We start from the raw sequence: 115343 nt of genomic DNA, 5'->3' as shown, positions 1-115343 counted from the left end.
TCTCCAGTGTGTAATCGCTGCTCGGTTTGACTTCGGCCACCAACTGGCTGGTGGCCGGGCTGCTCAGCCACCCCGTGCCGGCGACACCGTTGTCGTTGAAGCTCACGGCTCCGCCAGGATTCAAAGAACCGGCCGCCGAGCGAAGGGCATAGCTGGCCACTTCGAAGCCGGGACCAGCGGGATTTTGGATGCTTACTTCGCCGGTAAGGCGATCGACGGAAGCGACCAGCGTGGTGCCCACTTGCAGTTGGGCCGTATTGCCCGACACCACGGCCTGGTACTGAAGTCCCGGTCCCAGCGCCGGCGTGTTGGCCACGACCACTTCCTCGAACATGTTGTCGATGCCATCGGTGGCGGTGACCAGATCCCAAGTCATGCCCAACGTGGGCGTGATGCCCGACACGTCGACCAACAGGGTACCGCTCAAGTCAGCCGAGCCAGCGGTGGTGATGAGTCCATGCGAGTTGCCCGTAATATGGGCGCCAAGGGTTCCCCCGTTCATGAGTATCCCGGCGTCGGCGGACAGCGAGACATTTGGCCCGTACATGTGAAGTTGCCCCACGCTGGACAGTACGGTGCCGATAGTAAGGGCTGCATTGTCCCGCATTTCCAGCACGCTGTCGGCCCTGGCCAGAATAACCGCTCCGGACGAACCGGAACTGACAAAGGTCTCCAGCGACCCCGTCGAGTCGATCAACACCGTCGAGCTATCGACGTTCAACTGTCCCACTCTGGGGGCCGGACTGGAAATCTGAGCCGTGGCGTCGGTGCCGACGTAAGCGGTGTCGCCGGCGGCGATATCGGCGTCGGGAACAAACGCAAAGGTGTCGCCGCCCAGCCAATTCTCGTCGGTATTCCAGTCGGCGATGCCCGTCGTGGGTTGAAAGACGTATTCCGTCTGCGCGCAGGAACGGTTGGCAGATGCGATAAGAGCCACCAGTGTCGTGCACAAGCAGATGTTGCGATAAAACAGACTCATGATGATTTTCACCTGATGACGGATGTGGCTGAAGAGGTAGGAGGTCCGTTGGCTATACCTGGCAGGTCAACTGACACGCCTGGTCCGCGCGAAGGCCACCAAACCGGCGGCCAGCACAGCTAAGGTGACCGTGCCTGGCTCTGGAACCTGAATTGCCTCGATTGTGAATCCCGCGTTGAGGTAGATGTCACGAAATGCGTTGTAGTCCCGTAGGTCGACAATGCCGTTCTGATCCAAGTCGCCTTCCTGGTAGGAGGTGCCCACGAACAGACCATTCACCAAGGCGTCCAGATCGCCCGGATCGATGGCGTTGCTGCCGTTGAAGTCGCCCAGGATGAAGCCTGTGGCCGACGTTACATCGGCCCACGTGTCGCCGATGCGAATCTCGTCGTACTCGGCTCCCACGACGTTGCCGCCGGTGTGCATGCGAACCCCGTTATAGATGTGGTCCACGGCCTCGCTGAGCATCACGTCCCAGGTTTCGGGCTCTGTCGTGGGCACAGTGTCGCCAGGTCCAAACGCGCTGGCGAAGAACTGGTCGTCCCCTTCGGCCGAAGAAACCGCCTTGAACACGAAGAACTGGGTGTCGCCAATGTTCAGGGTCTCGCTGCCCGTTGTCGCCTGGGCTCCCGAATCAAAGAAGATCGTCTCCCCACTGCCAATTCCCATGCGAAGCGCTGCGGTGGTCGTCAGGTTGCTGATCAGGCGGAATTCGGGGGCGTCGCCCGAAGTACCTCCGTCGGCAGCTTTCCGCAACAGAAAGCTGCCAAAGAATTCGTTTCCATCCTGGGTGAAATCAAACGACGTGCCCAACAGACGATTGGCCTCGCCACCCCCCAGGGCGTTGATCCGGTCGCCAACGGGAGTAAACGGGAAGGCCGGGGAAGTAAGACTGATATCGTCGGCAGTCAGGGTGCCGTTAAAGTCCTGATCGTTGTCGGCCCAGCCACCGGCCCAGCCGGTGCCGCCGGCACGATTGTGCAGTAACGAGGATGTATTCGTGTAGTCGAAGCCCTCGTAGGCAACCAAAATCGCTTCGGCGTGGGGTACCGAAACGAAGGCATAGAGAAGCAAGACGCCTGCTAGCTTTGCGCGAATCATTGCATCATCTTTCATGTTGCTTCAAGATTGGCGAAGGATATTCGTGGACATGGTGAAGTACTCTGGAGCTGAAACAGCGATCGTTACAAGCCGGCTTGCTGTCGTCCTTTTCGGGCAACGACCAGTAGTCCTAAGGCAACTACGGTCATGAGCGCTGCTGTCGACGGCTCGGGCACCGAAACCAGCCCCAGGTCGCTCAGACTGCCGCCTTGTTCGAGGTAAATCCTGCGGAACATGGCGAAGTCGGTCAGGTCGACCTGGCCGCTGAAGTCGATGTCGCCCTGTTCGTAGGTGGTGCCGGTAAAGAGGTTGTCCGACAGAATTTGGTAGTCGGCCGGAGTGATTCCATCGATCATGTCGAAGTCGCCAATCAGAAAATTCGGATTGACCGACGTCACGTCCTCCCAGGTGGGGCCGAGCCGCACTTCGTCGAACATGCCGGACGCATTGCTGCCGATCCAGAAGCGAGCGCCATTGATGTTCGCACCGCTGTCAAACGAATACGTGGTGTCGAACACGCCAGGCTCGGACGCGGGGATCGATTCGCTGGAGTCGTACACGGTCAGGCTTGCCGTGTCGCTGCCATCGGCCAGTGCGTCCACTTTGAGGACCAGAAAATACGTGGCGTCGAACGTAATCGGCTCGATGGAGTTCGACGAGGTTCCCAGCCAGAACGAGTCGCCACTGGTACTTCCCATGCGGAGCACTTGGCTGCCCCCCGACATCAGATTGAACTCCTGATTGTCGGAGGAACTGCTATCGCTACCCGACTTCAGCATTAGAAAGCTAGCGTAGAACGTCTGGTCGACCGCCAGGTCGTATCCACCGGCCAGGGGACGGTTGATCGTGTTGTTATTGCCTCCGCTACCGGGTCCGGTGGCAATCAGACTATCCCCCGCAGGCTCAAATGGAAGGTTGGGAAGATCGAGACTCGTCTCGGACTGAGTCAGTGTGAAATCGTCGCCCGGGCCGTCGCCCGCCTCCGTCCAAGGCCCTGCCCAGCCATAACCGCCATCCTGCTCGTTGAGCGGCGAGCCATCGTTGGGGTAGATAAATCCGTCGTAGGCCGTTGGTAGACCATATACGTCACTCGAGAGAAGACTGATGCAAAGAGCGCCGATGAGAGGTACGACTCGATTCATGGTTTTAGCCACTCCTGCAGAAAATCATGTTGTCGTGAGAAGCCGCCTAGAGCAGCAATGCTGCTGACATCTAGTTAATCAGCTGGAAAAGCGTCGTCGAAATCCGTTCACGCGTCCAAAGCAGCATGGACTCAGAAACCGCTGGGATAAGTCAATCAAAGATACCGTCTGTAAGCCGGCTGCCAGCCACACCACAAGGCGTGGGCTTAACTGCCTCGCAGTACTAACGGGCAGACGAACGGAGAATTGATACTAAGAATCTCCAAAATGGCAAAAAAGAATTTGAAGCTCGCACGGCTTGCCGCAGCAAAGATGGCGAATGCGTGCTTTCTTGTCAGAATTTGGTATCAATATGCCAATCAGTTGTCCGTTCTTCTCGTGGAGAGTAGCTATCTAATCCTATTCGCAATAACCTCGGTGCAATACGAGGTATCTCTTCACGAGTGATTCGAGTCAAGAACGTGGATAGTCAACAGGCGCATGACACCAACAAATTGACGGAACAGTTTGTCTCGCTCTTCGCTGAGCATCGCGACGAACTGTTCCGCTTCATCCTTGCACTTCTGCCTAACCGAGCGGACGCAGAAGATGTATTTCAACGTACCAGCGTGGTACTTTGGAGAAAGTTCGGGGACTTTCAGGTGGGCACCAACTTCTACTATTGGGCCGCTCGGGTGGCCCAACTGGAAGTGCGCGACTACTGCAAGGTGCGCGGTCGCGAAAAACTGGTGTTCTGGACGCAGGAGTTGGTGGAACTGGTCGCAGACACGCGCCACGAGCAGCAGGATGTACTGGTCAGCCGGCGGGCACTGCTGAAAGACTGCCTGCAAAAACTGCGGCCCAAGGACCGAGAGCTGCTGGAGTTGCGATATTCGGGACAGACCACCAGCAAGGCACTGGCCGAGTCGCTGGGCAAACCTGCCGTCACGGTTTACAAGTCGCTCGCCCGCATTCGACGCATGCTGTTTGAGTGCGTGGAGCGCAAACTGGCGCCGGATCAAAGAGGTTAGTTCCATGACCATTAACCAGCAACGCAGACTGCTCGCCCAATTCTCCCGGCTGTGCGATAGCCGCTTGACCGAGGAGGAGGGACGCCAACTGGCAATCACCCTGCGAAACAGCGAGGAAGCGAGGATTGCTTATGTGCACTTCCTCGACCTGCACGCTAGTCTCGATCGGGATTCGGCCACCCAGATTACCTCTTTGGCCTCGCTGCCGGGTTTCGACGAGTTGGTGAGGGAAGGATGCCTGGATGGGGCAGTCGCCCTGCCCGAAACGGCCGAGGTTGGCGAAATGCAGTGCCAGTGTGGGCCCAGGTCAAAGTTATCGCTTGTGGGATATCGCCCCAAGCACCGGCGGCTGCAAGAGTTGCTGGCGGCGTCTGCCGTGGCATTGCTGCTGGGATTGGTGTTTTGGAAGCTTCTCGACCAGCCTGGCCCCAGCGCAACTCCGCCCGAATACGTCGCCAGCATTATTTCTGACGCCAACTGCACATGGGACGGCCTGCCAACCGAGTCGGACGAGCAGCCAAAGCTGCGGGCTGGTCAGCAGTTGGCCCTTCTGTCCGGCATCGCCAGGTTGCGATTCAACGACGACACGATCGTACTGATTGAAAGCCCCAGTCGCTTCGACCTGGTATCGCCTTCGTCCATGCGGTTGCACACTGGCACCGTGGCACTGCGAGCGGAGGGCGAGAAGAAAGACTTTACCGTGCTGGCGCCCAATGCATCCATCGTCGATCGGGGCACCAGTTTCGGCGTGCACTGCGGTCCCGACGGAGTGGATGTGGAAGTGTTCGAGGGCAAAGTGGAGGTCATGCCGTCGAATGATGCCAGACGCTCCCAGATGCTGGGACTCGGCGCGTCGGCCCGCATTCGCAGCGAGGATGGCCACGACGGCATCGATATGTTCGCCGCCGACGAAGGCCGGTTCACCGATCTGCTGCAGATGCTGTGGGAAGACATACACGATCGCCGGCCTTACGAGTCCGACGAGGCGGAGGAATCGGACGAATCGGACCCTCATCCGGTGTATCCCTATCAAGAGTTCGATCCTTCGAGGACGGCCCAGGGAATCGACAGTTTCCATGGCGCCAAGAGTGGGCACGGATGGATCACGCCGTGGGTGGCCGCGGGACACCCCATTGGAGAGACCGCGTTCACCGATGCCCTGGTAGGCGAAGGCAATCCCTACCTGCGGCTGCACTTCAACTACGCCCTGGATCGCACCATCGCCCGCGAGTACTGCGCCACCGCAACCTTCGATCCAAACTTGCCACATGTGATCTCCTGGCTCTGGCGTTTCGACGGTCAGGACGAAGACTTCGGCGACAGCTTCCACGACCGCGTCGCCTTCTACGCCAACGACTACTTCCGCTCCAACTCGGCCAGCGACATTTCCTGGTTCATTGGCTGGGCCGGCGACCACGAGAAGGTAGGAAAGCAGCGGAAGACCATTCCCAAACGATGGTTTGTGTTCGATGGCACCAACGGATCGGACTACGGCCCGGAAACCCTGGTGGATACAGGAATGGAGTTGAAGCCCGGCGTTGTCTATCGCATGGCCGTGGTGCTCTATCCCGAGACCAAGCAGTACGACGCTATCATCCAGGACGACAAGCAGACCTTCTACCACCCACGCCTTGGCTATCGAAATCCCTACGGACATTCGTCCCACGTGATCCATTTCAGCGTGGGGGACGATTCGCGAGACGGCGATGCATCGTTCTCGATCGACTCGATCCGGGTGGAACCGCTGCGCCGCGATCTGGTGCCGAAGGATTTGCGGTTCAACGTTCCCGTGGACCCTTCCACGGAAGGCTTCTCCACCTAAACGAGCCTCGGCAACCAATACAATGCTCGCGCCGGCGATGCGTGTTAGAATGTATCGGTAGCGGCAAGCTCCAGGCGGCCGCTGCCGTTTTGGCGGACCAATCCCTTTTCGTGTACTGAATCGCGAGGCCGTTTCGGCTCTTCGCCCTGGGGTCTTACTGATGAGGCAACATCGCTGGCTGGCTGGTGCTCGAATGCTGATGGCAGGCTGGCTGATCTCGGCTTGCTATCCGTGTGCACTGTCGCAGGAAGTGGATGGATTAAGTCGATCGAACATGTCCACGGTGCGATCGCTGACGCTGAACGAAAAGGCTGATGGGTATCGGGGCATCTGGTACAGCATCCGCCAGTCCTGGAAAGGTGCCACCTACAAGTACAGCGGTGGCCTGGGCACCTATCCGGCCAAGCACCAGGAGTTTGCCGTCTACAGCCCCGAAGCCAACAAGACGTTTTTCTGCTTTGGCGGGGCGGCCGAAGACAACGACATCCACCTGCTGCACATGGTGTCGTACTACGACCACGAAACCGGCGTGGTCCCGCGGCCGACCATCTTGCTCGACAAGCAAACCTCCGACGCGCACGACAGCCCCGTCATTTCCTTGGACCAACAGGGCTATATTTGGGTCTTCTCCCCATCGCATGGCCGCGTCAGGTCGAGCTACGTTCATCGCAGCGTCGAGCCCTGGAGTGTCGACAAATTCCAAAGCATTTACCCCTATTACGAGGACAACGGTCGGCGGCGGTTTGTCGACAACTTTTCTTACGTACAGGTGTTCAACACGCCCCAGGCGGGTTTCTCTTGCTTCTTTACCCGTTATGCCGATGAGAGCAACCGCACCAGCTTCTTCATGACCAGCAAGGATGGGGTCACCTGGAACCGCCGCCAACGCCTGGCGGCAATTCAGCAGGGTCACTACCAGGTGGCCGCCGCCACCGAGGGGAAGATCGGCACGATGATGAACTATCATCCCGATGGATCGGGTATCGATGGCAGGACCAACCTGTACTACTTCGAATCGACTGACGCCGGCCAGTCGTGGCATGCCGCTAGCGGTACGCCGGTGTCGCTGCCGCTGCGCGAGGTGCACAACGAAGCGCTGGTGCGCGACTACCAGAGCGAACAGCAGCTCGTGTATCTGAAAGACCTGGTGTTTGACGAGCAAGGCTCGCCAGTTCTGTTGTTCCTTACTAGCCAGCACCCGAGCCAGGGCCCCGACGGCGATCCGCGCACCTGGACCCTGGCCAAGTGGGTCGACAGCCAGTGGAAGTTCTCCGAGGTCACCACCAGCGATCACAACTACGATTGCGGTTCACTCGACATTCGCACCACGCCCTGGAAGTTGATTGCCCCGACCGACCCGGGGCCCTACCCCGGATTTGCTGGGGGCGACATGGTGCAATGGGAAAGCGACGATCGCGGCGACACCTGGCGGCGCGTCCAATCGCTCACCAACGGCTTCGGAGGCAATCACACCTACTGCCGACTGGCGGCCAACGCCCATCCCGATTTCCACGCCCTGTGGGCCGATGGCGACCCAACCAAGATTTCATCCAGCAACATCTACTTCTGCAACGCCGCGGGCGACGTATTCCGTCTGCCCAGCCACATGGACTCCGACTTCGTGAAGCCCGAGAAGATGGAACCAGTCGCTCCCTAGCACGCACTCTGCGGAACACCGGTGGCACGGCAATGTGTTCTGCGGGGCGTCGATCTCGTAGCTGCTAGCAACTTCTGCAGTTCTACCCACTTTCTGTTGCAACCCGCTGGACCTGTCGGTCGATACAGGAGAGGAGGGATTGTCTTTATCGCCCCAAGGGTGCTGGCAGTGGTGTTGCGCCTGGCACTCGAGCGACTGACGCCAAACCAAGGACCAACATGGGCATGGATGCCAAGCTTTTCTCTGTCAGCCGCCGTTGGATCGCAACGCTAGCAATTGCCTGCACCTTTCCTACGCTGGTGACTGCCAACGAAGTGAAGCCGACACCGGTCAAGGTGATCTCGTTCGGCGATCCCATGGCAGTCGACGCCAACCCGCAGCGACGCACAGCTGTGGTGACAGCCGTCGTGCTGTCGCCCGACGGGCAGCGACTGGCGGCCGCGGGCGATGATCACGTCGTGCGGCTGTTCGATGTTCCGACGGCCAAGTGCAGCCATCAACTGCGAGGACACGACGACTGGATTCGCGGTCTCAGCATCTCGTCCGATGGCAAGACCGTGGTTTCGGCGGCCGCCGACTGCTGCTGCACCTCGTGGGATTCGGAGACGGGCGAGAAGCTCTGCACCACGACACCCAGCGCCGGTCCCTTGCGCAGCGTGGTGTTCCATCCCAATGGACTGCAGTTTGCCGCGGCCGGCTATCAATGCTGTGCGCGTATCTTCAACCTCTCTGGCGGCCACCAGTCGATGCAGCTGCAGTCTCCCCGCAACGACTACACCTGCCTGGCGTTTTCGCCCGACGGTGCGACTCTGGCGGTGGGTAGCGCCGACGGAACCCTGCGGCTGTTCGACGCCACAACAGGCCAGTTGCATCACGAGATCCAAGTCGACACTCGGCGTCTTCGCGCGGTGGCCTTCTCCGGTGATGGGCAGAACATCGCCTGCGGCGGCGACGGTGCGACCGTCAAGATATTCAGCGCCACGGCGGGCACGTTGGTGGGGCAGCTGCCGACCCGTCCGGCCAAGGTTTTCTGCTTGAAGTACCTGAAGAACGAACAGCTGGCCGTAGGCGGAAGCGACAACCGCGTGCAAATCTGGCGTCCCGAGGCGCCCTCGCTGGTAAAGATCCTGGAAGGACACACTGGCACGATTACCTCGCTGGCCACCGATGCCACGGGCACGCTTTTGGCCAGCGGCAGCTATGACACCACCATCCGCATCTGGAACCTCAGCGAAACGGCCACGCCGAAGACGGCCGGCGCACCCGCCACGGCTACCAGATAGACGTAAACACTGCTGCACGAAACGCATCGATTCGACCAACGCACAACGCGTGTGGGCACCCCGCTCGCAAGGAGGCATACCGTGGGACTTCTAGACCGGCTGTTTGGCCCCAAAACAACGCCAACCATCGTCACCCCGCGTGAGCGGAACGCCCGCAGATCGGCGCCCATTCGTGGCCAGGTAGAACTGCTCGAACCCCGCCAACTGCTGGCCGCCGACGGACTGGCGCCCGAGGTGCTATTTGGCAGCGTGTACTTTGAGGAGGCCTCGGGCGACGACAGCCAGCCTGACGTGATCGAGGTAACCTTCGTCGGCGGTGCCGAGGGAACCACGCTGAACCGCCTGGTGATCAATGGCGACAAACGGCTCGACGGACTGAACGATGGCGACATCTTCTTCGACACCGAAGCTGGAGGCCTCGGGGCCTTCAAAGCGGTGGGACTTTCGGTGGTCGAGGCCGATGGATTCATTATCGACAGCGTGTCGGTGACCGATGGTGGCACGCAGATTGTATTCACGTTCAGCGGCTTCGATGCCGGCGAGTCGCTGAAGTTCTCGGTCGACGCCGACGAAATGCAGTTTGCCGATCCATCGGGCGACAGCGTGAACTCGCTGGTCGAAGGCGCCGAGTTCGAACGCAGCACCATGACCGGCGAGTTCTCGGCCGTGGGGTATGTCGACCTCACGCTCGAGGCAACCTACTGGGACGCGTTCGACGATCGCCGCGGCACGGCCCAGTCGCAAACGGGCCTCGAACTCGATCTGCCCGACGATGCTTACTCCACCACGCACGATTACACCGACCGCACCGCCGGCGCCGTGGTGCACGATGCGCAGATTCCGCTGGCCACGCTCAGCGGCTGGGTGTACCACGATCGATCGAACGATGGCATCTTCGATCCCGGCAGCGAAGAGGGCATCGGCGGCGTGACGCTCGAACTGCTGGATGCTGCCGGCAACCCGACTGGCATCACCACAGTCACTTCCAGCGAACCGGGCCAGGAGGGGTACTACGAGTTTCGCAATCTCGAAGCCGGCACCTATGGCGTGCGCGAAGTGCAACCGGTCGGTTGGCTCGACGGTATCGACACCCCCGGGTCCCATGGCGGCACCGCCGCGGACGAATCGTCCGGAAGGGTGGACCGTATCACGGGTGCGGTGCTGGCGTATGGCGACGATGGCGTGGAGTACAACTTTGGCGAACTGCTGGTCGGTTCGATCTCGGGCCGCGTCAGCGGTTCGCGGGACGCAGATTGTTACTTCGACGATCCGCAGATGTTGCTCAGCGGCGTGACCATCGACCTGCTGGATGCCGACGGCAATGTGCTCGCCACGACCGTGACAGACGAAAACGGTGAGTACCGCTTCGACGATCTTACCCCCGGCGAGTACCAGATCCGCGAACATCAGCCCGATGGCTACTACGATGGTGGCGAACGCGTTGGTTCGGCGGGGGGCGTCAAATCGGACATCGGCGACATTTACAGCCTGTTTTCCGAGATCCAACTCGGCTCGGGTGTCGACGCCACGGACTACTTTTTCTGCGAGCACATCGGTCCCTCGCTTTCGGGTTGGGTCTATCACGACCGCTCGAACGACGGCATCTTCGACACGGGCACCGAAGAGGGCATCGGCAACGTGCTGGTCGAACTGCTGGACGCCAACGGCCAGCCAACCGGCATCACGACGATCACCTCGACCGAGACCGGCAAAGTCGGCTACTACGAGTTCACCAACCTGGCGCCCGGCACTTACGGGGTGCGCGAGTACCAGCCAACAGGTTGGATCGACGGCATCGACACCGCCGGCACCCACAGCGGCGTTGCCGCCAGCGAACTCTCGGGCCCCGTCGATCGCATCACCGGCGCGGTCTTGGCCTTCGGCGACGTGGCGCAACAGTACAACTTCGGCGAGTTGCTGCCGGGCTCGATCGCTGGTCGCGTGACTGGTTCCACCGATGGCGAGTGCCACTTCGACGATCCCGAACTGCTGCTCGAAGGCGTGCAGATCGATCTGCTGGACGAGTACGGTCAGGTAGTTGCCACCACGTTTACCGATGTGAATGGCGAGTACCAGTTCACTGAGTTGCTGCCTGGCGTGTACGAGGTGTACGAGCATCAGCCCGAAGGATACCTGAACGGCGGTCGCCGGGTCGGTTCGCTGGGCGGGGAGAAGACCGGCACCGACAATCTGTCGCAGATCGTCGTTGGCTCCGACATGCATGGCGTGAACTACGATTTCTGTGAGCACACGCCCGGCTCGATCGCCGGTTTTGTGATGGCCTCCACCGGTCCGGATTGCGACTTCGACAATCCCGAGATCCTGCTCGAAGGCGTGCAGATCGACCTGTTCGACGCCGCCGGCACACTGCTTGCCACTACCTATACCGATGCCCAAGGTCGCTACCGCTTCGATGGGCTCGATGCCGGTGAGTACCTGGTTCGCGAGCACCAACCCGCGGGCTACTTCGATGGCGAGGAACGCGTCGGCACCGCGGGCGGCACCCGGGTTGCCCCCGACGACATTGCCAGCATTCAACTCGCTGCCAGTCAGGACGCGGTGAACTACGACTTCTGCGAACACGTGGGAGTGTCGCTCAGCGGCTGGGTGTACCACGATCGCTCGAACGATGGCATCTTCGACCGCGGCAGTGAAGTGGGTATCGGGCAAGTGACGCTCAAGCTGCTCGACGCCGATGGCAACGATACCGGACGCCGGGCCGTGACCAATGACCAGGGGTATTACGAATTCACCGACCTGGAATCCGGCACCTACAGCGTGATGGAGATTCATCCCACCGGTTGGCTCGACGGCATCGACACGCCGGGCAACCTGGGTGGTGTATCGCAGCCCTCGCCTCCGGGAGACATGATCAGCCAGATCACGATCGCCTTCGGCCAGTCGGGCTCGGAGTACAACTTTGGCGAACTGCTGCCCGGTAGCATTCGTGGCCAGGTGCACGTCGACACCGATGGCGACTGCATCGCCAAAGAAGGCGAGCCGGTCATTCCCGGTGTGCAGATCGACCTGCTGGACGAGCAGGGCAACGTGCTCGAAACCACCTACACCGACGAGAACGGCGAGTACGTTTTCGACAATCTGCGGCCGGGCCACTACACCGTCTACGAACACCAGCCCATCGAGTACTTCAACGGTGGCTATCACATTGGTTCGGGTGGCGGCTCGTATTTCGGCATCGACACCATGGGCGACATCCCACTCGGCTCCGACGAGCATTTGGTGGAATACGACTTCTGCGAGATTCCGCCCGCCAAGCTCTCGGGCTACGTGTTTATCGATGGCGAGCCCATCCTGGTGTCGGGCAGCCTGCCCGACGACCTGTGGGACTTTAAAGACGGGGTCCGCACCCCCGACGATCGCCCGCTTGCCGGGGTGGTGCTGGAACTTCGCAACGGGGCATCGGGCGATCCCATCTTCGGCGACGAGGCCCTGTCGGGATACTATGGCGACGGGCCGATTCGCACCGTGACCGACGCCAATGGCTACTACGAGTTTGCTGGCCTGCCCGCCGGCACATACGCCGTGGTGGAGGTGCACCCCGACGGGTTGATCGACAGCATCGACACCGAAGGGTCACTGGGTGGTCTGGTGGTGAACGCCGGCAACCCACTGCATGAGCAGCAAATTGAAAAGACCGTCGAGCAGCAGGCAGCCATCGAGCAGATGCGGGCTCGGTTTGGCAATGACATCATCTTCCGAGTGCCGCTCCAGCCGGGACAGCACTCGGTGGAGAACAACTTCAGCGAAGTCGAAACACGCACCTTCTGGCTGCCGCCAGAAACTCCGCCGCCGGAGAAGCCGCCCGTGTTCACGACGCCAACCATCCAGGTGACGACGCCGCTGTACCCGCTGATCGCTCCGGAAAAGCCAGACTTAGTGCACTATGGCGGCTCCAGTAATCTGCCGGGCTACACCTGGCACCTGAGCTTGGTTAATGCCGGCTTCCCACGATCCACGCCTGTGGAGGGACAAGCCCTGATGCACCTTACGGCCACTCAGATGAATGCCACCTGGCAGGAGACCGAGATGGACCAGGCCGTGTGGACGTTGGGCGAAGACGAAGTGGCTCTCGACGCCGATGGCACCAGCCAGCTCATCTTCGGTCATCCCCGCGGCATCCCCGTGGTGGGCGACTGGGATGGCGATGGTGTGGATGAAATCGGCGTGTTCATCGATGGCCACTGGTACCTCGACCTGAACGGCAACGGCCGCTGGGACGCAGGCGACATCATGGCCGAACTGGGCGACGCCAACGACCTGCCGGCAACCGGCGATTGGGACGGCGACGGCAAGACCGACATTGCCATCTTTGGTCCCGTGTGGATGGGCGATCCGCTGGCCATCGAGAACGAACCGGGCCTGCCCGATATCGCGAACAATCCCGGCCCACTGGCACCCAAGGCGAAGAACGTGCCGCCCGAAGTGGATGAAGCAACCACTGGCAGCCGCACCTTGCAGCGCACCCGACAGGGCAAACCTCGCAGGGATCTGATCGACCACGTGTTCCACTACGGAACGTCCGAAGACAAACCAGTAACCGGCGACTGGAATGGCGACGGCATTGCCACCATCGGCGTCTTCCGCGGCGGGGTGTGGACACTCGATGTGGACGGCGATGGCCATCTCACCGACAGCGACCTGACCGTCGAGTTCGGCGGCCCCGGCATTCCGGTGGTGGGCGACTGGGACGGCGACGGCATCGACGACCTGGCGGTGTTCGCCGACGGGCAGTGGACCATCGACTCCGACGGCAATCGCGAACTGGACGCCGTGGACCGCGTGTTCGAGATGGGCACCGCCGGCGACCGCCCCGTGGCCGGCGACTGGAATGGCGACGGAGTGGACGAGCCAGCCGTCTACACACCAAGTGCCGAAACGCCGCCCCCCCGCGAGGCTGCCTGATAACGCGCCGATGCGCTCCCGCTCGCGGGAGCGTCGGGCTGATTCATCTGAGTGTCAGCTGGCCGAAACTTGCAGGGAGGGATACGCCTCGACTGCCGGTGTGCGATGGTCAGCTGCGCCCCGATCTTCAACGCCTTGGCGTTTCCGCAACTGCGAGGGGTGTCGTTGCGTGGCAGCGACCACGGCAAGTTCTCATCGGATGCATCATCGAGCGGGTGTTACATCCTCGGCAAATGGACACACTGGCAAACCTGCAGCGCGGGTTGCGATGACGGCGCTGTTGGACGCCACCGCGTGAGACTTGGTTGGTGGGGCGAACACGATAACCGGATCAATCCTCGTTCCGTCCGCATGGTAAACAACTTTGGTGATCCAATCGGAATCATCAATAAACACTTGCTGCAACTTACCGCTGGCGATACTCCTGACATGTATCGACTCGCCTTGATTGGCTGGATCATTCTTGCGTAGCCAATCTGTGGTCGCTGCTACGGCGAAGACCACTCGGCCGCGTGTCTGAAAGTTCCATGCTCTCGTTGCGAGCAACAAAGACAATCCATGCCCTGAGGGCCATATACACGACAACGCCATTAAGCAGATGCCAAAGGAAGTGACTGCCAAAAGGCCATGGCACAATCCAGTCGACCGACCTGGCAATTATCGCAAGCGCGAATACACATGCCGCTCCCACTAGCAGATAGGGTTCACGGCTGCTCTTTCTGACCCACAAAACTCCCAGCGTCAACATCGCCAAAACCGAGGGAAAATAGAACAAGGAACCGTTAAGTGGTGCGTGTAGCGGTAAGAGAGCGAACGACGATCCAACTACACCGACAACGATAACCGTGGAGGAGACTCGGCTCAGGTCGAGCATCCTATTTGATACCAGCCAGAGAAAGAAGACCTGAAAAAGGGCGATGGGTACGATGTCGAGCCACATGGTGAAATGGTTAGGCACCGAGTGGAAGTAGAAACTCCCAGAACCGATCACGACGGCCAACGATACCAGCGCGAGGGTTGTGTGCGTGGTGGCACGCCGGCGGTCTGCAAAACGCCAGGCAAGGAGAGCCGCGATCAGGAATGAAGCATTCGTGATCGCATTCAAGGGCTCGGCCCAGAACGCCGGGCTACCCGAGCGCTCGCGATAGATCCAGAGTAGTACGGCGGAGACGTTGAAGAAGATTGACATCGTTTGACCTCTGCGCATTAGTCTCTACAAAATGAAAGAGTGGTTCTCGTCGACGATTCCAAACGCCAATCCAGGTGTCGCTTGCAACGTCCAAGCATCCAATCCCAAGCACTGTCACTTTCTGCCTGACAGGCCTGCGATAATCACATGTAACCACCGCTGTTATCGTTGTGGACTCTTCGCCACCGAGGGCCGTTACGCCTGCGGCCCTCGGTCAACAGCGCAGCGATGGAGTCGGAGAAGAACATACCGCGAGGCGACACGGTGTAAGCGTGTTGGCTATCGAGCAATAGCTTCTCTTCCACCAGAACGGATAACTCATCCTGGTATCTTTTCCACGCGGACGTACCAAAGTTTTCTGAGAAACGCCCTTTGTCAATTCGCAGCGAGGCCAGACGCCGAGTGAAATGGAGCAACTCCAGATCTTGTTGTTCATACTGGAAATATCGATTCCAGATCGTTCGCTCTGAATGAATGGCCTGTAGATACTCTGCTGAACTCTCCGGATTCATTGTTTTTAGCGCATACTGCGAGTCGGGCGCAGCTGAATAGGAAATCCCAGCGGGGCCGAAGCCGAGCACCTGGCAATGACCGGATTCATAACTGATCGGCTCGTAGCGGTAGCGTCGAGGATCGTCGGCAAGTTCACTGCGTTCGAAGTTGGTAAGCGACGTTTGCCGATAACCGTTGTCCAGCAAGATCTCTCGGAGTTCCAGCCAGTTGTCTGCAGCCTTTTCATTGCTGGGCAGCGATGACAGCAATGGCTCGTCACGAGACCAGATGGTGCCAAGCCCTCGAAACATGACCAAATGATAAAGACAGATCTGGTCTAAGCCGATGTCGACTGCCTGTCGAACATCATCGCACATCTCCACCTGTTGCTGCCCGGGGAGATTGAATAGTAGATCGCCACTAGCGGTCATGTTCCGCTGGTGCGCGGCCTCAACAACCGAGGCAAACACCGATGGACGGCCAAACGCCAATCGCCCCATCTGCTCCAGGCGGGGTTCGGAAAATGTCTGTATCCCCATGCTGATACGAAAGTGCCGCGATGGCAGTTCCTCCTGCATCACGTCGATAAGCAGTGGCCGCCCCCGCAGGAAATTGATCGGCACCCCCTCGAGCGATACTTCAGCGACCGTCAGGTCAAACGCACCGGCAAGCGTTTGAGCCAGCAGGCGAAACGGCTCTGGCGGCGTCAGGTTTGCAGTGCCACCACCAAGGTAGAGACCAGAAACTCGGGCGTTCTCCAGGTCAGGCTGAGTTGAGAGCCGTTGATGGACTTCTTTTACCACGGCTCTTGCTACAGCAGAGCTTTTGAGAGTACTGAATGTTTCATGAGGGAATGTGCAGAACCCGCAGCCACGGATTTTCGGGTTGCAGAATGGGTGGGGGAGCACACCAACAAGCAGTTCATTCCCTTCCTGTCGCGGCAACTCGAAGGCTGCATCGCCGTTAGCTGCGCGACTCCTTGTTTCCTGGTCGGCATAGGGCATGGCTGCAGCGAGTGGATACCCATGTAGCAAGCGGTGCCGCTGTGGCCGGGACATGAATTTGATCAGTCGAGCTCGGAGCTGCTGTTTTGCGGTTGTAGTGGCGATCGCCATGGAAAGGCTCCCCTCAAGTGAATGTGAGTTTGCCCATCGTAAAGCGATTGGCGTGCCAACCATGCTGCTCGTGCCGTAAGTTGTTTTCTGGAAATCAGTTACGCTGCTTCTCCCATTGAGTCGAACTTGCCTACAGACGGAGGCCGTAGTACATTGCGTGAACCCTATTGCTACATTCCCTGCACCACAGGAGTCTGAAGTGGCACTATTAGCTTCGAGCGACTGGCGGGTTGCTGTGGCGATCGCAGAGATCGGGTACGCGAATCCGTTCTTACCCGAGCGGATTGAGTTGGAGCAGGAAGCACTTGGTAAGTCGTTCACTCATTCGCAGCCGTTCCTGCAGTATCGCCCAGACTGCTCGGTGAGCGACATGTTTCCCAATGCACCTGCCCTGCGTCAACGCAGCGAGCAGCTTCTGGAAAAAATGCGCGGAAAGCTAATCGCACATGAACCAGCGACGGAACGTGAGCTGGAGGTCTATGAAAACCTCGCGATTTATCAGCTTTATGCTCGGTACATGAGTACCACTCTCGATCTACCCGCCGTTCGCTTCCGCAACCGGCCCGAAGATGACATCCTCAATTGCTACGATGCTTTTGCTGGGGACTACCATTGGTTTCTCGAACTACCAGAGAAGAGACTTCCTTCTAATTTGGATCGTGATGTGATCTTCGCAGGCCTGTTTCAAGTAGAGCGAGCCTTTTTCCACATCTTTCGACATATCGTTGGCGCTTCCATGCCTGCTGCTCGACTGCGAGCTGCAATTTGGCAGTCCATCTTTACCCATGACATGCGGCGCTACCTCAGTGCGCTACACCGATTCATGGGCGACATCCCCACACTGATCACTGGACCATCAGGCACCGGCAAGGAGCTAGTCGCCCAATCCATCGCCTATTCGCGTTTTTTTGAGTTTGACTCAAAGAACCGACGATTCGTAACTAACTATGCAGACTGCTTCGTGGGACTTAACTTGACGGCAATTTCGCCGACGTTGATTGAATCAGAGTTGTTCGGTCACGCCAAAGGAGCATTTACTGACGCAAAGACGGAGCGGCGAGGCTATCTGGATGAATCCGAGTGCCCACGGTGGGGGACGGTCTTTCTGGATGAGATTGGCGATCTCGACGCGCAGCTACAGGTCAAGCTTCTTCGAGTCTTGCAGAGTCGTGAGTTTCAACGTGTTGGCGACTCGACGCCACGTAAGTTTGTAGGCAAAATCATCGCGGCCACCAATCGAGACTTGGCGGCCGAAATGGAAGCCGGACGGTTCCGGGAAGACTTTTACTACCGCTTATGTGCGGATCGTATCGAGACGCCTTCACTCCGCGTACAACTCCAAGAGTCACCTGAGGACATCGCAAACTTCGTGCGATTCATTGCCACACGCCAGCTTCCCGAACTTCCGGAAGAAGCAAGCCGACTCACGGACGAGGTTGTCATCTGGGTTAGCAAGAACCTCGGCAAGGACTATGCCTGGCCTGGTAACATCCGAGAGTTGGAACAATGCGTAAGAAGCATCATGATCCGGGGGAACTACGTTCCATCGGGGCGAAAGACGCCAACCGAACAGGCACCTGTGGCAAGGTTCCTTAAGAGTGTCGAAGACGGCGATTTCAGTCGTGACGAATTACTCTCCGCTTACTTCTCACTCGTCTACTCTAGATCAGGAAGTTATCGCGCGGCCGGTAGAAGACTCGGGGTTGACTGGCGTACGGTCAAGGAAATAGTGGATTCCGACCTTGCTCGAGAATTTGCCGAGTGACGGCAGGAGCGTCGATGAATTTCTCGCTTTGGCGTCAGTACAGATAGCGGTGTGTAGCCACGTCCGTTAACTCGCGTCGGTCGCGACGACCTCTGCACGGATCATGTGCTCGGTCAGGGGCTCCTGGAGCCCGTTGAGAGTTTTCCCACCTGAGAACGGTGCAGTTCACTTCAGCAGGTTCGAGAAGACCGAAGTCTGCCGCAGCTTCATCGTCCTGGGCTGCGAACGTTTCGCATCTTTGCCGCCTGCGCGATTCTACTGGCGGCAAAAACACGAGGAGACTGCCGATTGCGTCGCGTGGCGCTGCTCAGCTCGCCTTGAGTTTTTCGATCTCTTCCTTGGCGGCCGCAATTTGCATCTCGTACTGCTTTACCTCGTCGGGGTCGTCCATCTGCTGCTTGGCGCCGGCGAGTTGCTGCTCCAGCGTCTTCAGCTTCTTCCGCAACACTTCGATTCGCTTCTTAGCTTTCTTGTCCATTTTCTCCGTCTACCTGTGGTTGCGCGGCGGGTACGTCTTCCATCGTTTTGGGCACCTTGGGGAACGACCTGAGGGTGGCGCCCAGTACAAAAACCAGCAGCGCCGCCGAGATCGCCAGCGTGAGCCACTTCTGAATGTTCGACTGCATCTTCACGGCCGCAGACGACTTGCCGGCCGTGCTGGCGGCCACGAAGAATACGAACAGCGCCAGCAGGAACTTGATACCGAACACCATATGATAGGCCATCGGCAACTTCTCGTACGCCGACATGATGTTGAACAGGTTGAAGAACCCGCTGAACACCAGCAGCGTGGTGGTGAGCATCACGAGCCCGGCCCAGGTGCCGCGTCGTCCTCGGTACAGTGCTTCGTTGGTATCGTCGGCCCCTTCGGCCAGCGGCGCTACGACCTTCTTCAGATAAACCAAGCCGCCCAATAGCACCGCGGCACTGGCCGTATGCACGACTCGGGTTGCCAACAGGATGAACCACGCCGTGTCGAAAGCGGGTGCGGGGGAATCAGCCACGATCAGTCCGTCGGTGAACAATGCAAATCTTCCCGTTTGGCGTACAAAACGTGTGGTGTGGAAGCGCCGCGGCGCAGCGGCCAACTCGTCCCCCTATTAGAGCAAGTCTGCCACGAATTTCTACGGCGCAGCCCACAGGCCCCGCGCGGCGTTACTTGGCCGATTTCTTCTTGGCCGTCGCCAGCCCCTTGGCCAGCGTGTCGGCCAGATCGGCGGCGTCCATTTTCGACAGCACCAGGAAGGCCTCGCTCAGCACCCGCTTGGTATCGGCCACGTTGATCTCCGTCTTGGCGGTATCGGTACGGCGGGAAACCTCGTTATAGAAGTCGGTGAGCTTCATGGGGATGGACTCCGTTGGACAAGAATGCGGAAAAGAAAAACCAGCGGGTGTAGGCCTATGCCCACGTTGCTGTGCCCCCTGTTATCGACGATGTCCCCTGCCCTGCCAACCGTGGTTCGCCGCGCGCGGCACTCAGCGGGCCAGCGCCAGCGCCTCGTCACGCGTGGCGATTTTGCCCTCGAGCTGCGCGTCGCGAATGCGCTCGAGCAATTCACCAAACTGCGGACCAGGTTGTAATCCTGCTGCAATCAGGTCGGCGCCAGTCACCAGCGGCGGTGGATTGAGCTCTGCGGCGGGCAGCGCCAGCTTTTCGCGGCACCGCACCACAGACTGCGAGTCGGCACCTTGCTGGGCGGCCACCAAGGCGACCAGTTCTGCAGCGCCTTCGTGAATCAGCACTCGCTGCAACTGCGGCCACGGCGTCGTGTCCGCGGCCAGGCCGATTGGCAAGTGGTTCAGCAGCCAATCGGTGCGATCGGCGTCGCGGTTGGCCAGCTTCCAGCGGTCGCTGATGCTCTCGGCCGCGCGGACGTCGCCAATCTCGGCCAGCATAACCGCCAACACCAAGGCGAACGAAGCCCCTTCTAACCGGCCAAGCCGTACCGAAAGCTGCTGCCATGGCTCGCCGGCGAGCGAGGTGGTTTCGGGCAGCACGTACGATTCGAGCCCCGTCGACCGCAACAGCGACAGCGCGGCCGCGCGGTTGGGATGCACCAGCATCGCCCGCATCTCGGCGCCGATGCGTTCACCGCTCACCTGCGTGATCTCACCGGCATGATGCTGCACGGCGTGGAGGGTCGCCTGGTCGATGGCAAAGTCGAACCGCGCCGCGAATCGAACCGCCCGCAGCATGCGGAGTTTGTCTTCGGCGATGCGAGCCTCGGGGGCGCCAATCGCCCGAACAATGCCCGCCAGCAGATCGGCCTCGCCGCCCACGTAGTCGTGCACCTCGTCGGCCTGCGGGTCGTAGAATAGACCGTTGATCGTGAAATCGCGCCGCTGCGCATCGTGCTCGGGCGTGGAGAATTGCACCTGGTCGGGGTGGCGCCCGTCGCTGTAGCCGCCATCGGTACGAAAGGTGGCCACCTCGATTTGCCCCGCCGCTTTCGGGCCCAGCACCGTCATCACGCCAAACGAGGCCCCCACCGGAATGGTCCGCCGCCGGCCAAACACCTCGCGAACCTGCTCGGGCGTGGCGCTAGTGGCCACGTCGTAGTCTTTGGGCGTCACCCCCAGCAGCTGATCCCGCACGCAGCCACCGGCCCACAACGCGGTATACCCCGCCTGGCGAAGCTGGGCGACGACGTCGCATGCAAATTGGCGTTGAGCGCTAGCCATTTAACAGGAGGATCGGTGAGGTAGTGGAATCGAAAGTGGATCTCTATCAGCGACAACACAACCGGGGCGAGTGTTCGCGGGCCGCTGATCAGACCACCGCCAGCAATTCTACACGACCACGCTCCCAGCAACAGAGCGAGCCTTTCCTCCCCGCGTAGTTGACGCCCGAGCGGCGCGGTCACAGAATCGAACGTACCGCGGCGAGGCACTTCAAGCGGATGAGCGTCGGACCTTTGGTCGGCGGCTCGTCACTCTGGGGTTACCCCAGGGGTGTTGGAAGGACTCGCATTTCGTCGCGCGAGCTGCGCTATGCTCCACATAGGGAGGCTCGCGCTCCACCAGACTTGTTGAAGTGCCTCGCTGCCGGTTTGTTATGGCTGTTCGGAAAATGATAGGTCGCTTTCGCCTGCCAAACCTCCAGGACGACTTCGACCTGGCCGACTGGTTTCGTCTGCCGCTCAGCCGCCTGGCATGGTATGCCGACTGCCGGAATGTCGAACGCACTACGCACAGCGAACAGCTGCGGCACTATCGCTATCGCTTGCTTGCCAAACGCTTTGGGCAAGTGCGACTGATCGAATCGCCCAAACCGCGACTCAAAACACTGCAGCGAGCCGCGCTCGAGGAGATAGTGGGCAAAGTTCCGCCCCATCGCGCGGCGCATGGTTTTCGCCGTGGGCATTCCATCAAGACCAACGCGCTGCTGCATGTGGGGCAGCGGGTGGTGATTCGCATGGACCTGGAAGACTTCTTCCCGTCGATAACCGTGGCGCGGGTGCGCGGCGTGTTCCGGGGCATGGGGTATCCGAGGGACGTGGCCACTTTGCTCGCCGGGCTTTGCACCAACGCGGCGCCCAGTTCCGTTTGGCTCGCTGCCACCACGGGCGACCGCCTGGCGTTTAACCAGGCCAGTCAATACTCTGCTCCGCACCTGCCCCAGGGAGCCCCCACCTCGCCGGCGCTCGCGAACCTGGTGGCCTATCGCCTCGACTGCCGACTGGCGGGACTCGCCGCAGCCCTTGATTGCAACTACACCCGCTACGCCGACGACCTGGTGTTCTCGGGCGACGACCACTTGGCCCGCCGGGCGAAGCGATTCTGCACGCACGTGGCCGCCACGGCCATGGACGAGGGCTTCCAGCTGAACTTTCGCAAGACGCGCATCATGCGCGCCAGCCAGCGACAACAGGTTGCCGGTGTGGTGGTGAATTCCCATCCCAATGTCTCCCGCAGCGAGTTCGACCGTTTGAAGGCCACGCTCACCAACTGCGCTCGTCACGGTCCGGCCAGCCAGAACCGCGACGGCCATCCTCACTGGCAACAGCACCTCGCCGGGCGGGTCGCCCACTTCGAGATGCTCAACCCTGCGCGGGGGGCGAAGCTGCGGGCGCTATTTGAGAGTATCTCTTGGTAGCCCCGTGTTCATCGATACAATGGCCATTCCTCAGCGACGCACGTCACCTCCGCATCCCCACCCAGGAACTCGCCCGAGATGCACTACGGTTTGGTCTCCCCGGCACTACACGGGCACTTGAACCCCATCACCACGTTGGGGGCGGAGCTCGCCCGGCGAGGCCACCGCGTTACGCTGCTGGGCGCGCAACGGGCCAAGCCATTTGCCGACCGCGCCGGCATCCACTGGGCGCCGCTGTGCGACCGGCCCGAGCTCGAACAGGGCTGGGACCGTTTGGGCGAGAAGTCGGGGCTGGCGGCCATGCGTTTTACCGGCCGGCTGTTGAAGCAGTCGATGGAGATTACCTACGCCGAGTTGGGGGACGTGATCCATCAGCAACAGATCGACGCGCTGGTGATCGATCAGATCGCTCCCTCGGCAACCGTGGTGGCCGAACAGCGAGGGGTGCCGTATGCCGTGGCCTGCAACGCGGTGGCCATTCACCTCAGCCCACTGGTGCCGCCGCCGCCACTCAACTGGAACTATCGCCCCGACATGTGGGGGCGACTGCGCAATCGTTTCGGCAACTGGCTGTGCCGTACGCTGTACGTTCGTGTCTGCGGTGTGTCGACCGCCACCGGCATCGATCCGACGATGCTCACCGATCCCCACAGCCACCATGGCGTGGCCGTGGTTTCACAGCAGCCGGCCTGTTTCGATTTTCCTGACCATCCGCGGCCCGAAAATTTTCACTACACCGCACCCTGGCACACCGCCGCGCGCGATCGCGACGTGCCCTTCCCTTGGGACAAGCTCGACGACACGCGGCCGCTCGTCTACGCTTCGCTCGGCACGCTGCAGAACAAGCTGAAAGAGGTGTACGCTGCGATTGCCGAGTCGGCCCGCGGCCTCGACGTGCAAATGGTGCTCTCGCTCGGCAGCCAGAAAGCGGCGTTGCAGGTCTCGCCGCCCGACAATGTGCTGGTGGTTCCCTACGCCCCGCAGTTGGAGCTGCTCGACCGCGCGTCGGCCGTCATCACGCACGCCGGGCTGAACACCACGCTCGAGGCCCTCTCGCGCGGACTGCCGCTGCTGTGCCTGCCCATCACCAACGATCAGCCCGGCGTCGCCAGCCGCGTGAGTTACCTGGGCGCCGGGCAGTTGGTCCCCATCTCGCGGGCCACTCCCGAACGTCTCCGCCGCGGGCTGGAGGAGTTGCTCGCCGACAACCGTTATCGCGAGGCTGCCCAGCGATTGCAGGGTGAGTTTGCCGGACTCAACGGTCCAGTCATGGCCGCCGACATCATCGAACGCGGCATGGCGGCCGCCGAACTGCGTGCGCCGCAATCGTATTGAGCTTAGATTGCTTCGAAGAAATGGAATTCGTCCCCAGTTGTCTTGCATGCCTTGAGGGATTGCATGACAACCAGTCGCCCCCGGGGGTATACTGTCGGACTCACTGTACCGCCAACTTCTTTGGAGACCATCATGAATCACAGGCGATTGCTTCTTGTTCTATTTGTCAGTGTGGCGTGTGCCGCGCGAGCCGACGAAGCCCCCAAGTCCGTCTCGCTGTTCAATGGCACCGACCTCGACGGCTGGCACATCGACGTGCCCGAGCACGACAAGAATCCCGACGCCCGCAATCCCTTCATTGTTCGCGAGGGCATGCTGGTGAGCCTCGGCACGCCTGGCGGGCATTTGATTACCGACAAGAAGTACGACAACTACCGGCTGGAAGTGGAGTATCGCTTCGCCAACAAGCCGGGCAATTGTGGCGTACTGGTGCACAGCTCGAAGCCGCGGCGGCTGTACGGCATGTTTCCGCAGTCGCTCGAAGTGCAGATGATGCACGAGAACGCTGGTGACTTCTGGTGCATCGGCGAAGACATCACCGTGGACAACATGGTCAAGCGGCGCGGCCCCAAAGAGGAGTGGGGCGTCGATGGAAACAAGCGACGGCGGATCCTCAACCTGACTGACGGTTCCGAAAAGCCGCTGGGCGAGTGGAACAAGATGGTCATCGAATGCGTGGGCGACAAAGTCAAAGTGTGGGTCAACGGCGACCTGGTCAATTACGGCTACGACTGCACCACCAAGCAGGGACAAATCGCCGTGCAAGCCGAGGGCTCCGAAGTCGAGTTCCGCAAGCTCGAACTGACGCCCATCAAAGAACTCAGCAAGTGAGAGACGCGGCCGATGACAGGGCGGAGTAAATCTGCCACGGATGAACACGGATCGACACGGATTTTGGAAGCGAAAGATCGAACAAGGGCAGCCCCGAAGGGGCGAAATAAGATAGCCCAGGGCAATCGCGGACGAGTTGCACGAGTCCAAGTGCCGCCCTGGGTAAATTGAACAACCCTCCGGCGTTCGAGGAAGAGAGTTTTCCACTAGCCGGAGCTGGCCCGAGACCGCAATGGGCCGCTGTCCCCCATCAAAGAACTAAGCAAGTGAGAGGCAACTCTATGAACGGCAGGAGCACATTAGTAGCTCTAGCACTTTTCGTGTCGATCGCCACGCAGGCCATGGGCGAACAGGCCACTGCACCGGCCATCGAGCCCGATGTGGTGTACGGCCACAAAGATGGCCTGGCGATGACCATGGACGTCTTCCGCCCCGAGGGCGAGTCGAACCAGGCGGCCATCTTGTTCATGGTCTCGGGCGGTTGGTACTCCCGCTGGGCGCCGCCCGAGCAGACGCGCAACTTCCTGGCCTTCTACCTCAAGGAAGGTTACACGGTGTTCGCCGTGCGGCATGGCAGCAGCCCGAAGTACACGATTCCCGAAGCGGTGTCGGACGTCCGCCGCGCGGTGCGGTTCGTGCGGCAGAATGCCGAGCGGTTCGACATCGACCCCAATCGCATCGGCGTCACCGGCATGAGCGCGGGCGGGCATCTGTCGTTGATGCTCGGCACCACCGGCGAAGACGGACAAGACGACGCGGCCGATCCGCTGCTGAAGACGTCGAGCCGCGTGCAGGCCGTGGTGGCCCTGGTTCCGCCCACGGATTTGCGGGTGATCGTGTGGGACTCGAGCGAAGGTCAATCCGAATACCATAGTTTCCCAGCGCTGAACCTGCCGATGGACAAGGCGGAAGAATTCTCGCCCCTGGTGCAAGTAACCCCCGACGACGCCCCGTCGCTAGTGATGATGGGCGGCGAAGACAAACTGGTACCCGCGGTGCACGGAACTTGGATCGACAAAGCCATGACCAAAGCCAAAGTGCCGCACCAATTGAAAATCGTGCCCGACGTGGGGCACAACCTGATCACCGCCACGAATGCGGCAGAAATGCAGCGGGCGATGCTCGACTGGTTCGACAAGTATTTACTGGAGGAGTCGGCGGAGGGGAAGTAGGTGAGCGATGGGAGTGCTGTGACTTGCGATCTGAGTGCTCGAAGGGGGTTTACACCGCGAGGAGTTTGGAGATTTCGAGAGGCTGCGCAGGACGATGTGGCCGAGGCAGATTAGCTCGCTGATGCAGTCTGCTTCGACGTTTCACGCTGACGCGTCGTGCTACAGAGAGACTGTTCGACACAAGGCCTGATGCCCTGCGAAGGCTTGGGGTTCATGTACCCGATCTTACCCGACCGCCAGACGCAATCGCGAGTACAAGGAAGCTAGCCATGAACAGTCCGCTTGGCGGCTCGGGAACTGCTACGACGAAAGCTACTGGCGAAGACAATGTTCGAAAGAAGGTCCCAAAGTAGAATTCATCATTGATGCGATCGATTGGGGGGACAAAGCTCACCCCGTTCTCCATTCGCATCGAGTTGCCCGCGCTCAATGTCACATCTATCAGGTCAAACTCCCCTGTGGGTTCTACTTCCACGTTCCAGGACGTCGGTGAAGTAGAAACTGTGTTAAAGGAGCGTACTCCTTGCAATAAGTCTGTGCGCCCTATAGTGGATAGCATCGGAATGGTGCCATCTTCGTATGCCCAAGTCACGGTGAACTCGAGAGGTACCGTAGCACCAGGGGTGGGAGACAGAATTGTCGGTACTTCAGAAAAGACTTCGACCAAATCGAAGGTATTCAGCGTGAATTCATAGTGTACCTGTTCTCCACCTACTAGCGTCTCGGCGACACTCCACTCACCAAAAAACCTTGTTTCTAGTTCGTCGAATGACTCTGCAGATACGGTAGAGTAAGACCGGCCCCGCTCGACTTGCCAACCCACAAGTGTACCGTCCGGAGCCGTTAGTGCGACTGATTCAACGGGCACAACGTAGCGCGAAGGCCCACCGATACGAATCTCGTAGTCCAATTCACCTTCGCCGTCGGCCAGTTGAGAGATGATAATGCTGGTTTCGTGTCGTAGCGCTTCACTGGTATCTGCAGAACTATGGCTTTGCCCGCAAAGCAGCATTACGCACACAATCGGCAGTGTGAATCGTCGAGTGCTCATGAGGTCAGCAACAAGCCCGATGAAGCTGCCAGCTCCTGGTGAGATGACAATTTGTTCTAGTGTATCCGTTTCTATCGGTTGCAGATACTGCGCGCCCAAGCTTCCCTCGGCTTCATCTCCGACGCATTCTAGAAGACGCCCGTAAGTGCAAAGGAGTGACCCTCCCTGGTGCAAGTTCGATTATAGACCAATCTGACGGCGGCGTACATCACCTCAGCAATTTAGGCCGGGCAACTCAATTGCTTTCGGCGTGACACGCCGAAGCACTCTTAGATCGATGCCCCTGTGCAGCTCGTTTCCAGCCATCTCGCAGCGCAGATGATTCTGCCGGGGTGGGGTGTCATCAGAACGTCTTCGTTCTCTTCGTTGCCTTCTGTTGTATTTGTCGTCCTCTGTCCTATCTGTTCTCTTCTGTTTTTCTCGCTACTGGGCGCTCGTGGAGCAGGTAGGGTGGGTGGTTCTGCCGGGGCAGCGATTAGCCAGTTTACACGAGTATCCACCGGCTCACTTCACCCACCGATTGTGCGTGTAGTCCATGCCATGGTGGGTGAACCCATCGGCGGGTAGAAGTTCTCGCCACGACAAGTTGTCACCGCCGACGGAACCACCCACCCTACGACTGAGTGCTCGAATGGGCATTTACACCGCGGGGAGTTTGGAGATTTCGAGAAGCTGCGCCGGACGATGTGTCCGGTATAACCTGGCGAGGTCCTAACTCCAGGCTGGACGCTGACGTCCATGATACTTTGACAAGCGGTTGAACTCTAATCGATCTTCTTGTCTGTCGTCCCTTGGGTCTTCTCTCGAAACTCTTCAATGAACTTTTTCATATCATCTCGCTCCTTCTTATTTAGGTCTTCGTTGACCTTTATCACGTCCAGATCATACTTCCTTAATTCTTCGATGAGCTGCGTTAATCTTCTCACGTCGTCACGCGTCCCTCCAAGCTCAATAATATCGAGGCTCTCGACATACTGAACAGTTACAGGACCGGGCAGTTTGTCATTCCTTTGGCTGTACCACCCATGCGAAGCCCATCCTGCCCCATAGACTGCCACTACCAGCATCAGTGCTAGTGCTGCCCTTAAGCTGATATGGAAATGACGCTTGTAACTTCGTTCGGCACTACGTTCGTCATTCATTTGATTTTCGCGAACTAGCTATTGGAAGTTTACGGGAGCTGTGCCCCTCTGTCGGTCACAGCTTGGGCAGTATTGTACCAGATTGGACGATTAGAAAGTGCGTCAGCGTGAAACTCCGAAGCACTCTCGGATCGATGCCCCTGTGCAGCTCGTTTCCAGCCATCTCGCAGCGCAGATGATTCTGCCGGGGTGGGGTGGCATCAGAACGTCTTCGTTCTCTTCGTTGCCTTCTGTTGTATTCTTCGCCTTCTGTCCTATCTGTTCCCTTCTGGTTAACTCGCTACAGGCACCTCGTGGAGTACGTAGGGTGGGTGCTCGAAGTACGTAGGGTGGGTGGTTCTGCCGGGGCAGCGATTCGCAGTTTTACACGAGTATCCACCGGCTCACTTCACCCACCGTTGAAGCCCAACGCAGATGGTGGGTGAACCCATCGGCGGGTAGATGCTCTCGCCACGACAGGTTGTCACCGCCGACGGAACCACCCACCCTACGACTTCTTTGTTTCCTTCGTTACCTTCTGTTCAAATTCCCCTGCTGCCTTCCAAATTCTTGCGAATCCGGCTACGAATGTATCCACGTGAAAACTCGGCGTTTCTGCTTGGTTTGTGCTCATTTTTTTACACTCTGCGGGGTATAACGGGGATGCGGCATGAAGTGTACGCATGTTTATATCCCTCGAACGCTGGAGAACCGGAAAATGGCACGACCACGAGTGTTGGACGATGTAAAAAAAGGCGAAATCACCGCGCTGATTTCGGCCGGGATGAGCATGGCGAGCATTGCTCGTTACGTGGGGTGCGACCGGAAGACGATTAAGCGGGAGCGCACGGTTGATGAGGATTTCGACCTCCGCGTACGTCGCGCGGAGATGGCGGTGCAGCTCCGGCCGCTACAAGCCATCCAGCGGAAGGCGGACACCCATTGGCGGGCTGCGGCGTGGTTGCTCGATCGGCAGGAGAAACGGCGTTTGGAGCGGCAAGCCAGACGGGATGCGGCCAACGCGGCTGATAAAGTCACTTTGACTCGCGTGGAACTGGTCAAACTTGCCGGCCAGGTGAAAGATGCGGTGCTCTGTGCGGCCGTGTTTCGGGAGGATGAGGCGTACCTGGGCCGGAAGATCGATCAGGCGTTCGTGAACCTGGTTCCGGAGCTGGCTGCGAAGCCGGGCGACACCCTGCCGCCCTACGAACCTGCGTGGTGGCCGCGCGATTATGCGCCGGGTGAAAGGACCAGCGATTTTGCCACCAACGATGCCGCGGCTGACTCCGCCCATGCCTCTTCAAACGATGCTTCCGACGCGCCCTCCAGCGATGCTTCCAACGATGCCGCACCAAATCCTCCCGTAGCACCGCCAGAGGCTCAACCGGACACGGTGCCGCCGATGGATGGGCCAGTGGTGCCGCCGAAGTGGGTGCCGCCGCGCGGGCAGACGTGGCAGCAGTCGGCCAGGAATCTGGAGAAGCTCAACCCGGCACGGTATGGCAAACAGCCGGCGCCCGGCCTGGTGGTCGATTGGGAGGCGCTGCAGAAATTTCGCGACGACTTGATCGGGGTGATCAGGAAACAACGCGCTGAGTCAGCCTCTGCATCGGCCTCGGAACCATGCGGGGAACAACGCGGGGGGACAAACTCTTCGGAGGCGCTAAAAGCATCGGAAAAAGCAGCGGTTTGCCAGCCGTCGCCGTCGAAAGGGCCAGGGAGTTTTGGGCCCACGAATCTAGATCCCGGAAGTTGTCCCAAAACGAACAAGCTGAAATAGCCGGAACGCCACGCGGTCCGCGAGGAGTTTTCGCTCGGTTGATTGTGGGCTGATTGCTGGGGGCTCGCGGAGCTCGACCCCAGGCACCTTGCAGCTCTAGTGGTTAGGTCCACCGTCTGGCGACAGTGGCTACGGGGAAGGTGCGCGCGGGGCGTGGAGTCCTACTCCAGGCACGTTGAGTTGTGATGCGCGCTCGCAGCTACGCGGCGACTCGCATGTCGGTGCCGCAGAGGATCTCGCAGCACCGGCTGGCGATGGCATCTGCGGCGTCGGGGTGGGCGAGGCCGCGCATCGCGCGGCTCATGTCTTCGCGGCGCTGGTGATCGGCAGCCAGTTCGCGGATTTTGCTGGTAAGTTCGTCGGTCAAGCGGTCGCCGGCGGCCCATTCGTCCACCACGACGCAAGCACCCGCTTCGCGATACACCTCGGCGTTGGCCATCTGGTGATTCTCCGAAGCATCGGGAAAAGGCACCACCACGGCCGGTACTCCGGCCAGGGCCAACTCGGCCAGGGTGGTTCCGCCCGCGCGGCAGACCACGATGTCGGTTTCGAACAACAGCGAGGCCAACTCGTCGATATAGCTAACGGTAAGAATCTGCGACGTGTCGCTGGGGTACCGGTCCTCAGTGCACTGCAACTGACCTTCGCCCGTCTGATGGACGACCCGCCAGTCCTTGAGTTCCTCGGACAGTCGCGACACGACGTCCGGCATATGCTTGTTGAGGGTTTGCGCTCCGCCCGAACCGCCGAGCACCACGATACGGGGCTCGCGCGAGCGACGGACCACCTCGCCCTGCTGTTGCCATTGTTGATACTGTTTGAGAAACCGCGGGCGAGCCGGCGTGCCGGTGTGAACGACCTCGGCCACGGGCGACAGATACGGCGTAACTTCCTTGAAGCCGGTGCAGACCGATTCGACCATGCCCGAGAGCCACTTGGTCGTGCGTCCGGTCGTGGCGTTTTGTTCCAGCAGCACGGTCGGAATGCCCCGCCCAACGGCTGCACGGACCGTCGAAGCACTGGCGTAACCACCCAGGCCAATGACGAGCGAAGTGTGTTGTTCGCGAAGCATCCAGGCCGCGGCCATGAAGCCCAGGGCGTTGTCGGTAATGAACCGCACCGCTTCCAGCGGGTTGTGCGGCGCAGGCTTGGCGGGCAGCGCCATGTGATTGTAACCAGCGGCCCGCACCAGGTGTCGTTCGAGCGGCCGCCCGGTGCCAGCAAACAGGATCGAAACGTTCGGCAACCGTGCTCGCAGCGCATCGGCAATGGCAAGCCCGGGATAGACATGGCCCGGCGAACCACCACCGGCAATCACAACTTCAAGAGAACTGGACATGGCTAGAACGCGGAGGTGGGGAAGGCAGAAGGAAGAAGGGAACTTCAGAAGTGTGAAGGCACCAGCCAGCTGGCTGGTATCCCCTTCGCCCTTCTGCCTTCCCCCTTCGTTGTATCCACTGAGTCGCCGGGGCGGCGATGATTCGCCACCCCGACGCTCAGTTCTTAGCTCCGTCGCGAAGCACCGGCGCGGGCAATCGACCCAGTAATTGCCTGGCAGCCGGCTGAAAATGCTCCAACCCAAGGGGAGGGCAGTCGTGCAAGACCCCGCAATCCGCACGACCAACGACGAAGCTACAGCATGGTTTGGTTAGTGTATGGTTGGTGGTTATTGGTCTGCTCTCCCGGGCCTTGGCCTGGAAGAGAGAACAGGTATCAGTGCCAGCGGCTCGCAGTTCCGCTGGCGTGTATTGCTTAGGCAGCCTTCTTTTGTTGGGCAGCCAACTCGTACATCAAGGATTGAATCATTTGGGCCTCGCTGATGCTGACCGACGCGCGACGCTGGCGAGCGGTGCTCGAGTCGAGTCCACTGACCACGACCACATCGCCTTCGTTGGCGGACAGGATGGCCAGAGCGATACCGGTCAGCTTTTCGGTAATGGTTCGCAGTTGCTTGGTATCGCTCACCTGCAAGGCGGCCAACACCTTGGCCACCGCGTCGGTCACCACGTGTTCGTTGGCCAGCCCGTGGGTTGCCACGGTCTTGTCGGCCAGGGCTTCGGTTACCGAGCAGGAGTGGTCGACCACGGCAATCACCTTCTCGGTGGCGACGCCCCGAGCGGTGGTGAGTGCCGCGCCGCGAGCGATGGGCGTGTTGCCACGGTCCAGAAAGACCGAGACACCCAAACCCGCGTCGAAGCGATGCATGACGCCCGGCACCACGGTCACTCGCTCGATGCCTTGGGCGATTTCGCGAAGCGACACGCCGTAGACTTTAGCGATGGCAGCGGCAGCCAGGCAGTTGGCCACGTGCGTTTCCCCGATTACTTTCGTTCGCACGGCAGCCGACTCGTCGCCGATGGTAAGCAGGACGACTTGTTCGTTGGTGTATTTTTCGACGATCGAAGCGGTGATGTCGGCCGGGCTGTGCAGGCCGAACGTAAGGGCCGGTCCGTCGAACTCGCTCAGCACTCGCATCGAGTCCTGGTCGTCCGCATTGAAGATGGCCATGCCGGTGGGCGTGAGCATCTCGAGCGCCGAGGCCACGGTGTCGCGACTCGATTGCGGCGACAGGTTGGCATCGGCACGATGGCTATGCAGGTTGGTCAGGCAAACCACGTCGAACTCCGCGGCCTGCGCCACCTTGGTTCGCAGCGAGTCTTCCGACAACTCCACCACGGCCTGGCGGCAACCGCTGGCCAGCGCTTCGTCCAGGAACTCCGCCACGGCCGGGGCCGTGGTCGGCAGCACGAAACGAGCTCGTTGGCCGTCGATGCGGGTGAATTGGTTAGTCGCCGAAGCGGCGCTGCGACCGGCAACATTGAGAATCGAATCGAGCACCATCGCCACGGAGGTCTTGCCGTGGGTACCGGCAATCGCCACGGCGTTCAATTCGCGACTGGGACAGTCGAGAATCGCATGGCACAACTGGCTGTAGGCCGCGCGGGCGTCGTCGACCACGTATTGGGCCACGCCAAACACGGGAAGGAAACGATCGGAAATCACCGCCACGGCACCGCGAGCCACGGCAGCTTTCGCAGCCGCGTGTATGTCGCCGGCATCCTCGCAGGCAACAAATGCATCGCCGGGCTGGACCGCCATGAACTTGTCGGTCACGCAGTTAACAGCCACATCGCTTCCGCCTGCCAATTGGGCCTCGGGCAAGGCGCGAGAAACGAGCGTTCCATGTACGGTAGTAGGATGAGTACGAAGTATCATCGGCGCGACCTCCTGTCTTGCCGTTTGGGTCCACCACGTTGGTGGTTGTCCGTTGCTGCTACCATCCTTGGCAGCGCGGGAGTTGCACCGGACAAGTGCCTGTTTCGCGGATCGGCGAAAAACTGTCAAGGCGACTTTTCGCCCAATGCGATACAATGCGTGGGCTCGAATCGCAAAACCCTGAAATTACCGCACCTACGAACGTTTATGATGCCTGCCAAACTTCGCCTGCTAGCACTCGGAGATCGGTCCTCTCACGAATTTGCCCCAGCCATGAAGCGGCTCGCGAGTGAATCGTTCGTCGAAATCATCGAGCCCGAGCAGGCCAGCCCTTTCGAACTCGCCCTGACATTTCAGTCACGCCCCGGCACGATCGATCGTGAGCTTGTCGAACGGTTACACGAGCGGATGCCGCTCGCTGGGCTGGCCGTGGTGCTGGGCACCTGGTGCGAAGGTGAGATGCGCACCGGCACGCCACTGCCACACTGCGAGCGAGTGTTCTTCTATCAGTTCGAGGCCTGGTGGCGTACAGTTCGCATTGCATGGCTAGCGGGCAGACCGGCTCCCTGGCAACGCCCCGCACAAACCGAGCCTGAGTTGATTCCACTGACGGGTGGACCACTGGTGGCCATCGATGCGGTCGATGCCGACACGGCGAACGCGCTGATCGACGCCTGCGAGTGTCTGGGCGCCAGTGGCGTGTGGGTGCCGCGATTTGCCAAGCGGCCACTCAGTACCCAGCCCGCCGCCGGCATCTGGGTTGGTGCACAGCTCGACGAGACCGAAGCCATGCAGTTGGCCGAGTTCCGCCAGTCGCTGCCCGCCGAAATGCCGCTGGTGGTGCTGCTGGACTTTCCGCGTGTCGACCGCGCACGGCGAGCCACACAACTGGGCGCTACGTCGGTGCTCGGCAAACCGTGGCGGCTGGAGCAGCTGGCGTCCGTGCTTAGCCAGGAGCCGGGAGCTCAAACCCCGCTGCCACAGCTAATACCACAATGATGGTTAACAACACCGAGGCGACCGTACCGAGCACAAATACGGGCTTTCTCAGCCAAGACGCGGGCTTGATCCACCACGTTACGTAGCCCTCGAGCAGCGGTCCGGCGAGAAAGCAGACATTTGCTCCGATGGCAGCTTCGATTAAGATGTCGAAGTCATTCTTGCTGAGTTGCAGCCCACTCGAGAGCACGATCCCGACGAGAACCAGCACCGCCACTACGGCTAGTACGACGTTGTACCAAATCCGCAGGCGTTCCCAGGCGACGAACACCTCGCCCAGCTTGGCCAGTCGCTCGCGTTCCGGCGACAGCGGGGCGAAGTCGCCCAGGTCGGCAGCGGCGGCGGTTTGCGGGGAGGAGAAGGGGTTTTCCATGTTGAAACTCCAGCGGGTGGCGAATGGTACCCCATTTTAGACAAATCGCGGCTCGCTTCAGTCTTCCGAACCACAAAAACTCGGGCTTTGCGACTCGAATTTGGACACTCGCTCATTAAAATGAGAAAGCGGCCAGCCGAAACCCGGCCGCCGCTGCGGAGTTGAATAGGTATGAGCACTAATATGCACCAATCCGGACTACTGACTGTCATTCTAGGCGCCCTGCTCCTGGCCGGGGGAGCCGTCGACCAGGCCTGGGCTCAGCCCGGCGGCCGAGGCGGAGATCGACGCGAAGAACGAGATCGGGGCGACCGCGGAGATCGAGGTGATCGTGGTGACAGACGCGATCGTGGAGACCGGGGGGACAGAGGGGACCGGGGCGATCGAGGTCGCGGCGGCGATCAGGGCTCCTCGGAAGAAGACCGCCGCCGCTGGTTTATGAGCCGTTTGGACCGCAACGGCGATGGGAAAGTCGAAAGGTCCGAAGTCGACGATCGCTGGTGGGGACGCTTGGAAGAACAGGCCAAGTCTGCCGGCTTAGACCCCTCCAAGGGCATCAAGGTCAATGACTACCTGAGCAAACGCAAACGCCAGGAGCTGCAGGAAGCCCGCGATAAGCAGCGCGAAGAAAATCCCACGGCGTTTCTCTCGCCACTTCCTCCTGAGCCCGTTCCCGGCTTCGATACCTTATTGACCGAAGACGAGCTGGTATTGCTGGACCCCGAAAAGGCCAAGCAATACACGATGCCCGAGCCCGCGGCACCGGAAGAGAAGAAAGCTGAGGAGGGCCGCGAGGAACGCCGAGGCGGTTGGGGCGGTGGCTGGGGTGGACGCGGCGGCTGGGGACGAGGCGGCGGTGAAGACCGTGGCCGGGGAGATCGGGGCGACCGCGGAGGCCGCGAAGAACCAGAAAAGAAGGAGAGCCCCTCCGGCGGCGATCAAGGTCCCGACCAGCAGAAGTACATTCGCGACATCATGGACCGATACGACAAGGATAAAAACTCGATTATCGAAGGGGACGAATTCAAGGCTATGTACAAAGCCGAGCGTTCCGACCTGAACGGCGACGGCCGCGTCACAATGAACGAGCTTGCCGAGCGAATCGGCAAAACCAGCAGTGCGGGCCCCGGCCGATCAGGCCGCGGTGGCTCGGATGATGGCGATTCCGCCGGGCGGAAAACTTACCGCTTTACTTCAGCGCTGGAACGCATGTCGGGCGACGCTCGCCGCTGGATCGAAAGGTACGACGACAACGGCGACGGCCAAGTTTCGATGGCCGAGTACAGCAGCAGTTGGTCCGACAGCAAGGTTCGCGAGTACCAGAAGTACGACCTGAACGGTGACGGCATCGTCACCGGCGACGAATACGCTGCCACCGGTGGCAGTAGCCGCGGACGCTAACGCATAACCGACGCTGTCGGAGCGATTTCCACCTTAGTGTACCGGTGTGGATTGTTGTGTTGGCCCGCGGCTTGTTCGGCCTGCATTGAGGGATAGCAATCCACCTGCTTCGGCGTCCGCGCATCGGACTGGCCTCCCTCCGCCAAATCAGCACACTGACTTGGAAGAACCTCTAACACCTCGGCTGGGTAGGCCGAAGTCAATGGGTTGTTGCGGAACGAATTACTACAAAGAACGCCGGCTACAGTGGAATTTGTAGCCTCCGGCCGGGTGACCTCCGGCGTCCACGGCCGCTATGGTTAGCGACCGCCACGGCCCCCTCGACCACCGCCGCCCCGTCCACCACCTGGAGGGCCACCACGACCGCCGCCTTGCATGCGGTTGCGGAACTCTTGAATGCGGCGAACGAACTCTTCGCGCTGACGGGCCTGGTCGCGATCGCCTCGATCGCCGCCCCCAGCTTGCTCGCCCGATGTTTGCTGCGAGCCGGACGTGACCGCGTCACTTCCCAGAATGCTACTAAGCGCTTCCTTGATGGCCGACGAATTGCTGTACTTGAGCGAAACAATCTGCGTCGACTCGGAACTATCGAGTTGCTCGGTATCGAGCTGCTTTACCAACGCTTCAACTTGAACGAACAGTGGATCGGGAGCACGAACCACCAGGCTGTTGCTGCGGGAGTCGACACCAATCGACATCTTGGCCGGCTCCTGGGCATCGGCACCGCCCCCCTGCCCTTGGCGGAGCATTCGCATCAGGTCTTCGGGCGAGGGCTGTCCGCCGCTACCGCCTTCGAGACGATCGGAGAAGATCGTCTTCACCACGTCGGCCACTTGCGAAGCCGAAGTGTTGACGACCGGAATCAATCGAGGCACGCCTTCGGCCTCGACGTCCGTGGGACCGGAGCGTTGATCGAGCACCTGCAGCAGACGAAAGACCATGTCGATATCGTCGGGCCGAGCGTAGACGATCAGGGCATTCAAGCGGGCGTCGGTCACGATGTCGACGCCCGCGGCCGAGAAGCCGGTCGATGCGCCGGCTCCACCGAGCCCCAGCAGGTCGCCCATCAGGCCACCACCAATGTCACCGAGTGCTGCGTCGGCAATGCCCCCCATTAAGCTGTCACCAGTGCCGCCAGCGCTGCCAAACATCTCACCCAGGATTGCCGCAGCCGTGGCGGCCTTGGCGTGCTTCAGGTAGAACACGGCGTACTCGCGGCCGCTGGTCGATTGCATGCTCGACGCCTCCAGAATGCGTTCGAAGGCATCGAGTGCATCCAGGTCGTCCGAGGCAATCAACAACCCATTCGGTCCCGGTGCTACCAGAATGGGGGCTCCGGGCTGGGATGGTTTGTTGGGCTGCGACGCTGGCGGGGTTGTTTGAGTCAGCGTGCCCTTGGGCTTCTGGGCAGGGACACTGCTCTCCGAACCAGATTCACTCTCGGCTGCCTCATCGGCTTGTTCTGCTGCGGCTTCGGGATCGGGTTGGAACCCAACCGGTATGGCCCGCAGCCTCCGCGTCAGCGAGGTGCCGCGGTCCGTCGGCACGGGGTCTTCGCCGGTAGCAGGTTCAGGCGATTGAAAGCGGAACATGCTTTCGATATCGAAGCTATCCTCCGTGGGCGAGTCGGGCGTGGCCTGCTCGCTGGGGCGATAGGAGCGAATCACGTTGGCCGGCGACACCATGCGAATGGGGTTCGAACGCAGGGTTGGCCAAATGTCATCGAGTTGCTGCAGTGCCGAGCGGGCTTCGCTCGACGTGAGAGGTAGCAACCGTACGTTGCCCTTTTCCGTCGAGGCAAACACGGAATCCGCCGATTCGCCCATCTGTCCCAGTAGGGCCTTAATCTGATCGAGCTGTGCCTTGGTGCCACGCACCATCAAGCTGTTGGTCGACAGGTCGGCATCCACGATGGGTGCGCGGGGGTCTGCCTCTTCACCACTAGTGATGCCGAACAGCTTAGTGATCGAGAGCAACGCCAGCTGAGGTTCGACACTTTGCAGCGGAATGACCTCGATCTGCCGGGCGTCTTCCGACATCTGGCCCAGCGTGGCTTGAATGGTGCGATGATTGGCCACCGAGGCCAGCGCCACTAGATTGCCCGTCAACGGGTCGGTGGCCAAACGTGTTCCAGGCTCGTCGGCCAGCAGCGTTTGCAGCACCTTGAGCACGGCTTCGGGATCGGCCTGATTCACCGGATAGACTTCCAGTTGCAGCTGATCGATGGGACCACCTGCCGCTTCGGGGACATCGACCAGGTCGAGCACTTCCTCCAGACGCTTAACCATCTCGGGCGTGCCGTAGGCCAGCAGGCGACTGCCCGTGCTGCCGTCGACCGCCAGTTGCAGCGTACCGTCGGGCGTGCTGAATCCTTCCGCTTCGATGCCGAGCATCTGCCGTAACACTGGCATGACCGTTCCCGCCGAGGCGTACTCAAGCTCGTACGGTTTGATGTCGCCCTTCTTCGAGTCCGTTGGGTTCTCGATGGCGTCAATCACTTCGCGGATAGCCCGAATGCGGCCCGCGGTTTCAGTGACCTGCAGCATGCCAGCCCGTGGCAGCACGACCACCGAGCCTTGCGGCCCCACCAGTCGGCTTACTTCTTCCGAGGCGGCCTCGGGGGTCATGTTTCTTACCTGGAATAGGACGCGAATCAACTCGTAATCGCCCCGCTTGTCCAATTCTTCCAGCGAGACGTTGGTCACCAGATTCGGCGGAATGCCATCTTCCAGGTTCACCAGCACCAGCATTCGCTCGCGGCGAACCAGCGTGTACCCCTTGGTCAACAGCACGCTATTGAGCACGTCGAGCGCCTCGGCGGGCGTGTACTTGCGGGGGTCGGTGTAATTGAAGGTGCCAGACGGGGGCGACTCGAGCAGCAACGATAAACCGTTCTGTTCCGCGAACCAGTCGAGCACGTCCTGCCAAGGTTGATAGCGGAAACTGAAGGTCAGCTTGCCGTCGCTGTCGGCGGCGGGGAAAGTACTGGGATCGGCCCCTCCAGTGGCAGGCACCGAGCGGGTGGGTGCACTACGCTCCGACGGTCCCGAATCGGCCCCCGATTCATCCTCGGACCGCCGCCCGAAGCCCCCTCGCCCAAATCCGCCCCGGTCGCCGCGGTCGCGTCCAAAACTGGGGCGTTCGCCATCGGGACGCTCGCCGCCACGGTCGCCAAACCGTCCGAAACCACCAGGGCCACGTTGTGGTGGCCCCTCGGGTCGATCGGCGGCGGGCTGCTGCTCGTCGTCACTCGATTCAGAATCCTCGGCCGACGGCTCCTCGGTCATTTCTGCCTGGTCCGTCACTTCCGGCCCGTCAGTAGGTGTGTCCTGGGTGGCCGCTGTTTCTTCGGCAGGCGTTCCCCCCATCGGCTCGTAGAAGTCGTTGGGGTTGGCTGCAGCCAACTCGTTGAGCGAATCGAGCTGCTTGTCGGTCAGAAGTCCTGCCATCTGCCGCTGCGATTCCACCCGATAGGGCCGCAGTGCGGCAGCCCGTTCCTCGCCTTCCAGGGTCCGCACCTTCATGGCCTCGGCCAGCACGGCTTCTTCGCGGGTATCGAGCAGTTCGGTCAGCTTCTCGAGTTGCTCGTCCGAAAGCTCCAGAGTATCGGCCGATGAGGCCTCGGTGGCCAATGCCAGCAAGCCCACCAGCTCGGGATCGGCGGCCAGGCAGTCCCTGACACTTAGGGAAAATAGACATGCACTGACCAGCAGGACTAAAATCCAGCGGCAATGGACTACGTTCGACGGATATTTTTCGCGGACGGGCATTCGTTCAGCATTCGGAAAGGGGTGAATCGGCACCTAAATTGCGGTGCTAAGCATTGAGTGCAATGCAACTTACGGCAGGCAGGCGGATGGCCGCTAGATTACTCCATAATAGGCAGCCCCTGTTGTCATCGCCACCAGTTTGGGGGAAGGTAAACCAGTTGATTCTCATCGAAACAGACGGTTCTTGCCAATCTTGGCCTGGGTGGAGTCTCCACCTAAGCCGGAATCTTGCCCAAATCGACCTGGAAACATGGATGATCTGGGTAATTTCTGACGATATACCAATACCATCACGTTTGAGCCGGGCAACGAGGCCCAGCTTTAACGGGGAGTGGAGCTCCGGAACCTGTTCCTCGGCCCCACTCGCAGCGTGTGCCAAGGACGCAACCAGCGCGCTACCCACCAAGAGTAGTAACCCCGCAAAACCGTCCTTGGTGTCGAGAAACATGCCCGCCCCCCACGAATACCTTTTATTCACCGAGGCCCTTAGCCACGCCTCGGGCCAGACCATGTGGCGGTTCCTGCTGCTGCGTGCCGGCAGCGACGAAACCACCTCGGCCAGCGATCTGGTGGAAGAGTCCTCGGCTGCCCGCACCGAACTACTAGCCGTGGTCCGCGGACTGGAGGCCATCGACGGCCCAGCCAATGTCCGGCTGTTCACCAGCAGCGACTATATCCAGCGCGGCTTCAGCCGCGGCCTGGCCCAATGGCGGAACCAGCGTTGGCACTGGGAACGCTTCGGCCGCCGGGTCCCCATTCGCGACTGCGACCTCTGGCAACGCATCGATCACGCCCTGGCGTTCCACTCTGTCGAATCCCAACTCTGGGGCGAGGCGGCTCACATCAGTCAGCAGCTCGCCCGCGACGAAACAGAGAATTCCATCATCGAGGCCCGCGATTCACTCCAGGTCACCCCGGCCCCCGCTGCTTCGATCGTCGACGAGTCGGCCGTGCTGGTAATTCCCAAACGACGCCAATCGCAGCGACGAAACCGGGTGGCTGCGGCCACTCGCAATACGCTGGGCGAACTGCGTCGCGGTGTGGAATCGTTATTCGAACCCACGCTGCTACCCGCAGGTTAGCCGCCTGGCAAAGCAATACACCCTTCCCTCCCGCTCCATTCCCCTATACCTCCGACGACTGAAATATGCGTACTCAAGTCAGCCTGGATGCCGTGACTCCTTTAGTGAACGGATACCATCAAAACCCTTTTGAAGTGTTAGGCCCCCATCAGGTGACCGATCAGGGACGCGAGGGTCTCGCCATACGAGCTCTGCTCCCCGGCTCACAGCAAGTGTGGCTGGTCGACGAAGCCCACGGGCGACGCCGCCCAATGCGTCGGATCCACCCTTCGGGACTGTACGAGGCCATCTGCCCAGTGGAAGATGGCAACGGACAGACACTTGCTCGCGGACAATATCACTTCCAACTGACCGACAGCCACGGTATCGAGAAAACCATGAAAGACCCCTACGCGTTCGACCCGCTGCTGACCGACTACGATATGCACCTCCTGGGTGAGGGAAATCACTGGGATAGCTACAAGCGTCTCGGAGCACAGATCCGCGAAGTCAACGGCGTTCATGGCATCAACTTCGCCGTGTGGGCGCCCAATGCCGAAGGTGTCAGCGTCGTGGGCGACTTTAACGAGTGGTCCTCCAAGTCGCATCCCATGCGAAAGCACGTCCCGGGCGGGGTGTGGGAACTGTTCATTCCCGAAATGAAGGTCGGCACGCTGTACAAGTTTGCTGTCAAGCAAAACGGCGGACGCGTAGTCGAGAAGTGCGATCCGTACGGCTTCGCTGCCGAAGTGCCGCCCCGCACGGCCAACATTGTCACCGACCTCGACTCCTATCAATGGGAAGACGATAGCTGGCTGGCCACTCGTAAAAATCACAATGCGCTCGACGCGCCGATGTCCATCTACGAGGTGCACCTCGGCAGCTGGCAACGCGATCCGGAAGATCCCGATCGCTGGCTCAGCTACCGCGAAATTGCACCGCGCCTGGTCGAGTACGCCCAGCGGATGGGCTACACGCACCTCGAACTGCTGCCGGTCAGCGAGCACCCCTTTACCGGCAGTTGGGGTTACCAACCCGTCGGCATGTTCGCCGCCACTAGCCGGTTTGGTTCGCCACAGGACCTGATGTACTTGATCGATCAGTGCCACCAGGGCGGCCTCGGCGTGCTCATCGACTGGGTGCCCGCTCACTTCCCGAAGGACGATCACGGGCTTCGCCAATTCGACGGAACCGCGCTCTACGAGCACGCGGACCCGCGTAAGGGCGAGCACCCCGACTGGGGAACCATGATCTACAACTACGGCCGCAACGAGGTAAGGAACTTCCTCATCTCCAACGCATTGTTCTGGCTCGACAAGTACCACATCGATGGCTTGCGTGTCGACGCGGTCGCCTCGATGCTGTACCTCGACTACAGCCGCGAAGGCAACGACTGGATCCCCAACATGTTCGGCGGTCGCGAGAACCTTGAAGCGATCGACTTCTTGAAGAAATTCAACGAAGAGTGTCACCTGCAGCACCCTGGCACGTTGACCATCGCTGAAGAGTCGACCGCATGGACCGGCGTGTCGCGTCCCACCTACCTGGGCGGCCTCGGCTTCAGCCTGAAGTGGAACATGGGCTGGATGAACGACACCCTAAGGTACATCCATCACGAGCCAATCCACCGCAAGTACCACCACGACGAGCTGACCTTCTCGCTGATCTACGCGTTCACCGAGAATTTCATCCTGCCATTCTCGCACGATGAAGTGGTACACGGCAAAGGCTCGATGCTCGACCAGATGCCGGGCGACCTCTGGCAGCGGTTTGCCAACTTGCGGTGTTTGTACGGTTACATGTGGAGCCACCCCGGCAAGAAGCTCACCTTCATGGGAAGCGAGTTCGGCCAGTGGAACGAGTGGAACTACAACACCTCGCTACAATGGGACCTGCTGCAGTGGGAGTCGCATCAGGGCCTGCAGAATTATGTGGCCCACCTCAACAGCCTCTACACCAGCGAGCCAGCGCTGTACGAGGTCGACTTCGATGGGGCTGGGTTCGAGTGGGTCGACTGCCACGACCACGAGGCGAGCACCCTGGCCTTCATGCGTAAGGCCAAGGACCCGCAGGATTTCGTAATCGTCTGCAGCAACTTCACGCCTGTGCCGCGCCACAATTACAAGCTCGGCGTCCCCGAAGCCTGCTGGTACGAAGAGATTAGCAACAGCGACTCGGCCTACTTCGGCGGTGGCAACGTCGGCAACGACGGCGGCATTCTGGCCGAAATGAACGAAAGCCATGGCCGCCCCGCCTCGATCGAGATCACCCTGCCCCCGCTCGGCACCGTGATTTTCAAACCCAAACGCGACTAGCCGCCGCGGGGCGAACCACCCTGTCGCCCCGCCCCACCACAGCACCTGCTTAACCCGCAAAGCAGCGGAGGACTCCATATCCTTCGCTGCTTTTGCATTCGGAGCCCCCTTTTGCCGCCGCCATTTCGCCTCACCGGCGCGGCCACAAATGGGCCTTGTGGAACAGGGCCCCACAATGCAACAATACCGGTGCGGAACTTGCTGATTGGCAGAACCCAACAGCACCCCACTACGGGCTGTAGCTCAGCTTGGCTAGAGCGCTGCGTTCGGGACGCAGAGGTCGAAGGTTCAAATCCTTTCAGCCCGACTGATTTCATCTTAAGGCCCGCCGACGATTGTCGGCGGGCCTTAATCATTAATGCATAAGAACTTACGGCGAAGCAACTCTAGGGCTAAGGTTCAAAGATTGGGAGGTTTGACTGGATTTAAATAAATGCACCGCCACCGCCCTTTGCAACACGAAGACCTCCGCTGCGGCGTGCGACGCATTGTCCAACGAGGTAGAATGCTCTGTCGCTCCACCCACACTTTGGATCTTTTCTTCATGTCCGGTCGCGAATGGATGATTCAAGCAAGAGACGTGTGTTGGACTACATCGCGGAGGCAGTTGGCAACGAAGCCTTTGACCGACTTGTTGGCTCAGTAAGAGAAATCCGGCATCAGCCGCGGCTGCGATTCTGGCAAGATGAGTTGCTTGCTAGAGCGGGGGTTTCGATCGAAAGCGTAGAGGACTTCGTCGCGCTCTTCGACGGGGTCGAGCTGCGGGTGACTGGTCGTTCCAAAGATGCCCTCGCGGCTGCGACGGCCACGTTTTGGACTCCCCTCTTGCGTGAGCACGGTTTCAAACGATACGCGAAGCGATCATTTGGGCGGTGTACTCACGAAGGGATATTTCAGTTGATCGGCCTCCACCTCTCAAGTTACGGCGACAAGAGTTTCTCGGTCGAGTACTCCAGCATGCTGACCACGCGGCATCGAGAGGTGGCTGGCTCAACAACTTTCCGAAGACTTCCACGCGGCAAATCAAATGACGGCTGGTGGAATGCCAAGTCGCACAAGCACGCAGACGAATCGATGCGGGAGGTCTGCGAGAAGACAGGGGACGTTGCAATTCCGTGGTTTGAAGCCACATCGAGCACCGCTGGTCTTGCCGACGAATTGCTGGTCATTGCCAGAGGTGGTAATCCTCACACCTTCTTTGAACTTGGCTGCTGCTACGCAGTATCTGGCGACTTAGAAGCCGCTACGCCTATCCTCCGACAAGCTATTCACGGTTTTCAAACGGCATTTGAAGAAATGCCGAAAAGAACGTGGGCTGAACAAGAGCGGTTGCGAGCCCAAGAGTTGGTTGATGCGATCGCCGTTCGCAAACACCAATCACTGCTTACCAAGTGGCAGGCCGAAACTATCCGAACTCTGAAGCTTGAGAAGCTACTTGCTCGTCCGGACTCGAACGCGAATTGATGTAGATGCGTCGAGCGGATTGCCGAGCGTGTACGCGAATATAATCACGGACATCAGGGGCACGCTCAATCTCCGCGACGACCCTGGTCATGGTCTCATGAGTGTCTATGAACGCTACGCCGATAGCCGCGCAAGCCGCGTCACGTTGTTCGTAACGAGCGACTTCGAGAGCGCGATCTCGACAAACTCTGCCACTAACGGTTTGAAGTCCGGGCAGTCAGCCCGACTTGATGGAGTGAATGAAGCTGCTTGGACTAGTAGCAGGTTTATTCTGGCCGTAGGTATTGCGGCAATCTCTGAGAGCCGATGTGTCACCGGCGTGGGCACACTTCTCCAGCTCGACGGCTGGGAGGATGAGCGGACGTCGCCGGTAAGGCTGTCGGGTATCCCATGTCTCGGTTACGCAGATTCTTGCAATAAGGGACTCCCCATTTCAAGGGCGACGTCTCCAACGGAGGAATGGACGAACCGATCCCAATTCAAGGTGTTCGTCACAAAGGCGTCTGAGCCGGGCAGTCAAAGACGCGAAGATTTACATGGCGGGGAGAAACCTACCCATCCAGGTCAGAATGCCTCGGATAGAACTTTCAGTTCTGATCGATCTGGAAGCGTCTGAGTGTCCCTAAGTGCCTCCGTGATCGACCGCTGGAGCTGCGGTAGCGCTAGCCGCGATCCGAAGGTTGTAAGATGATCGTCGTCGACGTACACCAGATCTTTTCCGTCGAGGACAAGCGCGGTTGAATGCTCCCGATAGACGTCATGCACAGGAATGCACTTGCAGTTGGGGTACTTGGCGACGAGCGATCGCACTAGGTGTCTCCCGTTCTCCACATTCTGCACGTTACCCGCTGGCCAGTATTGTCTGGTTGCTGGCTGCGGCCGATATCCTTGAAACGCCAGGTATTGCGATACGCTACGGTTGCCAATGTCCAACAATTCTGGCGGCTGTTCCATCAGCAAGACACTATCCGCATGGCTTGCAAGCACTCCCATTAAATCCTCTGTTTCCGCTTCGCTCACGGACGACCACCGGCAGCACAAGATCACAAGAGCGGGATGCCATTGCTCCATCAGGTGGATTCTCGATTCGTCATATCGGCGCTTCTCCTCTGCGTTAAGAACATGACTCGGCCTGTCATCCGTCACCGGCAATGTGAAGAAGGGGCTTTGGGCGCCCATCGAAATGAATGCCGTCTTTACCCCCAAGGGCTCGACTACCGATCGAATCGCACTGGACCACATCGTCCCATGCGAGTCGCCCAACACAACCACCCTCGGACTGGCATCCCCTGCACCCACAATGATCCCGCCGTTGGCGAAAGCATCGGATGGAGCCTCGCGCGGAGGAAGATCGACTCCTTGATAGACCAGTTGGAACTCGGGCGTCATGGTCTGCGTCGGCCTCAAGTCGTAATAATAGCTGTACGAATGCGGTGTTTCGAATTCCGAGGTGTCATATACCCGGGGAGTCCACGCCAGGGGCACCGCGCTGCCGATAGCTATCAGCAAGCATATCGCTATGGCTGGAACCATGCCCTTGCGCCGACGCGTCTGTTTCTCGATCAGATGGTAGGTAGCCAGCGACATCAGATACATCAGGAGGACGATGAGCAGCTTGTCGGAGGCACCTGGCCAATGAATGCCCAAAGGTCTTGCCAGGACGAGAATCGGCCAATGCCACAGATAGAGCGAGTAGGAGAGCTTTCCAATGTGGACCGCTGAGGGATGAGACAGCAAAGCGTTTGCGAAGCCGGAATGTCCGCAGGCAAGGATGAATGCTGTGCCTAAAACTGCCACGGCCATCCCACCGCTCGTTTGCGGGATGAACGCATAGGACATCAGCACCATAATCAGACCGGCATTGGCAAATGTTCCCAACTGATCGCTCTGAGGCAGCGTTGTTCGGCGGGTCGATAACAGTACCGCCAGCAGGCACCCGGCACCAAGTTCCCATACTCTGGTTGGCAACAGATAGAAGGTCGCCTCTGGGTGAGTCTGTAAACCCCACAGAAACAGGGCGAGACTTGCAACGATCGCCGTCAGTATGCTGCCCTGCAACCATCGCGATCGGAGACGAAAAATGATCCATACCGCAATTGGAAAGAACAAATAGAACTGCTCTTCCACCGAAAGAGACCAAGCATGCAGGAAGGGCGACTCTTCAGCGGCTTGGCCCCAGTAGTCACCCGCATTCTGCCAGAAGTAGATATTGGCGACTGACAACAACGAGGCAAGCGCCTGCTTGCCAATCACTCGCTGGTCGGGTCCAAACACAAATGCATATGTTACCCCAAGCGTGACAAGCGTGACGCAGATCATCGCAGGCAGGATCCTGCGAACGCGGCGGGCCCAGAAATTGCGAAACGTAAAAGTTCCTTGCCCCAGCTCCTTGATGATGATCGACGTGATCAGGAAGCCCGAAATAACAAAGAAGACGTCCACGCCAATGAAGCCACCCGGAATATAGCTCCATCCCATGTGAAACAAGACCACAGGAATAACAGCGAATGCCCGCAGGCCATCGATTTCCGGTCGATATCTGATTTCTGCCATCTCTCAAATCGAAATCGACTGACGTTGTTCTCCTGCGACTTCGCCAGACTCTGTTAATCTCACTATGACCTCGGGGCCAAAACACTGCTCACGCCCCTTGGTCAAAGATGGTTCCAGGACCTTGAACTCTGCATTCTGCGGCATTCCAGAAGCCGGATGCGTGGGAGCAGTTTGAGTTCTGCGCCCAAGTGAGCCATGTCTCTAGACTAGTTGCTTGCAGGGGGTGTTTCCATGATTATTATGGACGATATCGAGCGCACTAAATGGTCGCAGAAATTGGTAGTTTTCCCCGTAGTTGGGCAGGGTCCGATGGGGATGGGCCCTGCCCTTCAACTACACCTTGCGCTGGCCCTGAGATTCAGGACCCGGCGGTACGCTATCCGTTTCTTGGTTCCTCAGCCGCAACGCCCCGGCCTGCAACGCACGCAGCTCTCACCTCGGCCCCGAGGCACCATAGGGACTAACTCTGCCGGCTATTCGCTCGGTACATCCATTTCGCGGTGATGCCGACTCCACGTCCGCCGTGAAGCGAGTGAACACATCTCGGGGCTTCGCTTCGGATTGCTTCTTGAGACGCTCCAAGCGTTAGCCCAACTGCCATAATTCGTTCATGGTCGTCCCGGTTGAAACGATTGAGCTGGTGTCAAAAAATCGGCGTTGAATCCGCGCAGGCGTGTGATCCAATGTAGTTGCGGCTCCCTGTGCGTAGATCCAGCGGGCGGAGGGATCTTAGGGGCCGAACGGGGTGCCGTGAGCACGCAAGAACCTCAAGGATACGGGACAGCCACCAACCGGACCCTCGAGTCCGGCTTCCGTACGCTCTGGCGGGGTTTTGCTACACCTCAGAACATGTGGGGACAACGCACCACGTTTTGTCCCTGGGGACTTGAAGAAACACCGATAAAAACAGAGGTATTTCAATCGAGGGCGGGACAAAACGCAGAGAGTTTTGGGCCCACGGATGTAGATGGTGGAACATGGCCCAAAACAACGGCCACGCCGCTTCGCCACCGGGGGGGCGTTGGCATCGTCATCCGCGTCAGTGGCTGCGCCAGAATCCCGGTAACAGTAGAACCAGCACGGCAAAGAGTTCGAGGCGGCCGAGTGTCATCAAAAAGATAAATAGCAGCTTGGACAGCGGCTCGAAATTGGCATAGTTCTGCTTGGCTCCCACGGTGCCGAGGCCGGGACCGATGTTGTTCATCGTGGCGGCCACGGCGCTGGCGCAGTCGATCAGCTTGTTGTCCACCGGCTGGCCGACTTCGGTCCAGGTCGATTCGGGTTCGATGGCGACCAGCGTGATCCAGCTGAGCATGAAGATGAACGTCACCAGCCCGAAATACAGCAGAATCTGGCTACGCAGCTCCGCATCGGTCGTGACGTTGTCTCCGAGTTTCAATGGGCGGACCACGGTTGGATGGTAGGAACGTTCGATTTCCATACCCAGGATTTTGACGAACAGCACGTGCCGAATGACCTTGATACCGCCTCCGGTACTGCCCGCGCACCCCCCAACGAACATCAACAAAAACAGGAGCGCCCGGGCGAGTTGATGCCAGGTATCGAAGTTATGGGTACCGAATCCGGTGGTGGTCATGATCGAGACCACCTGAAACGAGACGTAACGAAAAGCTACGCGAAACTCGGTGAGCCATGGCAACTTGTCATTGGGATCGAATTCGTGATAGGTGCCGATGGACATTGCCATGATGGCAGCAATCACCACCGCCATGCCGGTTAGGTACGCCCGCCACTCGATGTCCTTCCACATAGCGCTCCAGCGACCCACCAACACGAGGTAGATCAAGGTGAAGTTCATACCGGCGATGATCATGAACACGGTTATGGTGTAGTCGACCAGCGCGCTGTCAAAGGCAGCCACACTGTCGTTGTAGGTACTGAAGCCGCCGGTAGCCATCGTGCCGAATGCATGGCATAGCGCATTGAAGAGGTTCATCTTCTTGCTTTCCAGCATCAACAGCACGGTGAGTATGAGATTGAGCGCAACGTAGATGGCGGCGAAGTTCCACGCGGTGTGCTGCATCCGTTCCTGGGAGCCCTCCTTGCTGGGACCAGGGATCTCCGCCCGCATGAGTGCTTTGCCCGCCGACCCCTGCCCCAACACGGCGACGAACAACACGATGATGCCAAGCCCCCCCAGAAAGTGCGTGCTGGATCGCCAGAATAGAATCGAGCGAGGCACGAGCTTGGTGTCTTCGAGGTCGGTGATCACCGTGGCGCCGGTAGTGCTAAAGCCGGATTGCGACTCGAACAGACAGTCGTATACCGTCATCCGAACGGGCGTGGCTTTATCGGCTTCTTGTCTCCCACGACAGGTTCCGCTCAGCCAGTACGGTAGCGCGCCCAGCACGGTAGCAAGCACCCAACTGAGACCAACAACGGCCATTGCCTCCTTGCGGAACAAGTTCATTTGTGCGTCTCGTCCCAGCCACCGCAACAGCACCCCCACGGCGAAGCAGACCACCATGGACGCCAGCAGCGCAAAGCAACCGGAGCGTTCGAACTCCGGGGCGACGCCCATCACGGGAAACGCCCAGGGAATGCTGAACAACATGGTAATGCCCATCAGCCAACAGAGGGCGCCAAGGAGTCGGGCAACCAATGGATAGTTCATCGCAACAGCTCGGAAGATTTAGGGCGTGCCACGCGAATGTGATCTGTCGGTGGCGGCAAGATTGCAGAGGGGCTGATACCAGTTGCTGTTACGAGTTATGGATGTGCGACCTAGTCGTTGCCAAACATACGAATCGCGGCTTCGGCGTGGTTTTCGTCCACCATCACGACAACTGTGTCTCCGGGCTTCAAACGGTCGTCTGCTCCCGGCACGAAGGCGAACTCGCTGCGAATCACGGCCGCTATCAAGCACCTTTCGGGCAAACTGGTGTTCGCCAAGACCTGTTCGGTGATTGGAGCGCCATCAACCACTTCGATTTCCAGAATGCAGATCCCCCCATCACCCAGCGAGGTGCGGGAGATGACCGGACCGCTATTCAAGTAACCGAGAATCTGCTTGGCTACCACCTCGCGGGGGCTAACTGTCAGGTCGATGCCCAGCTTACCTACCACGTGGGCGTAGTCGGGACGACTGACCAGAGCCATCACCGTCTGGGTACCGATGTCGCGGGCCTCGACGGCCGCCATAATGTTGTTCTCGTCTTCGCCGGTGCACGCCACGAAGACATCCGCTGCGCCAACGCGTTCCTCCTCCAGGCTGTCGCGCCGCGTGGCATCGGAAAAAACCACAGTAGTGTTCTGCAATTGGCTGGCAAGGAAGTCGCATCGTTGTCGATCCGTGTCAAACAACGAGACATTGAAGCGTTGTGTTTCCAGAATTCGCGCCAGATGGTACCCGGTCTCGCCACCGCCGGCAATGACCACACTCAATCGGCTGCCCGATCCACCACACAGAACGCTTTTCACGGCGTCGACTTCCTTGCGAGAACCGATCACCGTCAGTCGATCGCCACTCTGCACGATATCCTCGGCCGAGGCGATGCGACTTTGACCGTCGCGGACAATCGAGCCAACTCGCACGCCACCAGGCAAGCCAAGCTCGCGAATCGACTTGCCAAGACTTTTCGACTTCGGCGAGACCAGCATCTCGTGAACTTCGATTTCGCCGCGAGCCAGGTTCTCCACAACGACCGAACCGGGGTGCCGAATACCGCGGGCCAGCTCCATGGCCGAGAGATGTTCGAGGCTAATCAAGCGATCGATACGGAAATGGCGTTGATAGTCGAACGTACTAAGGTCGCGAAACACGGGGGCATACACCCGTGCCACGGTGCGGCGGGCCCCCATGGCCTTGGCCATGCTGGCGGAAACCAGATTCACTTCGTCGTCGCCCGTTACCGCCAGGCACAGGTCGCAACTCGTAACGCCTGCCTGAAACAGCACACTGGACTGCGATGCGGATCCGCACAATCCGCGTACGTCGAGCGTCTCGTTTACGCGGCGGATCTGATCGGCGTCGGTATCCACCACCGTCACCCCATGGCCGTTGCGGCACAACAGGGCGGCGATCGATTCGCCAACCGTTCCGGCTCCCAACACAACGATTCGCATCAATGCAATCCTTGGCTAGTGCAAGCTGCTGGCGTTCGTACCTACGTGGCCGCTCACTTGCCCGACGTTCTTCGAGAAGGCACCGCAGCGGTTGCATCCAGCAACTCCAATCCCTGGGCCCCAGTGCGGACTTCTCCCCTAGCATGCCTAACAACGGTAAACGCCGCAGGGATTAGACGCAACGGGGGTCGGTGTGGCGGGCCGGAAAGCCCAATGGTAGATATCAGGCAGAAGTTTCAGGATCGGCAGACTCTTCGTCCGACGGAGCTTTCGGGTTCTCCTCCGGCGCTGGCTGCTCCGGCTCGGATGGCTGCTCCTCGGCCTCGGCCGGCGTCTCTTCGGGCTCCGCTGGCTGCTCGTCAGAGGACTCCTCTGCTGCTGATTCTTCGGCTGGTTGCTCCTCGGCGGCTTCCTCCGATGCGGATGCCTCGTCGGCGGTGCTGGTGCCCATGGTCTCCATCCGATGGCGGAGTTCTTCTTCGAATTCGCCTTCGGCGTCGAAGTTCTCGATTACATCCCACAGGACAAAGTCGTCAGGAATCTCTTCCCCCAGCGAGTCGAGCACTTTGCGATAATCGACAACAAACACGAGGATATCGTCGCCCGTTACGCCGTCCGGATCCAACAGGTCGGGGTAGGTTTCCAGGACCTCCCGCCACTTGTCGAATCCCTCCTCGTAGAGTTGCTTCGCCAACTCGGGTGCCTGACGATCGGCGAACGCCTGCTTGGCTTCGAACATTTTGCGCCGCGCCTCAACCGCGGTGTCGGTCTGCTCAAACTCGGCACGCAGGGCCCAGTAGTCGTAGTTCGCGTCGCTTTTGTAACGCCGGGTGTAGATCAGGTTGGTCCGTTCCTCCACCAGTTGACGTGCCAGGATACCGGCTTCCTTCCTCAGTTCTGGCTTCTCCTTGGCGAGCCGGTCCACAAACTCCTTGTCGTTTACTTCAATGGCTTGCTCAGCCTGATACGCAAGCTGTACCTCTTCGGCATTGCGTTCTTCCATCGACTTGGCAAGGGCGGCTTGCTGCTCTTCTGGCAGTGCTTCGCGTTTTTCTTCTACCAACTTTTCACGCAAGCCGGGGGACAAATCGGCCAGTTGGTCTTCCAACTGCTCAACCCGCTCGGCCACTTCCTCCTCATGCCCCAGCCGCAACATCCGGCCGGTGGAGTGTTCGATCTCGAGATCGCCGAAGTCGCTCCACTCATCGGCAGCCACCCGCCAGGCAGCCTGCCCTTTGGCAAATTGGCCTTCCTCTTCGATGGCCTCGGCGTAGCTCATCTGCGATTTGGCGGGGGAGGAATAGAAGATCTTCTCGCTCTTCTTGCCGATGCTCTTCTTACGGTCGCGCACCGCAGAAATGGCGTTCAAGTACTCCATCTTCGACACGAGCCAGTTGTCGCGTTCGTCCGCCCCCGCGGGTACGTCATCGCCATGGAATTCGTCGTCGTTCTTGAACAGTTCGCGGTACTGCACGTACTCGTCAGCGCGGCCGATTTTCTGGCCGATAAACCAACCAAGGTCCCACAATAACTGCGGGATCTCGCGATTCTCTTTGTTCTTGGCAACGCCCTGCTTGAGGAATTCGATGCCCTCGCGGACGTAGTAGTAGCGGTCGCGGTAATCGTCGAACTGCACCGAGACATTGTAGCTCACGTTCCAGGACTGGTACTTCCAGAATGTGATGAAGTTGGGCTGCAGGCGTGCCAATTGCTCGAGCGTGGCAGTCAGGTTGGTCCAGTCTTCCTTCTTCTTGTACTCGTCCGCCTTATTCCACAGCAGATTGACCGCGACACCGCGGAGCCCCAGCGTGGCCAACTTCATGGTTTCGCTGGCGGGGTCGATTTCGCCAAGGTTGGACTGAGCAAGTTGATTGTCCACCTTCATCCGGGCCAGCGAATACGTCCCACCGCGGGGATTCGAGTACGTGGCAGGCAGTCCCAGTACCGCAAGAGCGATGAGCAGGCAAATCAGAATGCCGGCGTAAACCACCTTGCGGATGAAAGAACTCTGCTTGTTCATTTCGCTACCTCACGATTACGCAGCAGGAAGTACCCAACGATGGCCAAGCCAATGACGTAGGCACCTCCCAAGAAAAGTTGCTGCAGGACTTGATTCCAGGGTATATCGAAGCCGTAGGCGACGTAGTCGGCCGTGCTCAGGTTGCCAAAATCGGGGAGCACGCTGGCCAGCACTTGCATCAAGGCCTGCAAACCATCGTCCACCAACCGCATGAGCTTGATGCCGAAATGTTGATCCTTGAAGTCGGAAATCAAGTTCATGTGCGTGGGAATGCGAACAAGAGCCTCGATCGGGCCACCACCCTCGACTTTGTCGGTTGCCACTCCCATCAGGAAGTCGCGTTGGAATCCTAGCAGGATGAACGAAACAGTGAAGAGCATGGCGATTGGACCGCTCAACACGGTGCTACCGGTAACGGCAATGGCGATCACCACCACCATCTGCACCCAGATGCTGATATAGGCCTTCACGAAGTTCCAAAACGGCGAGGCGTCGCGGAGATGGATATAGCAGTCGCCGCGAGCGAAACCGAAATATTGCGCCCGGTCGAGACACTGCACCACGACCTCCAGTTGCCCGTCTTCGGAAACCAGGTCCTCCAGCAAGTCGACTGGCTGGTTGTTGGTATCTGTCAGGCTCTCGGGAAAGTACTTGAGGTCAATGGTGTTATCGTCGGCGAAAAAGAACTCTGGCTCTGTCTTCAGGTCGCTTCCAGGCCGCTTGAGCTGGATGATGCCCTGCACCGGCGTGTTGATGTCCGCCTTCCAGGTGCGGAACACGCGGACGACGATCTCGATGGGCAGGTACCTTCCATCCTCCCCTTCATCGATCAGCGTGTCTTCATTGATTCCATCGAATGTCCATACGGCCGCTGCTTGGGTGCCACCTTCGATGAAGCTGCGGTACCCCCATTCCTTACCGACGCTCACCCCCTTCTCGACCTCAACACCCTGTCGATTGAGAAACTTCAGCTCGCCATACAGAGGTACTCTGGCACGGATCATTCCCTCGGGCGGGGATACCATGTAGCGGTCACCGCGTTTTTCGACCGAATGCTCATGCCCATGCTCGTACATGGCGATGATCTGGCCATCGTCGCGCACTTCGAGCTTATGGGAATGCCCGTCGGAGCGCGAGGTTCGCTCCGGCAACTCTTTTTGAGCAGCAACCGTGTGGGTATGCGTAAGTGCTCGCGACACGAATAGGTAGCTAGCTCCCCCCATGACGAGCAACAGCAGCGACCCCACCAGCGTGAAACCCAAAATGCGGCCCAGGATAATGTCGCCGGCGCGGACCGGCTTGGTGACCACCGTGTAGATGGTCTTGGTCTTAAAGTCGTTCGGCAGGCTGAACACCGACAGCAACAGCGCGATGAACAGCCCCAGGAACGAGGTGGCCGTCAGCACGAAGCTGAAGTACAGTTTGGCCGGTTCGCGATCGGTCTTCAAAAACCACCCCGCAAACAACAGCAATAGCACGAATACCGCTACGGCGACCAGCACGCGGCGACGCAGGGCTTCCTGCATGGCCACGCGGGCGATGGCCCAAATGCGACGGGGCGAGATGTGAAACAACTCGCGGAACGCATTGGCTACCACGCGGTAGGCCCGTTCGCCGGCTTTCACTGGGCCATGAAGAATGGTGCCGATGATCAAACCGATCACCAGACTCAACATGGCCAATACGACCATTACCAACAAGAAGTGCCAGAATGCGCCCCAGCGGTCTGCATCCCACTCCAGCAGCCACGTTTTAAAGGGCAGTAACGGCTCTTCCTGAATCATGGCGAGTGGGCGGGGCTAACGGAGGTCGGCTGCTGGCGGACGAATGAGAGTAGAATGGCCAAGGAAATCAGCTAGCGGTGGAGGGCGGTTCGGTCGACTCGCCGGAGTTCTCCGGTGGGGTCGCCTCTTCCTCTCGCACGACACGGCGGCCCGGGCGGGCTTCGCTATCGCGTACGATCGAGAGGAACAGTTCCTCGAGCGTTGTAGTCGGATTGTCCATCGAGAGCAGTTCGCCGTTGTGGCGGGCGATGACGTCGCGAATTTCGTTCTGACACTCGGCTGACAGGCCCCGCGCCGAAACCTGGGTGACATCTTCGACCTTCAGCAGATCTTCCACCCGGCCAAGTTCCTTCAGTTCACCTTGGTGCAGGATGGCAATTCGATCGCACACGTCCTGCACGTCGGCCAATAGGTGGCTGCACATGACGACAGTCTTGCCTTGGTCGCGGAGTTCGAGAATCCAGTCCTTCATCTCGCGGGTGCCGATCGGGTCGAGGCCACTGGTCGGCTCGTCCAGCAGGATGAGATCAGGCTCGTTGATCAACGCCTGCGCCAGTCCGATACGTCGCGTCATACCCTTGGAGTACTCGCGAAGTTGGCGCTTACGCGCGGCGTCGAGCTTCACTTGCTTGATGAGCTTGTCGATCCGCTCGCGGCGAACTTCGGGCGGAATGTCGAACAGCCGGCCGTAAAAGTCGAGAGTCTCCTCGGCGTTGAGGAACCGGTACAAGTACGACTCTTCGGGCAAGTATCCGATGCGTTCGTTCTTCTCGACGTCGGTTGCCGGCTTGCCGAGCACCAGGGCTTCGCCATCGGTGGGAAACAGCAACCCCAAGAGCAATTTGATGGTGGTCGTCTTGCCCGAGCCATTGGGTCCCAACAGCCCGAACACCTCGCCACGATAAATTTCCAGATCGAGCGCTTTGAGAGCCCGCACCTTCTGCCGCCCCCAGAAATCACGATACACCTTCGACAGGGCACGTGTTTCGACGACTACGTTGTCTGCCATCCGGTATTCCTCGCCACTCGCGGGGCTGATGAAAAAGCTATCTATAGATGGTATGGGGTACGCACGCTGCCGGGCACAAGTTCGCCGGGGCAAGACTGCGTTTCCCAGGCTGGTGGAACACCAGCGCTACAAACGACCTACTATAAATACTGCCAAACCGCGTAGCAACCGGCCAAAACCGTTTGAGGGCAACGGCTTACACGAACTTTACCAGGGCGTACTTCTTGCGGCCGCTGCGGAGCACCATCACCGTCTCGCTGGCCAGGTCCGCTTCGGTCACCTGGGCGGCTACGTCCTCCACCCGCCGGTTATTGACGTAGGCCCCACCCTGCTGGATGGTGCGGCGTGCCTCGCCCTTGCTTTTGGCCAGAGGCGTGGCGGCCAACAGGTCGATCAGGGCCATTCCGGCCGCCAAATCGGCCCTGGGCATCTCGCAGCTCGGCACGTCGGCAAAGATGGCCCCAAGCTCCGCATCGCTCAAATCGCTAATTTCCGCACCAAAGAAGATCTCGGTCGCCCGCACAGCGGCGGCCACCCCATCGGGACCGTGCACCAACTTGGTAAGTTCCTCGGCCAGCCGGCGTTGGCTCTCTTTCTTGCCCGGATCCGATTCGCGGCTAGCGTCGAGCGCCTCGATTTCGTCGTGCGACAATTCGGTGAGCACCCGCAGGCAGTTACCGACGTCGTCGTCTGCCGCATTGATCCAGTACTGGTAGAACTGGTAAGGGCTCGTACGGTCGGCCGATAGCCAAATTGCGCCCGACTCCGTTTTGCCCATTTTCGTGCCATCCGACTTCAGCAGCAGTGGTGCGGTCATCCCCCGCAGTTGCACGGAGTGCATCCTCCTGCCCAGATCGATCCCGGCAGTGATGTTGCCCCATTGGTCGCTGCCGCCGATCTGTAGCTCGCAGCCAAATTCGCGATTCAGGTACACAAAGTCGTAGGCCTGCAGCAGCATGTAGCTAAACTCGGTGTAGCTGATGCCCGTTTCCTCTCGGCCAAGCCGGCCCTTTACCGAGTCCTTGGCCAGCATCACGTTCACTGGGAAGTTTTTGCCGACGTCGCGCAAAAACTCGATGTAGCTGAAGCGTCCAATCCAATCGAGGTTGTTGACCAACTCCGCTCCCTGGCTGCCGGCGTCAAAGTCCAAGAACCTCTGCATCTGCTCGCGCAGTCCGGCAACGTTCGCTTCCAGCACGTCGGGCGAAAGCAGGTTGCGTTCGGCACTCTTGCCGCTGGGGTCGCCAATCATGCCGGTCGCACCACCGACCAATGCGATCGGCTTATGCCCCGCTTTCTGAAAACGTCGCAACAGCAGCAGCGGTAACAGGCTGCCAACGTGCAGACTGTCGGCCGTGGGGTCGAAGCCGGCGTACACGACGCGCGGTTTCTCCTCCAGCCAGGTCCCCAGGTTCTCGTCGTCCGTGGTTTGGTGGACGAGGTTCCGCCAGCGTAAATCGTCAAGCAAGCCCATTTGTAAGGAAGCACTTCTAGGTCAGATGTTCAGTTGGTTACCGCCACAGGTCGTCGTCCGCGAAGGGATTCACCCCTCCAGCGGGCTTCTTGGGCCGGGCGGATTTTAGAATCTGCTCGGCCAGGCGGAGGTCCCGGCGGGCCGTGATCTTGATGTTCAGCGGCGAATCTTCCACCAGTGTTACGGGGTGGCCCAGCCGTTCTATAAGCTGGGCATCGTCGGTGGCAGGTGCACTGCCGCGGGCAGCATAGGCCTGGACAATCCAGTCGCGGCGAAACACTTGCGGCGTGCTGGCCGCCCACAGCGACTCGCGAGAGACCGTCTCGGCAACGACGGGCGGCTTCCCCCCATCGCCTCGTTTCAGAGTCGCGGAAATCGGCGTGGCCAGGATTGCCGCCCCCGATTTGGCTGCCGCGGCAAACACTGCGTCAATTGACCTATCCTCGACACAGGGCCGAGCAGCATCGTGGATGGCGACGAAATCCGCCTGGTCCGAGACTCTTTCGAGCGCGGCCGCCACGGAATCGGTTCGCTCCGCTCCCCCAATGGCCAAGTCGATGCCCATGAAGGCCAGGTTCGCGCCGAACTTGAGGTTGAACGACTCGCGATCCTCCTCGGCGATCACCAGAATCGTCTGGCACACGTCGCTGCGGTTGGCGAAGCGATCGACGGTGTGCAGCCACACTGCACGGTCGGCCAACGGCGCGAAGGGCTTTTTGTAGTTCTGGTCGCCAAACCGCTGGCTTCGGCCAGCGGCAGGCAGAATAACGGCGAATTTTGACATTTCGCCAGCCTACCGAGTTGGCACGCAGGCGGCAATGTCGTCCAGGATGAGCCGCACGCCGTGTGCAGTGAACTCGAGCGGCTGAGAAGGAGTGGCCACCGTGCAATTGACTACCTGCGACGGGTCGAGCGGCAAATGCAGAAACGCGGCCTGCACTCCGAGCTGACGCTCGGCAGAAAGAAAGTGCGTCATGTACAGAATGGCGTTGCACAAATAGGTGCCCGCGTGGTGCGAGACCTCGGCGGGAATCCCCTCTTTACGAAGCATCTGGGCCCACTTCGCCAGAGGTAAATCGCTGGCATAGGCGGCCGGCCCATCGGGCGCCAACAGCCAGGCGTCCTCCGGTCGTTGATCGCGATCCCGCCCGCAGTTGATGGCCATTGCTTCTAGATCGATGCGAGCATTCCCTGGCGCCTGACCAAGATGCAAGGCCACGTCGATATCCGAGGTCAGGTCTTCCTCCAGCCGAGAGACCATCTCGGTAAAGTTTACTGGATAGAGCCGCGTCACCACGTCCAGATCCAAGGGAAGATGACGTGTTAGTTCCTGCAGCACCATCCAACTGGCGTTCGTTGACCAGTCGTCGTAGGGACCGTAGGCAGTGAGCAGCACTCGCGGCATGACGTGAGACCTCGCAGGATAGAGGATATGCCGCTACAGTAACGACCGACCACCCGTTTGAATAGCTTTGGCCCGGAAAAAAAGCCACACTCGGGCGACTATTTGAAACTACGGTTGCTTGCCGCCTCGCCGCGATCGGCCAGGGCCTGGTCGATTTCGGCAAGCTGCGAGGGCGACAGAGCAACGTCCAGGGCGGCGCCCGATTCGCGAATCTGAGCGGGCCGTTTGGCCCCGCAGAGTGCGGCCGTGATGCCGCTTTGCGCCAGGGTCCAGGCCGTCACGAGTTGGGCCACACTCCAGCCTGCCGCCTCGGCCAGCGCTCGCAGGCGATCAAGGAAATCCTGGTTCCGCTGCCATTCCTCTCCCTGATACATGGGATATTTGAGTCGCGAATCGGACGGATCGAACTGGTAGTCACGCGGCAATTTGCCCGCCAGCAGGCCCTTCATCAACACCCAGTATGCCGTGACAGCCACCCCGTTTTCGCGGCACCAGGGCAAGGTTTCCTCCTCGATGCCGCGCTGCAGCATGTTGTACGGCAGTTGCACCGCGGACAGCGGGCAAACCGAGTGAAACGCCTGGATTTGCTCGAGTGACGCGTTGGAAACGCCCGCCGATCGGACCTTGCCAGCGTCGACCAATTCGCGAATCGCACCGGCCGACTCCTCGATGGGGGTCGCTTCGTCGGGGGAATGCAAGTAGTAGAGCTCGACGCGATCGGTCCCCAAACGGCGAAGACTCTCCTCGCACTCGCGGTACAAGACCTCGGGGCGAGCGTCGTTCGCCATCTTGTCGCCTTCGTAGTGGATGCCGCCCTTCGTGGCGATTACCACCTCGTCGCGACGGCCCTCAATTGCTCGACGGATAAGCGTTTCGCTCTCGCCCGCGGGGCCGTAGACGTAGGCAGTGTCCAGATGGTTGATACCCAGGTCGAAACAAGCACGAATGGTCGCCAGGCTGTCTTGCTCAGTAGTCCCAAGCGTGGTCACGCCGGCAATCGGCCAGCACCCCAGGGCTACGGGGGCAATCTCGAACCCAGATTTGCCCAATGGACGTAGTGGCATCTTGGACACTTAGCGTCTCCCTGCTGCTGGAGGTCGTCGGGGGGTGTAGGTGCAGCAGTCGACCGGGCAGACGTCGTGGCTGGGACCCCAGTCGCCTAAGGCGGGGCGGTCGGCGCGCTGCTCCAATCTCTCCACCACCAACTCTCGGACCATCGCAACAAACCGAGGGTGAACACCCACGGTAGGCACCCGCACCATGTCGATGCCCAGTTGCTCGCAAAGCTGACGAGCCTCGGTGTCCAGGTCGAACAGCACTTCCATATGGTCCGAGATGAATCCAATGGGCACGATCACCACATCCTCGACGCCGCCAGCGTCGTGCAACTGTTGAATCACGTCGCAGACATCGGGCTCCAACCAGGGCTGCGATGGCGGGCCGCTGCGACTCTGGTAAACCAGTTGCCAATCGCGAACGCCCGCCCGCTCGGCCACCAGCTTCGAAGCCTCGGCGAATTGAGCTTCGTAGCGGCAGTTCTCTGCCATCGCCATGGGAATGCTATGCGCGGTGAATAACACTTTGGCCCGCTCTCGCCGTGGCGGATCGATCTGATCCATGGCCGTAACTGTGAGTTCGGCCATAGGCTCGACGAAACCCGGATGATTGAAGAACACCCGCAGCTTGTCGACCTGCGGCGCCTGCTCGCCCACTTCCGCGTGGGCCCGGGCGATATCCTCCCGATATTGCCGACAGCCGCTGTAGGAACTGAAGGCGCTGGTAAAGAATGCCAAAGCTCGCTGGACGCCATCGCCGGCCATTTTGCCTAGGGCCTCTGGCAGCAACGGGTGCCAATTTCGGTTACCCCAGTACACAGGCAGATCCAGGCCGTTAGCCTGGAAGTCCGCCTGAATGGCCGCCAGCAGCTGGCGATTTTGCTCGTTGATAGGGCTCACACCGCCGAAGTGCTGGTAGTGCTCGGCAACCTCCAACATCCGCTCGCGTGGGACATTCTTGCCCCGCAGCACGTTTTCGAGGTACGGCATCACCTCGTCGGGACCTTCGGGGCCGCCGAACGAGACCAGGAGTAGCGCGTCGTAGTGGTTGGCCATAGATGTGTGGATCGCCGAAGTGCACGTTGAAAACCAGTGTATTTGCACTCTAGCTGGTTGCCTGCCCATCGGACACCCGCCCATAAAAAAAGCGGGCGTGCTTGGCACGCCCGCTTCAAGAAAGTGACCCCGACGGGACTCGAACCCGTGTTGCCGGCGTGAAAGGCCGGAGTCCTAGACCGCTAGACGACGGGGCCGGGAAAGGCTTTGCTTGCCCCTGGGTGGGACAGGACGAACCGGTTGCGGGTTCGCCGAACGCAGTTTCAAGGCATCAATTAATAGGCGCCAAAAAACAGCAGCACCCTGGTATAGAAGGCTAACGGTAGATCGTCAACCCAAGGTATGCACGAAGCATCAGAAATAGCGTAACGAAACCTGCCAAGCAGTGTCTGTTGTCCCCAGAAACATCGGGCCGCAAGTCGGTATTCCGACTTCACTACTCGGTGGCTGCCGAATCGTTGGCAGGCGAAGCCTGCTCGGCTTGTTGATGGCGTCGGATCGCCTCGTACACCTCATTGCGATGGACGGGCACTTCCTTGGGAGCTTCGACGCCGAGGCGTACCTTATCACCACGAATCTCCACCACCACGATGGTGATGTCATCGTTAATGACGATACTCTCGTTCTTCTTACGCGAGAGCACTAACATGGTCTGATTCCTTCAATCTGGTGGCCGGGGTCGCGCGCTGGCCACCTCTCCGACTCTCTAGTCTGCGGCATGTCGCGGGAGCGCACGGACACCCCCCTTGACGGCAAGTTTCCTACCTTCACTCTACGGGCCATTTCCATAGAGTCAAGCGATCAAACCAAGTTTGGCTTCCATTTTGCAGGGTAGGTTCTGCCGATTTGGCCGATTCTTCACACGACACCCCGCTCAACTGCGGCACTCCGCACCCTCGCGTCAGCTGCAGAATGCCAGACAGCAGCCCCAGCCCCCACACTGCTCGAAACCTGCCTGGGCCAATAAAATCACCCTTTTCGCCACCCCGCTTTGCGGTTGCTAGCGGCGGGGCTGTGGGAACGTGCCGTGCTGCCCTATAATCGCCGCAACAAGGAAGCACTACGGGCAACTCATGGTCGCACGAGTTAAAAAGTTCTGGCCCTGGCTGGGCAACATTGTCGAGGCCGTCACCACGGTGGCTCACGGAATGTGGGTTACGGCTAGCGTTTGGCTTCGCACTTACCGTCCGGAACGCAAGGCGTTCACAGAGCTGTTCGAGTACCCGGAGCTCCCCGTTCCAGTGGCCGCTCGTTACCGCGGATTCCATCGGTTCGACCTGACCACCTGCATCGCCTGCGATCAGTGTGCGAAGGCCTGCCCCGTGGACTGCATCTACATTGGCAAGCAGCGTGTAGAAGGTGGCAAGGGATTCAAGGTCACCGGTTTTACCATCGACTACAGCAAGTGCATGTTCTGCGCACTTTGCGTGGAGCCCTGCCCCGTTGATTGTATTTTTATGGGTGCAACGCACGATTTGAGTTGCTACACCCGCGATGGTTGCCTGGTCGACTTCTCCAGGCTGCCCCTGGATGTGGCTTGGGGCCGAGCGACACTCAATCCCACTGCCGTTTATCAGTCCAAGCAAGTTACCCACCCCGTCCACGGCGGACCAAACCAACCCGCGTAGCACCACCCACTGCGCGTCGAATGCATCGATGGCTAGCCCTAACGAAATCGTCGCCTACCTTGCCTTATTCATCCTGGTGGGTGCGGGGTTCCTGTTGGTCAACTTGCTGCTTGGCTATTTGCTGCGGCCGCGCAATCCCAATCCCGAAAAGCTGGAAATCTACGAGTGTGGCGAACCCACCATTGGATCAAGCTTTGTGCAGTTCGATCTGAGGTTCTATGTGGTGGCCCTGCTGTTCATCATTTTCGACGTAGAGGTCGCCTTCTTCTTTCCGTGGGCTACCGTGTTTGGCAAAGCGACGGAGCTGTCGGCCCCCAGTGCGCCGATCGTGGCTGCGGATGAAGGAGACTTCAGCGCCCCCGCCAACCAGCTTTCGGAGTTTGCCATCCACAAGTTTCGCGAATTGGGTATCAACCGCCTCGAAAGCCCAAACCTGACGGATGAAGAAGCTGCGAGGCTTGAGATTTCGACGGATGTTCGCGCTCGAACGACGGTCGCCACCCAACGCCTGGCCAGCAAAATCGCTTGGACGTCGCTGGCGGATATCGGCGTGTTTTTCGCGGTCCTGATGGTGGGCTTTGCCTACGTTTGGAAACGGGGCGACCTGGATTGGGTGCGCGCCGTCACGCACAAGGCATCCACCACCACGACAATTTCCGCCGACGAGGCGACGGCCGTTCGCCGCTCCGCTTGATGAGTCCCCCCATGAACTTCGACAGCATTTGCCAACGATTGAGCGAGCGGTTCCCTGAGGCTGTGGTCCGCAGTGAAGCGGAGGTCCTCGATCCCTGGATCGAAGTGAACGGCGAGCGGTGGCTCGAAGTGGCCCAGTTCCTCAAGAGCGATGGGGTACTGTCGCTGGACTACCTCAACTGCATCACCGGTGTCGACTACTGCCACACCGATCCGAAGAAAGCCGCCAAGGCACCCTGGCAGCCGCACCTCGAGCTGATCTATCACCTGACGAGCCTCGCCCATCGGCATCGACTGGTCGTGAAGATCATGCTGCCAAGATGGAGCGACGAAGACGCCGAATTGCTGCCACAAGTGCCGAGCGTAAGCAGCGTCTGGAGCACGGCCAACTGGCACGAGCGCGAAGTCTACGACCTGGTGGGCATCGAGTTCACCGGCCACCCCGATCTCCGCCGCATCCTCTGCCCCGAAGACTGGCAAGGTCACCCATTGCGCAAAGATTACGAGATGCCGCTGGAGTATCACGGTATTCGAGGGCGTTAGTTCATTGATAGTTGTCCGACACGAGTTGTTTTCACATGTCATCCGCCGCTACTAACGTCATCGAACTCGATGTCCGCACCGATGAGATGCTGGTCAACATGGGACCACAGCATCCAAGCACGCACGGTGTGTTGCGTCTTGTACTGCGGACCGATGGCGAGGTGGTCAGCGAGGTCATGCCGCACATCGGCTACCTGCATCGTTGTGCGGAAAAGATTGGCGAGAACCTCACGCCCCGGCAGTACATTCCTTACACCGACCGGATGGACTACCTGGCCGGTATGAATATGAACGTCGGCTGGGCCCTGACGGTCGAAAAGTTAATGGGTCTGGAGGTTCCCGAAAAGGGGCGTCACTTGCGGGTGATCATTTCCGAGCTGGGCCGCATTGCCAGTCACCTGGTTGGCATGGGCGCCTATGGGCTCGACCTCGGTTCGTTTAGTCCCTTTCTGTACGCCTTCCGCGAACGCGAGAAGATACTGGACCTGTTCGAAGAAGTCTGCGGTGCCCGACTCACGTACAGCTACCTGACGGTGGGCGGAGCGACGGCCGATTTCCCGCCCGGTTGGATCGACAAGTGCCTGGCGTTTCTCGATCAGTTTGTTCCGGTGATCGACGAGTACCATACGCTGTTGACCACCAACTCGATCTTCATCCGCCGCACGGCCGGCATCGGTGTGATGCCCGGCGAGATGGCCATCGACTATGGCTGCAGTGGCCCCGTGCTCCGCGGCAGTGGCGTCAATTGGGACCTCCGCCGCGACGGAGAGCCGATCTACACCTCAATGTACGAAGGTTACGACTGGGAGGTCGTGTGCCAGACCAACGGCCAGTATCCGTCGGTGTACACCGCGCCGAACGTACCGACCGAGGCCGTGCTGGGCGATTGTTGGCACCGGTTCTACGTCCGCATGTTGGAGGTGGTCCAGGCAATCAGCCTCGTGCGTCAAGGTATCGAAAAGTATCGCACCGCCGAGGGCGACTTTGGCCAACCGGTGAAGCTCACACAAAAACTGCCCGTCGGCGAAACGTACCTGGAAACCGAATGCCCGCGGGGACAGATGGGATTCGGCATTGTCAGCGATGGTTCAGCGATCCCCTGGCGTGCACGGGCGCGCAGCAGCTCGTTCGCCAACCTGTCGGTGGTACCCGACTTGTGCCAGGGCTGTCTGATCGCGGACGTGCCGGCCATTGTCGGTTCGCTCGACTTAGTCATGGGTGAAATTGACCGATAATGTCCGCTTTACCGGAACCGCACACGTCGGCAGGCAATCCCTCGACACTGTTCGGGGTGTGTGCGATATTCACGACAAACACAAGGCCGCCAGAGGTGACCTTCTCCACTTCGGTGCACGGAAAGCAACGTGGCTAAGCTGCTCAACCAATGTCTCGACTGGATCGCTAGCTGGGTGGGAGGTTCGCTCCCAGACGACTCCTTGCTGGGATACGTGCTCGCTGCATTGATCTACGTGGCCCTGCTGCTGGGCCTGGTGGCCACTTCGGCCCTGATCTTCATCTGGCTCGAACGAAAAGTATCCGGCCGCATTCAGGATCGCCTGGGGCCCACTCGGGTGGGCGGCAAGTTTGGTTGGCTGCAGACGTTGGCCGACGGGATGAAGCTGCTGACTAAAGAGGACCTGGTACCGGGGGACGCCGACAAAATGCTGTTTCGGCTGGCCCCGTACATAAGTTTTTGTGCCTCGCTGGCGGCCTTTATCGCCCTGCCCTTTGCAGGACGCGACTTTCCGTTCGTCGCCCAGCATTTGAATATCGCGGTGTTTTTTGTACTTGCGGTGATGGGACTCGAGGTGTTCGGCGTCATCCTGGCGGGCTATGCGTCAGCCTCCAAGTGGTCGCTGTTCGGTGCCATGCGCGAGGCGGCCCAGGTGGTCAGCTACGAAGTGCCGATGGGGCTGTGCGTAGTGGTGCCTGTGATGCTCGCTGGCTCGATGGATCTGGTTTTCCTAGGCGACAAACAGCAAGGTTGGTTCACCAACTGGTACCTGTTTCACGACCCGTTCACGTTTCTGGTGTTCTGGGTCTACTTCACTTGCGGTGTGGCAAGCGTGAACCGTGCACCGTTCGACCTCGCTGAAGCCGAAAGCGAACTGGTGGCCGGGTTCCACACCGAGTACTCCGGCCTGCGGTGGAGCTTCTTCTTCATGGCCGAGTACGGTTCCATGCTGGCGGTAAGCATCCTGGCTGCGATTCTGTTCCTCGGTGGCTGGAATGGCCCCATCCCAATTGCCGGCCTGCTGGGACTGACCTGGGAAAACGGTCCCGTATTGGGATACCTGGGCAACTTCCTGGGCATGATCAACGTGATTGCCAAGGGATTCCTGCTGGTAACCGTGATGATCTGGGTGCGTTGGACGCTTCCGCGACTTCGTATCGACCAAGTAATGACCACCTGCTTGAAATACTGCACACCGCTGGCCGCCGTGATGTTCGTCGGCGCGGCACTTTGGCACACCACCCTGCCCGACCGGGTGTTTCTGGGCCTGCTGCAAGCCCCCGAAGTGAATCGTCGCCTGACGGAACGACTCCCTGACCACTCGCTCGACGTCCAAGCCATCGAGCAAGGCACCATCGCACAGGGGGACGCACTGTGAATTGGAGCAGCCTGCTATTCCTGCTGTGCAGTGGCTTTGCCGGGGTGTTTGCCATTGCCGTGGTGCTGAGTAACAACATCGTTCGCATGGCGTTTTATCTGGTGCTATCGCTCGCCGCGACGGCTGGATTGTTCTTCCTGGCCGGCGCCGATTTTGTGGGTGCGATGCAACTGATGATCTACGTCGGCGGCACGCTGGTGCTGTTGGTGTTTGGCGTCATGCTGACCGCCCAGTCGCAATTCGTATCGATGCGGACCTCCAGCGGCGAGTTGCTCACCGCCCTGATGCTCGGCGGCGCTTTGCTGTTCGTGCTGGTCTTCACGGCGATGAATGTCCCCATGTGGCAACCGACCAATCAGCCCAGTGTCAGTGAGGACACGCCGGTCCTTACCGCCACGCCGATTGGCATGGCACTCGAGGGCTACCGCGTGGATCAACTCGAACAACCGAACCCTTCGCTCCGTCGCGGCATGTCGGGATACCTGTTTCCATTCGTTATCGTTTCCGTCCATCTGTTGGTGGTGCTCGTGGGGGCGGCCTACCTGGCCCGCGCACGCCGCCACCATACAGAAAGCGCTTGACCCATCCATGCCCATCCTCGCCAGCCTACTGACGGAACCCATCGGCGTCGCCCACTACATGGTGGTCGGGGCGGTGCTGTTTGTGTGCGGTGTCGTCTGCATGGCCACCAAGCGAAACGCGCTGGGCATACTGATGGGCATCGAACTGGTACTCAACGGGGCGAACGTCAACCTAGTGGCGCTCGGCAGCCCCTACCTGCGAGGCGAAAGCGCGACGCTGATGCTGGACGGCCAGTTGATGGCCATGTTCGTCATCGTGCTGGCGGCGGCCGAAGCCGCCGTGGCGCTGGCCATTGCCCTGAACTTCTACAACAACTTCGGTTCCATCGACGTCGACCGCGCCAATCAGCTCAAAGGATAGCCTCTCGCGGCCAGACTCGATGCAGTCCGCCCGCCACTCGACCCCCATGAATCCTGCCACCACCCTACCAACGATCCTCGCCATCGCCTGGCTGCTGCCACTGGCGGCGTTCGCGCTAGTGTGGGTGGGGTATTCGCTGCCACAGATGGCTGGCGGCCGAGCGAGTTACGGCGCCCAGCGCACGGCTGGCTGGTTGGCCACTGGGGCCATCGGTACCAGTTGCGTGCTGGCCATCGTCGCCCTGATTATCTGGCTCACTCAAACGGCCCCGCATGAAGTGGCCACGGTCCATGAAACGGCCGCGGCTCACCAGGCAGCCAGCGAGCACATGGCCTCGCCGCCGACCTCCTATTCGGGCATCTACTATACGTTGGCCCAGTTCGGCAAGTTACGCATCTCGATCGGCTACTACATCGACGCCCTGACGATCGCGATGTTTGCGTTGGTCACGCTGATCAGCACCTGCGTGCATATCTACTCCATGGGATATATGCACGAAGAGCTGGAAGACATGGTCGACCGTGAGATCGCCACCCCCGACGGCAATTATTACCATCGGCCCGGCAGGTACCATCGGTTTTATCAGTACCTGTCGCTGTTCTCCTTCAGCATGCTCGGGCTGTTGCTGGCCGGCAATCTGGCCATGGTGTTCATGTTCTGGGAACTAGTCGGCATCTGTTCCTACTTCTTGATCGGCTTCTATTTCGAACGCCCCAGTGCCAGCTACGCCGCCAACAAAGCGTTCATCGTTAACCGGGTGGGCGACTTCGGCATGCTGATCGGCTTGATGGCCCTATGGTCGTGCCTCGGTACGTTGGACTTTGGCGACTCAAACACGCCCGGCATGTTCTCGCAATTGCGCAGCGAGGCGCACCAATACGAACTCGACGCCGCAGCGATGGGCAGCGAATCCGCCGACACCAATTACCTGCTGCTGTTCGTGGCCGGAGTCGGCCTGTTCTGTGGCTGTGTGGGCAAGAGTGCTCAGTTCCCGCTGCACACGTGGTTGCCCGACGCCATGGAAGGTCCCACGCCGGTGTCGGCGCTGGTGCATTCGGCCACCATGGTTGCCGCGGGCGTATACCTGGTTGGCAGATGCTATCCGATCTTCGTGCCCGAGGCCCTGCTGGTGATCGCCATCGTTGGAGCCATCACGTTGACGCTGGCCGCCACGATCGCCATCACGGCATACGACATTAAACGAGTGCTGGCCTACTCCACGATCAGCCAATTGGGCTACATGATGCTGGCGTTGGGGCTCGGTGGTTGGGCAGCCGGCCTATTCCACCTGATCACGCACGCATTCTTCAAGAGTCTGCTGTTCCTTTGCTCGGGCTCGGTGATTCATGCTGTCCACACGAACGACATGCGACAGATGGGGGGGCTGCGCCACAAGATGCCGTGGACCGCTTACACGATGCTGATTGGCTGCCTGGCGATTATTGGTGCCGGAATACCTGCACTGGGCATCGGGCTGTCGGGATACTTTTCGAAGGATGCCATCATCGAGCAGGCCTGGAGCTTCGCCCGTGTCAACGAGTCGTCCGGATACCAGCTATTGATGTGGCTACCGCTGGGCGGGGCGTTTATCACCGCGTGTTACATGTTCCGGCTGTGGTTCATGACCTTTACAGGTATGCCCGCCAACACCGAACGTTACGATCACGCCCACGAGTCACCCCGTTCGATGGTGGGCGTGCTGGTCTTGCTCGCGGTGTTTGCCGTGGGAGTGGGTTGGCACGTGCCCGGATCGAAGCTTTCGGTTACCAGTCTACTGGAACGAGCCCGCCCCGCCGGCACGCTGGAAACCACTACCGGCACTTGGCTGCCGAACCTCACGGTGCCCGACGAACACTTGAGCCACGAACCACAAATCGCCATTCCGGCCGGCTGGTCGGCGTTTGCGATGGCGATGGGAGGGTTGCTGCTGGCGGCGATCATCTACGTCTGGCGGTGGCTGCGAGCCGAAGAGATTCAACAATCGTTCTCCCCGATCCACCGGCTGTTTGTGAACGCGTGGTGGTTTGATCAACTTTACGACTGGATGTTTGTCCGACCGGCCCTGTGGAAGAGCAAGTTCTTCGCCGGCATCGATCGCTACGTGATCGACCCGTTCGTCAACTTGCTGGCGCGGGGTACCGCGTTCCTGGCCCGAGCGCTCGATCTGGTGGTCGATCGCAAAGCTGTGGATGGCTCCATCAACGGCCTTGCGCGGCTGACCTGGGACTTTGGCAATTCGCTGCATCGGCTGCAAACGGGAAACCTCAGGCAGTACGTCGTGTTCATCGTAGTGGGCCTGCTTGGCCTGTTTGCCGCGGTGAGCCTGTGTTGGAAATACGCCCTGGCGGGATAGCCCGCCACGAAGAAAACCGAAATCGAAATGAACCTCGATAGCCCTGCCGTTTATCTCAGTCTGCTCACATTCCTGCCTGCCGTGGCGGCAGTGGCAATTGCCTGCTTTGCGCCAAAGGACAACGCCGAGTTGATCAAGAAGGCCACGCTGGCGGTCACCGTTGTGACATTTGTGCTATCGATCGGCATGCTCTTCGGTTGGCCCGGCATCGAGTTCAAAGCTGGCCAGGCCGAGATGCAGCACTTGTTCTCGGTCGACTGGATTCCCACGTTCCGTATCGACTACCTGATGGGCATCGACGGCATTAGCCTGCCGCTGGTGGTGCTGACCACGTTCATCACCATGCTGGGCATGGGTGCCAGCTGGCCAATCGACAAACACGTCAAAGCGTATTGCGTGCTCCTGCTATTGCTCGAGACGGGCATGATCGGTGTCTTCTTGGCGCTCGACTTCTTCCTTTTTTACGTGTTCTGGGAAGTCATGCTGCTGCCGATGTACTTCCTGATCGGCATCTGGGGCGGTCCCCGCCGCGAGTACGCCGCGATCAAGTTCTTTCTGTTCACGCTGTTCGGCAGTGTGCTAATGCTGGTTGCCATTCTGATGCTGTACTTCTCCAGCGATCTGCGACCGCTCGGCGCCGACAAGTTGGCCGAGCTGAAGGTTCCCGCAGAGCGAATCGAGCAGATTCTGGACGCCGATACGCCGCAGCACACGTTCAACATCCTGGCCCTGCAGCAGCTTGGTCAGTCGACCGAGCAGTTCAAGACCGAGCTCTGGGGTTGGACCTACGAACGCTGGGCATTCCTGCTGCTGTTCATCGGCTTCATCATCAAGGTGCCGAGCGTACCACTGCACACGTGGTTGCCCGACGCGCACGTCGAGGCTCCGACACCTATCTCGATGATCCTGGCCGGGGTGCTCTTGAAGATGGGTGGCTACGGCATCATTCGCATCTGCTATCCCATCTGCCCCGAAGCGGGCTACGACCTGGCATGGCTGGTCTGCTCTTTGGGTGTGGTGAGCATGGTGTACGGTGCGTTCGCCGCGTTGGCGCAGAACGACTTCAAACGGCTGGTGGCTTACAGTTCCGTGAGCCACATGGGTTACGTCGTGCTGGGCCTGGGGGTGTGGAGTGCCATGAGCCCCACCTACAACGCCGACTACTGGAAGATGGGTATGAACGGTGCCATGTTCCAGATGATCGCCCACGGCATCAGCTCGGCTGGCATGTTCTTTATGGTCGGCGTGCTCTACGAACGCGTGCACCATCGCCAGATCGATCAATTCGGTGGCATCTTCGCCCGCATGCCGGTTTACAGTGGACTGGCGGTCGGCATCTTCTTCGCCGGACTGGGGTTGCCTGGTCTGTGCGGATTTATCGGCGAGTTCTTCGTTGTCCTTTCCACCTGGAAGTACTGCATCCCGCTGGCCGTGGTCGCCGCTGCAGTGGTGATCCTGACGGCTGCCTACATTCTGTGGACACTGCAGCGAGTCTACCTGGGTACTACCTACCTGGGCCCACACGAGGAAGCCCTCACGCCCATCACGCCCCGCGAGATGTGGATCGCCGCGCCGCTGTTGGCTTTGGCCATCCTGTTCGGTGTCTACCCGCGGGCGATTCTCGACTACATGGAACCCTCGGTCAGCTTGACCGCGGACCGACTGGCGTCGAAGACCTCCGATTTCGACGGCGAGCAACAGCCGGAAGCGAAAGTAGCCCAGGCCTTGAGCCCACAAGTTGAAACAACCGACATTCCCAAACTCTGATTTTGACATCGCCCCGTGCAGTTTCTCGTTGAAAACCTGGTCTCCGATACGCTGACAGTGAGCTTACCGCTCTATTGGCCGGAGTTAATGCTGTGCGTAACAATCGTGCTGCTGCTGGTCGTCAAGCTGTTCGATGGCCTGCGTTGGGTCGACCCGTTTTACATTGCGGTAGCGGGAACGATCGTCGCCCTCGGAACTAGCGCACCGACCGAAGGGTTCGGCTCGCTGGCCTCGATGGAACCCACCGAGCTATTCACTGGCATGCTGGTTTACGATGGCTTGACCGTGTTCCTGCGAATCGTGCTGCTGTTGTTCGCAGTGTTGTTGCTGGTACTCACCAAGCTCACCGGCCTGGCTCGGCGGTATGATGGGCAGGACATATATGTCCTCTTGCTGGGTGCCACGCTCGGCATGTGCATCATGGCGACGGCCAATCATTTGATGACCGTCCTGCTGGGCGTCGAGATGGCCAGCGTCCCGTCCTACGTTTTGGTCGGCGCGGTTCGCAATAATCGTCGTGCCGGCGAGGCGGCGCTCAAATACGCCATCTATGGAGCCGGCGCCGCAGGAATCATGCTCTACGGAATCAGCCTGCTGGCCGGCATACTGGGCACCGCCCATCTGCCAACCATTGGCCAGCAACTCGTCGCGATCGACTTGCCCGGCCTGATGGCAGCGGGAGAACAGCCCGGCATGCTCGCCGCGCTAGTGCTGGCTGGCTTGATGATCGGTGTCGGCCTGGCCTTCAAGCTGTCGGCGGTGCCGTTTCACTTCTGGTGCCCTGATGCCTTCGAAGGAGCTTCGGCCGAGGTAGCCGCCTTCTTGTCGGTCGCCTCCAAGGCCGCCGCCTTGGCGTTGTTGGTTCGTGTGACGCTCGCCGTGTGCTCGCCAGTCGCCGAAGCAGGTCCGGACGTCGTCGCAGCAGCCGAATCGCCGACCATTGTGGCCGTGTCCTCCCAGGCCATCGCGACCATGGAGGCCAAGACACCACCTTTGGGCCCGGTGCGAACCTACCTGGCGACACTCATCGCCGTGGTGGCGGCCGTCACATGCACGTTTGGCAACCTGGCTGCCTACGGGCAGACGAACATCAAGCGGATGCTGGCCTACTCCACCATCGCGCACGCCGGATACATGATGATGCCGGTGGCCGCGTTGGCGCTGCTTACGGGACGCTCGGACGGGGGAGCGGTCCAAGCGGTGGCGAGCCTGTTGATCTACATTGGCATTTACCTGTTTATGAACCTGAGCGCATTTGCCATCGTGGCCTTCCTCAAGCAGGCGATTGGCAGCGAACAGATAAGCGACTACGCCGGGCTGGTTCGTGCCGCCCCCGTGCTGACCGTTGCCATGGTGGTAACTCTGGCCAGTCTGGTCGGCATTCCGCCTCTGGCTGGCTTCCTGGGCAAGTTTGCTGCGTTTGCTGTGCTGGCCCAAACCGGCACGCCGATGATGATCGCACTGCTGATGATCGCTGGCATCAACACTGTCATCTCCTTGGTTTACTACTGGCGAGTGGTGCGGACGATGTGCCTTAATCCCGAACCGGCCACGCGAGGCCCGCTACAACTTACTGCCTGGCCAACGGCCTACGCCCTGTTGGTCACTTTGCCGCTACTGCTGATATTCCTGTTTCCGGGCAGCCTTACCGAACTTGCCCAGGCGGCCGCCACGACCCTGCTGCCGTAAACACTGCTACCCCTCGCTATGCCGCAAGTCAACGCCATCGCCGCTCTGCACGAACTGCTTGCCCTCACCAAGCGGTCATTTCTGCAGTATCTGCGGCACGCTCAACCCTACCGTCAGGGAAACGACGAAGAGATTCTTGCCACGTTTAGCGACATCGTGGCCGACCAGGATTTGCTCGTCGAGCGAATTGTCGGGCAACTCGAGCGGCGCGGCCATGTGCCGCCTAGTGCCGAATTCCCGATGGAATTCACCGGCTTGCACGATCTTGCTCTCGACTACTTGCTCGACCGGGCCATAGACTACCAGAAGCGTGACATCGAGGCCCTGGAGCAATTGTCCGAGTCGCTGGCCTGCCATCAGACGATTCGCTCGCTGGTAGATGAAGCGAAGGGGATGGCACGCGGACATCTGCAGTCGCTCGAAGAATGCTGCGCCAAAGCGTGATTCCCTCCTACGCCTTCCTTCCCCATTTAGCTCGACCTTGTATTTCGATACCCACGCGCATCTCGATCAGGAAGAGTTCGACGCCGATCGCGACGAAGTGATTACCCGTGCCCAGGCGGCGGGAGTGGCGGACATCATCGCCATGGGCGTGACCGCCAACTCGAGCACCAACTGCGTTAAGCTTGCCCGGCAATACAACGGCATCCACGCTGCCGTGGGCATCCAACCCAACTACGTGCACGAGGCCGCCCCGAGCGATTGGGATACCATCGTGCGGCTCGTCAGCCAACCGGGCGTGGTGGCGCTGGGCGAAACCGGTTTGGACCGCTATTGGGACTTCGCCCCGTTCGACTTGCAGCAAGACTATTTCGATCGGCACATTCGCTTTTCGCAAGAAACGAACCTGCCGTTCATCGTTCACATGCGGGAGTGCGAGGACGACATCATGCAGATGCTCCGCGAAGCCGCGCAGCGCGGGCCGCTGAAGGGAGTGATGCACTCCTTTACGGGCGAGGCAGACATGGCTGCCGAATGCGTGGAGTTAGGCATGCACATCAGTTTCGCCGGCATGGTGACCTTCAAGAAGTCGGACGAACTGCGAGCCGTCTCTGCCACGGTGCCGCTGGATCGGCTGTTGATAGAGACCGATGCACCTTATCTCTCGCCCGAACCGGTGCGAAAAATCCGCCGCAACGAGCCGGCGCACGTCATTCACACCTGTGCGTGTCTGGCGCAAGTGCGAAGTCTGCCGGTGGAAGAAGTAGCGGCAGCGACGACAGCCAATGCCAGGCGATTGTTCCAGGTGGACTGAACACCTGGCACCGTCAGCGACAGTCGTTGCAGCAATCGCTATTGGGCCAGAGGTTGCATTCGCAGATCAAGGCATACAGTGAATCGAAGTATGTCTCGCGTGCCCAGCGGCACTGGTCGCAGGCATTGGAGTCAGAACAGGTTGGCGCAACTGGATTACAGTTGCGGCAGGGCTCTCTGATGACGCCCCGTGGATCGACCACGCACGGAGGGCGGGTGTACGTATACCCTGCCAGCCGGTCGCCAATCGATGTGCACCCGACGCTTAGCGTCAAGTTGCACAGCAGCAGTAATAATCCTGCGATTCGGACCACAATCCCCCCTTGGTCGTCCGCCTTACGTTGTCTCGCCTAACGATAAAGCGGTCTCTCAGCCATTGGCCGCTTGGCCATTTGAGGCGAGCCTTGCGAGGCTCGCGGCTTCGCACTCGCTGCGTATCCGCCGTTGGAGTTGCATTGGCTGCAACCACCAACGGGATTGGTGTAAGCCGATGGTCCGGTCCACTGACCACAGTGATTGCATGGGTCGCAGCAGCGCGGTGGGTCGTTGTGCCACTCGCTCCAGTAGACCTCGCCATCGCAACCAGTGCATCCCGGTCCACAAATGGCACGGCGTATTCGACCCAAGGCACGAACCAGCCCCTCGCCACAATGCTCGCAGGCCGTGCCGTGGCAGCAACCTCCACCACAGCAGCCGTCTGCACAACCACACGCCGGCTCGCAACCACACCCGGGTTCGCCGACCCCACAGGCTGGTTCACACCCACACGCTGGCTCGCAAGCACAGCCGGGTTCGCAGCCACAACCGGGCTCGCAGCTCGTGCCGCAACAATCGGAACCCACACAAGGATGCAACGAGAACTCATTGCCGCCACAATCGCAGCAGCCTTTGTACCGCTGGAATGCATAGGGACTACCATAACAAGAGCCGCACGAGTCGCCACAGCACGCGTTGCCGCAGCCCATACCAGGTCCACCGCACAAGACAGCGCACCCCGTCGACATGAGCGAGGCGGTGCACAACATAAAAGCAAACGTCAGATGGCGGCCGGACATGCAAGGCCCTTTCCATAATCACAAGTCGTAGTCCGATCCCTGCGCGTGCACACGTCCGCCCTTGCAGGGGTTCTTCGTGGTTTCTATCGGCCAACGCTCGTCAGGTGGTTGATAAAATCGTTACAATCGACCGAAATGTGCCGCCTACGTTCGCTTGCCTCGCCAATCGCAGAAGCCCCATGCCTGATCCGATCCCCGTTGCCCGCTTCAATCACGCAGCGCTAAATGCCTCGAACGTCGATGCTAGCGTTGCCTTTTACACCCAGGTGCTTGGGTTCTACGAGGTCCCCCGCCCGGGCTTCAGCTTCGCGGGCAGTTGGCTGTACAGCGACAACCTGGGCATGATGCTGCACCTGATTCAAGACGAACGTTTCGAGCCGATTCCAACTCGCGACAACACCCGTCGCAGCCACCTCGCATTTCGAGTGGAGGATATCGACCGCACGCTTGAGCTGCTGGCCGAACAGGAAATTCCGGTTATTCAGCGTCGGCTTCCCGACTATGGCTACCGTCAATTGTTCATTCACGACCCGGATGGAAATTTAATCGAACTGGGAGAGTGGCCCGACGTAGAGAAAATGGACCTACGTCCACTGCCCCAGTGAGCGGACGGGCTACCGTTGAATTCTCCCCGACAAGCGGGATAATCAACGGTTTACGGGCATCATAATCTTTCCCAGAGGATCCTCATGGATAAGGCCGTCAAAGAGTTTTTGATCAAAATCCTCGAGACTCCGAGCCCGTCGGGCTTTGAAGTACCCGTTCAAAAAATCGTCCGCGAATACGTGGGCTCGTTTGCCGATGAGGTGCGCACCGACCTACATGGCAACGTAATCGCCAGCTGCAATCCGAGCGCCGACCTGCGTGTGATGTTTGCCGGCCACGCCGACCAGATTGGCCTGTTGGTCACCTACATCGACGAAAACGGCTTTATCTACACGAACACGATCGGTGGATGGGATCCTCAGCAGCTAATTGGCCAGCGGATGACGATCTACACCGCCAACGGGCCCGTACCAGCCGTTATCGCCCGTAAGCCAATCCACCTTCTGGACCAAGAAGAACGCAAGCAGGTGGTGAAGACCAAGGAACTGTGGCTCGACATCGGTGCCAAGGATCAGGCGGAAGCCAAGGAAGTCGTGGCGATCGGCGATCCGGTCACGTTGGAACTTGGCTACCAGGAGATGCGCAACAACCTGGCCAACTCTCCCGGCATGGACGACAAGACCGGCCTGTGGGTCTGTGTGGAAGCCGGCCGCCGTGCGAAGGAACGAGGCGGGCTTAACGTGGGAGTGCATATCGCTGCGACCGTGCAGGAAGAAATCGGCCTGCGTGGCGCCACGACCAGTGCCTACGGAGTCGATCCTCATGTGGGTATCGCCGTGGACGTGACGCACGCCACCGATTGCCCCACTATCGACAAGACGCAAGAGGGTGAAGTCAAAATTGGTGGTGGACCGGTGGTCTACCGCGGAGCCAACATGAACCCCGTTGTCGTCGATCACCTGCGCGCTGCCGGCGAGAAGGCCAAGATCGATCTACAGTGGGGCGCCATCGGTCGTGGTACCGGTACCGACGCGAACGCCATGCAATTGGCCCGCGGCGGTGTTGCCACCGGTTTGGTAAGCGTGCCCAATCGCTACATGCACAGCGCTGTGGAAGTGGTCTCGCTGGACGACCTGGACGCGTGTGCCGACCTGTTGGCCGAGTTCGCACTGGGTATCGCCGCCGACGAAGACTTCACGCCGCGCTAAGTCTCCGCACCAGCACCAGCCCGCAACTTGCTGCCACGAACAACATGGCAACCGTCGATGGTTCAGGCACGGCGAGTGCAAAGTTGAACGCGACCCCACTCTCGGCAAACACTTCGGACAGCAGCCAGAGATCGTGGATGTCGACCACGCCGCTAAAGTCCATGTCGCCGTGCGCAAACTTGTCGGCAGTGGAGTAGGCCGAGGTATCCCCGTTCCAGAAGCCGCGGAACAGGTTGACATCCGAGTTGTTCAGACGTCCGTCCTGGTTGAAGTCGCCGGGTGAGATCAGGTCGACAATGGAGAAAGCAACCTCCACGTAACTCCCCGCAGAATCACTACCGAGGCCCTGCACCTCGAAGTCGTACCACTGTGATAGAAATTGCCAGGGCAGATCGGGCGCGGGAGGGTCATAGCTGAGGAAGTCGTCCATATCACCATCGGCAAAATAAACCGAGGTGCCAAAATCGATATCTTCTATCGATTGCCCGACTTCCAGTTCCCGCTCGAGGCTGTTTCGGTTATAGCCATCGTCTTCGGGGTCGACGTCGAGAATGAAGTCGTCCAGGTAAAACTGCAAACCATCTCGCCCTGAGCGATACTCCAGGGTAATGGTCTGGTCGTAGAGTTCGAATTGCCTAGAGTCAGGATCGAACCGCTGCGCCGGACGCTGATAGGTAAGTCCGTAGAGACGATTCCCATAGGTCTGCTCCACTCCCCACACGTCTTCAGCCGAATCGTAAACCGGCTCCAATTCATCGTGGGCGTAAATGCGATACGTGGCTGGCCTCAGGCTCTCGAGGTCGCGGACCTGATTGCTATTCAGCCAGTGGGAGTTGGTCAGTTTTTCGTGGACGGTCAGGTGCCCCCCGTTCACATTGATGTTGCCCATGATGTCGAATGGGTTGCCGTAGGCATCCTGATTGATGCCGTAGGTGGTGACGTGAAAACCATGTTCCTCGGGATTGTAAACCTCGTACCGCCGATCTTGCACATCCCATACATATGGCGTGTAGTTGTCTTCGTTCAGCGATCGCAGAGCCGATGCATGGGGTACGCCGATTCGATGACCTAATTCGTGATCGCTAACTGTCTGGCCCCAAGCAGAACTGACATTCTCTTGATTGGCAACGTTGTTGCCGAACGAGATGCCCGACCACCCCTGCCCTGCATCTGGCGACGTCCCGCTGACATCGAAGTACTGAACGTACGCGCTATCGACGTTGGCTTCGGGATAGTTGGCTCGCACGTACCGCCGCGCTTCCTCCCATGCATCCCCCACACGACGATGAAGTGTGTTGCCATTCTCCACCACCGCTTCGGTGGGAATAACCACGTCGAGGATGTAGGGAAACGTCAGATCAAACTCACCGCCGGAGTTGGCAGCGTAGTACTGCCTGGTGTCCTCGATGCTCGCCCGGATCTCGGCGACTCGCCGCGAGTTCAATGGAACGTCCGGCTGACTAGTGCCGCGCGCCACCATCCACACGCCCTTCTTATTCCCATGACTTCTGTCGTTGCTGCCACCTGGATAGTGTGCAGCGCGCGCCGCAGAAGTCGTCAGCAGGAGAATACACGCCAGACCGGCTTGCAAACACAGAAGCCGCGTATTAGCGGACCGAAACGTAGGCATTGGCACTGCTCGAATCTTGCCGCGCACTGCTACTTAAGAAGTGCAGGCGGCGGCCGAAATCAACTTTTCAATGTTCCGTGGGAGGGAGGGTGTCGCCAAAGCAATGCAGCTTGAAGTTGGAGCACCCAGCGCGATTCTGACCTACACACTTGTCGCTGTCCAGGGATCTGGGGACATCCGCAAGCTGATTCGAGGCGCCTACTTCGACTTTCAGATTTCTCCGAGGAATCCCTTCCACTTTGCTGCCCCTTTGCTGATAGCATAGGGTGGAGTGTATGCACCCACCGACCCTTGTCACGGCGCAAGGGTGGAACTGGCCAAGGCAGCCATTCGCGACGGAACAGACAACCTCTCCATGCACTCGAATCAATCGGAGTGCTAACTCCACTGCCGCTGGAGAGTACGCCGTCGGATGGGACTGTAGTTGCCCCAGTTCGCGCTGCAGATGACCACACCAGTCGCAGACGAATGGACGGAACAAGGTAGAAACAGATGAACTTCGCGGCTCTACGAGTCCCAGTAACAACGGGATTCTGCCTTCTGATGTTGATAGGCGCAACGAATCGCGCCGTTGCCGTCTTGGTTAACAAGTATACCTTCAACTCCGGTTCGGCCGACGACTCTATCGGCGGCCAAGATGCCACCCTGGCAGGTACGGCCCTCGTCGGTGACCTCGGTCGCCTCGTGCTTTCGGGTGGCGAGCCGCGCAACTCCTACCTGCACCTGCCCGATGGCCTGGCGACTTCCGCGGCCCAGGGAGGCACCTCCGGGGCTTTCAGTTTCGAGCTTTGGGCACATGCCGAATCCAACGTGAATTGGGCGGCCTTGGTCTCCTTTGGCGGGGCGCAGAACGAGAACGAGACGTACGATGGCGGCAACAAAAACTACGTGCAACTCATCGCTCAGAATGCCAACAACGGCCACCTTCGCGTCACGACGCATGCGATTGGAAATGGCACGCAAGGCTACGTGGATGCCAGCGCACCGCTGAGCACTACCGAGGATCAATACCTGGCCGTTGTGGTCGATCAGACAGCGGGAACGCCGGGCACTATCAGCATGTACCTCAACGGCGGGCTGGTGGGCCAAAGCTCCATCGCTTCGGGCTTGAACGTTTCCACCATGCTCGACAACGACAATTGGCTGGGCCGTTCGCAGTATCGCGACGATAGCTTTCATGGTTCCTTCGATGAGTTCCGTGTCTACAATCACGCTCTGTCCTCCAGAGAGGTTACGAGCAATTACTCAACTGGTCCCGAACCTACCCCCAGCATTGCGGAGACTCCGGTGCTGTTGGTCAACCGACAGTTAGGAACTCTGACCCTGCGAGGGGCACAAACCAACGAGCAGGTGGTTGGTTACACGATTGAGTCCGAGTACGGGGCACTCAACCCCGAAGCCTGGCAGCACGTGTCCGGCATGTTCGACGATTCGCCAACCGGCAACGGCGTGTTCGACAGCGACAATGCCTGGACCATCATCTCGGCCACCGACTCACACACGCAGTTCACGGAATTCGAACTGGAGGGCGGGAATGGTGGACTTCTAGCCGCTGGTGGCAATCTGCAACTAGGGCTCAGCGGCACCTGGATCCGCACGCCGGTCGAGGACCTGCGTATGGAACTCAAGCTCGACGATGGACGCGAACTCGAAATCCCCGTTCTCTATACCGGTAACAATGGCGTACCGCTGACACGAAGCGACCTGAACTTTGACGGAGTGGTGAGTCCCGCCGACTGGCCGATATTTCGTGATAACTTTCGCGTCGACTTGTCCCCACTCAGCATTGCCGAAGCCTATGGACGGGGCGACCTGGATGGCGATGGCGACAACGACTACGCCGATTTCCTGATCTTTCAACAGGACTTCGATCTCAACAACGGTGCTGGTGCTTTCGCGGGCATGCTGACTGCGGCCGTCCCGGAGCCATCCACCGGCCTCGCTCTTAGCTTGCTGACCATCGTCGGCATCGTGGCACATCGCTTTCATCGTCGCCCGGTGCTGTCAATTGCCCCTCTCCTGTTCATCGTCGTGGCCGTTGGCTCGACGGCTCAGGCCGTGCTGGTTCACCAGTACACCTTCAACGACGGAGACGTCCGCGACTACGTGGGCACCGCAGATGGCGTGCTTGTCGATCCCGGTGCAACGACTGGAGTGTTCACGGCGGACGGCCTGCTCGACTTGAGTGGCAACAACGGTCAGACATCCAGTGGATTTACCAATGATGCTTACGTCGACTTGCCCAATGGAATCATCTCGTCCTTGGGCAATACCGGTTCGTTTGAAATGTGGGTCACGGTATCCACCAATCGCGATTGGGCCGAGATCTTCTCCTTTGGTGCCCCTTCGTCTGGTGTGGAGAACGAGTCCAGCGGGGGAGGCCGCGAAGGTTACATCACATTGATCCCCGACACGGGCAACGCCGCCAACACCTTGTCGGTGCATCATCAGGCCCCCAGCGCCGAGCAGTACCAACTCGATGCCCCCACCGGCCAGGTACTTTCCCCCGGAACCGAACATCACCTGGTTTCTGTCGTGGACAAGTCCGACACTTCATCCGGCGCGGGAGGCTCGGCCTCGCTTTATCTCGATGGACAACTGGTCAACTCCGGAGGACTGCCGACCAGCTTTTCCCTGTCCGCACTCAATGACGTCAACAACTGGCTGGGGCGGTCGCAATGGGGATCCGACCCCTTGTTCGACGGACTCTACGACGAGTTTCGCATCTACGACCACGCACTTTCTCAGCAGGAAGTCGTTGCCAACTATGCCAATGGTCCAGAACGCAATGAAGTATTGACGCTGCTTGTCAACACGGCGACCGGCCAGGCCAACATCCGCAACGACTCGCCAACTGCCGTGAACTTCAACTACTACGAGATAGAGAGCCCCGCCGGCGCGCTCGACTGGCAATCCTGGTCGAGTCTCTCCGATCAGGAATTGGATAGCCTCGGCAGTAGCGAGGGACAAAGTTGGGATGAAGGTGGGGTTCCGACCTCCCAACTGGTGACCGAGCTATTCTTGACCGGGGGTACCGAATTGGGGCCGGGCGAAGAGATTGGGCTCGGTAGTGTGTTCGATACGTCCGTGTTTGGGCCGGGAAACAACGGCGACCTGATGTTCGCCTTTGCCAAGCCACTGGCGGCGACCCGAAGCACGGAAGTGGTCTACTACTACGATCCCGCCCTTCCCGGAGACTTTAATGACGATGGGGTCGTCAATTTGGCAGACTACGTGGTGTGGCGCAATAGTCTGGGCTCGGCAACTGAACTTCCGAACGATGGCGGGCTGGAGGGCTCCGTATCCACAGCGCACTACGCCTTGTGGAAATCGAACTTCGGGTCTGCGATCGAGGCTCCGGAGGCGGTCGACACCCAGGCAGTTCCCGAGCCAGCCACGCTCATAACGCTGTTGCTGCTACTCTCGGCGGCTTTTGCCCGTAGCTGCCCATCTGTTGGGCATCGACAGGTCTGACAAGTCTGCGCGATAGAGATTTTTCGGAATTTCCCGATTTTTCTGGCGACTCCTTTGGACTTCCCCATATAGCTGTGTAGGCGGCGCGTGGGAATCCGGTCCTGCGCCCTCTTCATGGTTGCTTGTTTCATCACTTTTCCCAGAGCTTCTTTACGAGCACCACTCGAGAAGCACAAGCTTATTTACAGGAGGAAGCACTAGTGAGTTGTCACCTGAGGTTAACGGTACGCGCACTGCTTTGCGCGGCCACATTTGCGGCGCTCTCTTTGCCGCTATCAGCTGAAGTCGTCATGGACTTCAACGCCGCCAACTGGAGCGGCAACGCATCATTCACGGAAGGCGCCTGGAGCGGCGACTCGTGGTTCGATGCAGTCAATAACGTGGAAGCCTCCCCCGGCGGAACGGGTGGCAACTCGATGAATGGCGGTGCACCAATCAAGAAGGTCGGCGCGATTGGATCGAACCCCGCCGCCAGCTACATCGAATTCTCGGAAGAATCTTTCGATGTCAACGAGGCCAACCATCCGCTGGCAGGCCTCTCCGAGTTCAGCATCTCGCTGGTATTCCGCCTGCCCAGTCCGCTCGATGCTATCGATCGGAATAAGGACACATTCTGGGAACACCACGGATTTGTCGGCAAGGAAATTGGTGGCCCCGCCGTGGGCGACTGGAATCTCGGCATCACCGATTTAAATGGCGACGGCCACTCCGATTTCGTAGGAGCCTCCGGTGTCGGTGACGCGGACGTTGGCACCGCTGGGCCGGAGGTGGACGACGGCCTTTGGCACACGGCCACCTTTGTGGTCGACGACATTGGTGGCGGCCAGTTCGAGCAGCGTCTGTACTTGGACGGCGCATCCGTCGGCGTAGAGACCATCAACTATGGCGGCGGTAGTTCCGTAGTCGCTGCATCCAATTTCGCCATTGGTGCACGTCGCGACGGTGGATTTGGATATCTACCGCAAGGCGACATCGCTCGTTTGATGTTCTTCGACACACCTCTGGACGACGCCGAAATCCGCGGCCAGGCTGCAACCTACCTCGGCCTCAACGTGCCCGAGCCCGCCAGCTACTTGCTGTTGGGTGGCATGGGCCTGGCTATCGTAGCCATGCGGCGCCGACTGGGATAACCTGCTGACCCGGCGAGTAGTAATCCACACCACACCGGCGGCAGCGACTTGTTCGTTGCCGCCGGTTTTCTCTTGTCGTTGGTGTCCGGCCTATTGCCGAACTCTCTCACACTCTGCGGGCGACGCATTCGGATAGCCAACTATCGACACAGGCCGACAAAGCAGCGGGCCGACAAATCGAAATAAACCGGCACACCAAAGAGGAAAGCGTTCTAAAGAAGCGCTTCGAGGTTTGCGTCCAGCGGGCCATTCTCGGCAAGGGAGTCCTCGACCGCCAGTTCATCTGCAAGCGTGTCCAAGGACAGGGATGTTCCTTCGTCCAGCTCGGCTAGAGCTGCGTCGAGCAACAGCAGTTCTGCGGCGGAAGTTTCCTGCGGCGAAGTCGAGGTGGTAGCCACGGATTGTGACTTTGGTGTGGTGCTACTGTCATTGGATGGAGAACTCAACGCCGCAAAGGCGGCGGCCGCCTCTGCAGGGTTGGATGAAGCCGGAGAGTCCACGAGCGGGGTTTCCGTAGCGGCTACTTCCTCCGGGGTAGATGCGCTCACCATGGCGGCAACCACCGCCGCAGGTGGGTCCAGGGTGGCTCCAAGGTGGTTGCGCCAGACGACGAAGTCGGCAAGGTCCACCGTCCCATCATGATTGCCATCGGCCGACAGTATGGTGGTTGAACCAAACGTCGATTTCCAGCGGAGATAATCCGCCTGCTCGACGATTCCGTTGCCATCGTAGTCCCCCGGCAAGGTGACATACACACCAGGCGAACCACCGTCGGCGTAGCTCACGCGCCAGTTGTTAGCCGTGGAATAGTCGCCGAACAGGTCGATCACTTCGAGCGACGGACCGTCGCCATCCGCCTCGGTCGCCCACGGGGACGTGTCATCGTACGTGAAGTCATGAATGGTCTGGCTGTTGCTATCCATGAGTGCGAGTTGCTCGCCCCCATCAGCCAACTTGCCCGAGTACTCCCCAGCGATGGCAATGTCCGTGCCGTAGCGGGTCGTGAAGGCAGCCGAATTCTTCACCACGACCACCGTTTGTCCCGGCGCCAGGGAGGTTACATCGGCTGTGGTGAAATCGAAGTCGATCCCGCCGCTAAGCTGTACACCGTTCAGGCTGATGAATTCGCTACTGATATTCACCAGCTCGATAAACTCGAAATCGTCCTCATCCGTACCGGGAACGAGTTCCAATTCCGCGGTGGTTGGATCTGCTGGATGGTAGTGAAGTTCACTAATCCGCAAGCTCGAAGGGCTGGCCGGCTGCTCGACGGAAAACAAGCCAGTGAGCAGCGAGCTCCATGGAGGCAAGGCATCGGCATCTTCGAGCAATACGTGAACGGCGAGAGCCGTATCGTCAGGCGAGAGGATTTGCGCACCACTACCATCGGCGGACTCGAAGAAACGGATATCGGCTACCTGCATGAACCCATAATTATCCTTCAGCGTCGGGAACATCAGTTTGTAGGAGGTGTACGATGTCGAATTGGCGACCTCGATAACGTCGCTCATACTTCGTCTTCTGCTGGGCAGCGAAATGTCGCCTGAATCGATAAGCGTCCAGTTTTCAGCCAATCCAGTGCTGTTGTCGGTGCTCTGGACCATGTCGTTTGTGCCGTACAACACCCAAGACGCCGGGTCGCGGCTCTCAAAATCGTTGCCAGTGGTAAGCTGGAAACTCTGGACGATCGATGCCCCCGAGTCAGGCGTAACGATGATGCCCGAGTTCCGGCCTCCGTAGTTCAAGTACTTGGTGTAGAAAATCGAATCCACGGCATTGGAAGGCGATTCTCCGCCCGGGTAACTGCTGTTGCTGATCGAGCTCCCCTCGATGGAGCCGGATGCTCGCGCATTGATCTGGGTGGTGCTCGTCACAGCGATGGGTTCTGTGTACTCCATCGCGGTGGGAGAGATCCCTCCTCCGTCGGCACGGGGATCGGTTCCATCCAGTGTGTAGTAAATCGTGGTTCCTGGATCCGCCGTTAGCGTGACCAACTGCCCGGAATCTACATTGCCGGGGGTGGGCGAGAAGATGGGGCTGGTGATCAGTTGCGCGTCGATCCAATTCGCGCGAATCAAGAGCCAATTAACCAAATGGCTGACCTCGCCTTCCCAACCCGTTAGACCGGGATCGGCATACTGCCCACCGTTGGGCGCTACTTCAGGCCACTCCTCGAAATTGCGCACCTGGCCCTCGGCAATCTGCGCGGCAAAGCCATTGACCATGTCACTAATGTTATCGTCGCTCAGCACTCCTTCGCGCAACTCCTGCCAGCGATCGACCCATCGTTGGGCGAAATTCGGGTCGTCGAACAGGGGGCCCCACCAGTCCGACTCAAAAAAGTCGACATCTGGCAAATACCAGCCTTCCGGATTGGCCGCTCGCGAGTCGAGATCGGGCCCCGCAGAGCGGTCAAAGTCCCACACCGGACCAAATGCCAGCTTGCCACCACGGTCCTTGGTCAGGTACGTACTCAAACGCAGCGAGTCGGGCTCCTTCGCCAGGATGCGAAGAAGATGATGGTCGATGGACGAATCGACGTCGAAGTAGGCCTGGTAGCCGAGTTCCGGATCCGTCGAGTTCGGGCCGTACAACGCGTCTTCGAAGTCCTGCACATAACCTTGGATATAGTCGATCTGCGCTTCGGTCAACTCGTCGTACTCCGGCTCTTCGAACACGAATGCCGAGTCGGGGAGAGTCGGAATATGTCGATCCGTCTCCCAAATGGCGTCGGCGGGGGTATCGCTGTTCGGTGTATCGAAGGCAATGATGTAGCCACCGGTGATATCGGGCTCGCTGTTCTGGCTTTCAGTGAGTTCGGCAATGTCGACACGGTTATCGTCGCGTTTGAGGTTCTCCATGAGCACGTAGACGCCCATGTAGTCGCCTTCGTTCAACTCGCCATCGTCAAAGTTAGCGTACACCTCAACGAACTGCGTTCGCGGTGCCCACTTGCCCATTGCCCGGCTCAGTTCATAGAACGTCACGTTGCGTAGCATCGCGCGATCGAATGCATACGGTGCATAGAGAATCCAATCGGACTCGGACGGCATACCCAACAATTCGACGTTTTTGTCCTCGCCGTTCTCGTCGCGAATCTCGATACGCAGGTTTGTCTTGGGATTGCCAGCTGTACTCTTCCCGCGACGATGCTGACCGATAATTGTGCTCAGATCGGCATCGCTGGATAACGAGGCGCGTCCAGTCACTTCGTCGATTTCGTACAACGAAAGTACAGCGTCCTCGAGGTCGCCTGTGCCCGGCGTACCGTTCCTGAAGTTCTCCAGCACGACGATAGGCAGATCCGAGGTGAATGCACTCGTCGTTGCATCGGTTCGCGTGTAGCTCTCGCTATGCACACTCCCCAGTTGCCCTTCTACCCCAAACGCGCGAGCGCGAATTTGAATCGTCGAACTAATGGTCAACGGAGAGGTGTAGAGTTGCGACGATTCGGTCGGCACCGAGCCATCGGTTGTGTAGCGGATGATTTCGGTGTTGTCTGAGGTACTCAGCGAGAGCTGAAACGAACTGACATAGACCCCTCCTGTTTGGGAAAATACTACATCCGATGCCCTCAAGTTGGTGTTAGGCAGCCCGGGTGTAGGCTCCAACAACTGCCCAATTGTTTCTGGCTGGTGGACACCGCCGGTAATTGCTTGCAGATTGATCGCCGCCAGCATGTCCGAACTGGTGCTACTCTTATTGAGCATGTGGATGGCGAGGACATTTTCGCCCACATTGAGCAAGTTCGAGTAGTCCGAGACATCGAAGTCGACATACTGCATTGCCGAGGCATCGGGGTGGTCAACCGTTGCGAGAGAATCGTAGGCAACAGTTTCGGGCGCGTTAGCGCTGGCAACTCGAGTCCCGTTGATGTAGGCGACGAAACCATCGTCGTACATCATTTGCAGCTTGTTAAGCACCGTTGCCGAATTAGAGATGGTGAACGGAATTCGGACGTAGACACCCCCGGTCCCAGCGGGAAGCACGGTGTCCAGCAGACCGGCGTCCGTGTAGTTGGTACCGCTGCTCTCGTACCCCAAACTGGCGACGCCCGATTCCCAGGAATCGTCGTTGAAGACTGGGTCGGTCCACACGTCATCAACCGAGCTACTCCGGGGCACTAGATAGCGCACACTGCTGGCGGGTGTAACGACATCCTGGGGCGTAGAATCGAAAGCCAAACCATAGGAGACGTCCGAAACCTGTGGCGGATACTCGGTGCCGTTTGGCCCGAACTCTGAAAGCACCGTGCCAAGCGGATCAACCAAGGCGAGATACTCGCCATCGGACGACAGTCCAAAGCTGGTATGTATATGACCAGCAGAGTCGATTTCGTCGTTCCCGCTTGCGAAGACCACCAGAAACTCACCGGGAGCCAAGACCTGTGAAGTCGAGAAACTCCACTGGTTAAGGTCGCCGGGATCGTCGGTCAGGCTATAGCCCAGCAGATCGACGCTCTGGTCACCATTGTTGAAGATCTCGATCCAGTCCGAAGCTGCCCCGTCGCCGTCTTCCAGAACACCCCCATTGGAGGCCATGAATTCGGTAATCCTGAGATCAGCCGCAAGCAGTTCGCGAGACTCCAGAGTCTCAAATCCAAGTCGCTTGTGCATCTAATGTTGCCCATTGCCTAGCAAAAGCCAGCTCCTCAGACCATTGCCTGATGCTGCTCTTCCGCCGCCCGTTCGCTAGTGATTGATTCGCCGTTCCGTGCAGCAGGCCCGGGGCCGCTGCAAATACGAAATTAATTAGAGGCACCGCTTGCAACTCGCTGCCAACGCCCTTGACAGGTAGAGTTACCCCACTGTGTACCATCACACCTATCTTAATCTCTTTGGTGGCTCCTCGGCAAACCACTTGCAAACATTTCGCCGCTAGAACTCGGGTATTTTGTTGATTCAGTTTGCTGCGAGCCCAAATTCGCGGGCAACCGAGCAAGGCACCGAACAGAGTCACTCGGACCAAGAAAGACGGACAAGGAGGGGTTCAATTCCACAGGAGCCAACAAGAGACCGGCAGGTCGCCGGCGAGGCGGTATCCCCGTCCGACAACCTGCCTTGTGGCCCACAAACTACAAATTGCCCGTTGCGACAAACTCCACCAGTCGCACTAGCGACGGCGGTAAACGCCCAGACCCATCAGGGCGCCAAGGACAATCAGGCTCACCGTGGCGGGTTCGGGGACGCCAACCTGATTGAAGCTCAGGTTGTCGATCGCGTGACGTCCATTCAGCGGATCGTTCACGCCAGCGAAGACCAGGGTGTAGCTCTCACCGGGATTGCCCGTGAAGTTTGGTGTGACAGTCAAGACATCGGTGTCCGGATTGGTGAGCGTGACCTGCTCGCTCCACACCACCGATTCCGATGAGTCGGTGAGCGAAAGGTCCCAAACACTGGAATCCTCTGTTTCTGGGGTGTTGCCGAAGTCAAAGGAATTGAGCACCAACGAGTAACCTGGATCGGCGGCAAATCCAATCGAGTGGTAGTCGAAGTCGAGTTGGGCAATGCGGTTCGAACCGCCTTCGTTGTCCCAATCGCCACCACCTACTGACTGATTTTCAATCTCATCGAACCAACTGGATGTGTGGATGTCCCAACCGTTGCTGTTGGGGTCGCCGTTGTTGTTCTCACCGTCGACGTCCCAGGTCAACGCAATATTGGGGGTAGCTCCATTGGCAACGACAACACCGTTGGTGTCGGCGTCGGCATTCGAGCCATAGTCTTTCGGAATAGTGCCATTACTGCCACCAATCTGGCCAAAGCCAAGGATAGTAGCGTGGCTGTAGCTGGGCACTGCGAGCAGTGCTGCAAGTGCCCCCAAGAGTGTGATGTGTCGGATCATTAGTCTTCTAAACTCCCATGGTGTAGCGTTCAAAACTTAAGAATCAATGCGTTCCTCGCCGTACTTATCCCCCGACTGTTGCAACATGGTGTTTGCTGCTCCGTGCCAAGGTGACGTCTACGTCTGCCTCTCAATATCCCCTTTCCAGCTGGTGATTCTTGCGACGTCACTGTCCTGGTGAGTGCCTTGATTCACCAACTGGTGCAATGGACGAGTTGTAGTTTTCTCCGGATGTTGAATACCGAGTGGATGAGAACAAAGAACCTGCTTCGTACTGGTTCGAAAAGCCTTTCATAAGTTGCATCGTGGTAAGTGGGCTAGATCGCCCTTCGCTCCGCCCAAAGACGAAACGGCTGCCCATTGGCGATCTGCCCACTTACCAGTCTGCTTGTTAGCTACGAGCTGCCTTACACTTGCGACGCAGCAATATCACAGGCATAGCCGAGGCAAACACTATCAGGACGGTACTTGGCTCGGGGACACTGGCTGCAACGACGCCACCAAGTGCTCCAACCTGCTTGCCAAAGTTCGTCTTCCAGGTTGCGTAATCGTCCGCTGCTACGCTGTCGGGAGTTAAGTCGTTGGACAGGACATTGGTGCCCCCCAAGTTGTTACGCCATACGGCATAATCGGCCAGATCAACAATCCCGTCGTCGTTGTAGTCGCCGGCCACACCGGGGGCGACTCCCATGTATTCAACGCGTGCGTTGTATACTTCGCCTTGGCTGTTGGTCCACAGGAAGACAAGGTCTTCATGCCCCGAAATACCCTGGTAAGCATTGCCCAGGCTGATGGGACCGGTCCCGGCAGCGAACGTAGAGTTCAAGACGGGATTGGCGGTAAAGTAGGACTCGACCAGGCGACTGGAGTTACTACCCTCGGTGACCTCCCAACCATTCCCGCTGCCTGTGCCGAGCGGGAACGAGGCGTCGCCCCCCACCCCGTCGAAGTTCTCCGCGATCAACGCTCCGCCAGGACTCTCGATGGAGTAACCGTTCATCTGAATGTTCTCGGCACCAGCCAGATTGTTGGCCAGAGTCATTTCGCCGGTTGAACGATCCACCGTAAGCACCACATCGCTCGGCCCGTCGAGCAGCCGGAACTCATGACCACCGATGCGACTCGTGGAGGTCACGGCTCCGGATTCGTCCGTCTCGGTAATTCGCACGGCCACGTACTGACCAGAGTGGCTCCCCCCAAGAGTGTAGGGACGAATGGTGCTGTCGGAGATCCGATTGTCAGTCGACAGTAGATTGAAAGTCGCATCGGGATTGGTCGTGGGAACAACTCCGGCGAAGTCCACGTTGCTGAACCAAAAGTCAAATCTGCCTACCTTATCAGCCACGGCGTTATTGCCGGTCCGCTGAGCATAGGCAAACCAATTGGCGGTTACCGGACTGCCATAGTCCATGAATACCACCGCTGAGTCGACTTCGCCTGGAGTTTCTCCACCGATCGCGTACTGCCCTTTGAATCCATTGGGAAACAACTCGGCGTCCGTATAGTTGGTGGAGAACAGGTCGTACACGATTTGTCCTGTCTCGTCCAATATATCGTCGTCGAACCACTGATCGGGGCCCGCGGTCTCACTCTCATTCTGCTGTCCTTCAGGGATCGAGGTCGTGGGAGTCGAACCGACCACGCTGAAGTTTTGCAGCGTTGCTTGGGCATGGGATCGCGTAGCGACAGCCATCGCGACGACCGTCACCAGCACGGCTAAGGTCGCACGGTAACGGCGGCTCACCAAAAGTGCCATGCCACCCAGTGCGACGAGCGCTATGGAAGAAGGTTCAGGAACCTGGGTCGTGCCAAACAGGTTGCTTGCCCCGCCAGCGAGTTCGACGAACAACTTATAGTCGAACAGGTCGCTATCGAAATCGCCATCCAGATCGCCGCCCAGGTAGGCCTCGATGGCCGTCATGCCGGTGTAGTCTTGCCCAAGGCCAGCACTAAACAAGTACCAGTCCTGGATATCGATGGACAAATCACCATTGTAGTCACCCCACGGAACGGGATCCCCCGAGTACTCGGGAAGCAAGGCCAGGAGCGTTCCGCTGGGGTCATAGATCGAGAAGCCAGCGTCCTCCCAGCCAGTGGGGGTAGTCCCATCGAGATGGAATTGAGGCAGCACGCTGAAGGCCTGGCCCAAGTTGAACTGCCCGCCAACGTTCAAGGAGACGCCGTCGTTCGTACCATTGGCACTGTCCTGCTCACGCAGCGAAGTCGTCGTCGCACTTACTTCCGACCAGGTGTCGTTCGGATCGCCGTTGGTACTAGCGATAGAGTTCCAACCCTCCGGGTTCAATGCGCCATTGGCCGACCGAATTTCGTAGTCGCTAAACGACAGCGCCTGATCTACCTGAATGTAAGCAATGCCCGCGTTGGGGCCACTGCGGTTGATCACCAACGACCCGATGGGGTTGGAAAGGTCGGGAATCTGATTGAAGCTTAAGTTGTCGATCGCGTGACGACCATTCAGCGGATCGTTGACGCCGGCAAATATCAGCGTGTAACTTTCGCCAAGCGTGCCAGTGAAGTTCGGCGAGACGGTCAGTACGTCGCTGTCGGGGTTGGTGAGCGTTACCTGCTGGCTCCAGACGACATTGTCCGCAGAGTCAGTGAGTGAGAGGTCCCAGACGCTGGTATCCATCGTTTCTTCGGTATTGCCAAAATCGAACGAGTTGAGCACCAAGGCAGCACCAGGATCGGCGGCGAAGCCGATCGAGTGGTAATCGAAGTCGAGTTGCCCGACGCGGTTCGAGCTGCCCTCGTTATCCCAATCGCCGCCGCCAATAGTCTGATTCTCGATGTCCACGAACCAACTGGACGTGTGAATATCCCAGCCATTGCTGTTGGGATTGCCATTGTTGTTCTCACCGTCGACGTCCCAATCCAGGACGATGTTCGGAGTCGTCCCATTGGTAACCACAAATCCGTTGCCGTCCGCCGTGGCACGTGACGCCAACGTCTTGGGCACGGCCGCGTTGCTGCCACCAAGTTGGCCAAAACCAACAACCGTGGCGTGACTAACGCCTGACATGGTAAGGACTGCTGCCAGGTAAAGTGCTCGGTGCTTCATCGAAAAAACTCCCAAAGAAGATGGCTCTATGTCACTTGTACGCTCGTCGCAGCTAGCGACGGGATGTTCAATCTGTAGCATTGCTCTGCGGTGTCACAACTGGTCCGAAGGTTATCGTGTTGCGATCTTGGGCTGCCCATCGTCATTGCGTGCTCCCATGCGACGATAGACTTCAGGATCGACGTCGAACTCGACGCCTGTGACCGAACCATCGCACATGGAAAAGAGGCATACTCCGGGATGGCTGCTGCCAAATATCTCGCGAGCGGCAAACTCGCCTACTTCAGCAACGACCTCGTCCAAGGTTTCATTTGACGAGCGTGGCAAATGCGTCGCTGCGCGGGGCACGCCAGTTTTCGACACTCCGACGTAATACGTCGAGCGCACCATATCATCTTGAAAACCTATGAACTGCGACCAGTCGTCCCCCTTGTAGAGACCGGTCTCGAAATCCGATGCAGGCACCCACTTTTCACCTAATGCAATTGTGTTGGTAAGACCATCGGTCACAGAACGCGACTTGATCGCATTTCCACAGAAAGAGACACCCGAGAAATCCTGAAGCGAGGGGGGGAACCCCGCCGGAAATGTCTCTCGTATGTAGTTGTCGGGCGTGACACTGCGACATCGACTGTTCCCGCTACGATCGTAGTCCACCTCGTCCCCGACGCTGACAGCATAGTCACTGCGTGCAGCCTGCGTATACGTGTAGTTCATCACGCCACCATCACCACTACCAGTTATGGCACTGCCACCGTGCGGATAGGGATAAGGACCGCCCTTACGACGCGAAGGACAGTTGGCAACACCGATCGGCGTTGCATCACGCTGTTGCAACTGGGCAATGCGAGTGGCCCCCGTGGAACCTTGCCCCATATCATGCAACGCCTGCTGCTCAATAAACGGCAAAGTCACAAAAAGCCATGAGCCGGGCTGCAACGCACCACTACCGCGATCGGGATCGGAACTCCAAGCCCCCGGCCACCCCGAGGCAGGCCATTTACCGAAGGTACTCTCGTGATTAATCATGCCCAGCGTAAGGTTCTTCAACTGCGAAGTGCATTGCGTCCGGCGTGCTGCTTCGCGGGCGGCCTGCACGGCCGGCAGGAGCAAGGCGACCAGAATGCCGATGATGGCGATCACCACCAACAGCTCGACTAGTGTGAACGCCGTATTCCGATAGCGATTACTGCTGCTGTGAGAACCGGAAGTGATCACCTCGACAAAGCTATTTGGTTGAGTTCCGCGAGAAAACTTGGATCCATCGCTCTTCATGGGGGGCCTTTCGCTACCCGTCTTTCCGGGCAAATCTGCTGGTATAGCTCGACCGCGTTGGGTTACGCGTCTGGCTGAAAGAGTCGTGCAATAGAGAAATCAGGCCGTAGCATTCGCCGACCGGTCAGCGACCGGGACGATTCGTTCAAGGCCTAGAAGGTTCGCCTCTCCGCTCATTCATCCAGAAACAGTTCCATGGTGTTTCCGAGTCCGAAGGCGGCACGCACCAACAGCTCGTCGAGCCTGCGCGGAAAGATCCACCTCATGCATTGAGGCTACCGAGGTCAACAATCGAGCCAGAGAAACTGGTCGTGGGCGTTGATTCCAAGACTACCGCGCTGTACGACTCGCGTTTGCTGGGCGGAGCCAAAATTCCGACCTCAAAGAAACGCCGTCTCACTAGATACATACCGGCGGAGCGGTTTTGGTTGCGCGGCAATTTCGAGAAGTTTTCCCTCCGCTCGTGGAAGACGTCCGAAAACGAGGTACGAAACCTCTGCTTTTTAGTACCAATTTTTCGCCATTCAACCAACAGGGACCGAGAGGGCAACTTTCATCCGAACCTACAATTCACGAAATATTCATATTTCCGCGCGACCCTACGGACGATCTCGGTATGACTAACTGAACGGGCAGGTTGGTGAGTGGTTATTGGTCGTGCTAGTCTGTGTGGCTCATCTGGGATCTGCGGTGGTAGCCGTTCGGTCTTCTACGGAGCATTGACGATTGGCCCATGACTGACAACGACGCAGAGCCTCCGCCCAGCAGGGATGTGTTTGTGCAGTCGCTCACCAACGCGCAGCTTGGATTGCTGCGATATATAACGGCCTTGGTGGGCGATCCCGAAGCTGCCAACAACATCTTGCAGAACACGAATCTGCTCCTATGGCAGAAGGCAGACGAATTCGAACCGGGTACGAATTTCGACGCCTGGGCGACCAAAATCGCCTATTGGCAAGTAAAGGCTTATTGCCGCGACCGCGGCCGCGACCGCCATGTATTTGGCGACACCCTGGTGGCGCAGTTGTCGGATCGAGTGGAGCAGATGGAAGATATTGACTGGACGGTGGGTTTGCTGCGAAAGTGCTTGAAGAAGCTGCAAAGCAAAGATCGTGAACTGATCGCTTTGCGTTACGACAACGACTTTTCCGTACAACAACTATCGTCCCGGTTGGGAAAGTCGCCTTCGGCGATTAAGGGCGCACTACTTCGGGCCAGAAGGGCCCTGAGGGCGTGCGTCGAACGGCAGATGGTGCAGGAGCCGTAGCCACAGGTGGTTTCGCACAGGCGTTATGGAATCACCAGTTCGGGAGATCCCCTTGAACAGTAGCAATCTGGCAGAATTGGAAAGGCTCGTATCCGAACTATACGACGATGGCTTGTCCGATGCGGACATGGCTCGCCTCGAGCAATTGCTGCTCGACAATCCAGAATTGCAGGATCGGTACTGCAGCTTGGTCGACACCCATGTCGCTCTCCGCGTTGCGGGCACATCCACGGTTGAATCGGATGAGCCCCGCACCACTCTTCCCGCCGGGGTGCCAGCGGCCCACGATCGTGTCGCGCGGCGACCGTCCCTTCCAGGTAGGCTTGACCGATTCCAGGTCAAAAGCTGGCATGCTGCGGCCGTGGCTGCGGCCTTGCTGGTGGCGGTATTCAGTTGGAATCAGTGGACGAATCCTCAGCGCCCTAGTGGACTGGATCACGCGCCTCCTCCTCACACAAACTTCTGGCAGTCGGGAGTGAATTCGCTGCCCACGATTACCCATGTCACCTGGGAAGGGCCCAGTTTCACGCCCGATTCCGACTATTGGCAACCAGTATCGGCCGTATCAGGCGGTGCGATATCCCTGCAGCAGACGCAGGGCGAGGCCGCCGATGGCTATCTGTTCAGCCTGCAGCCCGGCATGTCGGTAGAGTTGGTTGCCAGCTGCGACGCTACAGGGCAAAACAGCCTGTCGATCACGGAAATTACCTACAACACGAAGCCTTCCACCAAGAAACTGACTTTCCACAACAAGGGGGACAACGATCGCCCGAAGCCTCTGCACGCCAATCCGCACGCGAAGAATCGGCGGTATGGCGTCTTGGGGCGATGGTCGGAAGTCAACACGACGGACCGACCGAGGTATTTCTTGCTGACGGGTGTCCATAAGCTGGTTGACCTATACCCCGATGACCAGTGGCGCGTCAGCGAGATGGGAGTGTTGATGGAAACCAACTCGGTCATCCATGTGGGCTGGGACGATAGCGGCCCCGCTCCTCCTGAGCCAGGCAAGGCCTATGAGCAGGATCAAGACTACGACGATCTGGCGGCGTACCTCTTCTTTGCTCCGTTGGATGAGGACGTCCCCATCGGCACCGACAACTTCGAAGTGCTTTCCAGGCACCAGGTGTCCGACCTGACGATACCAACCGAAGGTGCAAATGGTCTGGACTTCGAACTTCCTTCCAACGGTATTGCGGTGGTGAAAGCCATCACCGACTGCAAAGACCCCAACGCCCTTGCCTTGGTTGACACAGCAACCGGTGAAATTCTGTGGGCCGCGGCTTCTGATGAACCAGGCAGGTCGTACTTGGGAACAACGGCCATTCGTAACACGTCCAAACAAACTAAGCGGTTGCGGCTAGTGGGCATGAACATCCCGCGAACCGATCCCACTAAGTGGATCCCCTCCACAATTCAGATCTCCTACTCCCAGCCGAATTTCTTTATCCTCGGTTTCGAAGACGCCATCAAAGACGACGACTTCAACGACATCCGTGCGACTTTACTCATCGAATCTCCTTCGTCGAAACAGACCGCAACCACCAGCAACCAGTAGCCGAACGCCGCTTGCCTCTTCCTAGGCTTTCAGCACCCGCTCGTCGGCGTGCTGCGTGATCTCCACCTTGGGCGGACGAACCACTGACGGCGAAGCCGCCGCCCCAGCCTGCTCGGGCTTTCCCTTGGCGAATCGACTGCGGACGTCGAACAGCATGCTTAGCAGGACTGGTACGAGCAACATCGTGAACACAGTGGAAACCACCAGTCCCCCCACCACCACGGCGCCCAGCCCACGATAGAGTTCGCTGCCCGAACCGGGCATCAGCACCAGCGGCAACATCCCCCCGACGCTAGTCAGGGTACTCATGAGAATTGGTCGAACTCGACTCTCGACGCTCTGTGCAATGGCTTGCCGAGGCGTCAGGTGCGAGGTGTCGTCCCCTTCTTCGGAGCGCCCTTTCATGAAATTGATGGCTTGATAGACGATCAAGATGGCATTGTTCACCACCACACCGGCCAGGATCACAAACCCCAAGATGGTAAGCACATCCATATTCTGTACCGGCATGTACCTATCGACCATGCTCCAATGATGCACTGCCGCCAGACCAAGAAAACCACCCAGCGTGGCCAACGGTACGCTGACCATGATGACCAGCGGATAGGTCCAACTTTGGAACAGCACGACCATTAACAGGTAGACAATCAGGAAGGCCAGGAACAGCGAACTGCCCAGCGTACCGACAATGGTACCATCGCCTAGCAGCGCCTGCTTCAGCATCGCCAGCTGTCCCGCCGAGCCAGCAAGATTGACTTCGACCCCGGACGCAATCGCCCCCTGAGAGCGCAGCTCGGAAACGTAAGCGTTGACCGCGTCGACCGCCTGTTGCAGCGGCACTCCAGGAGGTGGCGTGAACTGCAGGGTGACCGCACGTTGCCGATCGACGTGCTTCACCTGATCGGGCTCGCGAACGCGGTCGATGCTGGCCACACTCTGAATGTCTAGCACATCGCCAGCCGGAGTGGAGATCGGGGTGTTTTCCAACGCTTGTGTGGGATCCTCCCCCAGCGCCTCTTGATTGATGATCTTCAGATCCTTCAACTCACCGCCGACATCGAATGCTCGGACAAGCAGAATGCCGTCGCCGCTAGCGGCCACAGCCAGTCCCAAATCGCGACGGGTCATGCCCACGTCGCGCAGCCGCTCGTCGTCGGGAGTGATACGAATCTCAGGGGTCGGCAGCAGGAAGTTCGCCGGCTCCGGAGTGACAGTCTGAGGACCGTAGTCAGTGGCCATTTTCATGAACAGGGCCGCCGAGGCATTCGTCACCGCGGTCAGGTCATCGCCTACCACGTCCACCTTGATCGCCGAGCCGGTTGTACCACCTGTTCGAAACAGCGGAAGCTGGAAGGCGAAGTTGATCACATCGGGTGCGTCCTCACCATCCACGGCCTTATTCATCAGCGGCAGTGCGTCCACCACCCGCTTTTTATCCTGCGAGATTCCTACCTGGAACACGCGCCCATCGAAGGCGACGAGAAAGTAGTGGTCGAGTGGCGGGGGAAGAACTTCCTGGTCCGAGCCGGGCATAACAGGCACCGGTGTACGGCGATCGACTTGATCCCAAGGGCCCCCTCGCTCAGCCGCTTCGGCGCCAAACTTGTCTCCGGCAGCTTCCCACGCCGGCTTGATCTGTTCTTCCATCCGCTCGCCGATCTCTGACAGCTGATCAACGTTGTAACCTGGTGGTGGAATCAGCAGACCAAAGACGATATTACGGTTCCCCTGGGGCAGATAGTCGAGCGGCGGCGTAAGTAGCCAAATGCCGATCACGGTCGCAATGCCAAACACGCCAACCACAGCCAGGCGTGTGAACCAACTGCCGGTCAGGGTGTATACCAGCCGACCCACCATCGCGGGCACGTCGGTTACGGCGTTCAGCATGGCCAGGAACTTTGCCCAGTATTTGTTTCTGCGTGTCCCCGGCGGCTTGGGGGTCTTCTTCTTGGGCGAAGTAAGCAACAACCCCGCGGCAGATGGAATGACCGTGATCGAGACGATGAAACTCACGCCAACCGCCGCCATGATCGCCAGGGCGATGTCGCGAAAGAGTTGCCCCGCCTGCTCTTCGATGAGCAAAATTGGGATGAACACCACCAGCGTGGTGAGCGTCGAAGCGAGCACCGCGCTGGCAACTTCGGAGGTGCCTTCGAAGGCCGCCTGCCTCGGAGGCTTGCCCATTTGTAGATGACGAAAGATGTTCTCGATAACCACGATGGCATTGTCGACCACCATACCAACGGCGAACGCCATACCGGCAAGCGAAATGATGTTCATCGTTCGCCCCAGGGCCACCAGCACCACCACAGCAACCACCGTCGAGATGGGAATGGCGATCGCAATCACACCAATGGTTCGTAACGAGCGAAGGAAGAACAACAACGTCGCCACGGCCAACAGACCGCCAACGACGATATTACTCTTCACCAACTCGATGGCATCCTTCACATAGGTGGTCGAATCGTACGTCTGCACCAGCTCAAGAGTGCCGTTGATACCCAACTGCTGAGCCTGTTGCTCGAGCACCCCGCCAGGAGAATTCAGTTCCTCCACTTCCTCCTGAATGGCGGTCATGGTCTCCAGCAGGTTACCGCCGTTGGCAAGCTGAAAGTTGAAGAACGGCATCGTCTGCCCACGGGCCCGCACCCACTCGGTGAGTTCCTTGTGAGTTGGCACAACCTCAGCCACATCTCGGATATAGATCGGCCGGCCTTCCTCGCGGCGAATCACGATCCCCGACACCCACTCGGCATCGCGAAACCGGCCAATCGATCGAACCCGGATATCGCTCTTTCCATCAGGCAGCTTTCCACCCGAGAAATTGCCGTTATTGGCCTCCAGTGATTCGACCAACTCCGCGTAGGTAACCCCCCGTTGCGCCAGGCGCAGTGGGTCAACGCGAACCTGCACCTCGGCCTCACGAGCTCCTCGGATACCGACTTGCGAGATGCCACTGATCCGCTCGAAACGAGGCTTCAGTCGTCGCTCCATGAAGTCGTAGAGCGTCGTGGCATCGAAGTTGGGGTCCGTCGACGCCAACCCTATCCAGGAGATGTAGTCGACCGATTCGGGGTCGTAGTCTTCGATGTTCGGTTCGTCGACCGCATCGGGATAACTCGGCACTTCCGAGAGCTTCTGATCCACTTCGGCCATGGCCGCATCGATATCGGTGCCAGTCTGGAATTCCAGGCGGATCTGCCCCCTGCCCGGCTGGCTGATACTGGTCATCGAGATCAAGCCCGACAGGTCGCCCAGGCGGCGTTCCTGCAGCTCAATGACATCGCTTTCGATCTCCTGAGCCGACGCATTCTCCCAGGCGGTGGACACCGAGATGACGACCGATTCGACTTCGGGCGTCATGCGAATTGGTACCCGAGTGAAGGCAAGCACACCGGCCAGCACTGACAGGATGACTCCCACGGCCACCGTGATCGGTTGCTTGACTGCAAGCGCAACAATATTCATGGCATTGCCTCTCTGGTAACGCCTGGACGTATTTTGGGGTGAACTAGAAGGTTTTCGGGCCAGCGACCTAGCGTTCGCGCGAGGCCACCTTTTCTTCGTGGCCAGGCCGCTCGGGCTGTTGCATCGTCACCACGATGGCCGAGCCGGGCATCAGCCGCTCGTTGCCTTCGACGACAACACGGTCGCCATCGGACAAAGGACCATCCGCTATGGCCACAGAACTGCCGGTTTCGAAAGCCACCACAACGGGAGTTTGTACCGCCACGGTTCCCGATGGTTGATCAACCGCCTTGTATACGTAGGCTTCGCGACCGTTGCGAATCACGGCATCCTTAGGGACGGTAATTCGCCGCTCGAGCTTACCAACCGGCAACCACACATTGACGGACATGCCTGGCACCAGTTGTCCAGAACGATCGTCGAGCGTCAGCACCAGGGGAAATGTCCGAGTCCGAGAATCCACGTCAGACACTCGCTTGGCAGCAAGGGCAGTGACCGGTTCCTGCAAGCCTTCCGCCTTTACTTCAAGCGGCTGACTGGAGATCGACTGCGAGTATCGCTCGGGCACGTGCAGCCAAGCTTCGATCTCACCAGTGGAAACCAGTGTTACGAAGGGCTCGCCCGGAAGAATCCACTCGCCAGGTTCTGCGTGGCGAGTCACCACGTGGCCGCCGTAAGGAGCCCGAACCACCATGTCGGCAAGACGGACATCGATCAATTCCAGCTGGCTCTTCGCTTCGGCGACCCGACGCACTTCTGTGGTCAGGCTTGCCTCGGCCACCGCTGCGTCCGTCTCGCGGTGCTGGAACTCTTCCACCGAAATAGCATGGGTCGAAACCAGACCGCGTGATCGATCCAGATCGCGCTGTGCTTGTTGCATTTCGAGCTTGCGCTGCGCGACGCGTGCTTCGGCCGTTTGTAGCGCGGCCGCCAGTTCGGAACGTTGAGCGGCCAGCCGCCGATCGTCCAAACGGGCAATCACATCACCTTCGCGAACTTCGGCACCTTCACGAACCGTCACTTCGACGATGCGACCTTCTTCGAGCGCGGAGACATCACCGCGTGCAACCGCTCTCAAACTGCCAGTTACCCGGTGATGATTCTGGATCTCCCGACCCTCCACCCGAACCGCCCGTACCGAGCTAGGTGGCTGCTGGGCGGCGGCCAGCGAAGCCGCCGATGCGAGAACTAGCAGGCTTAAAAATGCGGGGCGTATCATAGAGGTAGTTCCTAGCGGAATAGACCAGTCGTCTAGTTAATTTCACAAAAAAAAGGATGGGCGCAGAGCCCTCCTCACTTCAGCAGGACTTCGAATGCATAGTGCAGGAAGTTGTCGACTGGCTTCAGCTCATTGTCGATCTCCACCCGAATCATCGCACCTTGAAACGACACCGTCAGGAAGTCGGACAGCGATTCAGCGTCGAGGTTCGCATCTATCTCTCCTTCGCTCTGTGCCTCGCGAAGGACCTGGGCGGTCAGGGCCCTGAACTGGTCGTATCCAGATCGGATGGCCACTCGCATCAAGTCACTAAGAGCGGCCTGCTCCAAGGCCAGCTTGCACATGACGCACTCCGAGCGAACATTTCCCTCGACAATATCCGCTCGCACTTCTTGAAAGAGCCCCTGCAAACGCGCCAACGGGGCCAGATTTCGGTTCGAATAATGCTCCCGCAGTCGCTTGCATTTGTCGGCGGTGGCCTTTTCCACAACCGCGATGCCCAACTGCTCCTTCGATTTGAAGAAGTGATAAAAAGACCCCTTCGGTACGCCAGCTGAACTTAAGATCTCATTCAGCCCAACACCGTTGTAGCTCTTTTCGATCATCGCCCGCGTCGCGGCCTCGATGATTCGTTGGCGGGTGTCGATGGTGGTGGTAGTGGTGGTCATGACCGAGGGGACTTTAATAGGTTCTGAGTGGGGCTGGTAGGGCAAAGTGTACATGCCACTCCAGAACGCAATTATTAGACCAGTCGTCTCGGAAGTACAGGCCATTCCCCAAAGAAATCCACAAGTCACTTCCACCAAAGGACTTACGAACTCCTACCAGCCCCCAGCAGATGCTGGCATCCACCTGATGCGGGCGTTCTGGCATCTCAGGATGGGACAAGCAATCTCAATTCGGACTTACGTAGCAGAAGATCTGGTACTCGAAGGGGGATTCCAACCGACCAGCGGACATCGATCGGCGCGAGATGAGTTGGAGTCGCCTTGCTCAGCATCCAGCAGCACCGCGGCAGGAGGCCTCCTTAGCTAGCAGCCGACCAACACAGGCTGCCCTGGTGTGCCGTGCGGTAACTGGCGTGCCGTGCGGTAAGCGGTCGGGGAGGGATTCGAACCCCCGGTACTCTTTCGAGCACGCCGGTTTTCAAGACCGGTGCATTCAACCAGACTCTGCCACCCGACCGAACCGCTAATTTGCAGGCATTTCTGCCGACTTGCCCGCCTGTTTGCCGGGCGGCTAAATACCGCGCACGGTGAAAGCGGTATTAAACAGTGCCCTGCCCGACCTGGAACACCGGGCAAGTCGACACCGACTGGATCCTAAAGCAAAGGAATCGATGCCGTGGACAATTCTAGCTTATCCCCCGCTCACGCAAAACCTCGGTGGGCAAGCACAAGGTTTCCCGCAAGCCGAACAAGGACTTTCCTCTTGCCCCGGCCAGCAATGATGCATGGACAAAGAAAACACGGGGCAAGGTTCGTTACTGCGGCACGTGGGGCAAAGTTGTTGACGGAAAGATGGAAGTCCTGCCCGGCGATGAGTGGTGGAAGCCCGCTTCAGCCCTTTACGACGCTCTTAAGGACGACCTGCAGGTTGGGCGTGAACCAAGCACACCCACGAACACCGAACTGCCAACCTTCGACTCCGACTACGCGTCTCTTGAGGAGTGCGGCTACGACCAATATTGCCAGGTCGTACTTTCAACACGCACCGGGGCATTCGCCCAGCCTTCTGGTTGGCGACGCTACGTTCTTGTTCGGATAGTAGTGGATTAAGGTACTAGTCGAACGCGCCACGCGATTGCATCACCTGCATTCAGCGCGCGATCGCGTAGGCATCTTATTGTTCCGTGTTCTTGCCGTCGGTCGAGCATTCCATCACTGGGTGATGACTGTACGGCGAACATTCTGCTAGGACGGCACTGATTCTGCATCCAAGATATTTTTCACTTGGTTCGCAAGCTCGAGATAGTCTGGTCTGTCGGCGGCAGTTTGGTGCCGAAACGAACTCCAAATTTCGCCGCGATAGAGGAAGAAGACTCCCGGCATGCGAAATCCATCACCAGCTAACCGACCAACGGTGTGTCCTTGGGAGATTGCGCTGATCGCTCGAGGCCATAGCCTAGGTCCGAAGAGCTGCGATGCTGTTCCTCGCTTCAGTCCGAAAGCGCGATAGAAATCACACTGTACGTCGCAAAAGTAATGAACGCCACGAAGCTGGTAACGATCCAGCATGCTCTCGGCATCGTCCGGCAAACTCATGTGAACTAAAGCAATATTGAAACCGAGCTCTTCAATACGACTCCTGACTTGCCTGAGATCGTCCAGGGCTTCCCGGCAGAAACTGCAGCCAAAGTGCCGCAGAAAAACGATCATCAAAGGGCTTTCATTCGACAATTCCAGCAGCGTTTGGCCGTGGTGACTTGGAAAGAGTGCGATCGCGTCGTCCAACTCGTAGGGCTTTGCAAAGCTCGAATCCGAGTTCTTCTTCGCTGCCATGTAGAGAACATAGCCAAATGGAATCCACCAAATCAGGTCGTTGAACAAAATGATCCATCCCCAACTCCAAGGGAGGGCGTTATTCAATGCCGAATAGGCGAATCCCACCGGGCCCAGAATCTTGCCCAATAGACCCACGAAGACAAGGGCCCAGTGACGGCTCGGATTGCTCGAAGCAATCAAGTATCCGACTCCGTATACCCCTACGATCATCCCCAAGCACTGCCAAATCTCGGGGTAAGGCGGGCTCTCGAAGCCGAAGAGGCTGAAAGCCCAAGCTGGGAAGGCAATGACCGCGGCTCCCCAGAGGAGGTTGTAGGCACCTGCGACGACTAGGATGCTCCGGCTGGCAACATCGGTTCGATGCTCAGTTACGTCTGGTTCCATGTTTGTCGGTGTGTCCAACGGCTTAGATCTTTCGTCAGCAAACACTTTGGGAGTGCGAGCAACTCATCCCCGATGAACATCTCGATGTGGAGCAAAACGAGCCGTCGCACTGTCAACACTCTGGGTTTATAGCGGGTTCGGCAGATACGACAAGTCGCTGCTCGATTTTAGCGGATTTCGCCGTCGGCCCTACCTGAGATGCAGGCACGGCCTTTACATCCACCTGTGGGTGGCCGACGCCCCAGGTGGTTAGCCCTGTGTGCCGTTGTTCGAACCCCGAGAAATCCAACTTCCCGACATTTTCAAAATGCGAGTAGTGGACGACTTGCACGAACCCAACCAATCGAGTCATGTACGAAGTGGTAGCAACTTGAGCCAAGAGATCCGCGAGTACTCGGGTAGTGATCATGCCAGATACTCCGCTTTCGCTCCACCCGCTGGCTGTGATGACTTCCATGGCAGACTCGCTAGATATCTGGCACTGCTCAAGGCAGATGGAGGATTGATGCCCCGCACCACGCCAAACGCTTTCCCCCCAACCGCTCCTTTGGATGGTCGCCTCACAGGGCGAATGATCGTCCGCGTCCGTGACTGAGCCAGCACCGGAATCCTTCCGCCCGCTCTCTAGGGTCCCCTGCCCCCTGCGTACAGTGGGGCAGGTTCGCTAGCACGTTCGTGCTGGCCATCGTGGCCGCATGATGGTCGGCGGCCCACCAACTCGATCTATCGGTCGGCGGGAATCTCAGCGGTTTCCGATGGGAACTGCGGACTATCTAGACTAGCCAAATCGAGTCGGCTAACAAGAATGAAGGGGTAGGGACGCCCAGTTGGGAGTTGCCATTTGCCAATCTTGATGCTGCAGGCATCCCACGATCAAAGGAGAAGAGCCTACATAGCAGGTGTGCATTGATCTCACTGGTGCAACTATCGCCAACCATTGTGGTTCAGCACAATCAAGTACGATATCAGGCCTTGCCATGTGACAGGATAGTACGGCGTCGTGCCACTCGACGACGGAGTCAAAGGTCCGCAGCGCGGTTTCGTTCGAGGCGCATCAGCGAGCTCTCAGTGCTGCAGACTAGTGGTTCCGGGTGTCCATCATCCATCGACAAAATAGAAGCACAATGCAGACAAACGATCGAGTAACTGGCCGAATGGAATGCATGGAAGTGTGGGGGGGCAACTCTCCGATTGATCGATCTTTTGCGGTGTCGGGCCTGAAGCTTTGGCTGCGCAGCACTGCGCATGGCATGGGGGATAGCGGTGGAGATGTGTACTACATATCGTCTTGCGCATCGGGCCGCATCACGCGATTGCTGCTGGCCGACGTGAGTGGCCACGGTCCGGCCGTGGCCGAGATCGCAACAGGCTTGCGGGACTTGATGAGAAAAAACATCAACGTTATCAGCCAAACTGGCTTTGTTCGCGAGATGAACCGGGAGTTCTTCTCTGGCACCGACCCTGCGGTGTTCGCCACAGCGCTGGTTTGCACTTATTTTTCACCAACCCGCTCTCTTCAATTCTGCAATGCCGGACATCCCGTCGCGCTTCTGTATCGAGCGGACAAAGGTGCCTGGGAGTCGGCCGAACAACTTGTTCCCACCGCTCGAGGCGATGGTCTGGCCGACACGCCCTTGGGCGTGAGTGATCAGTCTGACTACTCGCGATTCGAAACAAGTTTGTCACCCGGCGACCTCGTTCTGTGTGTAAGCGACGCATACACCGAGGCGCTGACCCCGAACGGACAAGCGCTTGGCTCCCACGGACTTCACAAAATTGTGGAGGAGATCGATGTTTCCCAGCCGGATCGAATTCTCCCCGAAGTGATAGAGCAAGTCTCGAAACTCGACCAGGGAAATCTGCGGGACGACGACGCCACCGCATTGCTTTTTCAGGCCGATGGTTCTTCGCCCACTCTAGCTGCAAACCTGTTGGCACCTCTTCGTTTGCTCCGCCCACCGCGTGATTCCACATCCTTCAGCTAGATCTTCTTCGCTTGGCGAAAGTGCCAACTTCCCTATTATTTCGGAAGGGGAGCCGACTATCGAAAGAGAACTATTCCATGTCAAAGATGAAGATCTACTCCGAACCCGTCAAGCAGCAACACGTGTCGCATTGGGATCGGGATTACCTACCGACATCGCACCTTGATTCGGAGTGCCCGAGTTGTAGAGCCAGCGTTTCACCGGCACAACCCGCCTGCACCGAGTGTGGAGAACAGCTTTACGTCGAACATCCCGGCGCGTTTCGGAGAGATGCTCGAGCAGTGCAGTCGGAGGTGTTTCGAAAAGACAGTGCTGGACGTGATTAGTCCCACAACCAACTGCAACGTCTGGTCTCTCCATCGTCGCGCTACTTTAGCGCCATTGTTTACAGGTTGGTTCGAGGCGATTGAAAAGTAGAAGATCGATGTCCGATTCCTGGCTTGAGCAAACTCGAAGTTTATGGAACTTCACCGGCGACAAACGGCCAGATTTCGCCGTTCCACCGCAAGAGGGGCAGGAGTCTGTGTGGGACTATCCGCGCCCGCCAGCAATCGAGGCGGACGACCGCCTGGTGACGGTGGCAATCGAGGGAGTGGAGATTGCTCGCACGACACGGGCGATGCGTGTTCTGGAAACGGCGAGCCCGCCAACCTTCTACCTGCCTCGCTCTGACGTGCAATCTGAATATCTGCAACCGGCAAGCGGTACATCTTTCTGCGAATGGAAAGGTGAAGCTACCTACTGGTCTGTCGTCGTCCCCGAGCACCCACCGGGCCTCAAGGTTGCGTGGTCGTACGAACAGCCTTTCCCGCAGTTCGAAGCGATCAAAGGCTACTTGGCGTTCTACCCGTCGCGGGTTGACTGCTGCGTTGGCGGAATCCGAGTCCAACCGCAGGCGGGCGGTTTCTACGGTGGATGGGTCACGCCGGAAATCGTCGGCCCGTTCAAAGGGGAACCGGGTTCGCAGGGTTGGTGATGCAACACTACCCGCGGGCAGAATGCCGTCCGATTCCTTCATACAGTTGGAAGAGAATGCCAGTCGACTAGGGTCGTGCCACTTCGCGGTTGGCCCGCGGGTGTGGCTGGCACCGACTGCAGGCATAAACCGTTCGAGCAGCCAGTTCCCAGGAATGGACGCGCGCTCCGCAACTCGAGCAGTGCTGTTTCTTGTATATCAGCAGCCGTTCTTCCCGCCTCATCTTGCTGCGCGGTCGTCCGACCGCTTCAGGTTCGGCAACAATAATGCGGTTGTAACGCACACCGATCTGCAGCAAACGCTGCAGCTCACTCCAGAGGTCGTCGAACTGACCTCGACTCAGGTACTTGGCTGGCGTGGCTGGGTGGATGCGAAGCAGGAATAGGACTTCGCTGCGGTAGATGTTCCCCACTCCCGCAAGGATAGACTGATTTAGCAGCAACGAGCCAATTGCTGCTCGACTCGCCTGGACCTTCCGCCATGCGACAGTAGGGTCGCCGTCGTCTCGCAGTGGGTCTTCGCCTAGCCGGTTACGCAGAAGTCGCCACTCTTCGTGCGTCAGCAGTTCGCAGCGATTGGGGCCGTTCAAATCGAAGGACTTGCCCTCCCCGATGATGCGCAGGCGCACCTGCCCTCGGGGCTCCGGGGGTGGTGATCGATGATTCCGGAACCTGCCGTATAGCCCCAAGTGGATGTGGAGGAGTTGGCCGCCCGACCAGTGGTAGCAGAGGTGTTTGCCGTGAGCCTCGACACGCTCCAATGTTTCACCATTTATGCGGCGGGCACCAAGGACGAATCGTCCTTGCGGTGAGGTAACGATTAGCGATTGGCCGGCAAAGTCACGGTTGTGATCGCGGGCGATGCGGTGGATAGCATGTCCCTCTGGCATCTATTTAGCCTCCTGGCGGAGCTAATTCCATCTCCACATTCGTGAGCAAAAAAACGTTGCGGTGGACGCCTTGGTCCTCTGAGTCGGCGAACACCAAGAAGTCGATCGGCGGTCTCCTTCAACCTGCCAGCTGCTACTCAAATCTCACGCCTTGCGATTCTCGCTTCGGTCCCAGACCGCATCTGCCGGGGCTCGGAAATACGCCTTGGCCCGCGACTTGTCGATCCTAACTGCGTAACTATAGAACCACTGTTGGAACGAGAACACCCGCAACCACGAGACCAAGATGATAGCAAGCCCTTTGTCTGACTCGAATGGCCATCACACCGAGGCAGCACGACCGAAGGTCAAGAGAGTGGGCCACTCCAATCGGACCCATTTGCAATCTGACCTGACGGAAGCTAACCGACAAAGTATCGAGGCGGCTGTACGCACAATCCTGGAAGCGGTTGGAGAAGACCCCAACCGACCTGGCCTAATAGACACCCCTCGACGCGTGGCGAAGATGTATGCAGAGATGTTTGGGGGTCTGCAAAGCGATCCAGCCAGGCACCTGCGAGTCACTTTCCCAGAAGAGTACGACGAACTAGTGCTGGTGCGTGACATCTGGTTTAACAGCATGTGCGAGCACCACCTGCTACCCTTTAGTGGAGTTGCGCATGTCGGCTATCTACCCAACGGAAAAGTAACGGGGCTCAGCAAGTTGGCTCGAGTCGTCGAAGAAGTCTCACGGCGACCTCAGGTCCAAGAACGGATGACCCAGACAATTGCAGACCTAATCGAGTCCGAACTGCAAACTTCCGGTGTGGCGGTCGTCATCGAGGCAGAGCACTCGTGCATGTCGATTCGAGGAATTCGCAAACCTGGAAGTCTGACCGTCACCAGCGCCTTGCGTGGCGAATTTAAGAGCAACCAAGCCAGCCGATCCGAAGTGCTGTCACTCATCCAAGGTAGGTGAGGTGCACTCTCACCGACTCGAAAAAACATCATGATCATTCGCAAAGAATACAAGTTTTATGCCGCTCATCGGAACGAAGAGTTGGCAGACAAGTGTCGCAACCTGCATGGCCACCGGTACGGAGTGGTCTGCCACTTCGAAGTCGAGCGGAAGGGTTCAATCAGTACGCTCTTTGGCGACTTTGATGCCAAGGTAGCACCTTTATTGAAGACACAGTACGACCACGCTCTGTTGATCAATATAGAAGATCCGCTTTACAGGACTTTAGTGGACCACTGCGAGCGCACCGGTGAAACGCTGCGGTTGAAACGGTTTACACGTCCAACGAGCGTGGAGAATCTGGCGTTCATCTTATTTGGCGAAATTACCGAACTCGGCTTCCGGCTTCATCAACTCGAAATCCGCGAAACCGATTCGTCGGTCTGCGTCTACACTCGGGAAGACTGGGTGTCTGACAACCGGCACTTTGCCAATAAAGACAACGAGCTTCTACAGATAGAGGCAGTATCATGAATTGCCTGATTCTAGGTGCAACTGGTGCCGTTGGCTCCAGAGTGGCCCGTGGCCTCAGGAGCAAAGGCCACCAAGTCTTCTTAGCGGGCCGTACTGAACAGGACCTGGCCGAACTCAGTTCCGAGCTCGACAGCCCTTACTCCGTGGTAAATGCATCTGAGATAGAAGCAGTCGATCAGTGCGTTCAAGCTGCCCACACCAAACTAGGTGGTTTACAAGGCATCGTAAACTGCGTCGGATCCGTGTTGATCAAGCCAGCCAACATCACCACTGCCGAGGAATGGCACGACACGATTGGGAGCAACCTGACCTCTGCATTCGCAGTAGTGAAGTCAGCTGCCAACGTGATGAAGGATTCCGGTGGATCGGTGATACTATTCTCCTCGGCGGCGGCCGAGATCGGCCTGCCCAACCACGAGGCAATTGCCGCCGCGAAGGCCGGCGTTGCTGGCTTAGCTAGATCAGCAGCGGCCACTTATTGCTCGAAGGGAATCCGTTTCAACGTCATCGCACCAGGCCTTGTAAAGTCGAAGATGACGCAACAAATCTGGTCCAAGGAGCGATCTGCTGAGTACTCGCGGAAGATGCACGCCGTCGACAGGCTGGGAGAGCCAGAAGACATCGCTTCTGCCGTGCTATGGCTGATTGAGCCGGAGAATAGTTGGATAACAGGATCGGTCTTCAACATCGACGGCGGGCTGGCAAGCGTGCGTCGAGGGTAACCAAATCATATTACGAGCCCTAACTATTCCTAGATTTAGAGAAAGTGGAGGACTGTTATGCCAGACAATCAACACACAACAACTTGGCCAGACTTGGCTATCGGTTTGTACGATCGTTTAACTGGAAGAAACGCCGAGATCATCTATGATTTCGACGACATGCACTTCAAAGTCCCAAGCGGCGCTGGCAGCGATGCCGAACACGCCGAATGGGTCCTGTCTGGCACTCTCAAGGTGCGAACGACTGATCTCGGCTCAAGCCCAAACTGATTATGACCGGCCGGCTATGGGGACTGTGCATGGGCCGACCGGTCACGCTTGAATTCGAAGGACGTAAGATCGTTGTCCGTTTTGATGGGCTGACTTCCCTTCTCCGCATCGGCATAGTGAGCGGTCGCCCGTTAGAGCCGTTACTGAGATTATTGTTACGTAATCGGATCATGCTGAAGGCGTCGGTGTCTGGGCGTTTCGAGCAGGAGTTACTTCCCAATCCATCGCTAACTGCACGTATTCTATCTAGGAATCTCAGACGATTTGTGAGAGAGAATTTGTCGTCCAACTGAATTTAAAGGCCTTGCCGTTGTGGTAGCGGCGGGCAATATTCAGCACCCAAGAGTATCTTCGTGTTCTATATAGGCCACGTTGATCTGGGCTCTCCATCGTTCTATTTAGTCGAGCAAATCAGTCATAGGCCGACATCCGCCCTGGCGATCACTGCAGACAGTGCCGTTGAAGCGACTAGCAGACGCGACAGCTGCGCACCGTTGGACTTGGAAGGCTATACGGCCCCCGCGCCCGGTCAGCTGTTCTCGTCAGGTTTGCCAGCATTGGATGCAGCGATATAACGCCAGTGGACTGGCAGGGCCGAAGGACAAGCCAGGGAGGGGTTAGACCCCCTCTGCTGACTGGGGAAGCACAGGCTCGCTTGAAGTAACGCATCGATGCAGGTCCCACTGCCGAGGACGGTGTGTGCACTTTGCGTGGCAAAGATGTTCGGCAAGAACGCAGCGCAGAAGGTTCCCTTAAAGCGAAATAGATCGGTTAGTCACGCTAGAAATGCCTGACTGGGGCTCGCGGAGCTCGACCCCAGCCACCCAGTGTATTGTGAAGACTCTGCGCAATTTGTCGCATCCGGTCCGTGAGTCTTGTAAGCTAGGGGAGCATTCCCGCCCCCCTCACCCCTCAGTTGGAATCGAAATTCCCATGCCTGCATTCTGTCTTCGTATCTTGGCTTGTGTTGCGGTTGGTTTTTCCACGTTCACGGAGGTCCGCGGGCATGAACCGGCGGTGCTCGTCGCCGGCGACGGGCAGTCGTGGTACAAGGGCAACATGCACACTCATTCGCACTGGAGCGATGGCGACGACTACCTGGAGGCGATCGCCATGTGGTATCGCGATCAGGGGTACCAGTTCCTGGTGTTCACCGATCACAACGTATTGGCCGAGACCGAGAAGTGGGTAAAGGTGGCCAAAACCAAGGGAGGAAGGAAGGCCTACGACAAGCTGAAGGAGAAGTTCCCCAACTGGGTGGAGGAGCGTGGCGAGGGCGACGACCTGGAAGTCCGCCTGCGACAGTTCGTCGAAGTGGCCGACCGGTTCAACAACCCGGGTGAGTATCTGTTGGTGCAAGGTGAAGAAATCAGCGACAACCACCACGGTGCGCCGATCCATATGAATGTGCACAACATCCTGGAGAGGATTCCTCCCCAAGGAGGACGCAGCGTGCATGAGACCATCGAGAATAACGTTCGCGCCGTGCAAGCGCAGCGCGAGGCCACGGGGCAGCCGATGATCGTGCATCTGAACCACCCCAACTTCGGCTTCGCCATTACGGCCGAGGACCTGCTCCGCGTGCGGGGCGAAAAGTTCTTCGAGGTCTACAATGGCCACCCCAGCGTGCACAATCACGGCGACGACGAACACCCGGGCACCGAACGCATCTGGGACATTGTGCTGGCTCAACGCATCGGCGCGCTGGGCATGCCCATGATGTACGGGTTGGCCGTGGACGATGGCCACAGCTACCACAACATTCCCAGCCGCGCCAGCGAGCCGGGCCGTGGTTGGGTGGTTGTGTTGGCCAACGAGCTGACACCCGAGGCCCTGATCGAATCGCTCGAGCATGGCCGCTTCTACGCCTCGAGCGGTGTGAAGCTGAAACGCATCGCTACCGATCACGACGGCCTGCAGGTGGAAGTCGACGCTGTGCCGGGTGAGACCTACACCATCGAGTTCGTCGGCACCCGCAGTTCCACCGACCTGGTTGGCCAACCGATCACCGGCGACGACGGCGAGGTGCGCCACGTGACCCATCGCTATTCCGACGGCATCGGCGAAGTGCTAAAGAAGGTGGAAGGCACTTCAGCCAGGTACGATTTCGAAGGCGACGAATACTACGTCCGCGCCCGCATCACCTCCTCGGCCCTGCACCCGAACCCGTCCGACGTGGGCGACCACCAACAGGCGTGGGTGCAACCAAGTTTGGGCCCCGCCGCGCCGGAAGAGGCAGAGCACGTCCATGATTAGACATGAGGGCCCCCCCAGCGTAGCGGCGTAGCCGCAACACTGGGCTGCATTACGACATCCCTTCGGGATAGGCGATTCGGTACGTTTATGAAGCCGAAGGCATTGAGTCTATCAGCGAAGGGTTGCGGCTACGCCGCTACGCTGGAAGGAAGTTGGGGCACGTCCCCCTACTCCGTCAATTCCACGCAGACAATCTCGCTATTATTGCGAGCGAATACGCACCCTTCGGCAAACGCAGGGTGGGTCCAAACCACGTCGCGGCCGAAAGCTTCGCCATCGGGTTCGATGATCTTGTCCTGGGCGAGGATTTCGAACTGCTCTCGCGACAGATCGCAGACCAGCAGCTCGCCTCGTTCGTTGAACAGGAAGTACTTGCCGCTGGGGGTGTGGCGGACCAGGAAACCGGTTCCGTGCCGATCGCCACGTCCGGCGTCGGGGCCGACCAGCACTTCCCGATTTTCCCACAGCCGGTCGCCGGTTGCCGGATCGATAGCCATGAAGTGGCTCGACTCGATGTCGCAGCCGTAGATCACGTCGTCGGCGAAGTAAGGTGGCGCGTTCGAGCAGTAAAGTGCTTCGCGAGGTGAGTTCGACTTCCAGATGATTTTCGGATCGCCCGAGCCGACGCCGTCGATCATCATCGCTTCGCCATAACCGGTGACGAACATCTTCTCACCCATTTTACGGGGCACGGCGATCGACATGCCGTACTTCGGTTGGCTGGGCTTCGACCATTGTTCGGCGCCGTTCTTCGCATCCAGCACGGCGACGCCAGAGGGATAGAAAGCGACGACGCACTTCTTGCCGTTCAAGTCCATGGCGATGGGGGCCGAATAGCCTGGTTCGTTCGAATTGAGCGCCCGCCAGGCTTCCTCGCCGGTGTTCTTATCGAACGCCACGATGGCGGTGCCCTCGCCGCCGACCAAGACGTAGACCAGGTCGCCGATCACCAGGGGGGAGGACGAGTGACCCCAGATGGGAGTCTTGATGCCGAACTTCTTGAGGAAGTTTACCTGCCAAACAATCTCGCCATCGGAGGTGCTGCGGCACACCAGGTCGCCCTCGGCGCCCAGCGTATAGACGTGATCGCCATCCACGCAAGGCGTCGCCCGCGGGCCGCTGGGATAGGAGACGTAATAGTCAACCGGCATGCCCTTGGTCCACAACACCTTGCCACTGGCCGCATCGATGCAGTGCACCCGCTCGTTGCCCTTCAGGGCGATGGGGCGGCCGGGATTATTCTCGATGGTTCCCTCAGTGACCTCGTAGTCGAACAGGTAGACCTTACCATCGGCCACGGCCGGGCCCGAGTACCCAGGGCCGCACGGCACGCGCCACTTGATGTTGAGGTCGCCCTCGCCAAAGGAAGTTTTGATGCCCGGGGCATTCCACTCGCTGGCGCTATCGGGCCCCAACCACTGCGGCCAGTCCTCGGCCGAGGCGATGGCCGAAAGTGAAACGAGAAAAAGCACAAAGCCTAGCAGGTACCGGGACATGAAACCGTCTCCAGGGGTAAAAGGGACCAAGCGGTATTGTTGGACCTGTTCCGCCAGTTGTCAAAGCTGCGAGAGCTGCCAGCCTGGTCGCATTTGGCCCTTTTGCCAGTTTGCCCCACTTGACTTTAGTTCACTACTGCGTACCGTAAACGTCGGTGCGGATGTGGAATTACGATGGTATGGCTAGTCGCTTCGGGTCCGCAGCGGCGGCGCGTCATCGCTTTTCGGTTAGCGAATTCCTCCTGGTCCCTGCATGCCAGCCCAACCCAAGCACCATTCTGTTGATCCCGCCTCGACGTGCGCCGTCACGCCTTCGCATACTTTGCGCCAGGCCACGGCCTCGGCCCACCATTCGGTGGAGCAGGCGTCGTCTTGGACCGACATCTTTGCCTCGCTGGACAGTTATACCGCCTTCCTGGGTCGCCTGCGGTCTCTGATAGCGGCCGCCGAGTCGGCCGTCGAGCCCCATCTCGCCGGAGCCGGCCCCTGGGTGCAAGTTCGCCGGCGGTCGTCCTGGATCGAGGAAGACCTGCGGTGTTTGTCGGGGCTGGAACCCTCGGCGGACAAGCGGCATGGCGACGGCTACGACTTCGACTGGGTCACCTCGCCGGCCCAGGCAGCGGGAGTTTGCTATGTGCTGGAGGGTTCGGCCCTGGGCGGTGTGCACCTCGCCCGCCAGGCGCAGCAGTTGCTGGGGCTCGAGGCTGAGGGTACTCGCTATCTGGCGGGCAATGGCTCTCAAACGGCCGCCGTTTGGAAACAAGTGACCGATTGGCTCAACCGGTTGCTCATCGAGCCGAAGGACCAACTGAGTTCGCAACAGGCGGCCAACGCAACGTTCGCAGAGTACGAATTGGTAGTGAGGGCAAGGGATTGAGTGAAATCACGAACATGGAAGTCGACCTCACGAACTGCGATCGTGAGCCGATACATCTGGCGGGGGCCATCCAATCGCATGGCTGCCTGCTGGCGTTTGACTCTGCATCGCTCCAATTGCAGCATTGGTCAGCCAATGCCGCCGAATGGACGGGAATTCAGCCATCGCCTGGGACCCCGCTCGACGCCTATTTTGCGGCCGAGAGCAGCGAGCAACTCCGCGCCGTGATCCGCGAGCCGCATCCGCTCACGCACCCCATGCGGCTGACACTGTCGAATGCCGCCAAAGAGCAACGCATGTCGGCCATTGCCCACTGCTATCAGGGACTGTTGATCGTCGAGTTCGAGAGTACCCGCACCACCGAAGACCGTGCC

Annotated in this window: 83 protein-coding genes and 3 tRNA genes (2 of these 86 cut by a window edge); 46 read left to right on the top strand and 40 right to left on the bottom strand. The window is 59.1% G+C overall.

The features are described 5' to 3' along the window. The 3 genes from NG895_RS10080 to NG895_RS10070 all read right to left on the bottom strand — a co-directional run. Positions 1–979: the 5' portion of a PEP-CTERM sorting domain-containing protein gene (locus NG895_RS10080; protein WP_252852359.1), read on the bottom strand. 785 nt of this gene lie to the left of the window's left edge; 979 of the gene's 1764 nt are visible here — the first part of the coding sequence; it begins with the start codon at positions 977–979; its stop codon lies beyond the left edge, outside the window. Positions 980–1045: 66 nt separating this feature from the next. Beyond that, entirely contained in the window at positions 1046–2080 is a 1035-nt protein-coding gene (locus tag NG895_RS10075) for a PEP-CTERM sorting domain-containing protein (RefSeq protein WP_252852358.1), read from the bottom strand. A gap of 83 nt (positions 2081–2163) precedes the next feature. Further along, positions 2164–3222, bottom strand: coding sequence for a PEP-CTERM sorting domain-containing protein (locus tag NG895_RS10070; RefSeq protein WP_252852357.1), 1059 nt, complete (start codon positions 3220–3222; stop codon positions 2164–2166). Between the two features lie 461 nt (positions 3223–3683). Here NG895_RS10070 and NG895_RS10065 point away from each other — a divergent pair, with 461 nt between their 5' ends. The 6 genes from NG895_RS10065 (at position 3684) to NG895_RS10040 (ending at position 14388) form a co-directional block, all read left to right on the top strand. Beyond that, positions 3684–4232, top strand: a complete 549-nt coding sequence (locus tag NG895_RS10065; protein WP_252852356.1) for a sigma-70 family RNA polymerase sigma factor — start codon at positions 3684–3686, stop codon at positions 4230–4232. A 4-nt stretch (positions 4233–4236) separates the two neighbouring features. Continuing rightward, entirely contained in the window at positions 4237–6054 is a 1818-nt protein-coding gene (locus NG895_RS10060; protein ID WP_252852355.1) for a FecR family protein, read from the top strand. A gap of 160 nt (positions 6055–6214) precedes the next feature. Continuing rightward, positions 6215–7711, top strand: coding sequence for a BNR-4 repeat-containing protein (locus NG895_RS10055; RefSeq protein ID WP_252852354.1), 1497 nt, complete (start codon positions 6215–6217; stop codon positions 7709–7711). 224 nt (positions 7712–7935) lie between these two features. After that, positions 7936–8994 carry a WD40 repeat domain-containing protein gene (locus tag NG895_RS10050; RefSeq protein ID WP_252852353.1) on the top strand — a complete coding sequence of 353 codons (1059 nt, stop codon included), beginning with the start codon at positions 7936–7938 and terminating at the stop codon, positions 8992–8994. An 81-nt stretch (positions 8995–9075) separates the two neighbouring features. Beyond that, entirely contained in the window at positions 9076–13917 is a 4842-nt protein-coding gene (locus tag NG895_RS10045; protein WP_252852352.1) for an SdrD B-like domain-containing protein, read from the top strand. A gap of 105 nt (positions 13918–14022) precedes the next feature. Continuing rightward, positions 14023–14388, top strand: a complete 366-nt coding sequence (locus NG895_RS10040; protein ID WP_252852351.1) for a hypothetical protein — start codon at positions 14023–14025, stop codon at positions 14386–14388. Here the strand turns inward: NG895_RS10040 and NG895_RS10035 are convergent. Together NG895_RS10035 and NG895_RS10030 are read right to left on the bottom strand one after the other, a co-directional pair. Beyond that, the gene (locus NG895_RS10035) at positions 14375–15106 is read right to left on the bottom strand and encodes a ceramidase domain-containing protein (RefSeq protein ID WP_252852350.1); all 732 of its coding nucleotides are present in this window, start codon (positions 15104–15106) and stop codon (positions 14375–14377) included. The two genes, NG895_RS10040 and NG895_RS10035, sit on opposite strands and share 14 nt — an antisense overlap. Positions 15107–15249: 143 nt before the next feature. Beyond that, positions 15250–16401: a hypothetical protein gene (locus tag NG895_RS10030; RefSeq protein WP_252852349.1), complete on the bottom strand. Its 1152-nt coding sequence runs from the start codon at positions 16399–16401 to the stop codon at positions 15250–15252. 511 nt (positions 16402–16912) lie between these two features. Here NG895_RS10030 and NG895_RS30575 point away from each other — a divergent pair. Next, on the top strand, positions 16913–18478 hold the full coding sequence (locus tag NG895_RS30575; protein WP_252852348.1) for a sigma 54-interacting transcriptional regulator: 1566 nt from the start codon (positions 16913–16915) through the stop codon (positions 18476–18478). 307 nt (positions 18479–18785) lie between these two features. On the opposite strand, the gene NG895_RS10020 is transcribed toward NG895_RS30575, so the two are convergent. From NG895_RS10020 to NG895_RS10005, 4 genes are all read right to left on the bottom strand, one after another. After that, positions 18786–18956, bottom strand: coding sequence for a hypothetical protein (locus tag NG895_RS10020; protein WP_252852347.1), 171 nt, complete (start codon positions 18954–18956; stop codon positions 18786–18788). After that, positions 18940–19482 carry a hypothetical protein gene (locus NG895_RS10015; protein WP_252852346.1) on the bottom strand — a complete coding sequence of 181 codons (543 nt, stop codon included), beginning with the start codon at positions 19480–19482 and terminating at the stop codon, positions 18940–18942. The genes NG895_RS10020 and NG895_RS10015 overlap by 17 nt, the downstream gene beginning before the upstream one ends. Positions 19483–19633: 151 nt before the next feature. Further along, positions 19634–19822: a hypothetical protein gene (locus tag NG895_RS10010; protein WP_252852345.1), complete on the bottom strand. Its 189-nt coding sequence runs from the start codon at positions 19820–19822 to the stop codon at positions 19634–19636. 132 nt (positions 19823–19954) lie between these two features. After that, positions 19955–21160 carry a CCA tRNA nucleotidyltransferase gene (locus NG895_RS10005; protein ID WP_252852344.1) on the bottom strand — a complete coding sequence of 402 codons (1206 nt, stop codon included), beginning with the start codon at positions 21158–21160 and terminating at the stop codon, positions 19955–19957. Positions 21161–21548: 388 nt separating this feature from the next. Between NG895_RS10005 and NG895_RS10000 the strand changes: the two genes are divergently transcribed. The 4 genes from NG895_RS10000 (at position 21549) to NG895_RS09985 (ending at position 25912) form a co-directional block, all read left to right on the top strand. After that, on the top strand, positions 21549–22574 hold the full coding sequence (locus NG895_RS10000; RefSeq protein WP_252852343.1) for a reverse transcriptase family protein: 1026 nt from the start codon (positions 21549–21551) through the stop codon (positions 22572–22574). Between the two features lie 78 nt (positions 22575–22652). After that, positions 22653–23909 carry a glycosyltransferase gene (locus NG895_RS09995; protein ID WP_252852342.1) on the top strand — a complete coding sequence of 419 codons (1257 nt, stop codon included), beginning with the start codon at positions 22653–22655 and terminating at the stop codon, positions 23907–23909. A gap of 132 nt (positions 23910–24041) precedes the next feature. Next, positions 24042–24740: a 3-keto-disaccharide hydrolase gene (locus tag NG895_RS09990; protein WP_252852341.1), complete on the top strand. Its 699-nt coding sequence runs from the start codon at positions 24042–24044 to the stop codon at positions 24738–24740. 281 nt (positions 24741–25021) lie between these two features. Next, positions 25022–25912, top strand: coding sequence for an alpha/beta hydrolase (locus tag NG895_RS09985; protein ID WP_252852340.1), 891 nt, complete (start codon positions 25022–25024; stop codon positions 25910–25912). A 211-nt stretch (positions 25913–26123) separates the two neighbouring features. Here NG895_RS09985 and NG895_RS09980 read toward each other — a convergent pair whose 3' ends face one another. Together NG895_RS09980 and NG895_RS09975 are read right to left on the bottom strand one after the other, a co-directional pair. Continuing rightward, complete coding sequence (locus NG895_RS09980; protein ID WP_252852339.1) at positions 26124–27062, bottom strand: hypothetical protein; 939 nt, start codon at positions 27060–27062, stop codon at positions 26124–26126. A 665-nt stretch (positions 27063–27727) separates the two neighbouring features. Then, on the bottom strand, positions 27728–28105 hold the full coding sequence (locus NG895_RS09975; protein WP_252852338.1) for a hypothetical protein: 378 nt from the start codon (positions 28103–28105) through the stop codon (positions 27728–27730). Positions 28106–28802: 697 nt separating this feature from the next. On the opposite strand from NG895_RS09975, the gene NG895_RS09970 reads away from it, so the two are divergent. After that, entirely contained in the window at positions 28803–29864 is a 1062-nt protein-coding gene (locus NG895_RS09970; protein ID WP_252852337.1) for a helix-turn-helix domain-containing protein, read from the top strand. A 199-nt stretch (positions 29865–30063) separates the two neighbouring features. Here the strand turns inward: NG895_RS09970 and NG895_RS09965 are convergent, their stop codons facing one another. Together NG895_RS09965 and NG895_RS09960 are read right to left on the bottom strand one after the other, a co-directional pair. Then, positions 30064–31203 carry a UDP-N-acetylglucosamine--N-acetylmuramyl-(pentapeptide) pyrophosphoryl-undecaprenol N-acetylglucosamine transferase gene (locus NG895_RS09965; RefSeq protein WP_252852336.1) on the bottom strand — a complete coding sequence of 380 codons (1140 nt, stop codon included), beginning with the start codon at positions 31201–31203 and terminating at the stop codon, positions 30064–30066. Between the two features lie 413 nt (positions 31204–31616). Next, positions 31617–33080, bottom strand: a complete 1464-nt coding sequence (locus tag NG895_RS09960) for a Mur ligase family protein (RefSeq protein ID WP_252852335.1) — start codon at positions 33078–33080, stop codon at positions 31617–31619. Between the two features lie 273 nt (positions 33081–33353). Between NG895_RS09960 and NG895_RS09955 the strand changes: the two genes are divergently transcribed. Further along, positions 33354–34079 (top strand): hypothetical protein, encoded by a 726-nt coding sequence (locus NG895_RS09955; protein WP_252852334.1) that lies wholly within the window; start codon positions 33354–33356, stop codon positions 34077–34079. On the opposite strand, the gene NG895_RS09950 is transcribed toward NG895_RS09955, so the two are convergent. Continuing rightward, entirely contained in the window at positions 34027–34452 is a 426-nt protein-coding gene (locus NG895_RS09950) for a hypothetical protein (protein WP_252852333.1), read from the bottom strand. The two genes, NG895_RS09955 and NG895_RS09950, sit on opposite strands and share 53 nt — an antisense overlap. A 171-nt stretch (positions 34453–34623) precedes the next feature. Between NG895_RS09950 and NG895_RS09945 the strand changes: the two genes are divergently transcribed. Then, a complete protein-coding gene (locus tag NG895_RS09945) occupies positions 34624–35853 on the top strand; it encodes an EF-hand domain-containing protein (RefSeq protein WP_252852332.1) in 1230 nt (409 codons plus the stop codon). A gap of 299 nt (positions 35854–36152) precedes the next feature. Here NG895_RS09945 and NG895_RS09940 read toward each other — a convergent pair whose 3' ends face one another. Then, positions 36153–39623, bottom strand: a complete 3471-nt coding sequence (locus tag NG895_RS09940) for a secretin N-terminal domain-containing protein (RefSeq protein WP_252852331.1) — start codon at positions 39621–39623, stop codon at positions 36153–36155. Positions 39624–40069: 446 nt separating this feature from the next. Here NG895_RS09940 and NG895_RS09935 point away from each other — a divergent pair, with 446 nt between their 5' ends. From NG895_RS09935 to NG895_RS09920, 4 genes are all read left to right on the top strand, one after another. Beyond that, a complete protein-coding gene (locus NG895_RS09935; protein ID WP_252852330.1) occupies positions 40070–40705 on the top strand; it encodes an RNase H family protein in 636 nt (211 codons plus the stop codon). A gap of 65 nt (positions 40706–40770) precedes the next feature. Next, a complete protein-coding gene (glgB, locus tag NG895_RS09930) occupies positions 40771–42999 on the top strand; it encodes a 1,4-alpha-glucan branching protein GlgB (protein WP_252852329.1) in 2229 nt (742 codons plus the stop codon). Positions 43000–43231: 232 nt separating this feature from the next. Further along, positions 43232–43306: transfer RNA gene (locus NG895_RS09925), tRNA-Pro, on the top strand. A gap of 251 nt (positions 43307–43557) precedes the next feature. After that, positions 43558–44463 (top strand): DUF4304 domain-containing protein, encoded by a 906-nt coding sequence (locus tag NG895_RS09920; protein ID WP_252852328.1) that lies wholly within the window; start codon positions 43558–43560, stop codon positions 44461–44463. A 564-nt stretch (positions 44464–45027) separates the two neighbouring features. On the opposite strand, the gene NG895_RS09915 is transcribed toward NG895_RS09920, so the two are convergent. The 13 genes from NG895_RS09915 to csrA all read right to left on the bottom strand — a co-directional run bounded on the left by NG895_RS09915 (position 45028) and on the right by csrA (position 61554). Further along, positions 45028–47016: an acyltransferase family protein gene (locus NG895_RS09915; RefSeq protein WP_252852327.1), complete on the bottom strand. Its 1989-nt coding sequence runs from the start codon at positions 47014–47016 to the stop codon at positions 45028–45030. Between the two features lie 1039 nt (positions 47017–48055). Continuing rightward, positions 48056–49651, bottom strand: a complete 1596-nt coding sequence (locus NG895_RS09910) for a TrkH family potassium uptake protein (RefSeq protein ID WP_252852326.1) — start codon at positions 49649–49651, stop codon at positions 48056–48058. Positions 49652–49761: 110 nt separating this feature from the next. Then, positions 49762–51102: a Trk system potassium transporter TrkA gene (trkA, locus tag NG895_RS09905; protein WP_252852325.1), complete on the bottom strand. Its 1341-nt coding sequence runs from the start codon at positions 51100–51102 to the stop codon at positions 49762–49764. Between the two features lie 223 nt (positions 51103–51325). Next, entirely contained in the window at positions 51326–53122 is a 1797-nt protein-coding gene (locus NG895_RS09900) for a hypothetical protein (protein WP_252852324.1), read from the bottom strand. Next, positions 53119–54906 carry an ABC transporter permease gene (locus NG895_RS09895; protein ID WP_252852323.1) on the bottom strand — a complete coding sequence of 596 codons (1788 nt, stop codon included), beginning with the start codon at positions 54904–54906 and terminating at the stop codon, positions 53119–53121. Before NG895_RS09895 ends, NG895_RS09900 begins: the two co-directional genes overlap by 4 nt. A gap of 67 nt (positions 54907–54973) precedes the next feature. Then, positions 54974–55915 (bottom strand): ABC transporter ATP-binding protein, encoded by a 942-nt coding sequence (locus NG895_RS09890; RefSeq protein WP_252852322.1) that lies wholly within the window; start codon positions 55913–55915, stop codon positions 54974–54976. 196 nt (positions 55916–56111) lie between these two features. Beyond that, positions 56112–57389 carry a tyrosine--tRNA ligase gene (tyrS, locus tag NG895_RS09885; RefSeq protein ID WP_252852321.1) on the bottom strand — a complete coding sequence of 426 codons (1278 nt, stop codon included), beginning with the start codon at positions 57387–57389 and terminating at the stop codon, positions 56112–56114. Between the two features lie 37 nt (positions 57390–57426). Then, complete coding sequence (ispD, locus tag NG895_RS09880; RefSeq protein ID WP_252852320.1) at positions 57427–58173, bottom strand: 2-C-methyl-D-erythritol 4-phosphate cytidylyltransferase; 747 nt, start codon at positions 58171–58173, stop codon at positions 57427–57429. Between the two features lie 9 nt (positions 58174–58182). Then, positions 58183–58794 carry a pyroglutamyl-peptidase I gene (locus tag NG895_RS09875; RefSeq protein WP_252852319.1) on the bottom strand — a complete coding sequence of 204 codons (612 nt, stop codon included), beginning with the start codon at positions 58792–58794 and terminating at the stop codon, positions 58183–58185. Positions 58795–58892: 98 nt separating this feature from the next. Beyond that, the gene (locus NG895_RS09870) at positions 58893–59858 is read right to left on the bottom strand and encodes an aldo/keto reductase (protein ID WP_252852318.1); all 966 of its coding nucleotides are present in this window, start codon (positions 59856–59858) and stop codon (positions 58893–58895) included. 9 nt (positions 59859–59867) lie between these two features. Next, on the bottom strand, positions 59868–60905 hold the full coding sequence (locus tag NG895_RS09865) for a ferrochelatase (protein ID WP_252852317.1): 1038 nt from the start codon (positions 60903–60905) through the stop codon (positions 59868–59870). Positions 60906–61029: 124 nt separating this feature from the next. Then, positions 61030–61102, bottom strand: a tRNA-Glu gene (locus NG895_RS09860). Between the two features lie 239 nt (positions 61103–61341). Then, positions 61342–61554 (bottom strand): carbon storage regulator CsrA, encoded by a 213-nt coding sequence (gene csrA / locus NG895_RS09855; RefSeq protein WP_252852316.1) that lies wholly within the window; start codon positions 61552–61554, stop codon positions 61342–61344. Between the two features lie 424 nt (positions 61555–61978). Here csrA and NG895_RS09850 point away from each other — a divergent pair, with 424 nt between their 5' ends. From NG895_RS09850 to NG895_RS09785, 14 genes are all read left to right on the top strand, one after another. After that, on the top strand, positions 61979–62533 hold the full coding sequence (locus NG895_RS09850) for a 4Fe-4S binding protein (protein ID WP_252852315.1): 555 nt from the start codon (positions 61979–61981) through the stop codon (positions 62531–62533). A gap of 28 nt (positions 62534–62561) precedes the next feature. After that, positions 62562–63227 carry an NADH-quinone oxidoreductase subunit A gene (locus NG895_RS09845; protein WP_252852314.1) on the top strand — a complete coding sequence of 222 codons (666 nt, stop codon included), beginning with the start codon at positions 62562–62564 and terminating at the stop codon, positions 63225–63227. An 11-nt stretch (positions 63228–63238) separates the two neighbouring features. Next, positions 63239–63769 (top strand): NADH-quinone oxidoreductase subunit C, encoded by a 531-nt coding sequence (locus NG895_RS09840; protein ID WP_252852313.1) that lies wholly within the window; start codon positions 63239–63241, stop codon positions 63767–63769. Between the two features lie 35 nt (positions 63770–63804). After that, positions 63805–65004, top strand: coding sequence for an NADH-quinone oxidoreductase subunit D (locus NG895_RS09835; RefSeq protein WP_252852312.1), 1200 nt, complete (start codon positions 63805–63807; stop codon positions 65002–65004). Positions 65005–65133: 129 nt separating this feature from the next. Continuing rightward, positions 65134–66381 (top strand): NADH-quinone oxidoreductase subunit NuoH, encoded by a 1248-nt coding sequence (nuoH, locus tag NG895_RS09830; protein ID WP_252852311.1) that lies wholly within the window; start codon positions 65134–65136, stop codon positions 66379–66381. Next, on the top strand, positions 66378–66962 hold the full coding sequence (locus NG895_RS09825) for an NADH-quinone oxidoreductase subunit J family protein (RefSeq protein WP_252852310.1): 585 nt from the start codon (positions 66378–66380) through the stop codon (positions 66960–66962). The genes nuoH and NG895_RS09825 overlap by 4 nt, the downstream gene beginning before the upstream one ends. Before the next feature lie 7 nt (positions 66963–66969). Beyond that, complete coding sequence (gene nuoK, locus NG895_RS09820) at positions 66970–67323, top strand: NADH-quinone oxidoreductase subunit NuoK (protein ID WP_252852309.1); 354 nt, start codon at positions 66970–66972, stop codon at positions 67321–67323. Between the two features lie 46 nt (positions 67324–67369). Further along, positions 67370–69676: an NADH-quinone oxidoreductase subunit L gene (gene nuoL, locus NG895_RS09815; protein ID WP_252852308.1), complete on the top strand. Its 2307-nt coding sequence runs from the start codon at positions 67370–67372 to the stop codon at positions 69674–69676. 27 nt (positions 69677–69703) lie between these two features. After that, positions 69704–71443 (top strand): complex I subunit 4 family protein, encoded by a 1740-nt coding sequence (locus tag NG895_RS09810; RefSeq protein WP_252852307.1) that lies wholly within the window; start codon positions 69704–69706, stop codon positions 71441–71443. 15 nt (positions 71444–71458) lie between these two features. Continuing rightward, the gene (locus tag NG895_RS09805; RefSeq protein WP_252852306.1) at positions 71459–73132 is read left to right on the top strand and encodes an NADH-quinone oxidoreductase subunit N; all 1674 of its coding nucleotides are present in this window, start codon (positions 71459–71461) and stop codon (positions 73130–73132) included. Positions 73133–73150: 18 nt separating this feature from the next. Then, entirely contained in the window at positions 73151–73576 is a 426-nt protein-coding gene (locus NG895_RS09800) for a hypothetical protein (RefSeq protein WP_252852305.1), read from the top strand. Positions 73577–73613: 37 nt separating this feature from the next. Further along, positions 73614–74387, top strand: a complete 774-nt coding sequence (locus tag NG895_RS09795; protein ID WP_252852304.1) for a TatD family hydrolase — start codon at positions 73614–73616, stop codon at positions 74385–74387. Between the two features lie 1233 nt (positions 74388–75620). Beyond that, positions 75621–76046: a VOC family protein gene (locus NG895_RS09790; RefSeq protein WP_252852303.1), complete on the top strand. Its 426-nt coding sequence runs from the start codon at positions 75621–75623 to the stop codon at positions 76044–76046. 84 nt (positions 76047–76130) lie between these two features. Beyond that, entirely contained in the window at positions 76131–77195 is a 1065-nt protein-coding gene (locus NG895_RS09785; RefSeq protein WP_252852302.1) for a M42 family metallopeptidase, read from the top strand. Here the strand turns inward: NG895_RS09785 and NG895_RS30570 are convergent. Beyond that, positions 77182–78672, bottom strand: a complete 1491-nt coding sequence (locus NG895_RS30570; RefSeq protein WP_252852301.1) for a PEP-CTERM sorting domain-containing protein — start codon at positions 78670–78672, stop codon at positions 77182–77184. The two genes, NG895_RS09785 and NG895_RS30570, sit on opposite strands and share 14 nt — an antisense overlap. A 696-nt stretch (positions 78673–79368) precedes the next feature. Here NG895_RS30570 and NG895_RS09775 point away from each other — a divergent pair. Together NG895_RS09775 and NG895_RS09770 are read left to right on the top strand one after the other, a co-directional pair. Beyond that, entirely contained in the window at positions 79369–82299 is a 2931-nt protein-coding gene (locus NG895_RS09775; protein WP_252852300.1) for a LamG domain-containing protein, read from the top strand. 290 nt (positions 82300–82589) lie between these two features. Beyond that, positions 82590–83429: a LamG-like jellyroll fold domain-containing protein gene (locus tag NG895_RS09770; RefSeq protein WP_252852299.1), complete on the top strand. Its 840-nt coding sequence runs from the start codon at positions 82590–82592 to the stop codon at positions 83427–83429. Positions 83430–83641: 212 nt separating this feature from the next. On the opposite strand, the gene NG895_RS09765 is transcribed toward NG895_RS09770, so the two are convergent. The 4 genes from NG895_RS09765 to NG895_RS09750 form a co-directional block, all read right to left on the bottom strand. Further along, the gene (locus NG895_RS09765) at positions 83642–88045 is read right to left on the bottom strand and encodes a CotH kinase family protein (RefSeq protein ID WP_252852298.1); all 4404 of its coding nucleotides are present in this window, start codon (positions 88043–88045) and stop codon (positions 83642–83644) included. A gap of 496 nt (positions 88046–88541) precedes the next feature. Then, positions 88542–89273, bottom strand: coding sequence for a PEP-CTERM sorting domain-containing protein (locus tag NG895_RS09760; RefSeq protein ID WP_252852297.1), 732 nt, complete (start codon positions 89271–89273; stop codon positions 88542–88544). A 391-nt stretch (positions 89274–89664) separates the two neighbouring features. Then, positions 89665–92352, bottom strand: a complete 2688-nt coding sequence (locus tag NG895_RS09755) for a PEP-CTERM sorting domain-containing protein (protein WP_252852296.1) — start codon at positions 92350–92352, stop codon at positions 89665–89667. 111 nt (positions 92353–92463) lie between these two features. Next, positions 92464–93570: a DUF1559 family PulG-like putative transporter gene (locus NG895_RS09750; protein ID WP_425267220.1), complete on the bottom strand. Its 1107-nt coding sequence runs from the start codon at positions 93568–93570 to the stop codon at positions 92464–92466. A 790-nt stretch (positions 93571–94360) separates the two neighbouring features. Here NG895_RS09750 and NG895_RS09745 point away from each other — a divergent pair. After that, complete coding sequence (locus NG895_RS09745; RefSeq protein WP_252852294.1) at positions 94361–94894, top strand: sigma-70 family RNA polymerase sigma factor; 534 nt, start codon at positions 94361–94363, stop codon at positions 94892–94894. 52 nt (positions 94895–94946) lie between these two features. Further along, positions 94947–96452, top strand: a complete 1506-nt coding sequence (locus tag NG895_RS09740; protein ID WP_252852293.1) for a hypothetical protein — start codon at positions 94947–94949, stop codon at positions 96450–96452. 21 nt (positions 96453–96473) lie between these two features. On the opposite strand, the gene NG895_RS09735 is transcribed toward NG895_RS09740, so the two are convergent. From NG895_RS09735 to NG895_RS09720, 4 genes are all read right to left on the bottom strand, one after another. Further along, on the bottom strand, positions 96474–99920 hold the full coding sequence (locus NG895_RS09735) for an efflux RND transporter permease subunit (protein ID WP_252852292.1): 3447 nt from the start codon (positions 99918–99920) through the stop codon (positions 96474–96476). Positions 99921–99987: 67 nt separating this feature from the next. Further along, positions 99988–101139, bottom strand: a complete 1152-nt coding sequence (locus NG895_RS09730; protein ID WP_252852291.1) for an efflux RND transporter periplasmic adaptor subunit — start codon at positions 101137–101139, stop codon at positions 99988–99990. A 74-nt stretch (positions 101140–101213) separates the two neighbouring features. Next, a complete protein-coding gene (locus NG895_RS09725) occupies positions 101214–101807 on the bottom strand; it encodes a TetR/AcrR family transcriptional regulator (protein ID WP_252852290.1) in 594 nt (197 codons plus the stop codon). Between the two features lie 428 nt (positions 101808–102235). Beyond that, positions 102236–102324, bottom strand: a tRNA-Ser gene (locus NG895_RS09720). A 200-nt stretch (positions 102325–102524) separates the two neighbouring features. On the opposite strand from NG895_RS09720, the gene NG895_RS09715 reads away from it, so the two are divergent. Further along, positions 102525–102917, top strand: coding sequence for a hypothetical protein (locus tag NG895_RS09715; RefSeq protein WP_252852289.1), 393 nt, complete (start codon positions 102525–102527; stop codon positions 102915–102917). A 135-nt stretch (positions 102918–103052) separates the two neighbouring features. Here NG895_RS09715 and NG895_RS09710 read toward each other — a convergent pair whose 3' ends face one another. Continuing rightward, entirely contained in the window at positions 103053–104027 is a 975-nt protein-coding gene (locus NG895_RS09710) for a SelL-related redox protein (protein ID WP_252852288.1), read from the bottom strand. 1154 nt (positions 104028–105181) lie between these two features. Here NG895_RS09710 and NG895_RS09705 point away from each other — a divergent pair. Together NG895_RS09705 and NG895_RS09700 are read left to right on the top strand one after the other, a co-directional pair. Continuing rightward, on the top strand, positions 105182–106012 hold the full coding sequence (locus NG895_RS09705; protein WP_252852287.1) for a PP2C family protein-serine/threonine phosphatase: 831 nt from the start codon (positions 105182–105184) through the stop codon (positions 106010–106012). A 424-nt stretch (positions 106013–106436) separates the two neighbouring features. Then, positions 106437–106988: a DUF427 domain-containing protein gene (locus tag NG895_RS09700; protein WP_252852286.1), complete on the top strand. Its 552-nt coding sequence runs from the start codon at positions 106437–106439 to the stop codon at positions 106986–106988. 67 nt (positions 106989–107055) lie between these two features. Here NG895_RS09700 and NG895_RS09695 read toward each other — a convergent pair whose 3' ends face one another. After that, on the bottom strand, positions 107056–107877 hold the full coding sequence (locus NG895_RS09695; protein WP_252852285.1) for an Fpg/Nei family DNA glycosylase: 822 nt from the start codon (positions 107875–107877) through the stop codon (positions 107056–107058). Between the two features lie 355 nt (positions 107878–108232). Between NG895_RS09695 and folE the strand changes: the two genes are divergently transcribed. From folE to NG895_RS09670, 5 genes are all read left to right on the top strand, one after another. Continuing rightward, entirely contained in the window at positions 108233–108835 is a 603-nt protein-coding gene (gene folE / locus NG895_RS09690; protein WP_252852752.1) for a GTP cyclohydrolase I FolE, read from the top strand. A gap of 30 nt (positions 108836–108865) precedes the next feature. Beyond that, the gene (locus NG895_RS09685; RefSeq protein ID WP_252852284.1) at positions 108866–109348 is read left to right on the top strand and encodes a 6-pyruvoyl trahydropterin synthase family protein; all 483 of its coding nucleotides are present in this window, start codon (positions 108866–108868) and stop codon (positions 109346–109348) included. Beyond that, positions 109345–110070, top strand: coding sequence for an SDR family NAD(P)-dependent oxidoreductase (locus NG895_RS09680; RefSeq protein ID WP_252852283.1), 726 nt, complete (start codon positions 109345–109347; stop codon positions 110068–110070). Before NG895_RS09685 ends, NG895_RS09680 begins: the two co-directional genes overlap by 4 nt. Positions 110071–110127: 57 nt before the next feature. Next, positions 110128–110340 carry a hypothetical protein gene (locus NG895_RS09675; protein ID WP_252852282.1) on the top strand — a complete coding sequence of 71 codons (213 nt, stop codon included), beginning with the start codon at positions 110128–110130 and terminating at the stop codon, positions 110338–110340. Positions 110341–111273: 933 nt separating this feature from the next. Beyond that, positions 111274–112596, top strand: coding sequence for a CehA/McbA family metallohydrolase domain-containing protein (locus tag NG895_RS09670; RefSeq protein ID WP_252852281.1), 1323 nt, complete (start codon positions 111274–111276; stop codon positions 112594–112596). A gap of 167 nt (positions 112597–112763) precedes the next feature. Here the strand turns inward: NG895_RS09670 and NG895_RS09665 are convergent, their stop codons facing one another. Then, the gene (locus tag NG895_RS09665; RefSeq protein WP_252852280.1) at positions 112764–114092 is read right to left on the bottom strand and encodes a PQQ-binding-like beta-propeller repeat protein; all 1329 of its coding nucleotides are present in this window, start codon (positions 114090–114092) and stop codon (positions 112764–112766) included. A gap of 253 nt (positions 114093–114345) precedes the next feature. Between NG895_RS09665 and NG895_RS09660 the strand changes: the two genes are divergently transcribed. Then, the gene (locus NG895_RS09660; protein WP_252852279.1) at positions 114346–114969 is read left to right on the top strand and encodes a biliverdin-producing heme oxygenase; all 624 of its coding nucleotides are present in this window, start codon (positions 114346–114348) and stop codon (positions 114967–114969) included. Positions 114970–114983: 14 nt separating this feature from the next. After that, on the top strand, positions 114984–115343 hold the start of the coding sequence (locus NG895_RS09655; protein ID WP_252852278.1) for an ATP-binding protein. It continues 1881 nt past the right edge of the window; 360 of the gene's 2241 nt are visible here — the first part of the coding sequence; it begins with the start codon at positions 114984–114986; the stop codon falls past the right edge of the window.

The organism is Aeoliella straminimaris, from assembly GCF_024054565.1.
GTDB lineage: Bacteria > Planctomycetota > Planctomycetia > Pirellulales > Lacipirellulaceae > Aeoliella > Aeoliella straminimaris.
Note: the sequence above shows the minus strand (reverse complement) of the source record. Positions and strands in the feature narration are given on the sequence as shown.

Excerpts from the sequence above, each read along its gene's own strand:
- NG895_RS09940 (WP_252852331.1), bottom strand. The coding sequence starts at position 39,623 with ATGCCCGTCCGCGAAAAATATCCGTCGAACGTAGTCCATTGCCGCTGG.
- NG895_RS09770 (WP_252852299.1), top strand. The coding sequence starts at position 82,590 with ATGGACTTCAACGCCGCCAACTGGAGCGGCAACGCATCATTCACGGAA.
- csrA (WP_252852316.1), bottom strand. The coding sequence starts at position 61,554 with ATGTTAGTGCTCTCGCGTAAGAAGAACGAGAGTATCGTCATTAACGAT.
- NG895_RS09995 (WP_252852342.1), top strand. The coding sequence starts at position 22,653 with ATGCACTACGGTTTGGTCTCCCCGGCACTACACGGGCACTTGAACCCC.
- NG895_RS09680 (WP_252852283.1), top strand. The coding sequence starts at position 109,345 with ATGAATTGCCTGATTCTAGGTGCAACTGGTGCCGTTGGCTCCAGAGTG.
- NG895_RS09710 (WP_252852288.1), bottom strand. The coding sequence starts at position 104,027 with ATGGAACCAGACGTAACTGAGCATCGAACCGATGTTGCCAGCCGGAGC.
- NG895_RS09660 (WP_252852279.1), top strand. The coding sequence starts at position 114,346 with ATGCCAGCCCAACCCAAGCACCATTCTGTTGATCCCGCCTCGACGTGC.
- tyrS (WP_252852321.1), bottom strand. The coding sequence starts at position 57,389 with ATGGGCTTGCTTGACGATTTACGCTGGCGGAACCTCGTCCACCAAACC.
- nuoL (WP_252852308.1), top strand. The coding sequence starts at position 67,370 with ATGAATCCTGCCACCACCCTACCAACGATCCTCGCCATCGCCTGGCTG.
- NG895_RS10000 (WP_252852343.1), top strand. The coding sequence starts at position 21,549 with ATGATAGGTCGCTTTCGCCTGCCAAACCTCCAGGACGACTTCGACCTG.
- NG895_RS09800 (WP_252852305.1), top strand. The coding sequence starts at position 73,151 with ATGCCGCAAGTCAACGCCATCGCCGCTCTGCACGAACTGCTTGCCCTC.
- NG895_RS09730 (WP_252852291.1), bottom strand. The coding sequence starts at position 101,139 with ATGATACGCCCCGCATTTTTAAGCCTGCTAGTTCTCGCATCGGCGGCT.
- NG895_RS09760 (WP_252852297.1), bottom strand. The coding sequence starts at position 89,273 with ATGATCCGACACATCACACTCTTGGGGGCACTTGCAGCACTGCTCGCA.
- NG895_RS09990 (WP_252852341.1), top strand. The coding sequence starts at position 24,042 with ATGAATCACAGGCGATTGCTTCTTGTTCTATTTGTCAGTGTGGCGTGT.
- NG895_RS10055 (WP_252852354.1), top strand. The coding sequence starts at position 6,215 with ATGAGGCAACATCGCTGGCTGGCTGGTGCTCGAATGCTGATGGCAGGC.
- NG895_RS09890 (WP_252852322.1), bottom strand. The coding sequence starts at position 55,915 with ATGGCAGACAACGTAGTCGTCGAAACACGTGCCCTGTCGAAGGTGTAT.
- NG895_RS09955 (WP_252852334.1), top strand. The coding sequence starts at position 33,354 with ATGAAGCGGCTCGCGAGTGAATCGTTCGTCGAAATCATCGAGCCCGAG.
- NG895_RS09835 (WP_252852312.1), top strand. The coding sequence starts at position 63,805 with ATGTCATCCGCCGCTACTAACGTCATCGAACTCGATGTCCGCACCGAT.
- NG895_RS09670 (WP_252852281.1), top strand. The coding sequence starts at position 111,274 with ATGCCTGCATTCTGTCTTCGTATCTTGGCTTGTGTTGCGGTTGGTTTT.
- NG895_RS09920 (WP_252852328.1), top strand. The coding sequence starts at position 43,558 with ATGGATGATTCAAGCAAGAGACGTGTGTTGGACTACATCGCGGAGGCA.
- NG895_RS09785 (WP_252852302.1), top strand. The coding sequence starts at position 76,131 with ATGGATAAGGCCGTCAAAGAGTTTTTGATCAAAATCCTCGAGACTCCG.
- NG895_RS09865 (WP_252852317.1), bottom strand. The coding sequence starts at position 60,905 with ATGGCCAACCACTACGACGCGCTACTCCTGGTCTCGTTCGGCGGCCCC.
- NG895_RS09775 (WP_252852300.1), top strand. The coding sequence starts at position 79,369 with ATGTTGATAGGCGCAACGAATCGCGCCGTTGCCGTCTTGGTTAACAAG.
- NG895_RS09725 (WP_252852290.1), bottom strand. The coding sequence starts at position 101,807 with ATGACCACCACTACCACCACCATCGACACCCGCCAACGAATCATCGAG.
- NG895_RS09910 (WP_252852326.1), bottom strand. The coding sequence starts at position 49,651 with ATGAACTATCCATTGGTTGCCCGACTCCTTGGCGCCCTCTGTTGGCTG.
- NG895_RS09695 (WP_252852285.1), bottom strand. The coding sequence starts at position 107,877 with ATGCCAGAGGGACATGCTATCCACCGCATCGCCCGCGATCACAACCGT.
- NG895_RS10005 (WP_252852344.1), bottom strand. The coding sequence starts at position 21,160 with ATGGCTAGCGCTCAACGCCAATTTGCATGCGACGTCGTCGCCCAGCTT.
- NG895_RS09935 (WP_252852330.1), top strand. The coding sequence starts at position 40,070 with ATGCCCGCCCCCCACGAATACCTTTTATTCACCGAGGCCCTTAGCCAC.
- NG895_RS10050 (WP_252852353.1), top strand. The coding sequence starts at position 7,936 with ATGGATGCCAAGCTTTTCTCTGTCAGCCGCCGTTGGATCGCAACGCTA.
- NG895_RS09975 (WP_252852338.1), bottom strand. The coding sequence starts at position 28,105 with ATGAATGACGAACGTAGTGCCGAACGAAGTTACAAGCGTCATTTCCAT.
- NG895_RS09945 (WP_252852332.1), top strand. The coding sequence starts at position 34,624 with ATGAGCACTAATATGCACCAATCCGGACTACTGACTGTCATTCTAGGC.
- NG895_RS09965 (WP_252852336.1), bottom strand. The coding sequence starts at position 31,203 with ATGTCCAGTTCTCTTGAAGTTGTGATTGCCGGTGGTGGTTCGCCGGGC.
- NG895_RS09755 (WP_252852296.1), bottom strand. The coding sequence starts at position 92,352 with ATGAAGCACCGAGCACTTTACCTGGCAGCAGTCCTTACCATGTCAGGC.
- NG895_RS09735 (WP_252852292.1), bottom strand. The coding sequence starts at position 99,920 with ATGAATATTGTTGCGCTTGCAGTCAAGCAACCGATCACGGTGGCCGTG.
- NG895_RS09915 (WP_252852327.1), bottom strand. The coding sequence starts at position 47,016 with ATGGCAGAAATCAGATATCGACCGGAAATCGATGGCCTGCGGGCATTC.
- NG895_RS09745 (WP_252852294.1), top strand. The coding sequence starts at position 94,361 with ATGACTGACAACGACGCAGAGCCTCCGCCCAGCAGGGATGTGTTTGTG.
- NG895_RS09675 (WP_252852282.1), top strand. The coding sequence starts at position 110,128 with ATGCCAGACAATCAACACACAACAACTTGGCCAGACTTGGCTATCGGT.
- glgB (WP_252852329.1), top strand. The coding sequence starts at position 40,771 with ATGCGTACTCAAGTCAGCCTGGATGCCGTGACTCCTTTAGTGAACGGA.
- NG895_RS10010 (WP_252852345.1), bottom strand. The coding sequence starts at position 19,822 with ATGAAGCTCACCGACTTCTATAACGAGGTTTCCCGCCGTACCGATACC.
- NG895_RS09845 (WP_252852314.1), top strand. The coding sequence starts at position 62,562 with ATGGCTAGCCCTAACGAAATCGTCGCCTACCTTGCCTTATTCATCCTG.
- NG895_RS10020 (WP_252852347.1), bottom strand. The coding sequence starts at position 18,956 with ATGGACAAGAAAGCTAAGAAGCGAATCGAAGTGTTGCGGAAGAAGCTG.
- NG895_RS10070 (WP_252852357.1), bottom strand. The coding sequence starts at position 3,222 with ATGAATCGAGTCGTACCTCTCATCGGCGCTCTTTGCATCAGTCTTCTC.
- NG895_RS09665 (WP_252852280.1), bottom strand. The coding sequence starts at position 114,092 with ATGTCCCGGTACCTGCTAGGCTTTGTGCTTTTTCTCGTTTCACTTTCG.
- NG895_RS09985 (WP_252852340.1), top strand. The coding sequence starts at position 25,022 with ATGAACGGCAGGAGCACATTAGTAGCTCTAGCACTTTTCGTGTCGATC.
- NG895_RS10035 (WP_252852350.1), bottom strand. The coding sequence starts at position 15,106 with ATGTCAATCTTCTTCAACGTCTCCGCCGTACTACTCTGGATCTATCGC.
- NG895_RS09950 (WP_252852333.1), bottom strand. The coding sequence starts at position 34,452 with ATGGAAAACCCCTTCTCCTCCCCGCAAACCGCCGCCGCTGCCGACCTG.
- NG895_RS09700 (WP_252852286.1), top strand. The coding sequence starts at position 106,437 with ATGTCCGATTCCTGGCTTGAGCAAACTCGAAGTTTATGGAACTTCACC.
- NG895_RS09875 (WP_252852319.1), bottom strand. The coding sequence starts at position 58,794 with ATGCCGCGAGTGCTGCTCACTGCCTACGGTCCCTACGACGACTGGTCA.
- NG895_RS09840 (WP_252852313.1), top strand. The coding sequence starts at position 63,239 with ATGAACTTCGACAGCATTTGCCAACGATTGAGCGAGCGGTTCCCTGAG.
- NG895_RS09960 (WP_252852335.1), bottom strand. The coding sequence starts at position 33,080 with ATGATACTTCGTACTCATCCTACTACCGTACATGGAACGCTCGTTTCT.
- NG895_RS10075 (WP_252852358.1), bottom strand. The coding sequence starts at position 2,080 with ATGATTCGCGCAAAGCTAGCAGGCGTCTTGCTTCTCTATGCCTTCGTT.
- NG895_RS09900 (WP_252852324.1), bottom strand. The coding sequence starts at position 53,122 with ATGAACAAGCAGAGTTCTTTCATCCGCAAGGTGGTTTACGCCGGCATT.
- NG895_RS09850 (WP_252852315.1), top strand. The coding sequence starts at position 61,979 with ATGGTCGCACGAGTTAAAAAGTTCTGGCCCTGGCTGGGCAACATTGTC.
- NG895_RS09705 (WP_252852287.1), top strand. The coding sequence starts at position 105,182 with ATGGAATGCATGGAAGTGTGGGGGGGCAACTCTCCGATTGATCGATCT.
- NG895_RS10040 (WP_252852351.1), top strand. The coding sequence starts at position 14,023 with ATGGTCAGCTGCGCCCCGATCTTCAACGCCTTGGCGTTTCCGCAACTG.
- NG895_RS09765 (WP_252852298.1), bottom strand. The coding sequence starts at position 88,045 with ATGCACAAGCGACTTGGATTTGAGACTCTGGAGTCTCGCGAACTGCTT.
- NG895_RS09970 (WP_252852337.1), top strand. The coding sequence starts at position 28,803 with ATGGCACGACCACGAGTGTTGGACGATGTAAAAAAAGGCGAAATCACC.
- NG895_RS09870 (WP_252852318.1), bottom strand. The coding sequence starts at position 59,858 with ATGCCACTACGTCCATTGGGCAAATCTGGGTTCGAGATTGCCCCCGTA.
- ispD (WP_252852320.1), bottom strand. The coding sequence starts at position 58,173 with ATGTCAAAATTCGCCGTTATTCTGCCTGCCGCTGGCCGAAGCCAGCGG.
- NG895_RS09685 (WP_252852284.1), top strand. The coding sequence starts at position 108,866 with ATGATCATTCGCAAAGAATACAAGTTTTATGCCGCTCATCGGAACGAA.
- nuoK (WP_252852309.1), top strand. The coding sequence starts at position 66,970 with ATGCCCATCCTCGCCAGCCTACTGACGGAACCCATCGGCGTCGCCCAC.
- NG895_RS09895 (WP_252852323.1), bottom strand. The coding sequence starts at position 54,906 with ATGATTCAGGAAGAGCCGTTACTGCCCTTTAAAACGTGGCTGCTGGAG.
- NG895_RS10060 (WP_252852355.1), top strand. The coding sequence starts at position 4,237 with ATGACCATTAACCAGCAACGCAGACTGCTCGCCCAATTCTCCCGGCTG.
- NG895_RS09790 (WP_252852303.1), top strand. The coding sequence starts at position 75,621 with ATGCCTGATCCGATCCCCGTTGCCCGCTTCAATCACGCAGCGCTAAAT.
- NG895_RS09810 (WP_252852307.1), top strand. The coding sequence starts at position 69,704 with ATGAACCTCGATAGCCCTGCCGTTTATCTCAGTCTGCTCACATTCCTG.
- trkA (WP_252852325.1), bottom strand. The coding sequence starts at position 51,102 with ATGCGAATCGTTGTGTTGGGAGCCGGAACGGTTGGCGAATCGATCGCC.